This window comes from Neobacillus niacini (genome assembly GCF_000759675.1).
GTDB classification, from domain to species: domain Bacteria; phylum Bacillota; class Bacilli; order Bacillales; family Cytobacillaceae; genus Neobacillus; species Neobacillus niacini_A.
Genome location: NZ_BAWM01000001.1, coordinates 1 through 112,721, shown reverse-complemented (window position 1 = coordinate 112,721; position 112,721 = coordinate 1). Strand labels below are relative to the sequence as shown.

Genomic DNA, 112,721 nt, shown 5'->3' with positions numbered 1-112,721 from the left:
GACGAAGGCATAAGACGAACCCTGCAAGAAGGCGCTTTTTGCCTTCTTCAGGGGGTGGCTTATGACTCGAGTCCCAAGGAGCCGAACTAGACAAGCTTATGACCCCGAGCCCCTAGGCGCTGAAGCTAGACACATTTTTTCTCTAGACTAACCTTGTTCTGCTATTCCCCCCTTCAATGCATCTCTACAGCGGGTTCTTCTAATAAATCATTTTGAACTCGGCCTGTTGAGGTATAAATATTAGCCATTTTCCCTCGTAAATAGCCAATAACCTCTATGTTTAAGTATTTAGCCAGTTGAACAGCTTGCTTGGTAGCTGCTGTTCGTGAACCAATAACAGGAAAGCCAAATTTCGCTGCTTTTGAGAGCATTTCATATGAAATCCTTCCGGTTGTTAGTAAAATCAACCGTTCAGGATGCAACCCTTTTCTTAGTGTGTGGCCAATGATCTTGTCGACTGCATTGTGCCGCCCAATGTCTTCACGGACTATCATATTGCCTGCTTCATCTACTATACAGGCCCCATGCATCCCGCCAGTTTCTAAGTAAAACGGTGAATTTTGAGCAAATTCACTTCGTTTTTTTAATAAATAACTCAATTTAAAACTGTGTTCAGAAGACACTTTTTGAAAATTTTTCACATCTGTCATCGAGAAAAACGTGACTCCGCGGCCACATCCTGCTGTATAGTGCTTCTTCTTTGTAAATAACTCTTCTTCATTAAACCCATTCAGAAGTGAAACATTGATGCTGCCCTTTTCCTCATTTATGCTAATGGATTCAACTTCACTTGCTTCCTGAATAAATCCTTCTGAAAACAAATATCCATAGGCCCAATCCTCTAAATCGTGTTTAGTTAGTTGAAATACTGCAATCTCATAGCCATTTAAAACTAAGGTAATGGGATATTCATCAGGACATCCTTTGCGGTACATGGCTTTCCCCCCTTTCAGGAAATAGCTCTCTTGGCGTTTCAATTGTAATTATGTTACCTAGCGTTCTCAGCGACATTTGTCACAACTAACAGTACATTTAGCTATGTTTTTTAAATAAATTATAAATATCGGTGCCTAAATCACAGGACTTTGTCGAATCTCGGTCGATTTTGTGTCGGATTATCGAATTTTTCCTAAATCAGGTATCTTTCGCACTATCAAGAGATTGTTAAACTACCAATTGTAAGCGGTTCCAATTGAATAACTGTATCTTTAGTACTATCGTACGATGAGTCCTTTTTCTCTGAAGTAAGAAATATCACATATAACCACCTATATAGTGTAAAAGCCGTTAAATGTCATGTTTCTGACAAAAACAAAGCATTTTAAAATCTCTGCTATATTTTCAGGTTTGATTTATAATAGGAATAGTATTTTTTCACCACTAGTTTTTAGGAGGAGTACATATGACAATCAAAAAGGTTATGACAATCGCTGGTTCGGATACGAGCGGGGGTGCAGGGATTCAAGCCGATTTAAAAACATTCCAAGAGCTAGGTGTATACGGGATGACTGCACTGACTACGATCGTTACGATGGATCCAAAGGATTGGCACCACAGTGTGTTTCCCATTTCAGTTGAGACACTAAAACCACAAATCGATACTGTCCTATCTGTAGGAATCGATGCAATGAAAACAGGTATGCTGGGTACGGTTGAGATCATTGAGTTAGTGGCAAAGGTTATCGATGAACATAAACTGGAGCGAGTTGTCATTGACCCTGTAATGGTTTGTAAAGGCGAGGATGAAGTATTAAATCCAGAAACAACCGACGCAATGCGCGAACTATTACTACCACGGGCATTCGTTGTGACACCGAACCTTTTCGAAGCAGGTCAATTAGCCCAAACAGGTCCGGTTAAAACGTTAGATCAGATGAAGGAAGCTGCTGTAAAAATACACGATTTAGGTGCAAAGTATGTTGTCATTAAAGGCGGCAGCAAGCTTTTAACAGAAGAAAAGTCAATCGACCTTCTATATGATGGAAAAGACTTCACTATTTTTGAATCGGAAAAGATTGAGACTAACTTCACGCATGGTGCTGGCTGTACCTTCTCATCTGCTATTACTGCAGAGCTGGCAAAAGGTAGTTCTGTTGTTGAAGCAGTTGAAGTTGCAAAAGACTTCATTTCAGCTGCTATCAGCCAAGGCTTCCGCTTAAATGAATTTGTTGGACCAACATGGCATGGTGCCTACTACGGTGCAAAAACTGAATACTGCACAGATTGTTAATATCTAAACAGAGCTGAACCAGGAGTTTGGCTCTGTTTTTGTTATTAAGCAAGGATATCGCTTTTTTAATGTGATTTTAGTATGATAGTTACATTATTAAATAAACTAGTTTATAGATTACATACCTTGCATAGGGAAAGGAGAAAAGAAATATGGAACCGATTAAAAATCATCTACAGGTTCAAGAAGCGATTAATAAATACGCGAATCAGGATGTTTATATTCACCTGGAAACCACGAATGGTGCCTATGCGTCCCATCATGATCAAACTTTCTTTTCAGCAGGTGCCTATATTCGAAATGCGCTTGTTCGTTACGAACATGGGAAAATAACTGGAACTGACCCCTATCGTGTTGGATTAAAAATAAACCTTGGCTGGATTTACGCGGAAGGTCTGACTCATTTTGAAGTGGATGAGCAAAACCGCTTGCTGCTAGCCGGTCATGATAACAAAGGGAAACTCGCGGTTGCGCTTGAAATCAGCCCTACACCGTTTGAGTAAAGGAAGGAGGAGCCTATTATGGAAAAAGAACGTCATGTATTAGTCGTCTTTCCACATCCGGATGACGAAGCTTTTGGTGTATCAGGAACGATTGCTACTCATGTACAAAATGGTACTCCCGTTACCTATGCATGCTTAACCTTGGGTGAGATGGGGCGCAACATGGGGAATCCCCCTTTTACCAATCGAGAAAATCTCCCGAAAATTAGAAAAGAAGAGCTAAAAGCAGCAGCTGCTGCCTTAGGCATTCAGGATCTGCGAATGCTAGGGTACCGTGATAAAACGGTTGAATTTGAAGACGATGAAAAACTGGCAAATGCTATGTTGTCGTTAATTAATGATGTAAATCCTTCACTTATCATAACTTTTTATCCAGGTTATTCCGTTCACCCTGACCATGACGCCACCGGTGCGGCGGTAGTAAGGGCAGTGGAAAAGATTCCTGCTGCCGCAAGACCTAAACTGCACTGCGTTGCTTTTTCAAATAATTGCGTTCAAGAGCTCGGTGAGGCAGACATTATCCATAATATCAGTGCGGTTGCAGGTATAAAGCTTGCTGCGATTCAGGCACATCGTTCCCAGACGGAGCAAATGTTTGGAGACGTGACTGAGAAATTGAAAAATCAAGACCCGCAAATGATGGTCTGGATCAACAACGAACGATTCTGGACATACAAGTTTAATAAATAATCATTCAGAGAGATAATTATTCGGACAGGCTGTACTGAAATTTGCCTTCAGTGGTCCGAATGTACGCCTAATTCGGACAGAATGAACTGGAATTTTTCTACCGTTTTCCGAATGAATGGCTTATTCTGAAAAGACTCACTAGTAAACCCTTCGCCACTGGCGAAGGGTTTTATTAATATGAAGGGTTTAGCAGGGTGCATAATTTGCACATATCAAGGATGATGATTTTCCTTGATTTCATTTCGATAATGCCCTCTTTTTTCAATTTCGAAAAAACACGGCTTACACTTTCCCTCGTTGTCCCCACCACAGTCGCAAATTCTTGAATCGTCAAGGGGATTTCAATATTCCATCTTGAGGTTGAGGTATTAAACTTATTCCCTAACCGCTCTAACGTCTTTACTGTCTTCGCATAAACATCCAACAAGGCAACGTCTCTTAATGTTGAAGTCATTTCACGGAGAGAGTCGCTCATGTATTGGATCATTTGAACAGCAAGCTCTGGATACTCATGAAGACCCTTCTCTAATTCCATTTTATCTAAAAAGAAAAGCTGCCCATCTTGGAGCATAGTTGCCGTCGCAGGATACAACTGTGAGGTTTTTGAAAAAAGACAAGCCTCCGCAAACACATCACCCTTTTGCTTCATACAAACAATAATCTCATTTCCGCTTTCATCTTGTTTCGTTAGCTTTACCGCTCCGGAATAAATAAAAAATACCCCTTTAGCCACTTCATCCTCACAAATAACTTGTGCTCCTTTTTTCATGGTTAACGTTTGAATCCGATTTGCGATAAGATAAATGGATTTTGCAGATAAATCCTTAAAGATTACAATTTTCCGTAGAAAGTCCTCGATTTTCAACTCTCTTACTCTTCCTAATGGCTTTTCCTCTAATAAATGTACGGGATTCATTCTCCCCCTCCTCTCCTAATTTTATAAACGGCTTAGACCAATCACGTTACTTCCCATTGTAGTAAAAAAAATCACAACTCGTAGTGATTATCTTCACAAAACGTTCATTTTTTGAAACGCTTTCGTTTCAACCTCCTTCACAAAACGTTCAAAGTTGTATAAAAAAAGTGTGCGGATCGTCACACTTTAATCCTTGAATTCTTATTAGGATGGAGTTGTTCATTAGATAGAAGGAGGGGGAAGCATGAATAAGGCAATTATCAGCTTTGTCATTAGTACATTCATTGGTTTTGGTCTTGGGTACTTGGTGTTTGGTGTCATCATGGGGGATTCCGATAAACAACCTCAGGTCGCTCAAACAGAACAAACAGAAGAGACAAGTAAATCCGAAGATCAAAACAAGGAAGCAGAAAAGGAAACAGCTTCTGTTGACGCAAATAACATCCTTAATAGTAAGGGTTGTCTAGGCTGCCACGCAGTTGATTCTCTTGGTTTAGAAGGCGGGGCAACGGGTCCAGATCTTTCTAAAGCCTTTACAGATGTTGAAGGAAAGCACGGCAAGTCAATTGATGATTTCTTAAAAGAACCAACTTCAGCGGTTATGTCCAGCGTTATTGGCGGTAACCCATTAACAGATGAAGAACGCACGCAAGTGTTAGATATGCTGAAGCAAGCTTCTGAAAAATAAAAAGGTGGTGTAATAGATGAAGAAATGGATTCCAATTGCCTCTGGTTTACTAGCAGGTTTTGTAGCAGCAACGATTTCCTTTGCCGATTTTTCAAAAAGTACGAACAATCAAGTTGCTTCAGGTAATAACAAAAGCAATGCAGAAAAAGTTTATGTACCATTCGGTGAAAAAGACGATTACTACCTATTCGCATCAGGTGGTCACTCCGGTCAAATGTTTATCTATGGTGTGCCATCCATGCGTCATATTCGTACCGTGCCGGTATTCTCACCAGACTCTGCAACAGGATATGGTTTTGACGAACACACTAAAAAAATGATGGGCGATTACACATGGGGAGACCTTCATCACCCGGCATTCTCTGAAACAAATGGTGACTATGACGGTAAATATATGTTTGCTACTGATGTCGGAAACAGCCGTGCAGCCGCAATGAATCTAGAGACGTTTACCGTAAAAGACATTATTAATGTTCCAAATACAAGCGGGCCACACTGTGCGGCGTTCGTTACGGAAAACACTGAATATATGTTCCTGCCAACGCGTTTCGCGGTTCCAATCGGCTCTGAATACAAGTCTTTAGACGAATACAGCGAGCAATACCGCGGTGTAATGTCAGCCGTAACGTTTGACCAAGACAAAGAAAAATTAAATATTGCCTACCAGGTTGCCCTTCCGCCATGGTCTTACGATTTATCAGATGCTGGTAAGAAAAGCTCTGCTGATTGGGCAGTTATGACAACTTACAACACAGAAGAAGCTACTACTAATCTCGAAATTAACGCCTCTCAGGCAGACCGTGACTACATTGTTCTTTTTAATTGGAAAGAGCTAGAGAAAATGGTCGCAGAGGGACAATACGATGAAGTAACAGGACAAAAAATGATTTTCCCTGAAAAGCATAAAGGCGGTATTTACCTTGTTCCCGTTGCAAAATCACCACACGGTGTTGACGTAACGCCTGATGGTAAACACTTTATCGCTTCAGGTAAGTTAGCACCTTCTATGACCGTATTCTCTTTTGAAAAAGCATTTGAAGCTGTTAAAAACCAAGATTTTTCTGGTGAACGTAACGGTATTCCAATCTTGAAGTATGAATCTGTAATGGAAAGAGAAGTTAACCCTGAAAACGCACTTGGACCGCTGCACACTCAGTTTGACGATAAAGGTATGGCCTACACAACGATGTTCATTTCTTCGGAAATCGTGAAATGGGATCCAAAAACAGGCGAAACGTTAGACCGCGTGCCTGTACAATATTCTCCAGGGCACTCTGTAGCAGCGGAAGGTGACACCGTTTCACCTGATGGAAAATGGCTGATTGCCTTAAACAAGATTGCAAAAGACAGCTACTTATCGGTTGGTCCTTCACATCCTGAGTCGATGCAATTAATTGATATTAGCGGCAAAAAAATGGAGGTCATTCAATCTTCACCTGTTAACCCTGAGCCACACTATGCTCAAATCATTAAGGCAGATAAGATTAAAACGATCGAAGTTTATCCGAAGGATGAAAACAATGAGCTTGCGACTTATAAGCAAGAGGATGCCAAAATCGTCCGCAATGGAAATGAAGTACATGTCTACGGTATCGCAATGCGTTCGAAATTTATCTTTGATGCAAAAGCAAAACGTCCTGATGTAATTGAAGTTAATCAAGGAGATAAGGTGTTCATCCACTTAACGAATACAGATTTTGATGAGGATATTACCCACGGATTTGCCATCAACAGCTATAACTTAAACATTGAAGTTCAGCCTGGCCAAACGAATACACTTGAATTTACTGCAAACAAAGCAGGTACATTCCCGCTTTATTGTAGTAACTTCTGTTCTGCACTACACCAAGAAATGACCGGCTACTTCCTTGTAAAACCAAAGAATTAACTAGGATGGTAAGGGTATCAATTGATTCGATTGATACCCTTCTCCGTTTAGAAAGGGATTGTTTTACATGAAAGCAAATAAATTGTCACTGGTTTCATCGATACTGATTGCACTTGCAGCTGTCTTAGTTGGTCTTTCCTTATTTTTTCCATGGTGGCAGATGATCTTCTTTGCTCCGCAATATCCAGAAGGGTTAAATATTATCGTTTATCCTAATAAGCTCGAAGGCGAAATCGATATTGTTAACGGCTTAAATCACTATATTGGGATGGAAAATTTCAGTGAAGAGAATTTCCCAGAATTAGCGTATCTTTCTTACTTAGTCATTGGTTTAGCAGCGATTACTCTCTTAACAGCAATCCTGCGCAAAAAAGCAGTCCTTTATGGATTAATTGGTCTGTTTATCATTGGCGGTGCACTCGGTGTTTGGGACCTTACACGTGCACTTCGCATGTTTGGTACCAACTTAAGCCCAACAGCTCCTATAAAAATAGACCCATTTGTTCCGCCCCTGTTAGGACAAAATACAGTTGCAAACTTTGTCACCGAAAGTATTCTTGGATACGGTGCGTATTTCCTAATTGCGGCCTTTATTTTATTACTGATTCCGTTATGGAAGGATCGAAAAAGATGAAAAAGTTACTGCTCTTTCTATTTGTTTTCTCTATCATATTTAGCATCAACCCCGAGAAAAATAGCGCTGCCGAGAACTTGCAAGCCATGATCGACAGCTTGGAAGAAGGAGCAGTATTAAGGCTTGAAGATAAAACATATGAAGGCAGTATTGTCATCAATAAATCTATCACCATGATTGGCACTGATAAAACGGTGATAAAGGGAGACGGAACCGGTAACGTCATCTCCATTAAGGCTCCTAATGTGACCATTAGAAAGCTTAGTGTCACAAATAGCAGCATGGACCGTAACTCCGCAGAGGAGTATGCAGGGATTAAGATTTATACAAATGGGAATGTGGTGGAACACGTCAAGATTACCAATTCCTTTCACGGAATCTATTTAAGTCAGGCACACGAAAATAAAATCACCAATGTTGAAATCAAGGGCATGGGCAAAGGAGAAATTGCCGCACAGGGTAATGGCATTCATGTCTATTATGCAAATGATAACCTCCTGTCCCATAACACGATCGAAGGAACGCGCGATGGGATGTTTTTTGACTACGCGAACAAAAACGAAAGCTATCAAAATAATATTACTGATACACGGTACGGTCTGCATTACATGTATTCGGATGAGAACATTTTTAAGAAAAATACCTTTACGATGAATACGGGCGGCGCTGCGGTCATGAATTCCAATCACCTCCTGCTAGAGGATAATCACTTTATCGTAAACTATGGAAATCAATCATTTGGATTATTGCTGCTGCAAGCCAATGATAATCAAATAAAAAACAATACGTTTTACATGAACCAAAGAGGTATTTACATTGACCAAGCAACAAGAAATACGATTCAAGGCAATAAAATCTCTCAAAACCAAATCGGGATTGAGCTTTGGGACAGCTCCAATGAACAAATTTTTTCAAAAAACCTAATTACTGAAAATACTATTCCCGCCGTTACCATTGGTGGAAGTGGTGAAAACAATTTCTGGAGTCATAATGGCAAAGGAAATGACTGGGGAAGCTCCTTCCCGCTCACCGATTTAAACCAGGATGGCATTGGGGACTTTCCTATAACCTATCGATCTTCTTTATATCAACTAATTGAAGACCAAGAATTATCTTATTTATTTTTAAAAAGTCCAGCACTCACAATCTATGAAAAAATGAATGCGGTATTGATGGACGAAAAAGTTATGTTTAATGACCCGCATCCGCTGGCTGCTGCAAAAAGCAATAACCATTTCATATTTATAGCTGTGGCAGGGCTAGCCGCGGTGTTGATTTTACTAAAAGGGAGACAATTACTATGCATTACATTTGGAAGGAATGGAAGGAAAACATAAGAGGAAAAGGATTATGGCTCGCATTAAGCATCATTGTTCTGATTTCAATTAGTATCTTGTTTCGTTCCACTGCCCTTTCATTTGATAAAGGCTTTTATGTCCTCTTAATTAATTTGTTTGATACGATTATTTATTTCATCCCGATACTCTGCTTATTTATCGGTGCCTTTTCTATCTTTCAGGAAAAGGAGCAAAAAACGTTAATCATGCTGCTGACCAAGAAAGATAGTTATGCCAGCTTTTTACTGCGAAAAAGTCTTGGGCTCTATACGGTTGTCCTTGTTCCAATCCTAGTCTGGTTTTTTCTCTATATATTATTGCTCAAGTTTAATTTCCAACTTGATATGAAGGCGTATTTCATCTTTATTTTGGCAATCGTGACCATGTCACTCGTGTTCCTGCAAATGGGAGCAGCAATCGGAAGCTTTAGCCGCTCAAGAATGCAGATTATCGGTTATACGATTTTTGTTTGGTTTTACTTTTTCTTCTTACACGATTTTATCTTGCTCTCATTACTGCCTGACGTTACCTATGAAAATGTAAAAGTATTTTCTGCAGGCTATTTTTTGAATCCATTGCAGTCGGTAAGAATGTTCCTTGAAACTGGCATGGGTGTTTATTCCTTTGGTCACATGTCAAGGCTACTCCAAGCCTTCATGTGGACAAGGCCAGTATTCTTCTTACTCGGAAATCTGTTATTCTGGTTCATCACTTCGATCGCAACAGCGATTATTTTTCACCGTAAGGAGGGATTTGAATGATTACGGTATCCGATCTCAACCAATCCTTCGGGAAAAAAATGATCCTGGAGTCTATCAATATTGAGATTCATCAACATGAAATTTGTGCCCTTGTTGGTCGTAATGGCGCCGGAAAGTCGACTTTTATTAACAGTCTTCTTGGACTTCTTCCTGTGAAACAAGGATCGATCTCTATTAATGGCGTGCAAGTGACAAAGAAAAATCATGAATGGAAAAAAGCGATTGCCTATTTGCCAGAAAAATTCATGCTCTATCCGATGCTGACTGGCCTTGAGAATATTACTTTCTTTGCTGAGGCTGTTGCAAAGGCAGCTGACCAAGAACGCATCGAGAATGTCCTTAAGTCGGTAAGCTTGTGGGATGACCGCGATGTACAGGTGAAGAAATATTCAAAAGGCATGCTGCAGCGCCTTGGATTAGCTATTACCCTCTATCAGGATTCGAGTATTCTGATTCTTGATGAGCCGACCAGCGGGATTGACCCAATGGGACGAAAGGAAATTTTAGAAGTGTTAAAATCACTTCATGATAAAACCATCCTTCTCTCCTCCCATCATCTCGATGAAATCAAACAGGTATGTACACATGTGGCGTTTTTAAATAATGGGAAAATGGAAAAATACACTGTTGAGGAATTCTTACAAACACATAATCTTGGAGGGATTGAATCATGAAAAATGCGATGAGGCTGACCGCACTGCTGCTCCTAACCTTGCTTGCTGGCTGCAGTGCCGACCCTGAGTATAGTATTGAAGTAACAAAGCCGATTTATCAACAAGCAGATAAAGAAATGCCATTTGAAATTAAAGTAACGGAAAAGGACGAAGCGGCAGGCGGGCTTACCGTTTCAGCTGAATTTTCGATGTCTAATATGGACCACGGAACAACTGAAGTGGAACTAACAGAAGAGGAAGATGGGATTTATTCCGGTAATGTCGAACTCCCAATGACCGGTAAATATGAAATTTTCTTTATAATAGAAAAGGACGGGAAAAAGGCAGAAAAGGTCATCAATTATGAGGTTAAACAGTCGGAAGGTCTTGCCTCCATTAACGGAGAATGGATTACCAATGAAGACATAGATTTTTACAAGTTTATCAATTATCTCCAGCTTGCGATCAATCGTGAAACAGACCAAAAGCGCTACAAAGGGGATCAATTGAAGGAAGCATTATCTTACTGGGAGTCTCAAGAAAAGCTGGTTGAAGACCAAAATCAATTATTAACGCAAATCATCCGTCTCCGCTCCATGGCGATGCTCGCTGAAGAAAAGGGACACACCGCCACTGACGTGGAGATCGAAACAGAAATCAATAAGGTCCGCGACCAATACAACCAGTTCGAATCGACAAAAGCCATGATCAACGAGTATGGAGAAGAAAAATTTTGGGAAACCGAAAAACAGCAATATCAACTCATCGTCCTTTCCCAAAAAGTACAAAAAGACATCATCGAACAAGTAAAAAAGGAAAACCCACAAATGGGCCCACAAGAAATCAACTTCCAAGCCCAAAAACAATACGAAGAACTCTTAGTATCACAGGTTAACTCTTTAAAAATAGAAATCCTTTAATACGATGACTTTCACTTCCAAATATACAAAAAACGCTGCATAAACAGCGTTTTTTGTATATTTGGTGCCTGTCACCGTTAGCCTTCGGGTGTGTTGATGATTTTTAGGGTTTTGAAGCCGAGGTTGATTTTGTAGTTTAGGTTCCAGTTTGCGCCTTGTATTTCTATTTCGTTTTCTTGGAGGGTAAATCTGAGCATGACGTCATTGTCTTCGTCGATGATCACGTAGGAGTTTTTGTTCGTAAAGATTTGATAGGTTGGATGGGCTATCAGTGTCCATCCAAATTGTAATTTGTTGCTTTTTGTCGTCATAATCACACCAGCCTTTACCCTTTTACTTCAGATTGGTTAGCAAAACTCGGTACAATTTGTCATCCTTTTCATCAGGATTTCCTCTGCCGTCTGTATTGTTGCTGACAAAATAGAGGTATTCTCCATCCACATACACATCACGCAGTCTACCTAATCCCGTAGTAACTGGACTTGTCGTATTCTTTTCTAAGTAAAATTCCCGAATCGCATTCCCTCTTAATGTAGCTGCGTATAGCTTACCATTGTGGGCAGCCATCCCTGAAGGTGCCCAAGTTTTATCACCAGACTGAAACAAGGGTGTCTCCATTCCGGCTTTCTTTTCATTTCCTTGGATTACCGGCCAGCCATAATTTGCACCTGGCTTTATTAAATTTACCTCATCATGTGCTGATTGACCATGCTCACTTGCATATAGCGTATCACCAATCCAAACTAGCCCTTGAGGATTCCGATGTCCATAGCTATAAACATAGGAATTATCAAATGGATTATCCTCTGGAATACTGCCGTCTAAATTCATTCTTAAAATCTTCCCGTTCAAGGACCTTAGATCCTGTGAAGTTTGCGGGGTAGTCGCATCTCCAGTAGTAATATACAGTTTCCCATCCGGACCAATCTTCAGACGTCCGCCATGATGAAAAGCCGCACTCGGAATTCGGTCAAGCAGAATCCTTTCCTCGGACCACTTATTCCCTTCAAGGTGCAGAATCACGACTCGGTTAAACTGCCCCTGTCCATTCTCATACGTATAATAAGCAAACGCCTTTTGATTACTAGGAAATTGAGGGTCTAGGACAAAACCAAGCAGTCCGGCTTCCGCTGCTTTAGCGAGCGGTTTTTCTAACTCTACTTGTTGTCGTTCCATTTTTCCATTATCAATTTTCACAATACTTCCTGTTCGTTCACTCACATAAAAAACCTGGTTTACCCGATTAATTGACCATGGCACACGCAGCATTTCAGCAACGACTTCTATCTCTTGCTGCAGGACAATTGCCTCGTCCCCTTGCTGGTCCTTTGGCTGCAGATTTTCTTTTTCAAAAAGAGAACAACCTGAAATCAGTAAAATCATCGATAATAAAATGGAACACACTTTGGCCATTTATCTCTTCCTTTCCTATAAAACTTCAAGGATTGCTTTGGCTACTCCATGTTCATCATTTGTTGCTGTAATCACATCACAACGAGATTTAATTTCATAGGCTGCATTCCCCATCGCAACGGCTCTGCCGACTCTTTCTAGCATCGAGACGTCATTAAAACTATCACCCATCGCCATTGTCTCTGCCAATTCAATTCCTTTTTCTTTCACAAAAGCTTGTAGGGCAATTCCCTTTTGAGCATTTTTATTGGTTATTTCCAGATTTTCATGTCCTGAACTGGATACGGCCAGCTCTGTTAACTCTTGGAGTGAGGCTGCTGCAGCTCCCAGCCTGTCTGAATCAAAATCAAAAGCAAGCAGCTTATAAATTTTGACCTTTTCATCATTAAATAGGAGTTGATAATCTTCAATCTTATGAACTAAACCGTTGCGGATTCGAGCTCCAGCTTTATAAATGACTTCCTCTTGATTCACATCCGGGTTGGCACTAACCACAATATCTACTAGAATCGACACTGCTTTTTCAGAATCCAGAGTGTATGTACCATTGTTTGTGTATACTTCAAAATAGATTTCGTTTTTAGCAAGAATCTCAGCTGCTTTTTTCGCCATTTGCTTATCGATTGGTGTAGCGGAAAATATTTCACCATCTTTTGTGCGGACTTCTGCTCCATTCACACAAATAGCTGGGCAATGCAAATCTGCTTCATCAAGGACAAATCGCACCTCCTGATAAGACCTTCCCGTTGCCACAACCACTTCAATCCCTTGAGCCTGTGCTTTTAAAATCGCCTCTTTATTTTCCTGACTAACTTTTTGAACTGAATTTAATAGCGTTCCGTCCATATCTGATGCAATACACTTAATCATGCTGTTCACCTATTTCTATTTTTTGTTAATGCCATCTTATCAGATATCCACAACCATTTTCACCATTTTGCTCATGAAAGATACTTACTTCCTTCTCTTACACTTAACGGAGCAAGCTGGTTTCCTTCAATAAACTCCTTAACGGACTCAGGATTTGTTTTCGAGTGTTCTCTTAACGCCCAACCAATAGCTTTTTGAATGAAGAATTCTTTGCTGTCAGCATTCTTAACGATGTAGTCATAGAGGAGTGCTTCATTTGTTTGATTCTTATATTTTAATTGAAAGAGAATCGCACTTCTGCGCAGCCAGAAGTTAACATCAACTGACCAACGATTAATCGTCTCTTCGATTACTTCAGGATACTTCCGAGCAAGCTCTCCAACTAAAGGGGCAATGGAATCAACACTATCCCACCAAGATTTGGTCGTAATTAACCCTTCTAGAAATGGAATTACATCCTTTGGCAATTTCTTTATGAATTTCCCTATATATGTAATAGCGGTATAGTGATATTCTCTTTCATCCTTTTCCCAAAGACCTGTCACGAAATCTTTGTCAAATGGATCTTTCAAGATCTCTGTCTCTTTGAAAAATTGCTTTTCAAGCTCTTTTCGGAGCGGTGACTTCATTCCTAAGAAAGGGAAATGGTCTTTCATATACTTTTTCATTGGACCCGCATTTTCCTCATTCCGATGCTCTTCAAACAAAGTGGTTAGCTTTTCTATTTCATTTTTCAAATCCTTCACCCCTAAAAAATTGCTATAGTGCTATTTTAGCTATATAAGTATTTCTATAAACCCTTTCTATCCCCTCTATTAAAATGCATAAACAGTGTCGCAAATGCCAAACTAAAATGTACCGAATAGACGAAAGGAGAAAATCAAATGACGAAAAAGATAAATAAGGGCAGTCAAAATCAAAACTCGCCGCAGGCAGGGCATGCAGAAGCTGAATTCGCGAGTGAGTTTGTCAGCGGAGATAACAGCAAGGGAAATAAGCGAAATAAAGGTCAGCAAAGCAAAACAAATCCTCATTAACAGAAAAGCGGAAGACGCCTGCTTATCGGCGACAGGCATAAGACGAGCCGGCGGAAAGGTTTGCTTTTTAACCTTTCTGACGGATTGGCTTATGACCCCGAGCCGATGGCGCCTGGAGCTAGACAGTTATCTAAGTTCAAGGTCTCATACTTATTTTGTAAAAGAAAGTCGGCTTCCCACTTAGGGGGCCGACTTTCTTTAGACTATTGAGGGGTGGAAATGGCTGCGGGAGAAGTACGTATGTCTTTATTTCCTTCATTATTGAACTGATTCTGTAAATCTATGTTGGCTCTTTCTGCTTCTGATTGTGACTGAATGGGAGCATGAACCTTTCCATCTTCCAATTGTTTGTTGATTTCAATATTCGCTTCTACGGTGGCATTTTCTACATTCGGGTCATTTTTCACGATAAATAGCTCCTTCAATAATGAAATGATCGGACATTACTGTTATCTTCCCCAAGTCTTCACATAAGTATCACGTAAAAAACTGCTCCTCGACGGGACAAGTTTTATCTTTCCTACTGAGTGCTTAGTATCGCAGCTAATTCTAATTCTTTAATTTCGTCTGCTATCCTCGTCTGAATATATTCAACAATGGAAAAGTTCATCGCTGGAACATAAATGGCTTCAAGCTCGTCATGAAGTTCTTTTGCTCTTGCTAAATAAGAGATGGCTTCCTTCATTTTTCGTTTGTAGGTGTCAGCAATTGGTTTTATTTTATCTTCATAGATTTCGTCTGTTCCAGGTGTAATCAAAAGCTCATACATATCAATGATTTCATCACCGGCACGGCTTGGAAAATACTCGTGTGGAGCCGTACTGTCAAAAATAGCAATGCCAAGCTCTCTAAAAATCACCATATCTAAGCTGTTAGGGTCAAATCCACAGTGATAAACCTCTGTATCAATCCCTCTTGCTTCTGCAGCTGCTGCAATTTTCTTTAACATCGTTGATTTTCCGGAACCAGGACGTCCTTTAATAAAATAACGTTTTTCGATATCCTCTGTTAAATTCGGGACAAAATCAACCGCACCTTTTGGTGTTGCCGCCCCTAAGAATCGATGGCGAATATCAGATTGTTTATTTATTTTTAGCTTGCCAAAGAAGGATTGAATTAATTTATTTGTTAGCTGGTCTGCTTTTTCGAAATCCATGTTTTCAATATAAATTTTCTCCCAATCATCATGAACATCTAAAGCATGCTTAAAGGTTGAATACGCTAGATGATAGGCAGCACTCATTTGTTTGGTTAAACGTTGAATGTTCTTTTTCTCATCTGCTAATGCCCTTGCATCCCAAGCTTCCCCCAAATTGATATACTGTTCTACCGCACCTGGGGCTTTGGGCTCTATTACATGTGGAGCTGTTCCATCAACAATACCCACCTTTAAGGCACGTATGATCACTCCATCAATAGAATTGTTATCTGACGAGCAATGTAGAAACTCGATATCATACCCTTTTTCGACCCATTCATTGCCTATATATTTCATCAAAGAGGATTTTCCTGTCCCTGGACCACCTTTAAGAATATAGATACGTTCTAGTCCTTGGAGATTTGAATCATACAGGTTATGGAATCCCTTAGCTGTATTTCCTCCTGCATAATAATTTTTTATCTTTCCTGCCACTTGCGAACACTCTCCTTTACGTGACATAGCAAAGTTTCATTTCACCATATCCTATGCAATGGCGGTTTATAGGTGAGTGCCTATTAAATTATTTTCTAACATCAACCGTTGCAGCCTTTGTCAGATTTACTAACAATTTCGGTTCAATTACAATTTGAACGCCTATTTTCCCAGCGCTGACCACCATATTCTCAAGCTCTAAGCAGCTTTCATCTAAAAAGGTCCTGTACTCTTTTTTCATGCCAATTGGTGAGCAGCCGCCGCGGATGTATCCGGTCCATTTCAGAATATCCTTAACGGGAATCATTTCTACTTTCTTTTCCCCAGCTGCCTTTGCTGCCTTTTTTAAATCTAATTCTGTTTCTACTGGTATCACATATACATAGATACTTTTACTTGCTCCTTGAGCAACCAGCGTCTTATATACTTCACGAACTTCTCTGCCTATCTTCACTGCAACAGAAACTCCATCAATTTTTCCATCTTGATTATCGTATGTAAGCACCTCATAGGCTATCTTTTTGCTATCTAGGATCCGAATTACATTCGTTTTGACCTTCGCCATTTTCCCTCATCCTTTATTTTTTTTACAATGATTATACCAACTTTTTACTTAAACATAGAAAATGAAACTTAATATAAAAAAATAGGGTAGTGAACCATTTGATTCAAACCCTATTTTAAAAAGCTACGAGCATCTAAATGATCGAATTCTCCTTAAATCAGTTCCGTAATATACCCAGCGGAATCTTCTCCAGCGATATCCGGCAACTGAATCTCTTCCTACAAAGGTTGGATAAAACCAGAAGCTATTGCCATTATTCAGCCAAACAAAGGTAAAGCGGTATAGACAGCGTCTAATCGCACCAGGGTCAACAGCGAATAAAGAAGGTGATTCCTGTGGCGTATAGGATGGTGGTGGTGAAGATGGCGCTCCAGCTTGTTGTGATCCTCCTCCAAATGGCGGAAAACCCTGCTGCCCGCCACCACCAAATAGAGGGGGCTGGAATCCAGGCTGCTGCTCTCCCCCAAATCGTTCCGGCGGCAACTGGCTCGTTTCTAATATTGGTGACGTTCCGTAATAATTGGGATAACCATAATAATACACGGACATATTCCTCCTTTAATATGTTTTCCCTTTAATGTATGCGCGGAAATTTAATTGGGTTAAGGGAAAGGGAAGTACTCCCCCTTTCCTTCCAACTTTTGTGTTCATTTATTTCCACGGAATCTCCACATTGTTGTCACCCGTTTGTCACTCTATTAATCCATCATTATTGTAAAATAAAAGTAGTTGAAAATACTTACAGTAGTGGATAAAGAGAGCATTTATCCGATTTATCACTTTGCTACGGTTAAATCAAAGAAAAAATGTGAAATGTTTCACAATTACTAATATAAACGTGATTAAATTGAAAAGGGTGGCTTATATGAAGTATGATTTAGTCCTTTTACACGCACCAAGTGTTTATGACTTCCGAAAAAATTCCCTGCTTGCAGGACCCATAAGCGATGTTGTGCCATCATCACCAGTATTTGAAATGTATCCAATTGGGTTAACAAGTATTGCTGACTATTTAGAACGGTTCGGTCTTCGCGTAAAAATTATCAATATTGCCAACCGTATGCTGATGAGTGAAAAATTCGATGTAGAAAACAAGCTTAAAAAAATCAAAACACGTGCTTTCGGAATTGACCTTCATTGGCTTCCACATGCACATGGCAGTATTGAACTTGCTAAAATTGTTAAAAAACTTCATCCTGACACACCCATGATTTTCGGAGGCTTATCAGCTACCTATTATCATAAAGAATTAATTGAATATCCTTTTATTGATTTAGTTATGCGTGGTGACTCAACAGAAAAGCTTATGCTTCTGTTGATGAATAAATTGGAGCTTGGAAATACTCACTATGCGGATATTCCTAATTTAACTTGGAAAAAAGGCAGTGAGATTGGTTACAACCCTATAACCTATGTACCAAAGGATTTAGATGATCTTGATGTACCAGGCTATCGCTACACCGTTCGCTCTGTGTTTAAATATCGTAACTTCCTAGACCCTCTTCCCTACAATGGCTGGCTGCAATATCCTAATACTGCATTACTGACAGCAAGAGGGTGTTCGCAAAACTGCCTTATCTGCGGTGGTTCAAAGGATGCCTATGATCAAAACTGCGGAAGAAGTTCTCTAGCTTTACGATCACCCGAAAAGCTTGTCGAAGACATTCAATTTATTTCACGCTTCAGCCGGGCACCCATCTTTATCCTGCATGACCTTCGCCAGGGCGGCCGTGAGTATGTAAAAGAATTCTTCAGCCGTCTTAAAAAGCTTAATCTCAAAAATGAAATCGTCTTTGAATTATTCCAATATGCAGGTGAAGAATTCTTTCAAATGATGAATGAAAGCTGTCCAAAATACAGCATTGAGATTACTCTTGAAACCCATGATGAAAAAATTAGACGCTATAATGGGAAGTTTAACTGTACCAATCCAAAAGTAATTGAAACCCTTAATTTCGCCTTGAAGCATGGTGCCAAGAAAATTGATTTGTTCTTTATGACCGGTATTCCTAGTCAGACGTATCAGAGTGCGATAGAAAACATCGATTTCTGTGAAGAAATCCATCTTGCCTGCAATCAAGACCATAGACTATTCTACTTTGTGGCGCCGCTTGCACCGTTCCTTGATCCTGCAAGTCCAGCTTTTGAGAATCCAGAGCTTCATGGCTATAAAAAATTCTGTCATACCCTTGAGGACCACCGCAAGGCGATCACCCAGCCTTCATGGAAGCATATGCTCAGCTATGAAACCACAGAAATGACACGTGATGATATTGTAAACTCAACCTATGATTCTGCTCAAAAATTAAATGAGTTTAAATTAAAATATGGTCTAATTGATCAAGCTGGCTACGATGAAATTAAGGGTAAAATCGAAAAGTCTCAGGCTTATATTGAAAAAATAGATTATGTGCTCTCACTTCCTGAAGTAGAACAGCAAGCAGAATTAGCAAAAATCCAAAAGGAGATTGAAGAATTAAATAAATACAGTATTTGTGGTAAGAACGAGTTAAAGTGGGAGGTTCAAAAGAATTATGCGAACTTCTTCTCCCTTGCATTAGTTGGTTTAGAGCAGCTTTATGAAGAGTATATAATTAAGATTAAACATGCCTTACAGCCTAAGCTTCGCCATCAATTTACAATAGAAACAGAACATCAGAAAGTCAAAATGTAATAAGAAAAGCGGAAGCGCCTTGCCCAAGGAAAAAAGCAGTTCATTTTTTCCCAGGGGCGACAGGCATATGACGAGCAGGCGAGAAGGTTGGTCTCTACCTTCTTGACGGATTGTCTGAAATGTGGAGGCGACTGCCCTGGGACGAAGGCATAAGACGAACTCTGCAAGAAGGCGCTTTTTGCCCTCTTCAGGGGGCGGCTTATGACTCGAGTCCCAAGGAGCCGCAACTAGACAAGCTTATGACCCCGAGCCCCTAGGCTGCTTGCGCTAGACAATTCTCAAAGTCGAAAATTATATACTTATCTATTAAAAAGACGTGTGAGTTCAAACTCACACGTCTTTGGATTAATGGCCACCAAGGTAGGCCATTCTAATTTGGTCACTTTGATTTAATTCATCAGAAGAACCTGAAAGGACAATTTTCCCTGTCTCAATCACATAGGCGCGGTCTGCAATCGATAATGCCATGTTCGCATTTTGCTCCACCAACAGGATGGTAGTACCAGACTGGTTGATTTCATCAATAATTCTAAAAATCGTTTTAACTAAAAGGGGAGCAAGTCCCATAGAAGGCTCGTCTAAAAGTAAAAGCTTAGGACGTGCCATCAACGCGCGTCCCATTGCAAGCATTTGCTGCTCACCGCCTGATAATGTACCGGAAAGTTGCTTACGCCGCTCAAGAAGACGTGGGAAGAGGTTATAGACCTTCTCAAAGTCCTCTTTAATGCCTTGCTTATCCTTCCGTAAATAAGCTCCTAATTCAAGGTTTTCTTCTACAGACATATTGGCAAACACACGACGTCCTTCAGGAACATGTGAAAGTCCTTGTTTCACAATCGCCTGTGCTACCTTACCGGAAATGGATTGTCCTTCAAACAAAATATTTCCGTTCTTTGGCTTAAGTAAACCGGAAATCGTTTTTAACAACGTGCTTTTTCCCGCTCCATTCGCTCCAATCAAGGTAACGATTTCACCTTCATTAATATCAAGAGAAACTCCCTTTAGAGCGTGGATATTACCATAATACACATTGATATCTTTAATTTTCAGCATTTACGAAACCTCCTCTCCCAGATACGCTTCGATGACTTTTGGATTATTTCTAATTTGCTCAGGAGTCCCATCTGCAATAAGTTGACCATGGTCAAGCACATAGATTCGCTCGCACACCCCCATAACAAGGAGCATGTCATGTTCAATCAATAAAATAGTTAAATCAAACTTTTTACGAATTAGGGCAATTAGATTCATTAATTCTTCTGTTTCCTGTGGATTCATACCTGCTGCAGGTTCATCCAGCAGCAATAGTTTGGGATTGGCTGCCAATGCTCTCGCAATCTCTAGACGGCGCTGCTGACCGTACGGGAGGTTCTTCGCCGTTTCATGCATGACATTATCTAAACTAAAGATTTTCAAAAATTCGATTGCCTTTTCCTCCATATACTTTTCTTCTGAAAAGTGCTTAGGGAGACGGAAAATCGAACTCATAATCGAATGTTTAGCCAATGAGTGGTATGCCACCTTTACATTATCAAGCACCGACAATTCATTGAACAAACGAATGTTTTGAAAGGTTCTGCTTATACCTTTTTTGGTAATCTTATAAGGTGGTTGTCCATTTAATTTTTCACCATCTAATTCAATACTGCCTTCAGTTGGTACATATACGCCCGTTAACAAGTTGAAGAATGTTGTTTTCCCAGCACCGTTCGGTCCAATTAAACCAACTAATTCGCCTTGCTTTAACTCGAGGTTCACATCAGAAACAGCCTTTAATCCGCCAAAACGGATGCCTGCATTATTTACTTTAAGCAACGGTGTGTTTGCTGTCATCGTTGACTCCTCCTTTTGCAGACTTTCCAATCTTAAAGAATGAGGTCAATTCTCTTGTTCCCATAATTCCTTGTGGACGATAAAGCATCATAATGATTAGCACTAAGCTATAAATAATCATCCGTAGTTCAGGATAGCTTTGCAGGAAGGTAGAAACAATCGTTAAAAGAATCGCTGCCAATACCGCACCAGACATACTTCCTAACCCGCCTAGAACCACAAAGATTAAGATATCAAAAGATTTTAAGAAACCGAAGTTTGTCGGCTGGATAATGAAAAAGTTGTGTGCATATAAGGCACCTGCGACACCAGCAAAAAAGGCTCCGATGGCAAACGCGATTACCTTATAGTAAGTAGTGTTGATCCCCATGGCGTCAGCTGCTATTTCATTTTCTCTAACTGAGATACAAGCTCGTCCATGTGTTGAATTGGTAAAGTTTCTTATAACGATAAGTGTTAACAGGATACTTCCAAAAAGCCATGGCCAAGTGGTGAGCTGAGTAACGGTCATTCCACTTGCTCCGCCAACATATTCAATATTTAAAAAGACAATCCGGACAATTTCCCCAAACCCAAGTGTGGCAATCGCTAGATAATCTCCTTTTAGCCGAAGTGTAGGAATCCCAATAATTAAGCCTGCAATTGCAGCTGCAACTCCTCCTGCCAATAAACCGAACGCGAAGGGTAGCTCTAATTTCATTGTAATAATAGCTGAGGCATAAGCACCTACAGCGAGGAAGCCTGCATGTCCAATCGAAAACTGTCCGGTAATTCCAATAATCAGATGTAAGCTAGCAGCAAGAATAATGTTAATACCAATAAAATAAAGTGTGTTTACGTAAAAGAAGTTAATTATTTCTCCGGTAATTAAAAATTGCATCACAACACCAAAAACAATGGCTAAAACGATTGATGACCAAAAACCTTTCGCATGTTTGAGTATATTCATCGCTATAGCCCCCCTTACACTTTTTCCCGTACATTTTTACCGAATAAACCGGCTGGACGGAAAATCAAAATTAAGATTAATACGACAAACGCTACACCATCTCTCCATAGTGAGAAGCCAGCAGCACTGACAAGCGATTCAATGACACCCAATAACAAACCGCCCACCATCGCACCTGGAATGATCCCGATACCGCCGAGTACGGCTGCAACGAAGGCTTTAAGGCCTGGTATAATTCCCATTAAAGGCTCAATTTTCGTATAATACATTCCAAAAGCAACCCCAGCTGCACCCGCTAGTGCAGACCCGATTGCAAAAGTTGCAGAAATGGTATTGTTAACGTTAATTCCCATTAGTCTTGCGGCATCCATATCGTGGGATACTGCACGCATTGCTTTTCCAATTTTCGTCTTATGAACAATAAATTGTAATAATATCATTAATACGACAGAAGTCCCTAAAATCAGTAGTGATTGACTGCTTACCTTAACTCCAAGGAAATCTAAGCTTGTTGCCGGAATAAGGTCACCAGGATATGCTTCTGGCTGGGCACCACGAACATAAATCACCCCATATTCAATTAACAGGGATACTCCAATGGCGGTAATAAGAGCCGCAATCCTTGTGGCATTACGTAAAGGTTTGTAGGCAATCCTTTCAATTAAAACCCCTAAGATGGCACAAGTGACCATGGAAATAAGTAAGGAAGGGAAAAATCCTAAATCTAATATAGTAATAGAGTAAAAACCGATAAATGCACCGACCATGAAAATGTCTCCATGGGCAAAGTTAATTAATTTTACAATTCCGTAAACCATTGTATAACCAAGGGCAATCAACGCATAAATACTGCCTAATGACACCCCGTTAACAAGCTGCTGTAAAAATTCCATGTCTAGTCTCCTCCTAAAATTAGGAAAATATTATCTAAAAGGGAATAGGGAGACATAGCTGCTCCCTATTCTTTTCATCGATTATTTTATTCTGGATCTACTTTCGTGTTAAACTCTTGCTTGCCGCCTTTGTATTCTAGGATTACTGCAGATTTAATTGGATCATGGTTTTTATCAAGCTTCATGGTTCCAGATACTAATTGAAGTCCATTTGTTTCCTTAAGTGCTTTTTGAATCTTCACAGGGTCACTGCTCCCAGCGCGCTTAATGGCATCTGCAAGGAAGTAAAGTGAGTCATAGCCTAATGCATTAAATGCGTCAGGAGATTTACCATCATATTTTGCTTCAAACGCTTTTACGAAATCCTGTACCTTTGGATCAGAGTCACCAGAGGAATAGTGGTTTGTGATAAACGTATTGTTTAACGGATCGCTACCAGCAATTTCTACTAGTTTAGGAGAATCCCAGCCATCGCCGCCCATAAATGGAGCTTCAATACCAAGGGCACGAGCTTGTTTAATAATTAAGCCTACTTCCTCGTAATATCCAGGCAGGAAGATAAAATCAGGATTTGCAGATTTAATGTTAGTTAAAATTGCATTAAAGTCTGTATCCTTTGCAACATATGCCTCTTCCTTGACAACTTTCCCGCCATTTCCCTCAAATGCTTCTGTGAATGCAGCAGCAAGCCCTTTTGCATAGTCACTTGAGCTGTCAATAATGATCGCGGCATTTTTTACTTTAAGATCTTTAGAAGCAAAGTTAGCTGCCACTGTTCCTTGGAACGGATCGATGAAGCAAGTACGGAATACGAAGTCACTTAGGACGCCATCTTTATTTGTAATTGTTGGATTTGTTCCAGTTGGTGTTAATAATGGAATCTTGTTTTTCTGGGCGATTTGTACTTGTGCCAATGTGTTTGTACTTGTAGCTGCACCGATAATGGCTGATACCTTATCTTGGCTGATCAGCTTCGTTGTGCCGCTGGTTGCCTCGGCTGCATCTGATTTATTATCGAAGGTTACAAGCTCTAGCTTCTTCCCATCAATACCTTCTTTATTGATTTCTTCCAATGCCAATTTGATACCCTCTTCGATTGATTGACCGTAAGAAGCTACCCCGCCTGAAAGTTCAAGATTGGCACCAATTTTAATGGTTTCGCTATCTTTTTCACCGCTTGTACTGGATGAATTACAGCCAGCCAACACACCTGCCGCCATCATGAACGACATAAAAACACCTGCTAGTTTTTTCTTTCTCACTGTCTATACCCCCTATTTTTGAGTAGTCCCCTTTACCCGTTGTCTATCTTCAAGATGTTTAAAAAAAGATAATATTCTGAAAATATTGTACAAAATAATTCCCGATCCGTCTAGTAGTAAAATGCGTTATTTTAATATAATTCCGAAAAATTAATATTTTTATAATTTTTTACTATAATCGTAGAATTAATAGGAAAACTTCATGCTCTTTCCCTTTAAAGCGATAAAATCACACTGTGTTAAAAAAAAAAAGAGAGACTCCATTATGAAAGTCTCTCTCATCTAAATATTATACTAATACTTTATTTTTCGTTTCTTTTCCTAAAAAAATAACGGCAAATGCAGCGATGAAAACAGAAATACAAAAGATAGTGAATATTGCGGAAATTGAGGTTTCTTGTGCCACTAGATAACCAACCAACAATGGACCTAGCACCCCGCCTAATCGGCCAAATGCAGCCGCTGAACCTGAACCAGTCCCGCGGATTACGGTTGGATACTGCTCTGGGGTATAGGCATATAATCCGCCCCATGCCCCTAGGTTAAAGAAGGATAAAAGAATACCCGATGTCATTAACAGTGCCGTTGACTCTGCATTACCAAAAAGATAAGCACTGATAGCCGTTCCAATTAAATAGACAGCTAAGACAAACTTCCGTCCGAATCTTTCAATTGCCCATGCGGCCGTAAAATAACCCGGCAATTGCGCTAAAGTCATAATCAAAACATACCCAAAGCTTTTAATGAGACTAAAGCCTTTCAACACCATCACACTTGGAAGCCATAGGAACATTCCATAGTAGGAGAAAACGACACAAAACCAGACAATCCATAGCATAGTTGTACGACGGCGATACTCATCCGTCCATAGATTAGCAAGACTTTGAAACGCAGAAATCTTTTCTTTTTCCTTAATCGCTTCAAATCTCGGTGAGTCGGGTAAACCAACTCGCAAATATAAGGCAAACAGTGCAGGCGTTGCACTAATTAACAAGGCTGTTGACCAGCCATATTTCGGAATAATAAAATAGGAAATGACTGCAGCAATCAGCCATCCGGCTGCCCAAAAACTTTCTAGTAAAACGACAATCCGCCCTCGTTTTTCGGCCGGAACACTTTCAGAAACAAGTGTCGAGGCAACAGGAAGCTCGCCGCCAAGACCCATTCCTATAAAAAATCTTAATATAAGAAAGATGGTAATCGAAGTGGCAAATGCGGAAATCCCGCTTCCGATTGAAAATAATAATAACGTAATGATAAAAACATTTTTCCGGCCAATTCTGTCTGCCATTAAGCCAAAAATTAATGCTCCTACAGCCATCCCTATCGACTGAACGCTTCCTATCCAGCCCATCTGTTCTGCTGATAAATCCCATTCCACTTTTAATGCAGCAATAATGAAGGAAAGCATTCCAACATCCATTGCATCAAACATCCAGCCCGTACCGGAAACCCAAAGCAATCTCCGGTTAGAAATCTCTTTTTTCATAACCAGCCCCCTTTAAGAGTACCATTAATGACATTATTCCCTAATGAATTTTCTTTATTTTAATCAACCGCGATTTCAACGTTTTTAAATTGATTGAAGAACATATTATAGTATCTTCCTTGCTGCTCCATGAGCTCTCCGTGATTTCCTTTTTCTACGATCTCCCCATTTTCGATAACCATAATACTGTCTGCATCACGGATCGTGTTTAAACGATGGGCGATAATAAAACTTGTCCTGCCCTCCATTAAGGATAGCAGTGCCTCTTGAATATGAAGCTCCGTACGGGTATCTATACTGCTTGTTGCCTCATCTAATATCAATACCGAGGGCTTTGCAAGAATAACCCTGGCAATGGCAATCAACTGGCGCTGGCCCTGACTTAAGTTTCCGCCGTTTTCAGATAGAATCGTTTCATATTGTTTAGGCAGACGTTTAATAAAAGGATCGGCATTCGCCATTCTAGCCGCATTGATGACCTCTTCATCACTTGCCGAAGGCTTTCCGTACTTAATATTTTCTTTAATGGTTCCCGAAAACAGATAGGTATCCTGCAGCACAAATCCAAAACAGCTTCTTAAGCTATCGCGTGTATATTCTCTAATATCACGACCATCTAACAAAATCCTGCCCTCTGTCACATCGTAAAACCTTGTTAGCAAATTAACAATCGTCGTTTTTCCCGCACCAGTAGGTCCAACTAATGCAGTGCTGCTACCAATATCCGTTTCAAAACTAACATTTTTTAAAATCGGCACATCACCGCGATAGCCGAAGCTGACATTTTCAAAAACAACATGTCCTTTTGGCTTATCTAACACAACCGCATCCTGCAAATCATCAGGCTCCTCTTGTTCATCGAGAATCTCAAAAACGCGCTCCGCACCGGCTACACCTGACTGCAGCATATTAAAAATTTGCGCGAGGTCGTTAAGCGGTCTTACAAACTGCCTTGAGTAGGTAATAAAACTAGCAATGGCACCAACTGTAATCATACCCTTTACAGCAAGGAAACCTCCTGTTACTGCCACAATCGCAAAACCTAAATTATTTATTACGTTCATGATTGGCATGAGAAATCCAGACCAAATTTGCGCCTTAAGGCCGACCTCACGTAATTTCTGATTGACCTCTTCAAACTCAGATATAACCTTTTCCTCATGATTAAATGCTTTCACTACCTCAATGCCAGAAATCGTTTCCTCAATTTGTCCATTCAATTTTCCAAGCTGAATTTGCTGATCTTTAAACAAGACACTTGTTCTTTTGGCAATTGTCTTGGTTACCAAAAAGACAAGGGGAACCGTTACTAAGCTTGCCACAGTCAAAATTGGACTCAGAACTAACATCATAATGAATGAACCACTAATAACAATGACACCCGACATCAACTGTGTTGTTGACTGAGAAATCGTACTGCTGACATTATCAATATCGTTAGAAAGCCTGCTCATTAATTCCCCATGTGTCCGCTTGTCAAAAAAGGAGACTGGGAGCTTTTGCAGCTTTTTAAAAAGCGCATCGCGCAATCGCTTGACGATCCTTTGTGAGACACCTGCCATCAACCAACCCTGCATGAACGTCAGTAGTGCATCTAAAATGAAGGCTGAAATTAGAATAATAATCATCACTTCAAGAAAATTAAAATCCACTTTATTATCCAGGCTTATGGTATCAATCGCTTTTCCAATTAAAAATGGAGATAGCAACGATAGGGCTGCACTGAAAAAGATGAATAAAAACACAATAGTGAGCATTTTTCTTTCGTTGCCAAAATAATGCCATAACCTTCGCATTGTTTCTTTAAAGTTCTTCGGTTTTGCAATCGGTCCTCCTCGGCGATGGCCACCAAATCCGCCAGGTCTTCCCGGGATAGATAAGGGAGGGGGTGTGTTACTTGTTTGATTTGCACCTTTCGACATTTAGAGCGCCACCTCCTTACCGACTTGAGATTGATAGATTTCCTGGTAAACCTTGCAGTCTCTTAATACTTCCTCATGTTTTCCCATTCCGACGATTTCCCCATGATCCATGACGACAATTTTATCTGCATCGATAATCGAGGTAATTCGCTGGGCAATGAGGATACACGTTAGCCCATTTGCATATTTTTTTAAACCTGCTTTAATTCTTGCCTCCGTGGTGACGTCAACCGCACTGGTACTATCATCTAAAATCAAAATTTGTGGGTTTTTTATTAATGCCCTTGCGATCGAAATCCGTTGCTTTTGACCACCTGAGAAGTTTACTCCGCCTTGGCCTATTCTTGTTTGAAAACCTTCTGGAGAAGCCGTAATAAAGTCATGTGCACCGGCAATCTCTGCGGCTTTTTCAATTTCTTCGATTGACGCGTCTTCTTTTCCCCACTTAATGTTTTCCTCCACACTTCCGGTAAAAAGAATCGTTTTTTGTGGAACAAAAGCAATTTTTTCTCTCAGTCTTTTAGGATCAACAAGGTGAATATCCTCACCATCTACTTTGATACTACCTGCACTCACATCATAAAAACGGGGAATTAAGCCAATAAGGGTGCTTTTACCAGACCCTGTCGAGCCAATAATTCCGACTGTTTCTCCTGGTAAAATTGCTAGGTTAATATTTTTCAAAACGGGTTCTCCGCTTGTTCCTTCATAAGAAAAGGAGACATTATTAAACTCTATTCTTCCTTTTTCAACTGCAGGAGTGTTCTGTCCCTCTTCCCAGGTTAAATCATCCTCCTGGGAAAAAACTTCACTAATCCTTACTGCTGAGGTTTTCGCACGGACAAACATATTAAATACCATAGAGATCATCATTAATGAAAAAAGAATTTGAGTCATGTAATTAATAAAGGCAATAATATGACCAACCTGAACATTGCCATCCGTCACGCCATAGCCGCCAATCCAGAGGACAGCGACAATTCCAAGGTTAACCGTTAGCATAATCGCAGGGCTGAATACAGCCATTAACCTTGTAGCGGAAATAGATTGCTTTTTGAACTCTTCATTTGTCTTATCAAATTTGTTAACTTCAACATCAAAACGATTGAAGGCTTTGACTACACGTACACCAGATAAGTACTCACGCATAACACTGTTAACATGATCAAGCGCTTTTTGTACTTTTGAGAAAAGAGGGAAGCCAAGTCTTAGGTTTAGAATAATAAATAAGGCGACAATTGGGACAACTGCAATCAATACTACTGATAGATGAAGGTTTAACCGAGTCGCCATGATTAAGCCGCCGATGGCTAAAAGCGGTGATTTAACAAAAATCCGCATTAGGCCATTCGCAAAAACTTGCACCTGGCTCACATCGTTAGTCAGCCTTGTGATTAACGACGCACGCTCAAAACGGTCAATATTTTTAAACGATAGGGTTTGGATTTTTTTATATAAGTCCGACCTTAGCTCTGAACCAAAGCTTTGCGAGACAATACTGGCAAGTACACTTCTTGTTGAGGCAGCAATCGCGCCAAAAAGCGTAATCAGCAGCATTAAACCACCCATCTTTAATACGTAGTCTAAATCTCTGCCTGCTACACCGACATCTATTATTTTTGCCATGATTGTTGGCATTAACAAATCACTTATCGCTTCAAAGGTTAAAAATAAAACGGCTAAGCTAAAAGACTTCCAATATTTCTTTATGTATTTTGCTAAAAACCCCATGACCCTTCACCCCTGGAAATCTCTTCATAATTATGGATAAAGCTATTATAGCAAAAAAAGTATGAGTCCTATGAAAAGAACTCATACTTTTACTTAATCTTCTAGTGGGCGAAATTCATGAACCCAAACACGCATTTGCGGCAGCCATGGCATACCCGGGTGGTAGGCAAGAATCGATTGCTTATACTCTTCAACCGTAGGGTAGCCCTCGCGGCGTGCATCATCATCAGTCAATTCTCCTAAGCTTTGCGAATAAACGCACTCAACTACAAATTGCTTACCTTCAAGAGTCATGATTTCACCTGGATCGGCATATCTTCCATTTCTGCGGGTAGCAGTCTTTTCTCCTTCAAGCACCTTTTTAACATCAGACTCCATCGTAACTAATCGTTCGATTGAGCAGGTTTTTGGCGGTAGTGTAGTGTTTTCATTTTGTTGCATAGCGTTATCCTCCTTTTTTCCAATTGCGCTTTCACTATTTTAACACTATCACCACGTTATTAAAAACCTATTTACACATTCAAATCTCTTTTTTTATAAAATATAAATGTTACGACTGTAAGTGCTGCAATCAGGACGCCCGATAATAGTACAAAAGTGAACTCAAACCCACCGCCAAACATCACATTTTTTGCCTCAAAATATTTAAACGGGGTAAAGTATTTAAAGCCTTCTATATTTTCATTTAAATCAATCGCAACCGAGATGACATACGTAAGCAAAAGAACACCTGTTGCTAAGGAAGCGGCTGTTTTAGACTTCCTTTTAACCGCTGCAAGTGAACTGCCGATTACCATAAATAAAAGCTGCAAAATAAACATCCCCGCCATTGTAACCACAATATCACCCGTAACCACTTCACCATTGCTATATTTACCGACTAATACAAGTGATGAAACGAATGTGACTATATTCAGGATTAAGATATTTACGAATGCAGCAGCCAATTTTGCTGTAATAATCCCATTCCTTGATACAGGTTTAACAAATAAAAACTCAGAGGTTTTGTCCCGCTCCTCTTTTGCAATAATCGTTGCCCCCAGCATCGCAGCATGAATGGTCGCCATTAATAGCAAATAGATAAACAGTAACCCGTAATAACCGGTTGCTGTTGAAATATCAAATTCACCTATTCCTAATACGGCAAGCATTGATTTTGGCATCCCCTCCAGCATTTCATTCATTGGCTGACCAGAAGAAGATAGACTCTCATACTTAAACATTCCCGAGACAACCATAAGAAAAACGCCAATACTCCAAAAAACAAGCGATTTCCTATGTGACTTCAATTCTTTTAAAAATATATTCATCCTATCATCACTCCTCCTTGGACCGCGTTAAACCGAGTGAATATCCTTTTTAGCATAGATAAAGTAGCTTGCTCCAACTGCTAAGATCATTACTATTCCTCCAATTATCAAAAAGGAAGCCTCGTAACTAGACTTTTCTATGATATATGCCGTGTCAAAATACTTAAATGGAGAAAGGTACCGTTTCGCTTCTTCACCAGAAGTTGAGCTGAACATCCCTAAGAAATAGAAAGCAAAAACAGTTGCAAGCGATACAGTCAACACTGATTTTATTTTTTGGACAATGACTGAAATAATGATTCCTAATGCTAGAAAAATCAGTTGTACAAATAATACTGTCAATGAAAGCAGGATGAAAATACTAACATTAAAATCTTCCGTTGCTACTTGGTATGCTAATAGCGTTGCTGCTGCTAAATAAACAATATTCGTTAATATGATTGAAATCAGTGCCGCCAATAATTTGTTTGTCAAAACAGTGGTACGTGTTACAGGTTTTGTTAACAGGAAGTCAGCTGTTTTCTCCCTGACTTCTTTGCTTACAATACTCGTACCAAGATTCATTGCCTGGATTGCTCCGCAAAGTGTAACAAATGATAGCCCATAGCAATAGAAGCCAAGAATCGAAAAGAAGTTATCTAAATTAATCCCGAATGCTTCTCTTAGCGCCGCTGGATACCCTTCAAGCAGCTTTCTAAACTCTTCTGTATCCTTTGTAAAAGAAGGGTAAAATGACATAAATAGCGCTACAACCATAATTAAGGAAATCGTCCAAATAATCGTAGATTTTCGATATGCCTTTAATTCATGTAACAATATATTCATCTTTTATTAGGCCTCCTTTTCGTAGTAATGCATAAAAATCTCCTCAAGGTCTGGCTCTTCAATCCATAGATTTGTAATTTCAATGTCGGCTATTTTTCTCATGACTTCGTTAATATTCCCTTTAAATAAAAAGCTTGTAAGGTTATCCTTCACCTCTAATTTATTCACACCTGCTAGGTTAAAGTAATTTGGATCGAGGGTTGATTTGGTTTCTACCTTGAACTTTTTGTAGGTATTCTCTTTTAAGGTACTAATCTTTTCCACGGTAACAATCTTGCCCTCTTTAATAATCGCGACACGATTACATAGGCGTTGAACCTCCGTTAAAATATGAGAGGAGAATAGAATCGTAGCGCCTTTTCTATTCTCTTCCTCAAGCAATTCAAAGAATTTTTGCTGCATGAGCGGATCTAAGCCGCTCGTTGGTTCATCCAGAATAATCAGTTTCGGCTCATGAAGCAGCCCCTGAACAATTCCGACCTTCTTTTTATTTCCCAGTGAAAGATCATCAATTTTTTTATTTAGATCTAAGTCCATGATCTCAGCTAATTCTCTTATTCTCTTACTGCAATCCTTTTTATAAAAACTCGCTGAATAGTTTAATAGATCCTTTACCTTCATATTGTCATAGTAGAATACCTCAGATGGTAAATAGCCAATTTCCTTTTTGATTTCTGGAGCAAATTGGACGGTGTCTTTGCCAAAAATAGTCGCACTGCCGCTGGTTGGATAAATGAGTGAAAGGAGTGTCCGGATCGTTGTCGATTTCCCGGCACCGTTGGGGCCGATAAATCCAAAAATCTCACCCTCCTCGACAGAAAAGCTAATATCGCTGATTCCTCTTGCTTTGCCGTAAGTCTTTGTTAGATTCTTAATTTCAATCACATTCATCGTCACTGCCCCCTATTTATAAAAGCATTTAATGAAAATCTCAAAATATTCTTCAGCTTTGTTATAAACTTTTTCATAATCAATTTGATGGGTAGGTGATAACTTTGCCATGTGAAGCTCTTCATCACTCATTTTTTCAAAGGTCCAGGTAATAATCTTAAGGATTTTTTGTAAATCCAAGTCATCTCTAAATTTTGATACATCAATACCCTCGTAAACTTTTTCAATATTGATTGCAGTTAATTCTGTTTTCTTTTTTTCTAACTCCACTTTTAATTCAGCTGAATCTTGCATAAAGGCCTCTTTAATAAAGTTAAAGATGTCAGGATATTGGGTCAGCAAATCCATCTTGATCATCACTGATTGCCGCATTCGGTTGAAAAAATCCACTTCTGTCAGGTCCACTTTTTTGTAAAATTCATCAGCAATAATGTTGTAGCAGTAGTCAAATAAAAAGAAAAACAGCTGCTTTTTGTTCTGAAAATAATGAAATAATAGTCCCTTTGAAATACCAGCCTCTTTTACGATTTCATTGGTTGACGCACTATCATATCCCTTCTGGGCAAATTCCTTTATTGCTGCATTAATGATTCGGTCCTGTTTTTCAGACTCTAGGTTTAAAAACTTGGAAAACAAATTAGCAGCCTCCTTTCTATTTGCTGACTTCATGTCGTTGACCACATCAGTCAATCACAGTTTACTCCCGTTGACTCCTCTGGTCAATACTAGACAAGCTGTATTTTTTACAAAATTATGAAGTCCATATATTTAGGGTTAGGGATGTGCTAGGATACGGATGGAGGTGAAAAATGAAAGAGCGTTCTGACTCACTTACATTAAAGGTTTGATTTTCGCGCAAAGTAGGATATCCATGAATCATCCAATTATTTCAGTACTAGCCTCAAAACAATCTATCATTGAAGCGGGGATTAGCGGAGAGCAACGAGTGGCTGAAGTTCTTCAAAAGTATCGATTCCCATTCAAAAACAACATTTTCCACGACTTACCACTTTCTTCAAACAGTAATTTTCAAATTGACCACCTGATCAAAACACCCTATTATGGCGTTATTTTAGAAACAAAGAATTTGGCTGGCAGTTTAGAGTTCAGGGATAATCCACCCCAACTTATTCAAAGGCGGGAAGACGGACAACTAAAGTAGGCTCATCTTAAACAAAAGAAAAGAAGCTGAAAATAGTTTCTATTCTTAAAGTTGACCAAAAATAAAACAATTAAACTGTACGAGCGGGAAACTTGACAGTTTCGTTCATAATCAGGGGCCTAGTCCCTATGTCTCTTTTTTATCATTTACAACGTGTATATACACTTAAGAACAATATGTGAATATACCTGTTATCTATAAGAAAAAATAAAAAATAGAGGACACATGTCCTTTGGGTAAAATAATTATGTCAATATAATTTGTTTGAAGGAGGGGATAAAATATGGAGGATATAATCGCAGCAATCGGTATGGCTCCACAGCCTCAACAGGAATATTTGCAGCAATTATTTAAACACATCCCCATATCTAGTCGTTCCTGTCGTATGGTTAAAATGAAAGCGGATACTAAGTTTATATCTGCAAACGACCACTGTAATGCAATTTGGATTTTAATTGAGGGGCATGTAAGAGCAACTGAAGAGCAAATTTCAGGTGATGTCTATGTTTTTACCGAGTTTCAGGCACCAGAGTTGTTTGGCGAAATGGAGGGATTAGCAGGTATCTCTTCATACAAAGCAACTTTAGTAACTTCTACAGATTGTAAGTTTATCGTCTTGCCAATGGATAGCTACTTAAACTGGATACGGAATGATTCGCAGGCGTTGTTTTTACGAACACGTACTATTATGAGCCTTGTCCTGGAGCAGTCGAAAAACGATCGTGTCTATTTGTTTCTTGACGGTATCGATCGCCTCATGCTTTATATGACAAAATATTATCGAAAGCATGCAAAAGACAAAACATGCATTATTCAAATGAAACGACAACAGATTGCAGATGAAACGGGCTTCAGTACGAAAACAGTTAATCGATCAATTAGAAAGCTCTCAGGCAACAGGCTGATTACAATTGTAGGGGGGAAAATTGTCATATCCGAGAGACAATACGAACAACTTGTAGAATTAATTGATAAAAAGATCAGTAAATAAAAGAGGGAGTGTAAAGTATGAATCAAGTTTTAGACATTGTCACATCCAAAAAGCTTACCTACGAGCAAAAGGTAATGTCACTTGCACATGCGGCAGAAGATACTCTGTCTATTTTAAGTATTCCAGAGAAAACCAGATATTATTTTGAGATAAATGCAATAGATGATCTGTATGAAGGACATGCGCCTTATCGCCCACGTTATATTATGCCAGATTATGAAAAGTTTATTAAAAATGGAAGCGGGTTTTTACAGATTGATCCACCGAAGGATTTGGATGAATTATTGAACTCCTTGATGATTCTCTATAAACATGTTCCGTCTATCACTGGATTCCCGGTTTTTCTCGGTAACATTGACAAGCTTATTGAGCCATTTTTGGATGGCGTTAGTGATGAGATGGCAAAGAAAAAGCTTCGCCTATTTTTAAACTATCTTGATCGCACGATTACAGATTCTTTCTGTCATGCGAATATTGGTCCGGAGGCAACTCGCGCAGGGAAGTTGATTTTGGAGTTGGAAAAGGAGCTACAGAATGCAGTTCCTAACTTTACGCTGAAATATGACCCGGATATTACTCCTGATGAGTATGCTGAACTAGGAATTTACACCAGCTTATTCTGTGCCAATCCTGCTTTTTGCAATCATAAGGTGCATAAGAAGACCTATTCCACTGATTATGGGATTTCAAGCTGCTACAATATTTTACCCATTTGCGGTGGTGCCTATACGCTTTCTAGGATCACTCTGCCTGGGCTTGCAAAAGTTGCGACATCTGCCGAACAGTTTTTAAATGAACTGCTTCCTGATTGTCTAGAGGCATTGGGAAATTACATGAACGAACGCATAAGTTTTTTAGTTGAACAATCTGGCTTTTTTGAGTCGTCTTTCCTTGTTAAGGAAGGTTTCATTCATCCGGACAACTTTATTGGCATGTTAGGAATTACCGGTTTAGCCGAGTGTGCAAACATCCTAATGGGCCAAAATGGAAAACGCTATGGACACGATGTCGATGCAGACAATCTTGCTGATCAAATTATGACGATTATTTCAAATTTTGCAGTACAGTTCCCTGCCAAGTATTCTAAAATTGCAAATGGCCATTTTATGCTCCATGCGCAGGTTGGTATGGATTACGATCTAGGAATCACATCAGGCGTGCGGATCCCTGTGGGTGATGAATTGGAGAATATTTACGATCACCTAAGACATAGTGCACGATTCCATAGGGAAATTACGACAGGCTGTGGAGATATTTTTCCATTTGAAACCACTGGTCGAAATAATCCTAGTGCTATTCTTGATATTGTAAAAGGTTCATTTTCATTAGGTTCAAAATACATTAGTTTTTATGAGGAGAATAGCGACTTAGTGCGTATTACCGGTTATTTAGTAAAACGCAGCGAGATGGAAAAATACAGAAATAATCAGGTGGTTCTTCACGATACTACACACCTTGGTGCGCCGAACTACGAGCATAACCATCTTAAAGATAGAAAGGTGAGGGGGGTATGACTAGGGCTCCCATAAACAAGATTATACCCTTAAGCCTTGTCGATGGGCCGGGGAATCGAACTTCCATATTTTTGCAAGGATGTAACCTAGCCTGTGCCTATTGTCATAATCCTGAAACACAAAGACTATGCAATCACTGCGGTATTTGTGTGAGTGGTTGTCCATCGGGTGCATTGACCATCGCCGGCGGCCGTGTAAACTGGGATCCTGAAGTATGTATCTCATGCGACCAATGTATTACCGTTTGTCCGTCTTTTGCCTCACCACGTGTAAGAAATATGACTCCAGACGAGGTCTTCCGGGAGGTTCAAAAGAATATTCCATTTATCCGGGGGATTACGGTATCGGGTGGTGAATGCACCCTGTACCCTAATTTTATCAAGGAACTGTTTGCAAAAGCTCGCGAACAGGGACTTACATGCTTAATCGACAGCAATGGGACGACCGATTTCAGCCGCTTTCCCGAAATGATGGAACTTTGCCAAGGTGTCATGCTGGATGTGAAGGCTTGGGATGAACAAACTTACCAAAAACTCACAGGTGGGCCTACTAATTCTGTCGTTAAGAAGAATCTTAAATATCTTGCGGATTGCAACAAATTAGAGGAATTACGAATTGTGTGCTTGCAGGAAGAGGTTGACGCAGAAGCCGTAATCAGTGGAATTGCAGAGACAATTGGCGAAAAGGTAACCAGCGTAAAGTTAAAACTGATTAAGTTTAGGCATTATGGGGTAAAGGGGCGTTTGCAAAATACTCCATCTCCAGATGAGGTTTATATTCAGAAACTATTGCAGCTAGCCTGCGGATTTGGTTTCAAAAAGGCTGTCATTGTTTAATTTAACATGATCTGGCTTAATTTGTTAATAAGGACTACTGCTAGTATCCTTATCAACGTTTTTAATTATTGGATAAAATAATTTTCTGAATATTATGTTTATATTTTTAACATCCATAAAAAGGAGCTTCAGACATGAGCTCAGTGGGAGGAAGCAATGGCTGTATTATCGCGACTTAAAATTATGATGTTTCTTCAGTTTTTCATTTGGGGATGTTGGCTTGTTACATTTGGCTCGTATATGATTGATACTTTGCAATTTACTGGCACACAAGTGGGAGTCGTTTATGGTTCAACAGGGATTGCTTCACTTATTATGCCAAGTCTTGTCGGTATTATTGCCGATCGTTGGGTAAAGGCAAATCGTTTATATGGAATCCTTCATTTCCTTGGAGCGGTTGCCTTATTTACAGCCGCAAAGATTTCAGACCCTAGCACCATGTTTTGGGTGATGCTTTTTAACGCAATGGTTTATATGCCAACGATTGCTTTATCTAATACCATTTCATATTCCTGCTTAGAAAAAGAAGGGCTCGATACAACGAAAAACTTCCCATCAATTCGTGTTTTTGGAACCATTAGTTTTATTCTTGCCATGTGGGCAATTAGTCTTGGTGGATTCGAGTTAAGCAACATGCAGCTATACATTGCTGCCGGGGCTTCTATTTTACTTGCGCTGTATTCATTGACCCTGCCTGACTGTCCAACGTCAAATGTCAAAAAGGACAAGTCGTTGGTCAGTCTTATGGGACTTGAAGCTTTCGTGTTATTTAAACAAAAGAAAATGGCTGTCTTTTTCATTTTTGCTATGCTATTAGGTGCTGCACTACAGATTTCCGTTACATTCGGCAACCCGTTTTTACATGACTTTGCATTAAACCCTGACTATAAAGATAGCCTTGTTGTTAAATATCCAGCTATTTTATCATCAATGGGACAAATTTCAGAAGTATTCTTTATTCTTGCCATTCCATTTTTCTTGCGTAAATTTGGGATTAAGAAGGTAATGTTGATGAGTATGGCGGCATGGACATTACGCTTTGGTTTCTTCGCTTATGGCAACCCATCTAGCGGCGGCTTCATCTTATTGCTATTATCAATGTTTGTGTATGGTGCTGCATTTGACTTCTTTAATATTTCCGGATCTATTTTTGTAGAAAAAGAAGTGGACCGCCGAATGCGTGGGAGCGCACAAGGATTATTCATGACAATGGTCAACGGAGTCGGAACCTATTTAGGCGCTGTTATTAGTGGAGTAATAGTGGACTATTTCACTATTGACGGCGTAAAAGACTGGCAAACGATCTGGTTAGTGTTTGCAGCGTATACAGTCATACTCGCAATCGTTTTTGCGGTAAGTTTTAAATACAAAAATGAGCAGCGTGATGGAATGAAGAATGTAAAATTAAGTGCATAAGTTAAGCCTCAACGTCGAAGTAGAGCTCGTCTACTTCGATGTTTTCACAAAATGAGGTTCAAGTATCGCCATTAATTTATGGTGTAATTGATAAGTAAGATGCTGAGATTTTAATAAAACTAGAATAGGGTCCAATGGTTGGACCCTTTTTTTCAAAAAGAGGGGTCGGACGTAGTAATGTCACTCACTACACCATCGCATTTCCGCCAACACCCATGAACGTGCTATTATTAGATTATTAAAATGGAAAAGGGAGTGCTGTAAAAGTGAAGAATGAGATCATTGAAAGATTTACTTCCTATGTTAAGGTGGATACGCAGTCGAATGAGAGCAATGAAAGCTGTCCTTCTACACCTGGACAGCTCACATTAGCTAACATGCTCGTTGAGGAGTTAAAGTCGATTGGCATGGATGAGGTAACGATCGATGAAAATGGTTATGTGATGGCTACCTTGCCTTCTAACACAGATAAAGAGGTGCCAACGATCGGATTCCTCGCACACGTTGACACAGCAACGGATTTCACGGGCAAGAATGTGAACCCACAAATCGTTGAAGACTATGACGGGAATGATATCCCTCTTAACCCAAACGTCACCATGTCAACGAAGGATTTCCCAAGTCTTCCAAGCTACAAAGGGCACACACTCATCACAACTGACGGTACGACACTACTTGGTGCTGATAACAAAGCCGGGATTGCTGAAATCATGACCGCAATGTCTTACCTGATTCAACATCCAGAAATCAAGCACGGTAAGGTCCGCGTTGCGTTCACGCCGGATGAGGAAATTGGCAGAGGTCCACATAAGTTTGACGTTGCCGCCTTCAATGCCAAGTACGCTTATACCGTGGATGGAGGACCGCTTGGGGAGTTAGAATACGAAAGCTTTAATGCAGCGGCAGCTAAAATCACTATCAATGGAACTAATATCCATCCTGGTTCAGCCAAAGATAAAATGGTAAATTCAATGAAGATTTCCATGGAATTACATAGCCAGCTGCCAGCGCTGGAAGCACCTGAACATACTGAAGGATATGAAGGGTTCTATCATCTTATTTCTTTCAATGGTGAGGTTGAGCAAACAAAGCTCCACTACATTATCCGAGATCATGACAAAGAAATCTTCGAAGCTCGAAAAAACAGAATGAAATCCATTGTCGATCTACTCAATGAAAGATACGGCAATGATACCATTCTTTTAGAATTAAAAGACCAATATTACAATATGGGTGAAAAAATTAAACCGGTTATGGAAATCGTCGACATTGCCCAGCAGGCGATGGAGAACCTCGACATTAAACCGCTTATCAAACCAATCCGCGGCGGTACGGATGGCTCTCAGCTTTCTTATATGGGATTGCCAACTCCAAATATTTTTACAGGCGGGGTAAACTTCCACGGAAAGTTTGAGTTTATTTCCGTTGATAATATGATCAAAGCAACAAACACGGTCATCGAAATTACAAAACTTTTTGAACAAAAAGCATAAATGAAGCCCAACCGATTGGTTGGGCTTTTACCTTTGGTATTGGTCTAGAATGGAAAAGAAATCTTTTAAAAATTCATAGAAAAGCCTAACCGTAGGGAGCAGCTTGCGTTCTATTGGGATAATGACTCCGACCGTGCGGCTAACTTCAGGCTCCATAACCGGTATCTTAACAGTAGAACGAGGGAGCCCATCTACCAATGTAATTTCTGGAATTAATGTAATTCCCAGCCCAGCTGATACCAATCCTTTTATCGAATCTATATCTTCACCCTCGAAGGACACTTTCGGCTGGAAGCCAAGCTGTCCGCAAGCATTTACGATGATATCCCTTAAAATAAATCCTTTGGGAAACAGGACGAAGGAATCCTCCCGTAATTGACTTAATTTTATTGACGGTGAGTCAGCAAGAGGATGGCTTAAGGGCAGTAGGGCAACAATATTATCTGTAAAAAGAGTCGTACCCGCCACCTTTTTCTCCTGTTTTGGTACAGGACCAATCAATGCCATATCGAAATCACCATTGATCACACCCTCAATCAACTCATTGTAGGACCCCTGTTTCAGTTGAAATTTCACCTGATGATACCGATCTCGGAAGGCTGAAATCGTTGTTGGCAGTGTATAAGAGGCTAGACTGCTCGGAAAACCAATTCGAATCGTCCCTTTCATTGGGTCTAAGTATTCTTCAATTTCTCGTTGTGCCTCATCAATTACCTTCATCGCCTGTTCCATATGCTCTAGAAACATCTGTCCGATCATGGTCAGTTTGACATTTCGTCCCTCTCGGATAAAAAGATTAACACCGAGCTCTTTTTCCAGGTTAAAAATTTGCCGGCTTACAGCTGATTGTGCCACATGCAGTGCCATTGCTGCCTCGGTAACATGTTCACGCTTGGCCACTTCCATAAAGTATTGGATTTGTCGTAATTCCAAAGAGCCCACCTCCATTCATCTCATTTTGAGATGAATGTTATCTATTATTAATATTGTTTAGATTATTATTTAATTATAAAATATTTCATATCAATAATCGAATAATTTAAAAAAAACAAATTCCTATTAAAGAGGTGGATAGCTTGAAAACAATTGAACAGCTAAAACAAGATAAACAAGGTAATGCACTTCATTATGTGGATGAAGTGTTTAATACGGTAATGTGTCGAAACCCTTTTGAATCTGAGTTTCACCAGGCAGTTAGGGAAATCTTTGACTCACTGATTCCTGTTTTTACAAAACATCCCAAATACATGGAGCACAGTATCCTTGAAAGAATCGTAGAGCCTGAAAGAGTCATTTCCTTTCGCGTTCCCTGGGTTGATGATAAAGGAAAAGTTCAAGTAAACCGCGGCTTCCGTGTCCAATTTAACAGTGCTATCGGTCCCTATAAAGGCGGATTACGCTTCCACCCATCGGTGAATGCGAGCATTATTAAATTCTTAGGTTTTGAGCAAATCTTTAAGAATTCACTAACTGGTCAGCCTATTGGCGGGGGAAAAGGTGGATCTGACTTTGACCCGAAAGGTAAATCAGATGGAGAAATCATGCGCTTTACTCAAAGCTTCATGACGGAGCTTTACCGACATATTGGACCTGATGTCGATGTACCAGCAGGAGATATCGGCGTAGGCGCTAGAGAAATAGGCTATATGTTTGGACAATATAAGAAAATCCGCGGCGCTTATGAAGCAGGGGTGTTAACGGGTAAAGGTCTTGGATATGGCGGCAGTTTGGCACGCACAGAAGCCACTGGTTACGGTACCGTTTACTTTGTAAAAGAAATGCTTGCAGACAAGAATCTCAGCTTTGAAGGAAGTACAGTTGTCGTTTCTGGTTCAGGAAACGTTTCTATTTATGCGATTGAAAAAGCAACCCAATTAGGGGCAAAGGTTGTTGCTTGCAGCGATTCAAATGGCTTTGTCTATGACCCAACTGGCATTAAGCTTGAAACTGTCAAACGAATTAAAGAAGTAGAACGTAAAAGAATCAGTGAATATGTCCTCGAGCATCCAGAAGCTCAGTACTACGAAGGCTGTACAGGCATTTGGTCGATTCCTTGTGATATTGCTTTACCATGTGCAACTCAAAATGAAATCGACGTGACAGCAGCAAAAACCCTCGTTTCCAATGGTGTAAAAGCTGTTGGAGAAGGCGCTAATATGCCATCCACCCTTGAGGCCATTGAGGTATTTTTAGAAAGTGATATTTTATTTGCCCCTGGGAAAGCAGCAAATGCAGGAGGCGTAGCGGTGTCCGCACTAGAAATGGCGCAAAATAGTCAAAGACTTTCATGGACATTTGAAGAAGTCGATGCGAAGTTGCACCAAATTATGATTAACATCTATCGTAACAGTATGAATGCTGCAGAAGAATATGGTTATCCTGGCAACCTTGTTGTCGGTGCCAATATCGCCGGCTTCTTAAAAGTGGCTGACGCCATGATTGCACAGGGCGTTATCTAAAATAAAAGGGGTGCTCTGGTTTTGGAGCACCCCTTTTATTTATGCACTTTTCCAAAGCCAATTCTTGCCTTCAGCCATTCTTGAAACCATCATACCCGCAACATTATCTCCGCTTGCATAGCATGGTTGCAGGTGGGTCGATTAACGTAGAAATCGCCGCGATGATTGGCAGTGCCTCAGGCGGGAATCCAAATAAACTTAGGATTAACAATTCCCCAATCATACCTCCGCTTTGAATGGCTCCCATAACGGCTCCAACTAAAAGGGAGACACAAATAATTAAGAAAAAGATTCCAAACATCCAGCAAAAAGGAAAACGATAGTTTTTATATTTTTCCATTTTGTGATTACTCCTCTCCTCTTCCTACTCTTATCCTTATCTATAGAATAAAAATTATTATGTCTGCTTAGTTTTTCTTCTGCATTTTTTATATTTGAAGTATATTTAAAAGAGTTTCATAGAAACATTCATCAGATTTTAAGAATAAATGCCTTCCTGCTTTGTAAAATGTTACAAACCGATCTTCAATTTTTTTCGTTTATTTATTTAAAGAGATCTGGAACTAAAAAAAGGGAGACCTAATCATGCAAAACAAGACCGATACTGAATTAATGCTACTCATCAAAGAAAAACACCGTCCAGCTCTTGAAGAGATCTATGATCGTTACATAAAGCTTGTCTATTCCTTTATCCTAAAATCGACAAGAGATCAGGAGAAAACACGAGTGATTGTCCAATTAGTCTTTACACGACTATGGACAACCGAGTATGGGTATAACCCGGAAAAGGGACAATTTGTTAATTGGCTTCTCACGATTACCCGTAATATCACTATTGATTACCATCGGAAGGAAAAGAGAGATAACGCTCTTATCTCATTTCAACAAGAGCAATTAGAATGCATTCCTGATAGCTCCAACAATAGTCCAGAGGATATCGTCACACGAAAACATATCCGCGATCAAGTCCAAAGAGCGCATCAGTATTTATCAAAAAGCCAAATCCAGCTTATCCAAAGTTTATATTGGGAAGGGTACACACTTAGTGAAATTGCAGAAATGAATAAGGAACCCATAGGAACGATAAAGAGCAGGCTTCATCAAACACTAAAAATATTAAGAAATCATTTAGTTTTGGATATGGGGGAATGAAAAATGAGCACACTTAATAGCTGTTCATTTTCCGATGAATTAGTCAGTTATTTAATCGGTGAAGGATCAATTGAAGAAAGAAATGTTATGAAGAAGCATCTATTAACCTGTTCTTCTTGTCGTAAAGATTTAGAAGAACTTCAGGAGGCATGGAATTTGATTCCATACAAATTAGATGATGTCGATGTTCCCTCCAATTTAAAAGAAGAAGTCATGAATAGTATTTTTCCAGTTAAAAAAAGCCCTGCACCTGCTGTTAAATCGAAAAATCCCAGGAAATGGTTAAACGAATTTAATCTCTATGGATGGGCAGCTGCCGTATTCTTCCTAGCCTTTGTAGGTGTAACTTGGAGCCATATTATTACCAGTAATCAGTTGAAAGAGGTACCAAAACAGGTTCAAACCCCAACAAAGGTACTTCAAGTATTTTCCTTAAAATCAGGTACACCATCTAACCAAGATACACAAGGAAAGGCATGGCTTTATCAGCAAGGCAACAAAAAACAGTTAGTTTTTCAGCTGCAAGGTCTTGCTGATACAAAGGGTACTGAGGCCTATCAGGTCTGGCTAATCCATGAGGGAAAAAGAAGAAGTGCAGGGGTATTCCATGTAGATGAACAAGGGAATGGTGTCTTGACCTATGAGTTAAGGGAAAAAGATGAATCTTTTGAAGCCATTGGAATCTCACTTGAACCAGACGCCAATGGCACTCAGCCTCGCGGACAAAAAGTTTTAGGGACCTAATGCTAAAGGCCGATGACTCATAGGAATCATCGGCCTTTAATTATATTACTATTTAGGTGAGGTGATGAACCAGCCGACTGGCGCTCCTCCAACCGGATGGGTTAGAGTTCTCCCTTCGATGACGGATCCTCCATTATTATTTGCAATCGTTCCATCTGTTCTATAATTATAATAAATGCTCCCTTTATTTACATCCTTATCTTTGTAACTAAATGTAACAGGTTTATTAAAGGCACCTAATATTTCGTTTGTTTCCAAATCGATGACACGAAAGGCAAAATTCATAATGACCTTTTCTCCTTCAGGAGCAACAGCTTGAAAATGTTTATTGTTACCCTCGAGGACTTGAAAGAGAACGTCATGATCAAAGGCCCCTTCTGGTATTTGAATTTTAATTCCGCTATGACTAATTTTTTCAGCTTCCCCTGCATTTATGACCTTTTCTGCTACAACATCTTTAAAGCCAAACTGTGTAAAATCTGTTGCTGCTGCAACCATACCACCAAACAAAAACATTGAAATGATTGATAAACCGATGACGACCTTTAAACGTAACTTCATTCCCATTCAGCTCCTTCGAATTCCTTTTTTGGACTTACACCTAAGGAAACGATGAAGTCGATAAAATGGTTTGATAAAACTTAAATTTTTTTATCTTTTCTAAATTGTCTTTGATAAGTCCGAATAAGTTAAGAAAAGAAACGTTTTTTGTCCTATATTAAGCAAAAGTTTCCTAATAGAAAACATTTTTATGTGCTATAATGGTGCAAAAGTTTTTTAATAGACAACAAAAGGGGAGAGATAAATGGAGATAACCTTACTTTCCATTCTAGGATTAGGGTTTGTACTCGGAATCAAACACGCCATTGAGCCGGACCATGTCATTGCTGTATCCACTATCGCCAGTCAAAGTAAAAAGCTATTGCGTTCGTCTTTAGGAGGGGTGTTTTGGGGGATCGGTCATACAGCAACATTATTTATCATTGGCATTGTGCTTATTCTTATGAAAGGTGAAATTCTTGAAAAATGGGCCATGTCTTTAGAGTTTTTAGTAGGAATTATGCTAGTTTATCTTGGTATTACTACTATTCTTTCCTTTAAAAATATTCATGTACATAAGCATGAGCAAAATGGTGCGTTACATAATCATGTCCATTCTCATGATCATAGCGGCACACATGAACATCATCATCAGCATAAAAAAGTTTCTTACCTAAAATCTATGTTGATTGGCTTAGTTCACGGTCTTGCCGGAAGCGGTGCAATGGTCGTTTTAACGATGAGTACAGTAAATAGTGCCTGGGAGGGAGCTATTTATATTCTGATTTTTGGAGCCGGGACCGTTATCGGAATGCTTTTCTTTACTACTTTAATTGGAATTCCGTTTGTGTTTAGTGCGAAAAAGTTTAGTTTAAATAAAGCCCTTACCCAAGTTACAGGTGTGATTAGTACTGGGTTTGGTATCTATTACATGTACAACTTAGGAGTAACAGAAGGCTTATTTAAACTCTGGATTCAATAATGAAATGAAAATGGACCCAAACATTCGGGTCCATTTATCTATTTATTCATACTGGCTAGAAATCCACCCAGCAGGTCATCTAAATCAAGCTCTTCCTCAATCTCTTTTTCCTCAACCAAAGGTTTCGCATTATCCCAATCAAATTCATCTAAATCATCATCCATATCGGATAAATCGATAGAAGCAGCACTTTCCTCTACAGCACTACCCTCATCTGGATAAGATCTTATTTCAGGTTTCTCGGGAAATACTTCTTCTTGAAGGTATAAAGCTTCATCAATATCGATTGAACTGCTATTTAAACTTGCTAGCAGGGAAGTAGAACGAACAGGATCGGATATTAATTGATAGATAATACTTCCTAATAACGCCTCAGAATGCTCGTGCTTTAACCAGTCACGTTGTGCTTTTGTTAGCTTTTTCGGCAGCGGGACGGTAATCATCTCACGCTCTCTTGCATTTACGTTACCGACACCTTCCATCACAAATTCAGCAATTTTGCTTGAAAAATTTCTTCTTTCGGTTTCCTTTAATTTTTGCAGCTGCTTAATTAGATGGTCAGGTGTGTCAGAAGGGACACGAAAGGAAATCGCCTGTCCCCGCTGAATTTCATTTGAACCTGCCTTTTTCATATCATCACCCTATTAATTGGTAACAGGTTTTTTAGTTTGTTCAGGCTTTTGTTTCTCTGATTTTCTAACGAAATCCATGATGAGCTTATAATAAGCATTTGCCATCATCCAAATACTTTCTTTTTCATCTTCAAAGAAATCAATATTAAAACCATCGAGATTATTATTTAATGTTTTAAGATAATCCTTTAATACGGTAGCCCCGCCACCAACAAAGTAGCAGATTTCTGTTTGGGAATTCTTTGACCAAACATTTCGTAATAAACGATATTGTTTCTTTGCTAAATCTAGTAGAATGCGGTCTGTTATATCGTGAACACTGGTCCTGCTTCCTTTAACCATGATATGATTTCGGTCATTTTTCTTCGTGATGATTTCAACAACATCGCGACGGCTGTCTAGTTCGACACCATGCTTTGTTCTAATCTCTTCACGGATTGCTTCCAATGATTCTGAAACCCCAAGATTAAAGCCTTGTGCTTTATCATCATCCACATTTCGATTTTTAATTACGGCGATATCCGTTGATAATCCGCCAATATCTTGAATCAAGATACGTTTATCGATTAAGTCTTTATTAATGATTTTTGAGTTATTGTCCATAACAAGGTTAATATAAGCCGCAAATCCTTCAGGATATACCTTTATCTCATCAAACTTGATATTTACCTTTAAACCTTGATACTTAGGTGTGACAAGAAACTCAACTTGATGGACAGATCCAATTAATTTTGAACGATAACCTGCGTCCTTTCCTTCCTTAACTTCACGAAGGGGGAGTCCTGTTCCCAGCGTATAGTTCGCATCTATGACATTTTTCGTTTGGCGGAAATTATTTTTATTTCCTTCCTTTACGGCATCCAATGCCAATGTAGTAAAGAGAAGAACTAACGTTTGGTCTTCTTCAGACTTGCTGCTTCCAGGATCTAATTCAGTTCCATTTGGACTTTTGGTTGCGAGATTCCCAACACGATAAATAGCATTATTATCCTTCAAAGCAGGGGAGTGGACTCTTATATGAATACCATCAAGAGGATTTTTGTCATCTAATTCTTCAATTCCAATTACAGGGCGGTCTTCCGTATCCCTGGCAATAATATTAGGAATATTTAGCTCATATTCCATTTCTCCAAATATCGCCTTAATCGAATCATTCCCAACATCAATAGCTGCAATTCTAGTATTATTCAAAATTATCATCCTTTCATTCTCTTAATTTAAGATGTTAATGAAGTTATGTATCTAACTACTCTAAGAGTATAGGAGTTTAATAGATTCTTCAATAATGAAGACTAAAAGAAATGAAAGTGTAAAATTGTAAACAATACGTAATCGTTGTACACACTCCTGTTTACAACGTATACAAAACCGTACACATAGCGGTATATCAACAGGTTTACATGTTTGTATACATGTAAACATTTTTGTAAACGCAATGTATACAAGGTTGTAAACAAGTGCACAATTATCGTAAACACGTATACATATTTCGTATACAAAAAATAGACCCTCAATCGAGAGAGTCTATTCCTGCTCCGTACGTTTTTTTACCTATTAGTGTAGGTTCAAATAAATAATAGGTAAATGTAAAAATGTATTAATTGATGGCTCCGTGATTGTAATGAAGTCATATTTAAGACTCTTTAAAAAATAGGCTGGGTTAAAGCAAAATGTTGATATTGGCACTCTGTTGATTTGCGCGCACCGCACAAAGAAAATGCTATCGCATTTTCTTCGTGCGGTGCTTATTCTTTGAAGCTTATTCAATGTCCTGCGGGAGGACGGGGCAGGGAGCGCAAATCAACAGACAAAATTTAACACTGCCAAAAAATAAAAAACCCGCATAATAACCTTTGTTAGCGGTCATCATGCGGGTTTTCCTGTGTGCTACTATTACTTTTTGATTTTCTTTTTTTGAGATTCCTTTTTCAGTTTAACTTCGTAAGTAAAGTCAACTGGATTTCGGCTATCTACAGGGGCTGCATAGGATGTAATCATATAGTTCTTTCCGTCTTGGAATAACTGTCTTAAAGTTAATGCATTCTGTTCAGTAACATTAAACGGATCAACAGTGATTACTTTGTAATTCGTTTTAGCACCCTTTTTATTACCAACTTCTTTTTCGTTAATAAACGTCACAGTGTAATTAACGTATTCACCAAGAACCTCTTTCATTGATTTAAATGCGTCTGTAGAGCTGCCATCATTACTATAACCTATTTCAGGAATTTCAATATTATCAATAAACCAGCCAGTATCAGTGTGACCCCAGTCTGTTAGGTAACGGAAGGAAACCAATACCTTTTGACCAGCATACTCACTTAAATTAAACGATTCATCTTGCCAAATTTTTATATTACCAGTAAATCCTGGTAAGTTTTCTTTGATTTTCGGATAACCTCCTTCGACAATGTCACTGCGGGTATTTTCATTTGCTAAGCTCTTCCAAGTCTTACCGCCATCAGTTGATACTTGAACCACTCCAAAATCCCATTGCTCTTCGATATCAAGATAATTGTCAAATTTTAATGTTGCTTTATCGACCCCAGAAAGATCCGCTTCAAAAATTAAAGTATTATCCGCTTCGTCTCCCTGATTTCCCCATAACACTTGATTACCTGAACCGAGAGGATCAGCCACTGATTTCCAAGAAATTGGTAAGAAATCTACTCCATTAAAGGCAATACTCTTAATTTTATCCTGGAAGTCTAATACCTTAAAATCACCGCCCCATGCTGGAACGCCTTCTTTTTCAAATGCTATTGCTTTCTCATAATTTACTGTCATGCCACGTTTCGTACCAGCTGCATCAACCGGTAACCCTCGAAGGTCAATACTGTCTATATTATATAATCCTTTACCTTCTTCACTAGAGTCTAACGCTACTGCAGTAATAAAGTTTTGATAGAGCTTTGTGAAATCAAGCTTAGAGCCAAATTCCTTTAAGGCTGCATTAACACCGTTAATTCCATTTTCTTTATTTACCGCTAAGGCACGAATGAAATCTTTACCGAGCTTGTCATTCATGTATAAGTTAAATAATTGTACCTGACCATAGTCAGCAATTGTTTCTGGTCCTGTCGCTGCACCTACATGTTCATCCCAAGCAACTAATGAATTTTCTGGATGATCTAAGTAGAAATTAATCGAACCAGCATCATGACCATAGCCGCCAAGGACTTCAGAGAATGTAGATAAACCCTCGTTAACCCATGATTCTTCATCACCATCATTGTCTGCTTGAATTAAGTGCTGCAACTCATGGATAGTAGTTCCGAAGAATGTTGACTCTAACCGAGTCTCCCAGCTGTTTGTATCAATTGTAATGATATTTCTATCAATATAGTTCTCTAGTGTTTGCCAGAAGAAACCTGCTACAAAGAATGGATACGTAGGGTCTTCATAATTTTCATCTTGTATGTTATCTACTAACATGATTACTTTATCGCTGCCTCCATAATACCCCTCTGGAAGTCCAACCATTTCAGGTAAAGGAGAATGCGAACCATCAAGAGCATCTGGTGTTCCGAAGAACTCTGTAGCCTTAGGATAGATATTACTATCAAATTCATCACGTAGTTTATCGACTTGTTCTTGTGTTACAACATGTGCAGGGCGTGGATCACCTTGTGGAAAGGATAAGTTATCTGCTACCCAAATTTCAACATTTTCTCCTACACTGCGAAGTGTAAACTGTTTAAAAGCTAAGTTCCTATTTAAAAACAATTTTTTCTCTCCAACTGATGCAAAAGTACTACTATTTCCTGAATCTCCTCCTGAATCACTATCTTCATTAATATTAATTTGTGCAGCTTGTTCCTTAATTTTCTTTTCAGCCTTTTGTAAGTATGTAGTGTCTTTTGATAATTGGTTTAACTGTCCATCAATATCAATTCGATCACCGTAGCGCTCTACATCCCAGTTTGGAGCTGTTTTGGCCTCTACCTTGGTCCCATTACTAGCAATAGGAGCTAAAAGTGATAGAGCCAAAGCACTGGCAGATAAAACAGATAATAATCTTTTCTTCTTCAAATGTTTTTCCTCCTTTATATATATAGTGTTGCTAAATAATCGTAACATACCAAATATTCACAATAAATAGTTTTATAGTTACAAATTCATACAAAAAATGTCATTTTATTTACCTTTTTTAGGTAAAAAGATACAAATTTAGGCATTTAGACAAAATACCACCATGCATACTTGAGGAATACTACTAGTCAACTGATAATTTTGAGAGAGATTATTTCCCGAATTTAAGACATAGTTTACTTTTATCAGTACATCCTAAGGAAAAGTATGTCAACAGGAGGAAGAATTGTGAATGTAGATGATATTATCATTGCACGGGAGAAGATGAAGGGGATTGTCCATACAACACCTTTGGACTATTCTAAAACTTTTAGTCAGCTTTCTCATAATGAAGTACATTTAAAACTTGAGAACCTCCAAAAAACTGGCTCATTTAAAGTGAGAGGTTCTTATAACAAGTTAATATCCCTATCAAAGGAAGAGCTAGAGAAAGGCGTTGTGGCTGCCTCAGCAGGCAACCATGCTCAAGGTGTAGCTTATTCAAGTCAAATGCTTGGCGTAAATTGTACGATTGTGATGCCAAAGGGTGCACCCCTTAGTAAGGTGCTCGCTACAAAGCAATATGGGGCAGAGGTCCTCTTAGAAGGGGCTACATTTGATGATGCGCTTGCCTATGCTTTAGAGCTGAGAGAACAAAGAGATGCTACCTTTATTCATGCCTTTGATGACGATTCTGTCATTGCAGGACAGGGGACGGTAGGTTTGGAGATACTGGATCAACTTCCAGACGTAGAGGCTATTATATGCCCTGTAGGAGGCGGTGGGCTGATTGCAGGTGTTGCACTCGCCGTGAAAGAAAGGAACCCCCATATATCCGTCTATGGCGTTCAGGCGCTAGCCTGCCCCAGCATGAAAACATCTTTAAAAGAAAAGAAGCCCATAATGGTAGATTCCACACCAACCATGGCAGATGGAATTGCTGTTAAAAAACCTGGGCAGAGAACCTTTGAAATCATTCAAAAATATGTCGATGATATTTTTTGTGTGGATGAAATGGAAATCGCAAGAACGATGCTAATGGTTTTAGAACGAAACAAACTGTTAGTAGAAGGTTCTGGTGCCTGTTCCCTGTCGGCACTACTATATGAAAAAGTAAAAATGAAAGAAAAGAAAGTTGTGGCTGTTTTAAGCGGTGGAAATGTTGATATGAATTTTATTTCGAGGATTATTGAACGCGGTTTAGTCGAATCAGGACGGTATGCTACTTTTACGATAACCTTAAAGGATAAACCAGGTGAGCTTCAAAAGGTTTTAAGCTCATTAACAGATTTAGACGCAAACATTCAAACTGTTAACCTCAATCGAATGGGCAAAAATATTTATCCGGGATATGCTGGTTTGGATATTTCTGTAGAAACAAAAAATAACGAGCATATTGATATGCTGTTTAAAGTCCTAAAAGAAAAAAATGATATTGTCGAAATGACACATTTCTAGACGTAAAAAAGAGTGTTGATTCGTCAACACTCTTTTTTACAACTGCTTATTTTACTTTTTGCTCATTTTGATATCTTTCAAATTCCTTTGCCGTACAACGTACAAAATGACCTGGCGTAACTTCTCTAAGCTCAAACTCACCATCTGTGTCATGTACAGTAGGATCATAATTAATACGTTTACGTGTGCGCTCATATCTTGGATCTGGAAGAGGAATAGCTGATAACAATGATTTTGTATAAGGATGAATAGGATTATTGTATAATTCATCACTTTCTGCTAGTTCTACCAAGTTACCCATATACATAACGCCAATTCGATCAGAAATATATTTAACCATTGAAAGGTCATGAGCAATAAACAAGTACGTTAACCCACGTTCTTTTTGTAGTTTTTTTAGCAGATTGACTACCTGCGCCTGAATCGACACATCCAATGCAGAGATAGGCTCATCGGCAATAATAAACTCAGGATCAACTGCAAGCGCTCTTGCGATACCAATCCGCTGTCTTTGCCCACCACTAAATTCATGTGGAAAACGAGTAGCATGCTCTTTATTTAGACCAACGGCTTCTAGTAATTCTTCAACTTTTTGCTTTCGCTCAGCTTCGTTTTTTACTAGCTTATGAACGTCTAGACCCTCAGCAATAATATCCAATACCGTCATTCTAGGATTTAAGGATGAAGACGGATCCTGGAAGATCATTTGCATTTTTCGATTAAATTTAAGCAATTCAGATTTATTTTTCTTCCCGTGAACATCTTCACCGTTAAATTTAACTTCTCCGCCAGTTGCATCATAAAGTCGGATGATGGTTCTGCCTGTTGTCGACTTTCCACAACCAGACTCACCAACTAGCCCAAAGGTTTCCCCTTTATACACATCAAAGCTAACACCATCAACAGCTTTAATTGTATTCTTTTTGCCAACAGCAAAATGTTTTTGTAAATTTTTCACTTCAAGTAACTTTTCTCTTGTCACCGTTTTCCACCGCCCTTAGTGCCTGTTTGAGCAAAACCTTGCATCCTGTGTTTAACGGCAGCCGGTGGCTCAATTTTAGGTGCATCTTCATGTAAAAGCCATGTTGCCGCATAATGTGTGTCAGAAACTTTAAACATTGGCGGTTCCATCACTGTATCAATTTCTAAAGCAAATTGATTTCTTGGAGCAAACGCATCCCCTACAGGAGGGGTAAGCATGTTAGGCGGGCTTCCAGGTATAGCAAAAAGCTCTTCGTCAGTGCTATCCAATGTAGGCATGGAGCCTATCAATCCCCAAGTATATGGGTGCTTAGGGTTGTAGAAAATATCATCTACTGTCCCAATTTCTACGATTTTTCCAGCGTACATAACTGCTACACGGTCCGCAACGTTTGCTACAACACCGAGGTCATGCGTAATAAAAATAATCGCACTATCCGTTTTTTGTTGAATACTCTTCATCAATTCTAAGATTTGAGCTTGAATGGTTACGTCAAGAGCAGTAGTTGGTTCATCTGCGATTAAGATTTTAGGATTACATGCTAATGCAATCGCTACTACCACACGCTGACGCATACCGCCAGAAAATTGGTGTGGATATTGATTAATACGTACATCCGGTCTTGGAATACCAACAAGAGTTAGAAGCTCAAGCGCTGTTTTTCTTGCTTCTTGTTTGTTCATATTTTGGTGCTTTATTAGACCTTCCATAATCTGGTTTCCAATTTTCATTGTCGGGTTTAGAGACGACATTGGATCTTGGAAAACCATAGAAATGTCTTTTCCGCGAATTTTTTGCATTTCCTTGCTTGTTTTTTTCGCAAGGTCTACTCCCTCAAGGAGAATTTGACCTTCTTTTATAAAGCCATGTGGTTCTGGAAGGAGTCTCATAATCGCATTAGAGGTTACTGACTTCCCGGATCCAGATTCACCTACAATCGCCAAGGTTTCACCTTTATTTAAATCAAAGGTAACACCTCGAACAGCATGCACTTCACCATTGTAGGTGTTAAATGATACTTTTAAATCTTTGACTTCCAATAATTTACTCATTTATTAAACACCTACCTTCTTATTTATGCATTTTCGGATCAAATGCATCTCTCAAACCATCACCAACAATATTAAATGCAATCATAAGTACAGAAATTACAATTGCCGGGAACACAAGCATGTATGGATAAAGTCTGAGGTTATCAAACCCAAGGTCAATTAAAGATCCAAGTGAAGCATCTGGAGGTACAATACCTAGTCCAATAAAGCTTAAGAATGCTTCAAAAAAGATTGCTCCAGGAACTGAGAACATTGTGTTAATAATGATAATACCACTGATATTTGGAACCAGGTGTTTTCTAATGATGGTACCATTGGATGTTCCTAAAGTTCTTGAAGCTAAAACAAACTCTTGGTTTTTTAGCTTTAATACTTCACCACGGACAATCCGGGACATACCAATCCAGCCAGTTATCGATAAAGCAATGACAATCGAAATTATACCTGGCTGAAGAACGAGCATCATTAATAGGATAATAACTAGGTTCGGAATACCAACTAAAATCTCAGCAATACGCTGCATGACATTATCGACTCTTCCGCCGTAAAAAGCAGAAATCCCGCCATAAGAGACCCCAATAACAAGGTCAAGTACTGCCGCAACAAAAGCGATGATTAAAGAAACCCTTGTACCTTCCCAAAGCCTTGTCCATTGGTCACGCCCTAAGGCATCACTACCAAACCAGAAATATGTGTCTTTCATATCTTTTGCTTCATAAATACGATAGGTCGCTTTAACTTCAGCAGAATTTCTAGTGCCGTCACCTTTATTAATGACTTCAATATCAATAAACTCTTCTTTATTATCAAATCTTGCATTCGCTTTGGCAGTAGCCTGCTGAACATCTTTCCCTTGGAAAGTTCCAGATAATGTACCATTCAAACCAAGCCAAGAGACATTCTCTAGAACTGGTACACGCGGAGGCATTTTTGCTCTTTTTAAATCCTGATCATCGGAACCAAAATCGTTCATCCACGGACCAGCAATACTCATAATGATAATCAAAAGAATAAGAATCATGCTGAAAACAGCAGGTTTATTTTTGAAAAGTGTTCTTTTTGCATCCTGAAAAAACGTTCTGCTCGGAGTTGAAATTTTTTCACTCGTATCCTCTTTACGTACAAGAGGGACAAATAAATCTTTTGGTATATTATTTAGGTTATTTTTATCCATTTTACTTATTTCCCTCCTGCTAGTCTTATCCTAGGATCAATCAATCCGTATAGGAGGTCAATGATTAAGATAATCACAATAAAGCCAAACGCAAATAACAATGTTGTACCCATAATCGTTGGGTAATCATTTACCATAACAGAGGTAACAAATTGCTCACCTATACCAGGAATCGCAAAAATTTGTTCAATAACCATTGAACCTGTCATCAAACCAACCGCCATTGGACCCAATACTGTAATTAACGGAATAAGTGCATTACGCAATCCATGCTTTAAAATAATTCCGGATTCAGAAACACCTTTAGCGCGCGCAGTAATGATGTAATTGGAATGTAACACTTCTACCATTTCCGTTCTAGTGAAACGTGCAGCCGTTGCCATTGGGTGAATGGCCAAAGCGATCGTAGGCAAAATGGTGTGTTCAAATTCACCCCAAAGAGCCACTGGGAACCAGCCTAATTTTACAGCAAAAACATATTGCAATAATCCTGCAAATACAAACGAAGGAATCGAAGTTCCTATAACCGCAATGATAGTAGATGAAAAATCAATGGGACTATTCCGGAAGATAGAGGCCATTAACCCAAGGAATATTCCCAAGATAGAGCCTACCACTAATGCTTGAAAGCCTAATAGTGCAGATGGCCCGATTCTGTCAAACAAGATCGCTGTAACCGGTGTATTATCAAATTTAAAAGACACACCCAAGTCACCTTTTACAAGTCCTCCAAGATATTTTGCATATTGAACTGGAATTGGATCATTTAGTCCATACTTTTCTAAAATAATTTCTTTTTGTTCTTCACTCAATTTATCTTCTGCGTTTAACGGACTACCCGGCAAAATTTTCATCAGAAAGAACGAGAATGTCGCAATAATAAATAATGTTATTAACATATACCATACGCGACGAAGTAAATATCGAGTCATGTTTGCACCTCCTAAATTTCTCTTTATTATATGTTTTATCGAGTCGATTAAATTTTTGTTATAATCGGAATATTCATGCTCATAAGCCGAAAGAGAGTATATGCTTCAAAAGCATACACTCCCTTCAATTTTTATAATAGCCTATTTTTTACTGATTATTATTCTGCAGCACCAACGCTAGCCCATTTGTATTCGTAAGTTGCTCCGAATGCGTTTGTGAACACGCCTTGTACTTTTGGAGAAACTAATAGAGCACTTGCTCTTTGATATACTGGAGCGATTGCTGCATCTTCAAATAAGATCTTTTCTGCTTTTAAGAAGTTTTTATTACGTGCTTCTGGATCTTGAGCTAAAGTTGTTGCAGTTTCGTTTACTAACTTATCATATTCTGGGTTAGAATAGCCCATTTGGTTGTTCCCGCCATCAGTTAACCAAAGATTCATATAAGTATATGGATCAAGGAAGTCAGGTCCCCATCCAGCAAACTGCATGTCATAATCCATAGCAGTGTCTAATTCTAGACGTTGTTCAAATGGTACTTCTTTTAAAGTTACTTTTAAACCTGGAAGATTAGTTGATAATTGGTTTGCTAAGTATTGGTTCATCATTTTAGAAACTTCAGCGTCTCCGCCAAGTAATTCGATCGTTACTTCTTTAGTTCCTAATTCAGCTAAACCTTTTTCCCAGAATTCTTTTGCCTTTTTAACATCATAAGTTACTTGATCGCCGCTAACTTCGCGGAAGTCTTTACCATCTGGAGTTGGAACAAAATCTTTTGGTACTAAACCATTAGCAACGATAGAACCGTTGTTTAAGATTTCATCTACCAATGCTTGCTTATCAAATGCTCTAGAGATTGCTGCACGTACGTTTACGTTAGCAAGAGCTTTATTTTTAGTTTGGTTTAATTTCAAATAGAATACTGAAGTATCAGGTTCTACTGTGTAATCATCATGTGTTGCGTATTGGTCAACTAGGTCAGAAGATAAACCTGCACGGTCAACTTCACCTTTTTCATATAAGTCAACTGCAGTTTGTGGATCTTTTACTACTACATAATGCATTTTTTCTAATTTCACAGTTTTTGCATCCCAATAAGTTTCGTTTTTAACTAAATCCCACTCTTGAGCAGTACTAGTCCAAGTAGAAAACTTGAATGGTCCGTTTGATAATAAAGTATCAGCGCTAGTTGCGAATGTATCGCCTTTTTCTTCAACAAACTTTTTATTTAATGGTAAGAAAGTACCAAATGTAGTTAGAGATTCAAAATATGGAGTTGCATTTTCAAGTTCAACAACTAAAGTGAAATCGCCATCAGCTTTTACACCTAACTGATCAACAGGAACTTCACCTTTGTTAACAGCAGTTGCGTTTTTAATAACGCCGCCCATCATGTATGGACCATATTCAGATCCAGTTGCTGGGTCAACTGCACGTTGCCAAGCATAAACGAAGTCATTTGCAGTTACAGGGTCACCATTTGACCATTTTGCATCTTCACGTAATGTGAAAGTCCAAGTTTTACCATCATCACTTACTTTATGTTCAGTTGCAATACCATCAGATACCTGTCCTTTTTCGTCAAGTCGGTATAAACCTTCCATTGTAGCACCTAAGAATTGAAAAGCATATTCATCAGTACCTAAAGATGGATCCATAGATGGGATTGTGTCACCATTAATAAAGTTTAATGTCTGTTCTACTTTTGGCTCATCAGCTGGTTTCTTATTATCATCAGCTGTTTCTTTGTCGCCGCCTGAACATGCTGCTAAAAACATGCTTAGCACTAAGCTAAGGGCTAAAAGCCATGCATACTGTTTCTTCATAAAAAAATGACCTCCTATTGTTTTATTTTTCTGTAAATTCCTCTTAAAAAAGAATCTAAGGAAATCATACTATTTTTATACTACTCTTGTAAAGACTAAATATATTAAAGAGTCAAAATATTATTATATCATTATAGATTACAACAACATTACAGTTGATATATCAATACTTTTCATTGTACAAATAAAAAAAAAATAATTCTAAAATAAGAATGCGCTTTCTTTTTTAATAACAAAAAAATGGTTAAAGTATACTTTCTAAGCGTATTAGGTTAAAATACCTTTATTCTTTATTGCATGGTGTAAAATAATATTATGAATGATAAGGTGAAAGAAAATGTTCAAGAACAAATGGAAGTTTTTTATACTCAATCTTTTAATAACCCTTTTGATCTTTTTTATCTTTTCATCAAACTATAATCTCCTGAACTTTATAAATTCATTATTCTATCTTAGCTTTATTTATCTAATCACCGTTTTACTAATGTACACGATTAAAGGTGGTTTTTTTGACGGTGTTACCTTTGGATTTAGAAGATTCAATAGTATCATGTTTAAACGGAATGATTATCTAGAAGAGTGGCGTGATAAACCACTGCCATCCGAAAAATTTAATGCTTCTCTTTATCAACGTCTTAAATTCCAAGCCATTTCACTGCTTGTCCTTTTAATCATTTTACTTATTTTTTACTATATATTGTAAAATAGTTTCTAAAAGTCCTTCGTACGGTTATGCTATACCTATCTGAAAATTATGATTTATCTTACATAAGGGAGAAGTTATCGATGGGGGAAAATCTGATTCAAAAAGTTGGTCAAATTGCAGTTCCAGTAAAAAACTTAGATCAAGCAGTAAATTTTTATAAAGAAAAACTTGGACTGCCTCTTTTATTTACGTCCAATGGGTTAGCTTTTTTTGAATCTAATGGACTTCGTCTTTTGCTAAGTGTTCCTGAATCAGAAGAATTTGCTCATTCGAGCATTATTTACTTTCAAGTGGAAAACATTAAAGAGGCTTATGAGGATTTACTAAGCAAGGAAGTTATCTTTATCGACGAACCACATCTCATTGCAAAAATGGGACAAACCGAAACATGGATGGCATTTTTTAAAGATAGTGAAGATAATACTCATGCGTTGATGAGTGAATTTGAAGTTTAGTTTACCAGCAAAAGAGACCGTAACTAGGGAACGGTCTCTTTGTTATTTCCCTTTAAAACTTAATACCTGCCCATGATTTGAATATTTCGATCCATGCTCTCCTGCATACGTTTTTCAACTACTTCTCTATGAATTGCCTCGTCAAGGGAGAGATCCCGTTTTTTTATGCTGATGGTGAAAAAGAAAATATTTAAGGTCATTGTTTTTTCCTCCTTCTCCTTTATCTAAAATTTTTCATTTTGTTGTTCTCATCTAGATAACGATTGAAACAGGAATACTGTTGGGGAATTATACATTTATTAAAAAACAACTTCCTTGAATTTTCTTGCAGCTTTTCTTAACGACTGTGGCACCTTCAACAAGTTCCTCAACGTTACTAAATGGCTGATATTGATTGGTAACAATCGCAATAGACAACGATACAAGTGCTATTTTTTCCTTAACACCTTGACGATTTTCAGTTATTACATATTTTTGTGAAAGGTGATTAGAATTGTAGAACTGTTCAACGCTCCGGTCGAAATCATTTATAATTGCCTCGCAAATGGATATAAAATCATAATGATTTAATACCGCAATAAAGTCGTCTCCGCCAATATGTCCTAAAAATATCCCTCTTTTGTCAAAGGTTTTCTTTAGCAAGTCTGCTGTAGCTTGCAGCAGTTCGTCACCTTTTTTAAAACCATATGTGTCGTTATAGGCTTTGAAATGATCTAAATCAAAATATAGGATACTGAACTTGTCCTGTTGGATGATTTCTTTTAGTTTATCCTCTATGATGTGGTTTCCCGGCAATCTAGTCAGGGGATTTAAAAAGCTTGCAAATTCTGCTTGAACCTCAACCAACTTCATTAGTAATCTTTGTATACTTACAATCCCAATATACTTATCTTCCTTTGTCACAATGACATAATCGTACCGATCCTCTTCCTTCCGTTCCATTGCTAATTTACTTACTTCTGTAATGGATTGAAAGTAATCGACAATTAGAGGTTCATTATTTGCTATTAATTCTATAGACCTGCCCATATATAGATTGTAACCATATAAAGTTCCCATTTTTTGATAAAAATGGGTTCTTGTTATAAGGGATATTGGAGTCTCTTCATTTACAACAACAATCCCATGTATCTTCTTATTCTCACTAAATATCGTATCTACCTCTTTACTAATACCATATAGAGAAATACAGGGAACTGGTTCTGCAATATCACCAATATATACTGCCATATTTTCACCTTCTGTCTATGACATTCTTAAAAAATCAAATGATTATCCATGGGGGTGAATATTAATAAAAAGCAATGAAGTTCTCTGGTGCATAGTATCTCTTAATCTATCAATATAGCGTTTAAGAGAAATATTTCTACAAAAGCATTCAAAAAAGAACACCTGATTCGATTGGCCAACAAATTCAAAAACATTTCAGTATTCGGAAATTGATTTGTAACTGCAGGGCGATTCAATGCTTCATAGCCTATTGTTTCTCCTGAATCTAATTTTAAAATTGACTGAAAGAATGTATCCAAGCTTTATTTTTTATGATTTTTTGCAGTTCCTTCAACCTTCTATAATATAGAATGTCTTTCTTCCTTCTGGTATTTAAGTACTTTAAATAGGAGTAAAAGTTGTTCTTACCTAGTACTTGGAATAACTGGCTATGTATCTGACTTTCCATTGGCTGCACCTGCTTTGGTAAAATAATTACAATATCTACCTGTATTTTAATTATTTTATGTTGAGGTATTGTAAATTTTACAATGTTTTTTTGTTAACTTTTCCAATCTATCAAGCATAATCTGGTTCCTGTTCTGCAAACTATACATAAAAATCTTGAAGGGGTTATAAAAATGTGGAAGAAATCCGTACTTGTAATTGGAGTCATTTTCAGTATGTTATTCCTAACAATATCTCCTGCCCATGCTACTGAGATTAAACCAAGTAATATTTATGTTGTAAAAGCGGGGGACAGCCTGCCTGATATTGCGAACAAATACAGTATTTCTATAGATGAATTAAAAGTTACAAATGGCTTGCAATCGGATGTATTGATTGCCGGGCAGAAGTTATGGGTTCCGATTCTGTATGAAGTGGGTGCTGGGGATACACTAGGGGATATTTCCTTCACCTTTCATGCCTCAGTCGAGACAATCAAAACTGTAAATGGACTTTCCTCTGAACAGCTTTATACAGGGCAAGTATTAAAGATTACGCCTAAAAGAATGACCATGCAGGGACAGCATATCCTGATGACAAAAGAGGAATTTAAGGATTGGTTATTTAACACGCAAGTGAATCGAGAAATTCGATTAATCCAACAGCATCATACTTGGCTGCCTTCCTACAAACACTTTAATGGTTCCAATCATTTTCGGATGTTAATGGGTATGGAGAATCATCATAAGCAAACAATGGGTTGGACAAACATTGCTCAAAATATTACGACATTTCCAGATGGAAAAGTAGCAGTCTCTAGACCACTAAACATCATTCCCGAAGGTACAATCGGTCCAACAGCTAACTCCGTCGGGATTGCCATCGAACATATTGGAAACTTTGATCTTGGGCATGATGTTATGACAAAGGAACAACAGGAAACTATCGTTTATATCAATGCACTGCTTTGCATTAAGTTCGGGTTAACACCTTCCATCGACAGTATAACATACCACCATTGGTGGCATATGAAAACGAAAGAAAGAGTCTTAGATGCAACAGCAAGTTACAATGTTAAATCCTGCCCAGGTACTGGATTTTTCGGAGGTAATTCCACAACTAGCGCTAAAACATATTTTTATCCACTAATCTCGGATAAGATGGAAGAGATATTAGAATCCAAGTAATAACAAAGAGGAGAGTGCAACTTTCTCCTCTCATTTAATGGACAATAATAGACGGGTTTGTGGTAACACCAGTGATTGGATAGTACTCATTTAAATGACGGATTTGTTCAACATTTGCAGAATCAATAAATAATCTCATTTATTACTCCTTCTTCACTATCATATTAATTTTAATATAAGCTTATTTAGCAAGGATACCATAGTCTTGTTTTATTGGGAAAATTAGCTAATATATCTATTACTATTGTATTATTTCTGAATATTTCATATAATTAATTTTACCACTGTCTCTGCCTTATTTTTCTTTTTGTATTTCTAAATAAAAAGCGCCCCAATTGATTAAATTGGGACACTTTCTATTGTGAAAAGATAGATTACTAATTGGAACGCTCTTCCAGCCAATCGCCAATGGTTGGATAAGTTATTTTTGTAGCTTGGCTGCCAAAGGTAATCGATGTATGCCCAACTGGTAAATTTTTAAATTGCTTATCTTTACTAGAGATGGCGTCCATCAATGCTTCTACTTGATGCGGCTGCGCAATGAGGTCGTTTTTCCCAGCTAAATTAAGCACGTTAGCCGTGATATTTTCAAGGTTGACCTTCTGACCACGAATAACCAGTTCTCCTTTTATCAGTTTGTTTTGTTGATAAAAGTCTCTAATCCACTGACGGTAAGCTTCACCTGGGAATAGAATACCGTCGTTTAACCATTTTTGCAATAGTTTAAAGCTCTTGATGAACTTTTCATTATCTGCCCGTTCATAAAGACTAATATATGGCCCATAGTTCGTTCCCATTGGATTGATCATTTTGTTTCCAAAGTCAATCATTTCAGGTGGAATAACACCTAGGGTATCTACAACTTTATCAATATTAAAATAGCGTTCATCTAACATCGCACCATAAGAGCCTGTCTTTTCAAAATCAAAAGGACTTGTCATAAAGATAAGATTGCGGATTGGTAATTCAGGGTGCAGCGCTGCAAATGCAGCCGTGATCGTGCCCCCCATGCAATAACCAAGGATCGAAACTTCATCTACATTAGATTTTCTCATTACCTTACGAACTGCTCGTGGTATATAGTCCATAATGTAATCATCTAGTTTCATATTTCTATCTTCGTAACCTGGTTGACCCCACTCAAGGAGATAGACATCAAACCCACGATTAACCAAAAATTCTACTAAACTTCCACCCTTTGTTAAATCCAATATATATGGTTTATTAATGAGGGCATAAACCAAAAGAAGTGGGATTTTATGTTTTTTTGGATTTTCAGATATATAGCGATAGAGCTTCGTTTTATTTCTAGTCCAAATAAGTTCTTTCGGTGTAGGTGCTACTTCCGGCTCGGCTTCTGTTGTTAACACTTGATTTGCCCTTATTGCACGTTGATACATCTCTTTATATTGTGGAGGTGTGAATTCAAGCAAATCATTCCAATCGGTTGGCATAAGTACGCTAATGACTGTTCACTCCTTACATGATTTATTTACTCTGTCAATATATTAAAAAATTCGTACCTTCATGACACTTACATGTAAAGTCCACCGTTAATATTTAACTGCTGACCTGTAATATAGTCACCATCTTTACATAGGAAAACCACACCACGAGCTATTTCTTCCGGTTTACCTAAACGTTTTTGCGGTACTTTTTCAACGATCCCTGCAAGAACTTTTTCAGGAATGGCTTGGACCATCTCGGTTCCAATAAATCCTGGGCAAATCGCATTAACGGTTACATTACTTTTAGCAAGTTCAAGAGCAAGAGATTTCGTGTATCCAATTAGCCCGGCTTTTGCTGCAGCATAGTTAGTTTGTCCAAACCCTCCAGCTTGTCCAATAATAGACGAAATATTAATGATACGGCCAGCATCTGATTCAAGAAGATAAGGTAAAGCTGCAGATGTATTGTTGTAAACACTGTTTAAATTAACATCAATTACTTTTCTCCAATCTTCTTCGTTCAATTTTTTAAAGGTACTATCTCTTGTAATTCCTGCGTTATTAATCAAGATGTCTAATTTGCCATAATGATTGATCGTTTCTTGTACAAGGTATGTAGCTTCATTACTTTCTGAAACATCTGCTTGAACTGCGTATGCATCTCCGCCAAATTCATTTATTTCAGCAACAACTTTATCTGCTAGTTCTTTGCGGATATTATAGTTAATGACAACCTTCGCGCCATTTTTAGCCAATTCCAATGCAATCGCTGCACCGATTCCTCTGCTGCCACCTGTTACAATTGCTACTTTATCTCTTAATTGTGTCATTATTTTCCACCCCATAGATAGTAGTTGTTATAAAATAAGCCTGCTAGTTTACTAATTTACTTGGTTATAAAGACTAATAAGTAATGCGTTTTCTATTTTATTTTTTCTGGTGATTTTAACAAAGTAAGGATTTGATTCAATTTATTATCTAAACTCTTCATATCCTTTTTTAAATTCGACAATTCTGTATTAAATGATTCCTGAAATCGATTATTTTCCAAATTCTCTTCCAGTCTTTCCTCTAAATCATCAACTTTTGCATCCACATTAACAATGAGCGAAGAAATGCTCGCAATGTCATTTCGAGATGGTACATTCATAAATTCTAAGTACTTTAACGTTGATTCATCAATCATTTTTTTAAATTGAAGATTCATCTCCAAAATTTGCCCCATGCCTTCAGCAGGGAAATCCTTGCTCATTTTTTCATCAAATAATTTACTGGACTGGGAATAATAATCCTTCCACATATCATAAAAGTTAAAGCCTTGGTTCATGTTATTTTCCTCCTTATTATTTGTTGACGTATTCATCATACTAACTATATGGGAATAATTAAAGATTAAATATTGAAAATTATCAAAATAGTTTTCTTCTTTTATTGACAAAATCCTCTCTTTTTTGCAAATTACAATATGAATTTAATCGGAGTGATAAAATGGGAAACTTAATCATAATAATGGCAAAGGTGGAAATACTTTTGTTCAGTTTGTGATTTCTTTACTTATTTGCCATGGGATGCTCAAGTGTAGTTGTTCTAATCAGAAAAGCAAAAAGTGAGGCGATTCTATTGAGTTTTAGTGAAAAAATTGTGTTAATTACAGGCGGAGCACAGGGGATTGGAAAAAAAACTGCTGAAAAATTTCTTCAAGAAGGGGCAAGTGTCGTAATATGTGATTATGATGAATCGGCGGGTAAAGCAACAATAGAAGAATTGAAGAATGAAAAAGTTGAGTTTTTTAAAGTGGATGTAACGGACAGCACCCAGATCGAGCATATGGTAGGTTCAATTGAAGATAAACATGGGAGAATTGATATACTAATTAACAATGCCGGAATTACGCTTGATGGATTTCTAACAAAAATGGAGGATTCGGATTGGGAAAAGGTCATTTCTGTAAACCTATCAGGTGTTTTTAAATGTACGAAGGCTGTAGTCCCCATCATGTTAAAACAGGGGGCTGGCGTCATTCTTAACGCGTCCTCCGTCATTGGATTATACGGGAATATTGGTCAAACTAATTATGCTGCAACAAAAGCGGGGGTCATTGGACTGACAAAAAGTTGGGCAAAAGAATTTGGACCTAAGGGAATTAGGGTCAATGCAGTAGCCCCAGGTTTCATTGAAACAGGCATGACTGCAGCCGTACCTGAAAAGGTACTTCAATTGATGAAGGAAAAAACCCCTCTCAAGAAACTTGGGAAACCAGAAGATATTGCCTCAGCCTACCTATTTTTGGCTTCAGATCATGCCAATTTTATAAACGGAGCCATTTTAAGTGTTGATGGCGGCTTAGTTATTTAGCAGCAAGTGAGGGAGAAAATCATGATTTTCTCCCACTTTTTAGTAATGTTTGTTTATATTACAGTTTTCTCTCCGATATTGAATTGACTTGTAGCAGATTTACTCATCCATATTCAACCTCCAACCCACTCTGTGAAGTATATATATTGCAATAGCTTTACTATTTGTCAGCAATTAGCTTTAACACAGCCAAAGTTTAAAAAACATTTCCTGTTTTTATGATGTTTACCTTTACATTCGGTTCAAATTGGACATTTTGATATTCCTCATTCCAATTGATTTTCTTCCATAATTCAGGGTGAAAACTAGAAATTCGTCTTCCAATTCCCAACGCATCACAATTTGCCTGTAATAAAATGTCGGTTATTTCCTTTGCTTGTTTGGTTAATTCATCAGAAAGATCTTTATTTAGTTTTTTGATATTAAGTCTTTTACTTAAATCTTGAGTATAGCTACCTACTTCCACATTCATTTTGACATCAATTTTACAAGTTATTTTATTATCCTTATCCACTAAGACCTCTAAGTTTCTTCTCAAATCTCTAGTTGCAAAAGAAATAGCTCGACCCTTGCCTTCTGAACCCATTGTTAAAGCCATTCTGTTCTTCTTGCTTAATTGATCCATTAATAACATTAGTATACTGCTTTTTTCTCTTGATAAGGTTATCCCTGTATATTGATCATCGTTAACTAGTGCCACTCCAGCTACTTCAACTTTATTAGACTCTACTCTTTCCACATATGGTAAAATCATATCTTCACCAGGATCTAACATTTTTTTCCAAACTGTAAATGTTGTTTCTTTCGGTATGACCATATCCGCTTCCGTACCATTTAGTAATTGTAAGATGACAAATGCGATTGGGCTTTTTTCCTTTTCCACCGAAAGAATTTCTGTCGCTTTTCCTTTACTTATGATAATTTTGGAAGACATATAGGAATTCATATTTCGATAAAAAATCTCAATGAAAGGGTGAATCCCTTTTTTCGCTAGTTCTTCACCTATTATTACCACGAACGCTTTGCTAGTATCTATTTCACCCGCAATTCTACTATCGATATCTAATGCTAAACCAACAGGAGTCGGTCTTTCAGCAGATACTAGTTCATCGTATATATCAAATTGCCCTCCTCCTTTACTTTGTATGCTCAATGCTCTAACTGATCCATTAATTTTCCCCTCTTCCGTAACATCAAAACTGATTCCGTTCACCAGCGTTCGATTCACAAGAAGATGCTGGTCCCAACAGCCAGTCAACAGGATGGGGAGGATACATAAGATTATAATGAATATTATTCTCAAGCGGATTCACTACTTTCATGCTTTTTAAATAGGAACGAAAGGATTAAAAGCAAAGTTGGGATGATAAAAACAACCGCATAACTTAAATACGTAACATATTTGTTAAATAGAGTTATAATAGCGTCATTATGTGGAATCAATGTAATGGAAAAAATAATGAATCCATTCAATAAGACTACCTTTGGGTAATTCTTCTTATCTACATTCATGCTCTTACTCGCAAGAAATAAATAGGCAATAATAGAAGTGGACATTGGGACAATCCATATGGAGAGAAAAATTAGATCCACCCGATCGACCATTATATAAGTTATTCCTCTAAGTAAATTTAAAATCGGTTCTCTCATTTGTGCCAACTGATCTGAACTGAAACTGATGAGAGTAAGGAAGACAAAGAAGGTGTAAAAAGTGGCGATAAAAATGTTGGCCATTGATATCGTCTTTAATACTCCTTTTTTATTGTCAATAATGAAGGGGAATAAAAATAGGAGCCCTTCAAATCCCAACATCGCAAGAAGTGAATTGTTAGTACCCAATAAAATATTTTTGAATCCAGAACTTCCAATTGGAAGAATGTATTGAATCTCTTTAGGAGTAAACCAGCTTAAGAAAGAAGTAAACAATAATAATAGGATTAAGGAAGTTGCTAGGACAAAGAATCTTGCAATCATTCTTAAATCGCTAATCGTTAAGTAAATACAAGCGGTCAGGATGAGGATGGATATGATCCAACCTGGTGTTATAGGCAATAACCATAAATTAATGATTTTAATAAATAATATGGTGGCTAAGCCTCCGACAAAGATAAAATTCAAATAGATGAACAGATTAAGGAATTTCCCTAAAAAGCGTCCGAGGATCTTTTGAGTGATTTCCGTATAAATAAGATTGGGAAATCGTTTTAGTAATTGCCAATAGATGACGAGCATAATTTGAACAGCCACCCCTGCAATGAGCGTAGAAATCCATCCGTCTCCTTTAGCCGTCTTCTGCACGACATTCGGTAATGATAAAAGTCCTAGGCCAGTTTGACTTTGAATCATGAAAAAAAACAGCTGATATTTTGTAATCGAGATATTTTTTTCCATCATTTCTTCTTCCACGCCCTTATTCGCCCTTGTTGATTTGCGTATTCTGGCTTTGCATCAGTTGGTCGAGTATTTAATTTCCATAATGGAAGTCTTATCAACGAATCCTTTACATCTTCTTTTTTAAAAGGAGCCAAAGGCGAAAAATAAGGTGTACCAAAAGAATCTAATTTGCTTAAATGCATAAAAATCAACATTAAAACGAATACAATCCCAAAAAATCCAAACAGGGAGGCAGCTAGCATCGTTGGAAAACCTAATAACCTTGCACTAGTCCCCATTTCATTTATAGGAGCCACAAATGAGGCAATGGCCGTAAATCCAATCACAACAATCATCATATTCGATACGATATGAGCATCAACTACCGCTGTCCCAATAACCAATCCACCTACAATGCCGATTGTTTGCGCGATAGGTGAAGGCAATCGAATCGAAGCTTCCTTTAATAACTCCAAAATGATTTGCATGGCTATCGCCTCCGCCAAGGGAGGAAAAGGAACATATTCTAATGAAACCCTGATAGAGTAAAGAATTCCAATTGGAAGGACCTCTGAATGAAACGAAACGATGGCTATGTAGATGGCAGGCAAGCTAATCGCGATAATAAAACTAAAGACACGAATTAACCGAAAGAAAGAACCAACAAGCCAACGGCTATTATAGTCATCAGGTGCTTGATAAAACGCAAAAAAAGTAATCGGCACCACTAATACACGGGGATTTCCATCCACAATAATCGTGATCTTACCTTCTGTTATATAGGAAACCGCTCTATCTGGCCTTTCTGTAGCCAAAATTTGTGGAAATGGAGAAAACGGATGATCTTCAATAACCTCCTCTAATTCACCCGTTGAATAAAGCTGATCGATTTCGATGGAAGATAATCTTCGCTCCACTTCCTCAACAAGCTCTTTATTGGCAAGATTCTCTAGGTAAAGCATCCCCACTTTTGTATTTGAAAAATTTCCAATCGTAAAGTATTTCACTTTTAACTGCGGACTTTTAAGTCTCTTTCTTAAAAGCTGCAAATTCGAGCTAAAACTTTCAATAAAACCATCATGAGAACTTTTAATGCTCCGTTCGTTATTCGGTTCTTGAATAGCCCTTTCTTCTATTCCTCCTACCGAGGCCACATATGCTTGGGGATCTTTTTCTAGCAAAATCACACAGGATCTATCCAATAAATTTTTTCCTGCTTCTGAAATTATGGAAGTCTTTTTGATTTCTGCTGCATGGACGGTTTTTTCAATTTCACTCATTTTCCCTTCTAAAATAGGCTCGATAATCGAAGCTTGGAGAAGCTCCTTCTTTACCAGCGAATCAAGATAAATAATGACACACTTGCGGTTATGAAATTGTAGCTCTTTTTTCATTAAATCTTCTGTATGGCAAAAATGTTCTTCTAACATTCTTATATTTTTCTCAATATCCTCACAAAGCTGCCCACCATCATTTGAAGTGCTAGATAAAGATGATTTCTTTTTAAAGAAACTCATTTCTGAAAACTCCTTAGAAGACTATATATTCACTATTATTTCCTTAATATTTCCTCCTATTCCAAGAGAGGATGTGGTAACCCCCCCTGATTAAATCAAATCTAGGAACAACACCTTTACAAAAAACCCTCCAAAAATTACCCAATTTCTTTACAAGTAAACAAGTTAATGAGTATAATCAATATTAGAGTCTCAATTTTCAGTAGATATATAATATTCAGACTTAAATACTATTTAGGGGGAAAAACGAATGAAGGTCAAACATTGGTTATTGCTTTTAACATTTGGATTGTTGCTAAGTGTACTAGCCGCGTGTTCTGGTGATGAGTCAAAGGAACCTGCAGGTACCAATGCGAAAGAGGAGGAAAAGGAAGAAAAAGTACTTAACTTTTTAAACCCAGAAGCCATTCCTTCAATGGACCCATCTTTAGCTACAGATGAGTCTTCCTTTATCTATTTAGCTGCAACAATGGAAGGTTTATACCGATTAGATGAAAAATCACAACCATCTCCTGGGATTGCGACCAAGCATAAAGTAAGTGACGACGGCCTAACTTGGACCTTTACGTTACGAGAGGATGCAAAATGGTCAAATGGCGACCCGGTAACCGCTCATGATTTTGTCTATTCATGGCAGCGTGCTGTTGATCCAGCTACAGCATCTGAATATGGCCCGTATATGATGGGCGGAGTAATCAAAAATGCTGCTGCTGTAAACAAAGGTGAAGTAGCTGTTGACCAACTAGGTGTTAAAGCTGATGGCGATTATACTCTAGTTGTTGAATTGGAAAATCCAACACCATACTTTGAAACATTAACGACATTTGGAACCTTCTTCCCATTAAACAAAAAGTTTGTGGAAGAAAAAGGTGATAGTTTTGCAACTAGCTCAGAAAATTTAGTAGCGAACGGTCCTTACACCATTTCCAATTGGACTAGTACCAGTGATTCCTGGGAACTTGTAAAGAATAAAGATTATTGGGATGCAAAAACAGTAAAAATGGAGAGACTGACATTCAAAGTCGTAAAAGATCCACAAACTGCTTTAGATTTATATGAAGAAGGTACAGCTGATCGTATGGACTTAACATCCGATTTAGTTGACCAATACTCTACTAATGACGATTATGTGGTTTCAGCAGATACATTTGTTTATTTCTTAAAGTTTAATCAAACAAAATCAGAAGCATTAGCAAATAAGAATATTCGTGCTGCACTCAGCAGAGCTTTTGACAAGGAAGCGTTAGTAGGAGAGATTTTAAACAACGGGTCCATCGCTGCAAACGGCTTGGTTCCGAAAGACTTTACACCTATGCCTGAAACAGGTGATGATTTCCGTAAAGTAAGTGGAGATCTTGTCACGTATGACCTTGAGAAAGCAAAAGAGTTCTGGGCAAAGGGACTGGAAGAGTTAGGTACTGACTCCGTTGAACTTGAGTTCCTTGCCGATGATGACAAGACAACGAAAAACTTAGTTGAATACGTTGCAAACCAACTTTCAACGAATTTAAAAGGATTAAAGATCAACATTAAACAAATTCCAAAAAAGCAACGTCTTGAATTAGATAAAAATATGGATTATCAACTTCAACTTACCAGATGGGGCCCTGACTTCCTTGATCCATTTACTTACATGAACTTATGGATTACAGATGGCGGCAACAATATGACTGGATATTCTAGCGCGGAATATGACAAGTTGGTTAGTGAAACAGCTACAAAATTTGCTACAGATAATAAAGCACGCTATAAAAACTTCTTAGCGGCCGAAAAAGTGCTATTTGAAGATGCAGTAATTGCCCCTGTTTACCAGGCTTCAAGAGCACAACTAGTTTCTCCAAGAGTTCAAGGTGTGTTCGTGAACCCATTTGGTGCAACATACGAATATAAATGGGCAGATGTAGGTAACGAATAAGATTAATATATTAAGAGAGGGAGAAATGCCAATTGGTATTTCTCCCTCTCTTTTACTTTTACTTATGGTACGATTCATAGACCACTCTAGAATTCACTGCCTCCATTTTCACAGGCCATTCTTCGAGTTTATAGGCCATATCCCAAAACATATATTCAAGCTGACAACTGATTAAGAAATGTTCCTTCATCTTTTCCTTTTCTCTCTTTGGTGCTTCCTTTGCCCACTCATCTAGACGGGCACAAAATTTAGTGGTAATCGAATCGGTAATATTGCCATAAAAACTAATCCAATCATAAAAGGGGTGAGAGCGATCTGGATTAACCTCCGTTAATAATTTTTTCCCGATTTCCCAATAGGTCCACGGACATGGTAATAACACTGCTAAGATTTCTCCTAATGTTCCTTCATGCGCAACAGTAAGCATATGACGGATATATTGATGTGCTGATGGAGATAAGGGATATCCATGTAATTCCTCATATGGAACACCTGCCACTTGACAAAAGTTATTATGTGGATGGATTTCACTGTTTAATATAAATGAAATCTGCTTATTAAACATCTCCATTTCTTCACGACTCTCACACTTAGAAACCGCGATTCCATAGATTCGTATAAAAGAATTCAAGTATTCAAAGTCCTGTTTAACATAATGAATCAATTGTTCGCTTTTTAATTCCCCATTGGCAATTCCTTGGACAAAAGGATGTTCAAAAATCGCATTAAAGATAGGATTTGCTTCTTTTCTTAATTCTGCTGAAAAACTCATTTTACTTTCTCCCCCTTATTGGTTATTGGAAGACACTAGAGGAGAGCGACTAAATTTTCGAACACGAAAAAGCCGCTCCAAAAATGGAGCGGCAGAATAATAACTTTATATCCATACACAGACTCCACTTTCCTCCGCTAGTATGAACTAGATCAGGTTCAAAGGGTCCAAGATAACTCTTGTCTCAGCCATAAAATGGCTCCCCTAGTGGTCTTCCTATTAACTTAATGTTCAGTCTACACTCGCTTTCTACTTAAGTCAATCAATTTACATCTTACGTTTGGTACGGTTCTTAATGGTCTATTTTTTTGAAATAATTAAAAATCTTTTCTAACATGATTAGGTAGAGAACTGTGGTGAATTATGATAAAATAAAATAAATAAAAAAGACCATGTGTAACTGGCGAAACGCGGATAACCGCGAGGGAGCACATGGTGTCGTAGCCGTTCGCCTGGGCAGAGGTAAGGGAATTATATCCCTTACCTCTTTCTGTTTATTAAAGCAAAAAATTAGGAGGAAAATTATGAACACTATCACTTTAGAAAAAGTGAAAACTATCAAAACACTTAATAATATTGCAGAAAGTGGACTTAAGGTTTTCAAAAAGGACAATTTTTTGATTGATAACGGCAGTGAAAATCCGGATGCCATCCTTGTTCGTAGCTTTAATATGCACTCAGTAGAAATCGGCAATAATTTAAAAGCAATCGCAAGAGCTGGAGCAGGTGTGAATAATATTCCGGTAGAAAGATGTACAGAGCAAGGTATCGTTGTATTTAATACTCCTGGTGCAAATGCCAATGCCGTAAAAGAGATGGTACTAACCTCATTAATATCTTCATCCCGCAACCTTTTTGCCGGTGTTGCTTGGGCAAAGGCGTTGGATGGTGAAGGTAACCAAATTCCAAAGCTAGTGGAAGCTGGAAAAAAACAGTTTGTCGGAAAAGAAATTAAAGGAAAAACGTTAGGAGTCATTGGTTTAGGAGCAATTGGTGCGCTTGTAGCGAATGATGCGCTTGATTTAGATATGGATGTGATCGGGTTTGACCCGTTTATCTCTGTCGATACAGCTTGGAATTTGTCCCGTAATGTACAGCGGGCAATAACAATTGAACAGTTGTTCTCAGAATCTGATTATATTACTGTACACGTACCGTTAACCGAGGATACAAGAGAAATGTTTAACGAAGCAACATTTAGCATAATGAAGCCGGATGTTCATATTTTAAACTTCTCACGTGATGGCCTTGTGAATGAAAAAGACATGGCAGCAGCTCTCGAAAGCGGAAAAGTTGGGATGTATATTACAGATTTCCCGAATGAAAATGTGCTGAAAATGAAAAATACTGTTCCGATTCCGCACCTAGGTGCCTCTTCACATGAATCAGAGGAGAATTGTGCAATAATGGCGGCCCGTCAGGTGAAGGAATTTTTAGAAACAGGAAACATCAAAAACTCAGTAAATTTCCCAAATACTTACCTTCCTTATACAGGAAAGCAGCGAGTATTGGCATTTCACCACAATGTTCCAAACATGGTCGGACAGATTACATCTGCTATATCTAGTTATCATTTAAACATTGCGGATATGGTCAACAGAAGCAGAGGGGAATATGCATATACGTTGATTGACATTGATAATAAGGTAAATGGTGATGTTATTCCGGCATTAGAGGAAAAAATCAAACAAATTTCTGGCATGGTAACAGCTCGTATTATTTAAACATGAAAGAGGAATTAAGTTTCCATAAGAAATGGAGCCAAGTTTCAATACTGGCTCCATTTCTTATGCCTTAATCAATGTGATTGTTTTAAAGTACGTTTTAGGAATTCCCTAGTACGTTCTTGTGTTGGATTATTGAAAATTTGCTCTGGACTTCCTTCTTCTGCAATAACTCCCTTGTCCATAAATACCGCTCGATCAGATACTTCTTTTGCAAATTCCATTTCGTGCGTTACGATTAACATCGTAAGACCGGATTCTGCGAGTTCCTTCATGACTTTTAGAACCTCTCCTACCATTTCTGGATCAAGAGCTGAAGTTGGTTCATCAAATAACATCACATCTGGTTCCATAGAAAGTGCTCTTGCAATCGCCACACGCTGCTTTTGACCACCTGATAATTGCTTAGGTTTGGCATTAACGTATTTGTCCATCCCTACAACTTTCAAATACTTCAACGCTACTTTTTCAGCTTCTTCTTTGGAACGTTTTAATACTTTTACTTGTCCTACCACACAATTGTTTAAAACATTGTGATTGTTAAATAAGTTAAATTGTTGGAATACCATCCCTAAATGCTTCCGGTAGTCAGCTACATCATGCTTGTCATCCAAAATATTTTCACCATGATAGATTATTTGTCCGCCGCTTGGTTTTTCTAAAAGATTAATACAACGAAGAAGAGTTGATTTACCAGATCCTGAGGAACCGATGATGGAGACTACTTCTCCTTTATTCACCGAAAAATTAATGTCTTTTAATACTTCATGCGTTCCAAAGGATTTGTTTAAATGTTGAATATCAATAATCTTTTCCATATTCTCTCCTCCTTCTCCCATTATTTTTGACTTACTTCTAATTGTGTATCGTTTCCAATCATCGTATAGTTGTCAGAGCCATCTAATTTCTTTTCAAGGTATAGCAATATTCTTGTTACAATAAAGGTCATCACAAAATAAATCATACATGCTACGAAAAATGATTCAAAATATCTAAAGTTATTTCCTGAAATCGACTTTGTTACGAAATATAATTCTGTAACTGAGATAACATTCAGAACGGACGTATCTTTAATATTAATAACAAATTGATTTCCTGTTGCAGGTAGAATATTTCGAATAACCTGTGGTAATACAACATTCCACATCGTTTGTATATGATTCATTCCTATAGCATGAGCCGCTTCGAACTGCCCTTTATCAATCGAAACAATCCCACCACGAACAATTTCCGCCATATATGCTCCTGTATTGATCGATACAACAATAATCGCTGCAACAAAAACATTCATATCTAAACCAAATGCTAAAGCAGAACCATAATAAATTACCATAGCTTGTACAATCATCGGTGTTCCACGGAAGAATTCAATATAAATAGAAAGGATTACGTTAATCAATTTTAAAAATACTTTTTTCGCCCCACGTTCAGGTACTGGAATTGTTCGTATTACCCCTGCTAATAAACCAATAATTGCCCCAAAAACCGTCCCAATAAGAGCAATCAAAAGTGTTAAACCCGCACCACGAAGGAACATAGGCCAGTTTTCCGAGATTATTTTTATAACCCACTCAAGACTCATCTTTTTTCCTCCTTTACTGTATAAAACCGACTGTATGATTAAATACAGCCGGCTTCCTTATAATTATTTTGCTGCTGGTTGATTCTTAATAGCATTATCCATAATACTTGTACGTTCTTCCTCAGAGATACCTGCTAAAATTTTATTGATTTTATCTGTAAGGTCACTGCCTTTTTTAAGACCGACAGCGATTGCTGTATCATCTTCTGATGTTTCAAATCCCTCTTCAAATTCAACCATTACGTAGTTTTCATTAGCAGCTGATGCACTAACTCCTTCTGGACGCTCTGAAACGTATCCATCAATCATCCCTGATTCAAGAGCTACCCTCATTGCTGGGAAGTTGTCCATCGCCGTTTTCTTGTCTACACCTTCAATTTGGTCGATCACTGAATAGTGGAACGTATTTAATTGAGCTGTAACTTTTGCTCCTTTGAAATCTTGGATAGAAGTAGCCCCTTCATACTTGCTGCCTTTTTTCACAACCATAACTAAATTTGATGTATAGTAATTATCCGAAAAGTCGATGGCTTCTTTCCGTTCTGCTGTCGGTGACATACCAGCGATGATTGCATCAATTTTACCTGATGTTAAAGCTGGTACAAGGCCATCCCACTCTGTTTTGACAATAACTAATTCTTTTCCTAAACCTTCAGCCACTTTTTTAGCGATTTCTACATCATATCCGCCTGCATATTCTGCAGAGCCATCTATTTTAACCGCACCGTTGGAATCATCGTTTTGAGTCCAGTTGAATGGTGCATATCCTGCTTCAAGACCAACCTTAAAAGTATTATCTTCTGATGATCCAGAATCAGAACCATTACTTGTCCCACATCCTGCTAATAGAAGAATGGTTGAAACCAACAAAACTATGAATATTGTTAACTTGTTTCTCATGATGTTTCTCCTCCTGTTTTTCTATAGTTTACAAAAACAAAAAACGACCTGAGATAAACTCAGGTCGCACTATGCTAGTTCCCTAAAGTCCTCTCTTTTATCCCAAATGAGATAGCACAACTCAATAAACCAGAAAGTTTATTGAGACAGTCCTGCAGCTCTTAACTACAGACCCAGCATGTAATGACTCGAGAATATTACAAACTTCGGCGACATTTCCTTCTCCTTAGAATCACTGCTTCTCAAGCTCCACTAAAGACTGTTAAATATCGCGCCTCTACCTCACTGTAAAAAGTGAGGTCTTATTAAATTATCTTTATATACTACAGCATAATGTTGAAATCCGTCAACTGGTCCTTTTTAGAAAATTTAAACCACTGTTTCAACATGGTACAGCATGAGACGTTGTATTTATGTTCGGATTTGTTGAGATGAGTCGAGAGGCCTCTTTGCTATTGGATTATGCAAAAAAAGTAAAGTATCCTAGCACCCTATATATCTTTTTATATTATTTAAATGTTTAGCAAATACTAAATTCATCTTGTTTTCTTATGGAGTGATTTGTGTGTCACATAAAAAAGGTAGTTCGATACATTTTTTCTTGTTATTTGTTGTTATGCTTGTTCTTATTTGGTCCCTGATTAAACCTGAGGAAGGTTATAGGGTTTTGTTGATGGAGACGTTACCTTCAGTAGTAGTTTTAATATTCTTGATATCAACATACAATCGGTTTCGCCTTACCACTGTTTCCTATGTCATTATTACCCTTCTTGTCATTTTAACGTTTATAGGAGGGCATTATTCTTATTCCAAAGTTCCTCTCTTTACATGGATCAAAGATTACTTTGATTTACAAAGAAACTATTATGATCGGTTTGGTCATTTTCTTAAGGGGCTTATGGTCATAGTTGTAATAGAGATATTATTAAGGAAAACTGTTTTATTGAAAAGTAAAACGACAAATTTTATTGCTGTATGTATAACACTAGCAATCGGGGCTCTCTACGAAATCATTGAGTGGGTAAGTACAAAAATAGGGAAAGAAGGGAAAGCCACAAAAGATTTTTTAGGCATGCAAGGAGACATATGGGACTCCCAGAAGGATATGGCACTTTTACTAGTGGGTTCCATTCTTTCGCTTTTTTTCATAAAGATCCTTTATAAAGGATTGGGAAAAATAGATAATGAGTAGGTATCTAAATTAAAATAACGTAGATATCTCACCTGATTTAAATAGAAAACAACACTCTCCCGGCTCAAATAGCTGTAATATACGGTGCAGGTGAAGCCAATATTTATAATTACTTATCAATAATAAGTAATTACTGGAAGACCGCTGAGAATATTCTCAGTGGTTTTTCCTTTATGCTTTTAGTTTAGTATCAATGGAATAAAATTATTTTAGAATAACTTTGTAATAAAATCGTAATTTTGCTGTGATGTCACTGTTACGGCCTTCTAGTATATTGGAACTATCAAATCACACTAGGAGGTAACAATCATGCTTAAGAAATTAATCGTAGCATTAATCATTTTAGTTTCTTGTGGCACTTTGTTTGCTAACAAGGGTGATAAAGCAGAAGCAGCATATTATCATACAAAAGCAGTTTCAGTTGCAAAGGCTAACCTTGGAGTACCTTATCGATGGGGTGGGATGTCACCAAGCGGTTTTGATTGTTCAGGTCTTGTTAAGTATTCATATGCTAGAGCTGGAAAAACGCTAAACCGAACAGCCGCTCAAATGTTCTATGGAAACGGATATCGGATCTATAATTATATACAACCAGGTGATTTAATGTTCTATGCTCCAAACAAAGCAAGTAATCCAACACATGTTGCAATGTATATCGGAAACGGTAAAATGATTATGGCTTCTTCATCAAAGGGTGTCATGATTACAAGTACAAACAACCCATATTGGCATCCAAGATACATTGGAACAAAGCGCATTTAAAGACCATCCTTCCTAGATGGTCTTTTTCTTATCCATATACGATTTCTTCCATAAAAAAACTCTAAAAGTAACTGAAACCTAATAACTTGAAGCAACGTTAAAGTGTTGCTCCATTACTTATTGTTTTGTTTTATGGTAAAAAGTAGTCAATGTGGCTCTGTCAAAATTATTAATTGATATTAACAGAGCCTTTATTCTAAAAAATACCGCCTCTATTTATGGTACGGTTCACCGTAATGTATCTAAATGAGAACAATTTACGATTAAATTCCTCCACCCTGGCACACAGGAAATTTTTACTATACAATTTAATTAAGGAAAAGTAAAAAGTGTGGTGATTGCCTTGTTTAAGTTATTGCTAATAGAAGATGATAAAACATTGTTTAATGAAATCAAAGAAAGATTGACTGGGTGGTCTTACGATGTTTATGGTATTGATGATTTTAGTAAAGTGATTCAAGAATTTACAATCATAAAACCTGATTTAGTCATTATTGATATTCAATTGCCAAAATTTGATGGGTTTCATTGGTGTCGAATGATTCGATCCATTTCGAACGTTCCTATTCTATTTTTATCTTCACGTGATCATCCTACCGATATGGTGATGTCTATGCAGCTTGGAGCGGATGACTTTATTCAAAAGCCATTTCATTTTGATGTTCTCATTGCTAAGATACAGGCGATTCTTCGCCGAGTATATAATTACAATAATGAACCAATTTCACTTAAAACATGGTGCGGTGCAACAGTAGATTTTGAAAAAAATACTGTTGCAAATGACTCAGGTTCAATTGAGCTAACAAAGAATGAAATTTATATCTTAAAACTTCTTATTGAACAAAAGAATAAAATAGTGAGTCGAGAAGAATTAATCAAAAGCTTATGGGATGATGAGCGCTTTGTGAGTGATAATACCTTAACTGTCAATGTAAACCGGTTACGAAAAAAACTGGAGGAGCTTGGCTTAGGACAGTATATTGAAACAAAGGTTGGTCAAGGTTATATCGCTAAAGAAGAGGCAAATTTTAGATGATTAAAAAATATTTAATTGAAAGGCTCAGCTGGATTATTCTATTTTTATTTCTACAATTATTTATCATCCTTGTCTCATATTTTGATTCAACAATCCCGTTAGATCCTATCGTCTATATTGTCTTTTTATCATTGATTATTTTCACCATATTTTTAATTATCCGCTACAATAAGGAAACTAAATTTTATAAAAGTATAGAAGCGTGGGAAAACAATCTTGATTTAACGAGTATTTCTACTCCAGAGAGCCCTTTTGAAAAAATTATTGAGAATAGTGTTACGAGCCAGACTGAATTGTTGAAACAGATTGCTTCACAAAATCTGATGTCCTTAGAGCTGGAGAAAGATGAATTATTATCTTGGATTCATGAAGTTAAAACACCGTTAACAACTATGAGATTAATGATTGATCGACTAGACAATGGAACAATGAAATCGAATTTAATTTATGAATGGTTAAGAATTCATCTACTACTTGATCAGCAGCTTCATCAAAAACGTATACCATTTATAGAAAATGATTTATATATAGAGGTTACAGATATAAAAGTCTTAATCACTAAGGAAATTAAAGATTTACAATCTTGGTGTATTCAAAAAGGAATTGGCTTTGATTTACATATCGAGGTTAAAGATGTCCTTAGCGATGCCAAATGGCTAGCGTTTATCATCAGACAGCTTTTAACAAACGCCATAAAATATAGCGAAGCATCGGATATCATCGTTAAAAGTTATCAACATGATGATCAAACCATTTTAGAGGTGAAAGACTTTGGGCGAGGTATTGACCCAAAGGATATTACACGCATGTTTGATAAAGGCTTTACATCAACCGTAAAACACCATGATAATGCTGCAACAGGCATGGGATTATATTTAGCAAAAAAAGTAGCAAAGCCATTATTAATAAATATAGATGTACATTCAAAACTAGGAATTGGTACAACTTTCACTTTAATCTTTCCAAAAAGAAATCAATTCCTAAATATCACAGGCATGTGACAAAATTGTCACATGCTTTTATTATTTGTATGGTCAATCGAAGGAATCGGACAGCAAAGCCTTCTATAATAAAAATATCAAATCAAGAGGTGTGTGGATATGAATATTTTAGAAGCAACAAAAATTCATAAAAGCTATGGTAATAAATTTAACAAACAAGACGTACTGAAGGGTCTAGATGTTAGCATTAAAAATGGGGAATTTGTGAGTATCATGGGTGCATCGGGTTCAGGGAAAACAACCTTACTTAATATTCTTTCCTCAATTGATAAAGTTAGTAACGGGTCAATTTATATCGAAGGAAAAGAAATGACAGCCATGAAAGAAAAGCAATTAGCAGAATTCCGAAAAAATCATTTAGGTTTTATTTTTCAAGAATATAACTTATTAGATACCCTAACAGTTAAAGAAAATATTCTATTACCATTATCGATTACAAAAACAGCCAAGAGAGAAGCAGATGAGAAATTTAATACATTGGCTAAAGAGCTCGGCATTTATGATATAAAAGATAAATATCCAAATGAAATTTCCGGTGGTCAGAAACAGCGTACATCTGCAGCTCGAGCCTTTATTCATGAACCAAGCATTATTTTTGCTGACGAACCAACAGGGGCACTTGATTCAAAATCAGCTTCCGATTTGTTAAACAAACTAAGCGATTTAAATCAAAAACGAAATGCCACTATACTAATGGTCACTCATGATGCAGTCGCAGCCAGCTATTGCAGCCGGGTCATATTTATTAAGGATGGTCAAATCTATACTCAATTAACGAAGGGTGAGGAATCGAGACAGGATTTCTTCCATGACATCATGAAAACACAAGGTGTATTGGGCGGGGTGCAAAATGAGCATTAATCATCTCATCCTTCAAAACTTGAAAAAAAATTTGAAAAATTATTATCTCTATGTTTTTGCCCTAGTTTTTACAGTGGCACTGTATTTTGCCTTTGTCACACTGCAATTTGATCCTGCAATGGATGAAACAAAAGGTTCGATTAAAGGGGCAGCTGCAATCAAGACAGCATCCGTTTTACTCGTTGCGATTGTCTCCATTTTTCTTTTATACGCCAATAACATTTTTATTAAACGACGCAGTAAAGAAATTGGTTTATTTCAGTTAATAGGGATGACAAAAAGCAGAATTTTTCGCATTCTTACACTTGAAAATTTTATTCTATATTTTGGTTCCTTACTCATTGGAATCTTTATCGGGTTTTCTATTTCAAAATTAATCATGATGATCCTATTTAAAATTACCGGTGTTGAGGACGTCGCCACATTAAGATTTTCAACAGAAGCATTGATTCAAACTGTTGTTGTTTTTACTATGATCTATTTCTTTATCATGTTGATAAATTTTTTATTTATTAAAAGACAAAGTATCTTATCTCTATTTAGAGTTCTTTCATCGACAGAAGAAAAAGTTAAAAAAGTGTCTTTTTTTGAAATGATCTACGGAATTTTAGGGATTTTAATGATCCTTATAGGCTATTATATTTCATCCAAATTATTTAGTGGCGACTTTACAACAATGAATGAACTATTCTTAGCCATGCTCTTTATATTAGCGTCTGTTATTATCGGGACTTATCTTTTTTACAAAGGATCTGTTCGATTTATCTTTTATGTTATTCGAAAAAAGAAAGATGGTTATTTAACGATTAATGAAGTATTGTCTCTTTCATCCATCATGTTTCGGATGAAATCAAATGCTTTATTATTAACCATTATTACGACAGTATCTGCACTTGCTATCGGCTTGTTATCCTTAAGCTATATTTCGCACTACTCAGTAGAAAGATTAGCTCAAAATAATGTAGTAGCTGATTTTTCAATTACAAATAAACAAGATGCTGAAAATTTCAAAGAAGCATTAAAAATAAATGAAATTAAGTATAACGAAAAAATGATTGATGTCATTCAGGTATATGCAAACATAGAAAAAATAGCAGAATCAAAAATAGAGGGTATGAATTCTGATCCAAGGAATATGACAATTCCTGTCATCAGTGACAAGGCGGCCACTAGTGTTGAGTTATCTGCAGAGGAAACCCTTTTTACAGGTTATAATGATTCCATACAAAAATTTATGCCACTAAAAAGTTCAGGTCAAATCGAATTAAAAGGGAAAAATGTAGTGATACCGCAAAAATATTTAGGCCTAAGGAAGGAATACATCGTATCATACTATTTTACAAGCGGTGGATTCCCTGTCGCAATTGTGGATGAAACTATTTTTGAGCGATTAAAAAAAGATATTATCCCAGAAATTCAAAAAGAATCGACTCTTTATATCGGAATTGATTTGCAAGATGAAGCTAATTTGGAAGAAGCTAATGATCTTTTTCAAAATATGACCTTTAATGGTAAAAATGACTCACGTTTAGAAATGAGCAATAATCAGAAACGAAACATGGGGCTTATCATGTTTATCGTTGGCTTTTTAGGATTAACCTTTTTAGTTACATCTGGTTGTATTTTATACTTTAAACAAATGGATGAGAGCGAAGAAGAAAAACCTAATTATACGATATTAAGAAAGCTTGGATTTACACAAGGAGATTTGTTAAGAGGCATTCAAGCAAAGCAAATCTTTAATTTCGGTATCCCTTTAGTCATTGGCTTAACCCATAGTTATTTTGCAGTAAAATCCGGTTGGTTCATGTTTGGTACTGAATTGTGGACACCGATGATTATTGTCATGTTATTATATACCGCATTATACTCGATTTTCGGTATACTATCCGTACTCTATTATAAAAAAGTAATAAAAGAAGCACTATAATAATAGAAAATGATAAAGCTCCAGTCTAATATGGCTGGAGCCCAATTTTTAATTATCTTATACTTTTTAAGCTTTTACATTCAGCTGTTAAAAACCTCATTTACTTATGATACGGTTCCCCGTAACGTATCTAAATGAGGTTTAACCTTTGTTTACCAAAATGAATTTACTAGAAATTAAATAAAGAATAGTACTGATAAAATTCTATTACCCTCTTATAGTATTTCCAAGATTCAAAAACCTCTATCTCTTGTGGATGTGCAAATAGAGGGGAACTGGCAACTGGGCAAACTCAAAATTTAGAGGTTTTAACTGGCACTGCTTATGGGCAGAATAGGAATAATCTCTCTTGTAAACCTTCTAAGACTTCTTCTGGCACTTCCCTGACCTTGATATCCCCACCTAGGAAAAGCAGCCAATTTGTTATTTCGGTCAATTCTTCTGAATTATTAACATTGATAAAAGTCTTTAGAATGGCTGTGGTTTGGTAAGGATTCGTATAGGAAATTGAAACTTTTAAAGGATGATATTTTTTAAACTGGGCAATCGCCTTTGGACCAAGTTCAAGGACAAGGTTGATTACTTCTTCCTGCTTCATTATTTTTTCTAAAATCTTTTTCATACTTAATCTTTTTTTCATAGGGGATGGTTTGACATCGGTGAGATTGTCGACAGGGAAAATCCTCCTCTGTTCATCCTTTAAATCAAAGCCATCAATCAGCCAAGTTCCTTTTTCTTGATAAAGGTGCAAGAGAATAATTGGATATGAATTGATCACCTTATTTTCTTGGATGGTAATCAATAAATTGCGATCCGAAAGAAGGATTTGGATGAGTTTTTCTAACATAGGATGGGGTAGGTCTGACAGTTCAAGCAGGTCGGGATTATTAGGGTTGGTCCCTCCAAAAAGCAAGATTTGATTTAATAGAACAAGGTCATCTTGCTGGTTTTCTGAGATGAGGCCTAGTAATTTTTCAGCTAACGACTGACGACTCTTTAGATAAGGGAGTTGTTGATTTCTTGTGGCCATAAAGGCAATAAAAAGAGCTTTAATCTCATTATCGGTAAAGCGAACTGTGGGCAGGACAGAGTTGTTCATGACAAAATAACCCCCATCCCTTCCAACTTCAGCGACAAGCGGCATCCCCATGGATTCAATTTCTCTTATATCTCTAATAGCCGTCGAACGAGAGATGTTAAATTCTTGCATGATCTCAGAAATGGTAAAGTGGGATCGGTTGTTGATATACCGCATAATGATATTAATCCGTTCAACTTTTTTCATCGGGACCTCCTAAACAGTATCATTTTTTGACATGATTAAAGACTATTATAAACTCATCAAGTGAAAAGACAAATCATTTGAAAATCTAAAAAAGAGGATGGTTTGAATATGACAAATTATACCCTAGAAGAAAAAGAAAGCTTTACCGTTTTAGGTATTGGAACTGAGCTTAAGAGCCACTACACAGACTATGCTGGCATAAATAAAGAAAAGGCAGACTTCTGGTCGGCCGTTAAACAAGATGGAAGGCTTGAAAAGTTAAAAGCCGTAGCCACAAATGATTACATTTTTGTCGTGAATGAAGCGGTGAATAACAAGATGATGCATTATGCTGGCGTCATGACAGAGGCATCATTACCAGAAGCATCTAGGGTAATTCAATTTCCTAGAGGGGAATACCTGGTTGTAAAAGGGGAAGCAGAGACGTCTGAAGTGTTGAGTAATACGCTTACTGGTATTGCCTTTGGTCAAGTTTTGCCGGAAGCAAAGGATTTTGCCTATGTTGGCGGGCCAAATGCATCGGTTGAGATGGGACAGCGAGACGGCTTAGTATTTGGAGAAATGTGGATTCCTGTTGTTAGGAAATAAAAGGAGAGATGGAATTGTCCTATATCGTTGATTTTAAAAATGTGTCTACCGCTGGTGTAGAATCTTCACCCATAGCAGAAGCACTTGCAGGTTTACGTGCGAATGAAGCTCGTTACTTTATGAACAAATATAAGCATGAATTTACGGTTGTACCAGCTAGTGAAAGTCAGGAGACCCTTGAATATGTGAACCGAATTTTGAAAGAAGAACGTGATATTGAGTTTGCTGCCAAACCATTAGAAACATCGCGTTTTCAAGTAGAAAATATCAATTGGGCCTACGTCTTTTATGAGGATGGTCTTGAGGTCAACGTTTTGTATACGGTTGATGGCCCTAAGCCGAAGCGAGCTGTTGGTTTTAAGCTTTCTGAGGGGATGGAGATACCAAAGGAGTTAGAAGGAAAGTTTAAGTTTGCTAGACAGAAGTCTAAACTAGCTGGAACCATTCGGGGCTCTTTTTTTGTCATTAAAGGAGAATATTAAAGTAAGCATAAGCGCAAGTGGAGAAATTCAGCCATTCTTTGAATTTGGCCATTCTTTTTCTTCATTTGGATAAGAAAATCCTGATTGAAAATTACATTCATCGCAAGCGTAAAAACAACCATTCATCCAACAAATGTTTATCTAGGCATCCAAATAGCATAACAGCACCACTTTATCAAACTAAAGGGTGCTGTTTCTTTTTTCGCAAAAACCTCATTTACTTATGATACGGTTCACCGCACCTGTTTAAGCAGCAGTTTTTTTACTAATTTCCACAAACTATTAGCTTCATATCGAAAAGAATATTCTTTGAACAATATTGATTTTGCTAAAGAGTCATGTTTAAACAGTAACCTCTGTTGAGTCCGCTGTACTTCAAATGCACAAAAGAGCAATCCTTAAACTAATATGGTACCTATTAATAGGCTCCAAAGACCCTTAAACATTTGCAACTACTTTCGGCAGAGCGACCCAATGCCCCTTACTTATTTCAACGAGCTCGGATTGCTTCAATTGATATTTATCTTCATCTGTCTGCTCTTCCATTAACGTTCTTTTCTTCTTCGCTTCGATCTTCGGATCGGGAATTGGAATGGCAGAGAGCAGGGATTTTGTATAGTCATGCTGCGGGTTTGAATAGAGCTCCTCGCTTTCTGCAAGTTCTACAATTTTCCCGGCATACATGACCGCGACACGGTCACTTATATGCTTGACCATCGACAGGTCATGTGCAATAAATAAATAGGTCAGCCCAAGGCGATGCTGAAGGTCTTCTAACAATGTAACGACCTGAGATTGGATGGATACATCAAGTGCGGACAGCGGTTCATCACAGACGATGAATTTTGGTTCCACCGCAAGTGCACGTGCAATTCCGATCCGCTGCCGCTGCCCACCGGAAAATTCATGCGGATAGCGCAAAGCATGTGATGGCTCAAGCCCCACCATATCCAGCAGCTCTTCGACTCTCTTTTTTCTCGCATCCTTACTATCTGCGAGTTTATGAATATCCAATGCTTGCCCGATAATATCAAGCACTTTAAAGCGCGGATTAAGCGAGGCATACGGATCCTGGAAAATCATCTGCATATGCCGGCGCATCACTTTCATTTCTCCTTGCGAAAGCCGGTTCACTGGAATCCCTTGGTATAAAACCTCACCCCCAGTAGGTTCATTAAGACGTAAAACAGCTCTTCCTGTTGTCGACTTGCCGGATCCGGATTCACCGACGAGCCCTAGCGTTTCACCCGGCTTAATATGAAAGCTAATATTATCTACCGCTTTTAATACATTTCCTTTACCTAAATCAAAATATTGCTTGAGCGAACGGACATCAAGTAATGGGTTGCTTGAATCTGTGCCAGGCAAAATAAGCGGAGCACGCTTCGGTTTCTTTTTCTCATTAAGCCGGGGCAGTGCATGTAATAGCTTTAATGTATAGGGATGCTTCGGATTTTCAAAGATTTCCTCAGTCGTACCTGACTCGACAATTTCTCCATCCTTCATGACAGCCACACGGTCACACATACCAGCAACAACACCCAGATCATGTGTAATTAAAATGATCGATGTACCAAATCGCTCTTGCATATGTTTCATCAAATTTAAGATTTGCGCCTGTATGGTTACATCGAGGGCTGTAGTTGGTTCGTCGGCAATTAATAGTGTTGGACGGCAGGCAAGGGCTATGGCAATCATAACTCGTTGGCGCATCCCTCCAGAAAATTCATGCGGATATTGATTATAGCGTGTCTCGCTGTTACGAATCCCTACAAGCTTCAGTAATTCAATGGCTTCAGTCTTCGCATCTTTCTTAGATAATTTTTGATGCTTTCGTAAACTTTCGGCTATTTGCTTCCCAATCCGAATCGTCGGATTCAAGGAAGTCATTGGGTCTTGAAAAATCATCCCGATATCACGTCCGCGAATGCTTTCCATTTCTTTTTCCGTTTTATCGGCAAGATTTTCCCCTAAGAATAAGATTTCTCCCTCTTTCATGAAAGAAGGCGGAGATGGCAGCAGCCGCATAATCGACCGGGCAGTAACACTTTTACCACTTCCTGATTCTCCAACAATCCCTAATGTTTCCCCTTTTCGCACCTCGAAGCTCACACCTCGTACTGCTTCAAACTCCTCATCTCGGGACATAAATGACACTCGTAAATTATCAACCTTCAAAATTGGTTCCAATGCTTTTCCACCTGCCAAATAGTATATCTTCAAAATCCTATAATGTACTTTTAGGTTGTTTTTGTTGCTCTATGAAATACCAAAAAATATAAAAATAACTTAATATTGACATTATCTAAGTTTAAAGTATACTATTTCTATCGGAATAATGCAATTGGTATTAATGAGAGAGGAGGTGATTTCAATGGAGGCTGCCAATGCAGCGGAGGTAAGAGGTGCACATAAAGAGGCAAATTTTTCCGACATGATTAGCCGTACATATGCCAAGATGCAGCTGCATCCATCTTATAAATGGGTTCTTTTCATACTTGGTCTTCCCGTTCAGCTTATTGTATTCCTTATTTATTTAAATAAGAAAAAAAGAGATGCATATTCTTCTTTAGTAGAAAAAAGCAGAAAAGAATTATTGGAATCTGGGTTTAAGGAAGAATTAACACTGGAGTATAGGAACCAGCTGCAATGTAAGCAGGCATTTTTCGATCAAAAGGTTGATGAAGCTGAAACCATTCAGCTGGCAGAGAAATGGGCGGAGGAACAATTACAAAAAACAGTAATCGAAAAAACAGAAACTATTTTAGAAAATTATGGGCAAAAAAGGATAACCTTTGAATCTACTTTTCAAGCGCTGCTGTTGAATCCGCTTTTTTTATTGTTAACATTTATTCCTGGTTTGCCTATGTATATCTTCATTTTGCTATATAGCAATCCGTATTTAAAATACATTTTTGAACGGCTTATTATGAGTATATTCGTTATTATCGGCGTTGCTTTTTTCGTATTTACTATTTTGTACATATCGCCATTTAATCCGGCAGCAAATATCCTGGGCGAAACGGCCACGAAGGAACAAATTGCTGCATTTAACCACTTGTATGGACTTGATCAGCCTTACCTGACTCAATTATGGAATGCACTAAAAGGAATTTTCACGTTTGACTTAGGCTCTTCCTTCTCAGGGAATGAAGAGGTTGCGGCAAGCATTGCCAGGAAATTTCCGATTACATTAATTCTGACATTAATCGCACTGATCATGGCGATTGTCATTGCGATACCGATTGGAATTATTTCAGCAACAAAACCAAATTCTTTTCTTGACTATACTTTTATGTTTATCGCTCTAATTGGCTTATCTATTCCTAACTTTTGGCAAGGGCTAATCTTTATTTTGAACTTCTCGATTAAATTACAATGGCTGCCAGCAACCTTCAATCCAGAAAACTGGCTTTCGATTATTATGCCGGCCGTCGTTCTTGGGACAGGTCTGACTGCTTCCATTGCGAGAATGACAAGATCAGCGACACTTGAAGTGATTAATGAGGATTATATTATTACAGCCAAAGCGAAGGGCCTGAATCAGCGCCAAGTGCTCTGGAAGCATGCTGTCGGGAATGCAATGATTCCTGTCATCACTGTAATTGGATTGATGTTTGGCGGAATGCTTGGAGGGGCGGCTGTTACGGAAAAAGTTTTTAATATCAGCGGGATCGGAAGTTACATTGTAGACAAACAGTTCATTCCTGATATTCCTAGTATTATGGGCGGAGTAGTCTATGTCGCAATCACGATTTCATTAGTGAATTTATTCATTGACATCTTGTATGCGTTTTTCGACCCTCGCATCCGTTCAAAAATGAAACAATCGTAAAGCAGGTGAAGTGATGTCTACAATCTTGAAAGAAAATGAAAGCTTTTATAAGAGGCATGCGCTGAAGCTATCTCCAGAATATACGCAAGGAAGCTTTACTTGGATCACGACGCTTGCACTGACTGTTGTATTTCTACTAAGCAGTATCGATTTTTCAGAGAAAGCAGTCAAGCCTTCTGTATTTGGAGTCTTTACTGCCTATGCGCTGTTTACACTCATCCAAATGATCATTACCTTGAAGATAAAGCAGGATCTGAAAAAGCTTGGGTTTATTAGGCAGTCAACAAGAATGTTAGGCTATATCCAGCTTCTCAGTATTTTTACAGGAAATATTTTTGTCACAGCCTTTGCTTTTCAATTAATAAAAAAGAAAAAAACTCCTGAATATGTATTTGCTGTTTACATGCTGCTGATTCAGTTTTTTGTGATAGCAGTATCAGCACTCAATTTGTTTAAGCCTTATGTTTCAGACACGTTTCTACCGGCGATGTTTGTCTTCCTCATCATCGCTCTGTTTCAGCTGGCAGTCCTTTTCCTGATTGCGAAGGAGAAAAAAGGAGCAAAAGTGGCGGGATGGAAGCCATTTATAGGCATTCCTCTTCTCCTGACTGCGTTAACAGGTAACCTGTTTGCACTCGTACTTGGCTGGAACATGTTGATGGAAAAACGTAACCGCAATAACCCCAGTACCGGAAAGTGGTACAAGGTTTGGGAGAAAATCGCCAGTAATACGACATCGATGCTTGGCTTATTTTTCATCATATTTGTATTTGCCATTTCTGTCTGCAGCTACCTGACATTTGACTATGGGATGGCGATTGAAAATAATTACAGCGCCATCCTCCAAGCTCCAAGTCTTGTGTATCCGCTTGGAACGGACAACTTTGGCAGGGATTTATTTTCACGAATCGTATTCGGTGCCAGAATCTCTCTGATTGTCGGTCTTTTATCAACGGCGATCCCTTTCATAATCGGAGGCATACTGGGAGCCATTTCCGGCTATTACGGCCAGCGCACCGACAATATCATCATGCGCGTGCTTGATATTTTGTACGCTATTCCTGGTATATTGCTGGCGATTGTGATTATCGCTGCGTTTGGTTCTAACACAATGACACTTGTCATCGCCCTAAGCGTTGGATCTATTCCTACATATGCAAGAACCATGCGCGCGAATGTGCTGATGGTTTCAAATTATGAATATGTTGACTCTGCCCGGGCGCTCGGTGCGAGTAATCTATCAATCATTTTTAAACAGGTGGTGCCCAACTCGCTTGCCCCGATGATTGTAAAAGCTACGCTAACGATTGGCGGAGCGGTCATTGCAACAAGCAGCTTAAGTTATTTAGGACTTGGGGTAGAGCCTCATATTCCGGAATGGGGAAATATTTTAAAAATTGGAAGCACCTATCTGGAGTCCCATTCTTATCTTGCCATCTATCCGGGACTTGCGATTATTGCTCTTGTCTTATCCTTTAACTTTTTGGGTGACGGACTCCGGGATGCCCTGGATCCAAAGCTAGATTAATAGGTTGTAAATATTAAGGAGGAAATCATAATGAAGAAAACCCTTTTACCTTTACTCCTCGCTTTCGTTTTAATGTTGGCGGGATGTGTAAAGACGAAATCAGATGTGGCAGAGAAACCAGCTGCTGATTCAAAATCAGGCGGTAATGCAAGTGAGCAAGTGGAAATTGAAGTTCTTGGGATGAGCAGCGGTGAAGAAGACCTGAATATTGTCCGCGACCAGCTAGTAAAGAACGGCTTCAAAGTGAAGCTTAATATTCAGCCGGACTATGGCAGTTTTAAAGCACAGCAAGATGCAGGAAATTTTGATGTCGCTGTATCAGGCTGGACAACCGTTACTGGAAACCCGGACTATGCCGTCCGTTCCCTTTTTAAAAGCGGAGGGGATTACAGCATTATGGCTGATCCTGAAATTGATAAGCTCATTGACAAAGCAAGCACGCAAACTGCCAAAGACTATGTAAAAACATATAAAGAATTGGAACAGCGTCTTGTCTTTGATAAAGCCTATATCGCGCCGCTTTATATTTCTTTAAAAACACAAGCGGTCAATAAAGACGTATTAAATCCTAAATCAGTCAGACTATCAAAATCTCGTTCCCTTGCTTGGGAAACAATTGACTTCAACGATGAAGCCAAGCGTGAAACGGAGCCGTTTATTTTATCACAAGCTAATCCAACCTTAACATCACTTGACCCCATTAAGGGCAATGATGGTTCTATTAACATGATTAATACGAATATGTATGTTCGTTTAATTAACTTAACCGATGATGATAAAATTACAGCAGATGGATCTCTATCCCGCAACTATAGCATTGCAGATGGAAACTCGGAGTATTACTTCTTATTAAGAGGCGATATTAATTTTGCCAAAATAACGGATAAGAAAGCTGTCGATACAGGCGAGCGTGTTGGAGCTGATGATGTCATCTTCTCCTTGGATCGTGCAAAGGATAAAAACTCTGTACCAGATCACCGCACATACAGCCTGCATGAGCATATTAAAACGGCAGAAGTTGTCACTGATGTAAGTGCGCTTGAAAAGGTAAAGCAATCCGGCAGCGATAAATCAGTAAGAGAAGCACTTGAAAAAGGCTTGGATACTCCTATTTCCACGCTTGTAGACGATAAAACTCAAGTGAATAATAAAGAAGGTAAATATCAGGTTGTCAAAGTAACAACAACAGAACCATTCCCGCAAGTGCTTAACTATTTAGCACACCAATCTGCCGGAATTGTTTCTAAAAAGCAAGTTGAAAGCATCAACACGTACGATGTTGCATCATTCGATGTAACCAAGGACATTCCTTACGGTGACCAAAACACAGTTACAGAAGGGGATAAATATAACAATACCTTATACACAAGCGGTCCATACATTCTTTCTTATAAAAACGATTACGAAGCGATTTTTCACAAAAACCCTGGCTACATGAAGGGAACCGAGCACGAGCCAAAAATTTCAAACATCAAGCTTCGATTCATCAAAGATATCGATAGCTCCCTTTCAGCATTACGCAACGGCGAGATCTATGTATTATACGGCGTTCCTGAAAACAAACAAGATGTTGTAGAGAGTGATAGCAAGCTGAAACTGCAAAGCATGGAAAGCAACGGTGTAACGTACCTGCTCTTCAACACAAAAAATCGTGACGTGGCTAAGAGCGAAGACCTAAGAAAAGCGGTCCTTTACTCGATTAATCAAGACGAAATCATAAGCTACTACCAAGGCAAGAAAATCAAAGCCGTATCAACTGTAAGCCCAATCGTGAAAACTGGAAACGAGCTTAAAGCAGATCCAGCCAAGGCAAAAGAATTCTTAAATAAATATCTATCAAGTAAGTAAAATTTAAACGGATGGTGACTAACACCATCCGTTTTTATGAGAATGTAGCAAATATTGTGTGACTCCTTTTCTATTCTGCCAGTATGAATCTAGTGGTCGGATTAATTTTCGGCTGGTTGTACTGGCAAAATGGACTTGCAGCAGCTATCATGTGTCACATGCTATTTCATCTGGTATGGTATGTGTTTGAAAAATTCGAAATTAGATTTTTTGGTAAAAAGGAGATATAAGTATGACCTTTTTAAAAGCCTTATTATATAGCTTTTTCAATTTAGGGCCGGTGTACCCTGTATTACTCCTTTTTCTAATCATTAGTGCGATTTATCGTTTCAGAAGGAAAAAGAAGGTGTAAACTAAAAGGATTGGGCTGCCAAAAAATATTTACTTAGTTCATTGTACTAAACCTATTTGGAATGACGCCTGGAATTTAACCAGGCGCTTATTTTTTTGCATCCACTAATTAAACGCCGACATACCAAGATCATATAGGAGGATTTCCCATTTACAGTTCCCATGTTTTTTTCCTCTGTGACAGGCCCTTTTAGCTAAAAAGCTGCCTCTATTTATGGTAAGGTTCAGCACACCTGTTTAAGCGGCGGTTTTCCCTAGGGGTGACAGTGCATCCCTATGCTTTTTTTGAGATAATTTTATTCTTTACGGTGACTGGTTGTTCATTTTTCACTGACATGATTTTCAGTTCGTTTGTTTTATCATCACTGTGCGACCCACGATTCTTGTTTACTTCATAGAAGACCTGTTCTCAGTTTTGCCTTTAAGTCCTCCACACGAAATCTCATGATACTCGCACTACCTGTCAGCTATACATTTCCGCCACAACGGCATGTTAGGGACTTTCTCCCATTAGAACGAAGCGCTGCCAAGCGCACGAAAGAGGGTGCCCCTAACCTTTTGGGGCACCCTCTTATTACAGCATTATAGAGCAACCAATTCTTTTCTCAAAGCATCATCGACTCTTACATAGTCGTGACCAAGATCCCTAGCAACTGCTGCAAAAGTAATTTCACCGTTTGCTACGTTTACTCCAAGTTTTAGAGCTTCGTTTTCAGAGATTGCTTTATATACACCTTTGTTTGCCATCTGTAAGGCATATGGAAGGGTAACGTTCGTTAACGCAATGGTAGAGGTTCTTGGTACCGCACCAGGCATGTTGGCTACGGCGTAATGAACGACACCATGCTTTTCATAGGTTGGATTGTCATGGGTTGTAATATGATCAATCGTTTCCACGATTCCACCTTGGTCGATGGCCACATCAACGACAACAGAACCAGGCTTCATTACCTTGATCATTTCTTCTGTTACCAGTTTAGGTGCCTTTGCACCAGGAATCAATACAGCACCAACTAGAAGGTCAGCCTCTGCTACTGCCTGTGCAATATTGAATGGGTTGGACATGAGTGTTTTAATGGAATTGCCAAAAATATCATCCAATTGACGTAACCGGTCAGCACTTACATCGATAATCGTTACATCCGCACCTAATCCAATTGCCATTTTTGCTGCGTTCGTACCAACAATACCGCCGCCAATAATGGTCACTTTTCCACGGTTTACACCAGGAACACCTGCAAGAAGAATCCCTTTACCACCGTTTGACTTTTGTAAAAATTGCGCACCGATTTGTGCAGCCATCCGGCCAGCAACCTCACTCATTGGTGTCAGCAGCGGCAACGTGCGATTCATTGAAACGGTTTCATAAGCAATCGCAAGAACGCCTTTTTCTTTAAGCGCCTGAGCTAACGCAGGTTCAGCGGCCAAATGTAAATAGGTGAATAAAATTAAGCCTTCACGGAAATAGCCATACTCACTTGAAAGCGGCTCTTTCACTTTCATGATCATATCTGACCCGGTCCATACCTCTGCCACATTTTCAATAATTTCTGCACCGGTATTTAGGTAATCTTCATTGGTAAAACCACTGCCCACACCAGCGTTTTTCTCAACTAACACTTTATGCCCTGCATTTACGAATGAAACAACACCAGCTGGAGTTAAAGCCACACGGTTTTCGTTGTTTTTAATTTCTTTAGGTACGCCAATAATCATGATACAATCTCTCCTTTTTTTTAAAAAATCCAACTAAACAGCCTCTTTATCCTTCAAATCATCGGATTTCTGAGGGTTCTTTTTTTTCATAATAAAATAAGCAATTGATAAGAACAGCATCCAAGGGATACCAAATTGAAGCATAATTTTGAAATCAGTAAACCATGCTGTGATCATTAAACTTAGTAGGAGCAGTCCCCCCACTATCGTTAAATACGGAAAGCCAATCATTCTTACCGGTAATTTGCGTCCGCCCATTTTCTCCCACTTCCTGCGGAAAGATAGGTGAGAAACGAAGATAATTAACCAGGTAAAAAGTGAACCAAACATGGAAATCCCCATCATGAAGGCATAGGATGATCCAGGCAGTAGCGCATTCACAGCTGCAGCAAGAACAATTCCAGTCGTTGAAGCCGCAAGAGCAGTGGTTGGAACACCTTTTTTATTCAATTTACTGAGAATGGCTGGAGCAAACTTTTCAGTTGATAAGGAATACATCGTTCGTGATGCAGCATATAGCTGTCCGTTCATGGATGATAAAGCAGCTGTTAAAACGATAAAATTCATCACTCCAGAGGCACCAGGTATATTTAAAATTTCCATTACTTGTACAAACGGACTTTCTTCGATTCCTGCCGATTGCCATGGCACAATCATCAACATGATTGCCATCGTCAATACATAGAAACCACTCAAGCGAAATACCGTTGCTTTCAATGCTTTCGGAACAGCAATATCTGGCTCTTTTGCTTCACCTGCTGTAACGGCTACTAATTCTGTACCTAAAAAGCTAAAAAGTGAAATGAAGACGGCAATCCACATACCTTTGAAACCAAACGGCATGAAACCACCATGATCGACTAGGTTCTTAGCCCCCACACTTTCATGACCAGAAGTTCCAAATAGCACATATGCTCCAAGCAGTATAAACGCAACAATGGCACTAACCTTTATCATCGAGAACCAATACTCAAATGCAGCAAACGCATTCACACTGGTAGCGTTTACATAGATGAGGACTGCTGCAAATACAATAATCCAAACGACCCCAGGGATCCCAGGAAACCAGTACTTCATATAAATGGCAATCGCACTTATTTCAACCCCAATAGCAAGAACCTGAGCAATCCAATAGGAGTACCGGACGAGGAAGCCCACCATGGGATGAAGAAATTTATCGGCTATCGTTCCAAAAGATCCCGAAGTGGGATATGCAACCGTCATTTCTGCCAAACAGCCCATTAATAATAAAACGATAAATGCACCAATGGTATAGCTGAGTATCACACTAGGTCCAGCCGTACCAATAGCTAATCCACTTCCAAGGAATAAACCCGTCCCAATCGCCATCCCCATCGCGATCATCGAAAGCTGACCGGTTGATAATTCCCGTTTTAACCCCTCACCACTACTTGTATTCTTCATCTAATTCATCCCCTTCTTTAACCATAAGGCTTTGTCCGTATTTCATTTAGCAACTGTCCGCCTCAGGTGGACAGTGTCCACGAGCGGTGACAGGCACCGCTAGCGGTACCCGTTAAGCGACTACTTCCCGTTCATTTTTGAATTGCTCATACTGCTTTTCCGTCATGATGGTTTTAAGGATTTGAACGACTTTCCAAACTTCTTCATAAGAAGTGTATAGGGCTACTGGTGCAAGGCGAATGATGTTCGGTGCGCGGAAATCTGGAATGATTCCGTTTTCCTTTAATGACTTACAGATTCGTGCTGCTTCGTTATGTTCGAGGCTTACATGGCCACCACGGCGTGCATCTTCTCTTGGAGTCCCAATGAAAAATCCCATATCTGCCAACTCAAGGTCGATTAATTCCATTAAATATTGATTGATTTTCAGAGATTTTTGGCGAATATTTTCAATGCCTGCTTCTGTGAAAATTTCTAAAGACCCGATCAAAGGGGCAACGCTTAACACATGAGGTGTTCCAATTTGGAAGGCTCCTGCAGAATAAGCGGGTGTTAATGTATGCTCCATATCGAATTGTTTTTCTTTTTTCGAACTAAACCATCCAGCGAGTCCAGGCATCTTTCCAAAATGCTTCCGATTTACAAATAAGCCTCCAACACCGCCAGGTCCTCCGTTTAAATGTTTATAATTGCACCAAAACGCAAAATCAACATCCCAGTCACTGAAAGAATGTGGAATCGATCCAGCCGAGTGGCATGCGTCGAACCCGATTAAAATCCCTTTATTATGTGCGGCTTTGGTCAAACGTTTGATATCTAATATCTGACCGCTGCGATAAAGAACCGTTGGTAAGACGATTAATGCAACTTCATCGGTCATTGCTTCGATAATATCATCCTCTTCTAAAAAGCGGCCATCACGGCTTTTCACACGAATTAGATGTTCATCTGGATCATATCCATGTATCCTTAGCTGACTTTGAAGAGCATAAATATCTGATGGAAAAGTTAGTTCATCTGCTAAAATTTTTGTACGAATTCCATCTGCTTTATAAAACGTCGAAACAAGCTGATGCAGATTAGTAGTGGTAGAACCGGTCACAATCACTTCTTCAGCAGAACCGCCTACCAACGGTGCAAGCTTCTTTCCAAGCTCCTCTGCCATAAAGAACCATGGATGGTTCCCCTGAGTCCAGCCATCAATCCCATGCTCTTTCCAATCCTCTAAAGATTCCAAAAGCGTTTTTTCCGCTCTTTTCGAAAGAAGGCCCAATGAGTTCCCATCCATATAAATCGATCCTGGCTTTAAATAAAACTCTTTTCGAAAATGCTTAAGAGAATCTTCCTTATCCAATTCTTTCGCGTATTCTAAAGTTGCTTGAAAGTTATATAAAAGCATCATGATTCTCCCCTTTACAATTTTAAAAGCGCTTCCATTAATAAATATGACGTTGTGTCAATATTATTATCTATAGAATATGACACTGTGTCAATATTTTTTTCAGAGAATTATTACTATTCCACCCCTTCCCTTTTTAAAAAAACCCCTATATTCTAGAGATAATGAGTAGTGGAGGAATTAAAATGACTGTAGAGGATAAACGACATTTACGCTCGATTTTGACACGGCAAAAATTATTAGAAGCCGCAAAGGAAGTTTTTCTTCAAGAAGGCTTTCAAAAAGCAACAATCTCACAAATGATAAAAAAAGCGAAAGTCGGATACGGAACGGCCTATGTTCATTTTGAGGGCAAAGAAGATCTTTTAATTGTATTGATGGAGGATGTCATGGAGCGGTTTTACGAAATTGCCGAAATCTCCTTCTTACCAAAATCAAAACATGAAGCAGAGGAAATTATTTATAAACAAGCAAATGGTTTTTTAACAATGGCAGAAGCCGAACGCGATATGATGCAAGTCTTTGAACAAGCAATTGGCGTTTCTTCCTTAATATCAGATAAATGGAAAATGATTCGGGAAAAATTTATTCAACGAATTTCACAGGACGTTGCCTTTACACAGCAAAATGGGTTAGCTCGAGCGGAATTAAATCATGAAATTGTGGCACGGGGTTGGTTTTTTACCAATGAAATGTACCTATGGGAAATTGTCCGGAACGAACACCAGGCTAGTGTTGAAGAGGTCGCAAAAACAATCACTTCTATCTACGTCACAGGACTATATATTTAAGGTAGGAAGAAAAGGGAGGGTTCTTATGCCCCCGATGAACATAGGTGTTGATAACGGGCTCCCATTAGCTACTGTCGAATTAAACTTTCATGACAATAAGATAATTCTAAAAAGTGTTTTAATTATTTCAACCTGCAACTTGGAATGGTTTAAGATATGTATGGTTTTGATGGGTTGATAGGAATAGACTATATGTTAAAAACGGGCTTGTTTTGGATTTCCATAGTTTAAAGACAAATTATTACAATGAGTAATTTTGTGAAGAATGGTACCTATCACTACCCGAGAAGTTTTTGACAATTCGCAGGTGGTGACAGGCACTTATTTCAATACCAAATAGCGTGGAGGCAATATATTATGAATAACTAATTTCCTAAGACTACCAAATATCATGGAATACCTTGCTCTTTGGCAGTTTTTAACTTTTGATGCATTTTAGGTGATTAATCCGATAAAACCGCCTCTATTTATGGTAAGGTTCCCCCCGGTTAATTCGGAAGGCTCTATAAATTTGTTCTACCAGAATTAATTTCATCAGTTGATGGGGAAAGGTCATTTTTGAAAAAGAGAGATGTTCGTTCGCGCGTTTTAATACTTCCTCACTTAAACCTAACGATCCACCGATAATAAAGGCAATCTTACTTTTTCCGTACGTAGCCAGTTTATCCAGCGTATCCGCCAGCTCCTCAGATGACTGCATTTTTCCGTTAATTGCTAGTGCAATCACATATGTATCCTGGCTAATCTTAGCCAATATTCTTTCTCCCTCTTTTTGCTTTACCTGAAGCATTTCAGACTCACTTAGTTCTTCTGGTGCCTTTTCATCCGCCACCTCAATGACTTCTACTTTCGCATATGAATTCAGTCGCTTTAGATATTCGTCAATTCCCATTTTTAAATACTTTTCTTTTAATTTGCCAACCGTGACAATGGAGATATTCACAACCCACAACCCTCTTTTTTATATTACAAACAAGATATCCACAGAAGTTATCCACATGTCCACAATATTTATCCACATCTTGTATGGAATCATTTGTTCGCCACAATATATACGGCTGTGTTTTGACAATATTCACAGCGTGTGGATAAGTTATCCCCAGTAATCTTTGATAATAATGGAAACGTTTCAAACTCATCCACAACCATATCTAATGCCAAATCGACATGTTCCTCACAGCAATAAATCAATTTTCACGCCTCCTTTTCTCATAACTATTTATCGTTTATTATTTACTATCCAAACTGCTTCATTCAATTTATTATCATACCATAAAAAAAACAGAAAGGTGTTATCACCTTTCTGCCTTCCTTTTACGACTTGTCTTCAGTTAATGTAATCTTCGTCGTTTGCAGTTTTCCTTCTCGATAGAATTTTATCTCCATTTGGTCACCAATCTTTTTCTCTTGATATAGATGCTTTCTAAGATCAATAACATCATGTATGGTCCCACCATCTAGCTCAACAATAACATCTAACTCTCGTAATCCAGCCTTTGAAGCAGGTGAATTAGGTACAACCTGACGAAGAGCCACTCCATAGGTAATATCTCGAGGCAATTTTAATGCCTCTTCTTGATAATAACCTGGGATTTCAGCAACTGATTTTAAGTCAACTCCCATATATGGTCGTTTTACAACCCCAAATTGCTCCAATTCATTAATAATTGGTTTCGCATAGTTAATGGGAATCGATAATCCAATCCCTTCAACAGCATTTTGGGCAATTTTCATCGAGTTAATGCCTATAAGTTGTCCGGCAATATTAATTAACGCACCACCACTGTTACCTGGATTAATGGCTGCATCTGTTTGCAGTACCTCAGCCTGCCAATCCATAACCCCATCTTGATTGATATCAACTGGAATCGTCCGGTTAATCCCAGAAATAATCCCTTGCGTAACAGAACCAGAGAAAGTCGCTCCAAGCGGATTACCAATCGCCATAACAGGTTCACCCATCTTTAAGGCATCTGAATTGCCAAATTCAGCAATTTTTTTAACCTTATCCGCATCAATTTCCAGGACAGCTAAATCAGTCCAGATATCTCCGCCTAACAGCTTAGCAGGTATTTTCGTGCCATCATTTAAAGTAACTTCTAATTGTGTAGCGCCCTCAACCACATGCTGATTGGTTACAACATAAGCCTTGTTTCCAGCCTTTTTATAAATGACACCCGATCCCGTTCCAGCTGGACCTTGATTATCACCTGTTTCATCATACCAGAAGTTCGATGTTTGGATATTATTAATCCCAACTACTGCGTCAGCAGCCTTATCAATCGCTTTTGTTGTATCCGTATTTACATCGTATGACACCTGTTGCTGAATAAAATTCTCTTGATTATTATCATTTGTTCCAGCAGGCTGATTCTGATTGGGCTGTACAGTGTAGGGAAGAAATCCTTGGTTGGATAATGCCGGAATCGAGATAACAACTAGCATGGCTCCAAGTACCGCACCTACGATACTTGCAACAAAATATCCCCCTCTATTTCCACTCTTTTTTTGGTAACGCCCTTGTGAATGATCATCGTAATAACCCATTTTCACCACGTCTCCCTTTCATAAGCAACTAATTTATATTTTGGCTTATACTTACAATTATACTCTGTCCAAAACAATTTTATAAAAAAAAGAACAAAGATACCAATGAAGTATCTTTGTTCAATAGATAAAAAAGTATATATTTTTTGCTTTGAGAATTGTCCAGCTTCACCGCCTAGAGGCTCTCAGGTCTAAGTCAATCCGTCAAGAAGGTAAAGACCAACCTTCTCGCCAGCTCGTCTTATGCCTGTCGCCTCTAGGAAAAAATGAACTGCTTTTTTCCCTGATCAAGGCGCTAACGCTTTTCTTTTTAAACTGCTGTTATTTTCGTTGGCACTTTTGGGTCTGTATCGTAGAGATCGAACTGTTCACCGACAATTAATCCTTGGCTTTGCAGTGTTTGTGCTACTGACATTCTGGCTAAGTCCTTCATATTATTGTCGAGACTTAAATGGGCAAGGTAAACTCTCTTTGTATTATCTCCAATGACTTCACTCATGGCAATTGCTGCATCTTCATTCGAAACATGTCCGAGATCGCTTAGGATCCTGCGTTTAATATTCCAAGGATATCTTCCCATTCTCAGCATTTGTACATCATGATTGGACTCAAAAATATAGGCGTCTGCATTGGATATGATTCCTTTCATCCTGTCACTCACATAACCTGTATCTGTTATCAAGACCAATTTCTTACCGGAATGATGGAATACATAAAACATCGGTTCTGCTGCATCATGCGATACACCAAAAGATTCAATATCCGTTGCACCAAAGCTTTTTACACTTTCTGTGCTGAAAATCATCTTTTGTTCTGTGGGAATATCTCCGACTAACCGCTCCATTGCCCGCCAGGTATTTTCATTCGCATAGACTGGCAGTTTATATTTACGGGCTAATACACCAATTCCTTTAATATGGTCACTGTGTTCGTGGGTTACAAATATTCCTGATAATTTACTTATATCACGATCTATATGTTGAAAAAATGCCTCCATTTGTTTCCCGCTAAATCCGGCATCTACTAGAAAGGAATGCTCGTCTGATTCAACATAAAGCGAATTCCCTGTACTTCCGCTCGCTAAAATGCTATAACGTAATGACATATGATTTCACTCCACATCTAATTCTCCATCGCTGTTAAATTGAATAATCTGTCCTTCTAGCGCATTAACAAAAAGACTTTCATTATCATCCACCACAAAACGCCAGGTTGGTGCTAAAGCTTGAGAAGCAGCAAGCTGAATTAATGATGAATAGCCGAGTTCAACTTTTGTAATTTTGCTTTTTGGCTTTAGGACACCTTTTTGATGCAAGGTTTCCAATGCCTTCAAAGGTTTGAGGATTTCCTCTTTATCTGTTATTTTTTCAATGTCCTCTAAGTAGGTTTGTTCATAGGATACAATTTGATTTTTGTCATCAATATGAAACGTAATCATCCCGCTTAGATTTTCATATAAAGTCATATTCTCATAATGTTGAAAGTAGATGATTGTGTTCTTCTTATCATCTTTCTTCCAAAATTGATATTGGTCACCGTATAACACATTATCTCTTATAAAAGGAGTCAGCTCTGATGACTCAAATTTTGTATTTATTGGAATCGGCTTATCAAGATCCACATGAAGTGTCAGGCTCGGCTCTTTTAGAATCGTGGTTTGTCCCTTAAGCTTGGCTGTATCTTCCTTCGTAAATAACTTAGGCTTTGCACTTAAATACTGATCCTCAATAGGTACTTTTGGCAGCTCTTTATAGCGGATTTCATCTGCCTCCAGCTTTTCCTCAATAGAGGCCTCTGTAATAATTTCGTATTTATTCGCATCTCTAATTTTCATAAACTGAAATAAGAGATAGACATCTAATATCAGAAACGTTAAGATAAAAATCGTTTTGATTTTACTCCAATCCATGTAACAATCCCCCCAGGTCTTTCTCCGTGATTTGTCCCCATGTTTGGTTATAACGATAAAACCAAGCAGGCTCTAGGAGGATCAGTTTATTTACACCAGTATCCCTTGTCATCTCGTATCCTAAGACAAGTTGCTCTAGTAATTCTGGTTTAAAGTTCTTTCTGCTTTTAAGAAATCCCAGTACTTCAGAGCCGGATGGTAGTGTTACTTTTACCATTTCTGTCGTTAATGGAAGCTCTAAGGCAATATTAGGTCTAACATATTTCGTTATCTCATCTCTGCCCCATACTTCTTGAATCTCTGACATTCCACTTTCATTAAAAACGGGGTATCCTTCGATACTATATAAACGGAACTTAACAGATTTATTCTTTTCATCCTTTGCCACATATCGATAAGGGTCTGTCCATCCCCCATGACCATTAATAAAATCAATACTCCTCATTAGTAGATCATAAGAGTTATCAACATACTTGGTCTCTCCGGTTGGATTAACATAGAGCAGCATATTCGTATCGTAATTTACCGTCATCTTACTTGAAACGTCACTATATTCTTCCCCCTGTGAGATAAATCCTTTTTGAACGAAACTTGGATCACTAAACAATGCTTCTTTAAATGCCTCAGAGTTTAGGACGACCGGCAAATACGTATATTCCATCATTTCCAAATTTCCATCAGGGATAAAAACAGTTCGCTCGTCTGTTGCTTCAAAAGCAAAATACGGCTGATATTGCTCAGCATTTTTAAAAAAGTTACGTTTGAATTCGTTCAATAATGCTGGCGATATATGACTCATGTATACCTGTTGATAATCCGCAGAAATGAAGTAAACTGTACCATTTTCCTTTTCGGAATTCTCTACATTAATAATAATGCGATTAAAATTAAAAGCAGGAATTCTTTTTTCCTCAAACTTCAATACACTACGATATAATTCAATCGGAACATCGGCTGGAAAGACCAGTTCGGCATTGCCATTTCCATGCACTAACTCTTTGATGTCCTCTACATTATCAACATAATTTTTAACGTCATAGAAGGACCAATTCCTAATTTCACTCATCATCTTATCAAGGTCTACTGCATTCGTTGTTCCAAAATGCTGCCCGTTACTATGAAATAGCGCTAGGTCTGGACTAATAATTTTCTGAAGTTCCCTTTTTTCTTTTAAAGTTACCTCTGCAACATAATTACCTTTTTCCATCATGTCAAAATTAGGCTGGTACGTCCAAAGATTCCAGGTTAAAACAATACTAACCAGAATGAGAAATGTTAAAATCGCTGATTTACTATTTTCATATTTCATGACCATTCATCCTCTTCAGTTTGCTCGTATGGCAGTGAAAAGGAAATTTCAGTTCCCTTGCCCTCTTCACTTACAGCCCAAATCATGCCGCCATGAACATTAACCATTTCTTTTGCAATGGCCAAACCTAATCCCGTACCACCTAACTTTCTAGTCCTCGCTTTATCAACACGATAAAAACGGTCAAAGATTTTTACGATATTCTCCTTTGGAATTCCTACACCTTGATCCGAAACACTGACGATAATATTTTCTTCTTTCTCTTTTATCGAAAAAGTAATTTGGCCGCCTTCAGGAGAATACTTCATTGCATTCGAAATAATATTGTAAAGAACCTGTGTCATTTTATCTTCATCTATTTCAACGAAAATAGCATGGCTTGGCAGCTGCCTTTTAAAGCTTACATTTTGGTTCTTCGTCATTTCGAAACGGTCAATAATTCGATGATAAAAATCGACAAAGTTGACCCATTCTTTGTTAAGTCGATAATCCGTGCTGTCTAATTTGGATAGTTGAAGAAGGTCATTGACCAACCGAATCATTCTTTCTGTTTCAGTCCTCGTTACATCTAAGAAATTAGGGGCAATTTCTTCATCCTTCCATGCACCATCTGCCAATGCCTCTAAGTAGCTTCTCATCGTGGTAAGCGGTGTTCTTAATTCGTGTGATACATTGGCAACAAACTCTCTTCGTTCTTCCTCTATTTTTTCCTGATCGGTGATATCATGGAGGACTGCAATCAGCCCATTGACAAATCCAGTTTCTTTTTGAATAACAGAAAAGTTAGCACGAAGGATATAATGTTCCTTCTTCGTACTATAATCAAGAATTAACGATTCTTTTTCCTCTAATAAATCTTCAAATGTATTGGTATCTGTTAATCCTAACAAGGAAACAATCGGCTGTGAAAGAACTGTTTCACGTGAAACATTCAGCATCTCTGCAGCAGGTTCATTGATTAGCATGACTCTGCCTTTCCGGTCTGTCGCAATGACACCATCTGTCATATAAGATAAGACGGATGAGAGCTTTCTTCTTTCTCCTTCCGTCATCGCCTGTGCTTCCTGCAGCTTTTTCGTTAAATTGTTAAAGGTTACAGCTAAAGTTCCAATTTCATCCTGACCGTATACTCTTACCTTGCGTGAAAAGTTCCCTTTAGCCATTGCCATTGCTTGCTTTTTCATATCTGTAATCGGCCTGGTAATGGTCTGAGCCAAAAGTATTCCTAAAATAGCTGTAATCGCTAAGGCAATACCCGTGCCCGTCGCAAAAATACGATTGATGGTTTTCATTTGGGTAAATACATTTTCTATTTTAGACTCAAGATAGATAGCCCCAATGACTTTACCGCCTGATTTTATCGGAGTCGATAGAACCCAAATCCGATGACCGCCTTTTCGATCGATTAAGATACTGTCTTGGTCTTCCCCTAAATTGATTGACTGGGTAACTCGCAAATCTATTGACCTCTGGCCAACCACACCCTGATTTGGATCAGAGGTTCCAAGAATTTTACGAGTCTTTCCCTCAATGACCCTCACTTCAAAAATATCAGCGGATTCAAAATCTCGAAGTATTTTCCTGATTTCTTCTTCAAGGGTGGGATCCTCAGGAGTTCTTTTCTTTTCCATCTCTTCGACTACATTGTAGGCAAGCAAATTAACACGCTCTTTTAGAGAGGTTTGAAAATTTGTCCTTAAGGTTTCTTCAAGCTGCCTGACAAAATAAACGCCAATTATCTGCATGGCAACTAAAATAAGCAGCACATAGATAATGACGAATTTTACGTGTATAGAACTAAAAAAACTAACTTTTTTCATGTAGGGCATTACTCCTGATCTGGGTTACGCAAATAGTAACCCACCCCTCTACGTGTTACGATCCACGTAGGGTGACTTGGGTTATCTTCAATTTTTTCGCGTAAACGGCGAACGGTTACATCCACTGTTCGGACATCTCCATAATAATCATATCCCCAAACGGTTTGCAGCAGATGTTCCCTTGTCATGACCTGGCCAATATGTTTCGCCAAATAGTAAAGCAGTTCAAATTCACGATGCGTTAATTCGATCGTTTCTCCACGTTTTGAAACCACATATGCATTTGGATGTATGGTTAGGGAACCAATTTCAATTTCGTTTGTTTCTACTTCTTCATCTGTTTGAGAGATGACAACTTGATGGCGGCGTAAATTGGCTTTTACTCTCGCGATTAATTCTCGAGTACTAAATGGCTTCGTTACATAATCATCCGCACCAAGCTCAAGGCCTAATACTTTATCTATTTCTGAATCTTTAGCCGTTAGCATAATAATCGGCATATCGTATTTTTTGCGAACTTCACGACAGACTTCCATTCCATCTTTTAAAGGCAGCATGATATCTAAGAGAATTAAGTCTGGCTGTACTTCTTCTACCATCACGAGAGCTTCGTTTCCATCATAAGCACTGTAAACATCATAACCCTCTTTTTTTAAGTTAAACTGCAAAATATCCGCAATCGGTTTTTCATCATCCACTACGAGAATTTTCTTTTCCATACCCATTGCTCCTTTGTTTTTAAAATAATCTATTGATAAAAAATAAATGGCATTTCTACTCTAGTTTACTTTACCATTGTTTCGGCAGTAATTCATCTATTAGTAGTATTTAACACATAAAGAGCCTCTAGTACAACTAGAGACTCTTTTATTACAAATGGCATTAATTTAAATAGCTTATAGGATTTTGAAGTGCTCCATTTTTATACACTTCAAAATGCAAATGTACTCCTGTTGAGTTTCCAGTTGAACCCATTACACCAATGGCTGAGCCTTGTGAAACAGTTTGTCCTACACTTACACTAATGGATTCTAGGTGAGCATAGACAGTACGAAGACCATTTTGGTGATCAATAACGATTTTGTTACCATAGCCGCCATCATAGCCTGCAGATACCACCTTACCATTATCAGCAGCCTTTATCGTTCTATTACTAGGTCTAGCGATATCAATTCCTTTGTGTGCTCTACCCCATCTCTGACCTTGTTGGCTGGAAATATAGCCTCCATTTGTTGGCCATGCAAGAGTACCAGTACCACGTGAAGGTATCACCTTTGTTCCTTTTACAACAATGTGATTAACCGGCTCTGCAAGTACTGTCTCACTTGTGACAACATTGCTGATAGTTGCTCCATTTTGTGTCGAAATTCGATAGTTTACTGAACGTTCTCCGTTTTTACCTTCTTGCTGCACTTTTGTTTCGCCTTTTGGCATATTAGCGTCATCAACTATTTCATTTGCAAATGGAATAGCTTCTTTTCGATTTTCTTCTTTATCAACGATAATTTCAAGAAATGGCATTAATGCCGTAACATTGACTTCTTGACCAATTTTTACAACAGAGTCTTCTGTAAGACCAGGATTTAATGCAAGAAAATCAATTAATTTTAATCCATGATTATTGGCAACCGTTCCTAGAACATCGCCTTCTTGGACAATATATTTCTTTTCTTCTAGCGTACCTTTTTGTAAAAAGGTAACTGCTTCTTCAGCTGACATAATTTTGTCAGGCGTAACTTTTTCTGAATCAAATGAAACATTTTTAGATACTCTTACGTCTAATATACGAGTTTCATTTTCTTGCAGTGGTGGTAACTCAGTTGCTGGAGCAGATTTTCTTGCTTCTATTTCATCTAGTTGAGCTTGTGTTACATAGCTAAGTTTAAGTCTATTCATAACATCCTCAGCCGTTTCTTTGTTTTCTAAGAAAACAACAGGGTTTCCATCAATGATGATTGAAGAAGCTTCCGCTTGAAGCTGAATCGTATTCTCGAGATTTTGGATCGTCTCTTTATCATTTGCTGTTGAATGAAAAACCTGCTCTGTTATGTACTCAATATCTGAGCCAAATTCTAAGTTTAAATCCTGAGTGGATTCTTTAAACTGAACTGCTTTTTCTTCGACAATTTTTTCAACAATCTCTTTATTAGAAACAGTGCCTAAATATTGTTCATCATGATATACATGGTATACAGTAGTTAATTTAACGGAGCCAGCAGCACTAGCAGACGCACTGCTAAATATCAATGCGGAAGCCGCAAACGCTGTCATAACAGCCGTTTTCAAGGATTGTTTTTTCGCTAATTTACTTGATTTTTTTCCTTTATTAAAAAATAACATTGGAATCCTCCTAAATTACGGAAACAACTCTCTTAATCTAGTACTTTATAACCACAAAAGAAATTTCCCTCTTTTTCTACTCTATAACTTTATCATAATTCAATTGTAAATAACGATTAGTCTTTATAATGTAACAAAATTGTATAATACCTGACATTTTACTACAATCGTAGGAGTTGCTAGTAGATAGATTATCCCAGTTTTTGGTATTCTTTTTTTCCTATATTTGTGGGTAAAAGTTATTATACCAACGTTTTTGGTAGCTATTGGAATATGACCACATTTTACAAAATAAGACATGCTTCGATAAAAATATGTAAATATCTGGATTTTTCGTTGCGATAGTATTACATTTGTAACAAATAAAAAAGAAGCTTACATGTGCAAGCTTCTTTTCATTATGGCTCAGGACGGAATCGAACCGCCGACACAAGGATTTTCAGTCCTTTGCTCTACCGACTGAGCTACTGAGCCACTTTTTTATGGCGGTCTGGACGGGACTCGAACCCGCGACCTCCTGCGTGACAGGCAGGCATTCTAACCAACTGAACTACCAGACCATATTTTTTGATATCGATCGTCAGCAAGGAGACCGGACTTGCCAATCACTTGCCAACAATCAAATGCCAATGACCCCTACGGGATTCGAACCCGTGTTACCTCCGTGAAAGGGAGGTGTCTTAACCACTTGACCAAGGGGCCATATATACTGAAAGTTAATTTGCTAATGCAAAAAACTATGGTTATTTTCTGTCGAAAATAACTTGGTGAGCCATGAAGGACTCGAACCTTCGACCCTCTGATTAAAAGTCAGATGCTCTACCAACTGAGCTAATGGCTCTTACTTAAAATTGTTACCTATACTTATTTTGCTATATGTGTCCCCGCCTCAGTAAGTAACGCAAGTAGCAGCTCGGCGTGTACAACTCGTAGCATATTCATGGTGCTATGATCGTCTCTACCAACTGAGCTAATGGCTCTTACTAAGATGTTTCGTTTGTCTTGTTTGTGACGACGCTTTTTATAATAGCATAGCTTGTACATATAGTGCAATACTTTTTTAAAAAAAAGTTTTTTTAAAAGTAAAAGCCCTCTGAAAATGAGGGCTTTTATGTGATTAAATTTGTCTCCAAGGACTGCGAACAACATTCGTTTGATTGCGATCTGGTCCTACAGAGAAAGTTGTTAACGGTATACCCGTAAGCTGAGTTACCCGTTCAACATAATGGCGTGCATTTACAGGTAATTCATCTAATGATTTAACTCCTGTAATATCCTCAGTCCAGCCTGGAAGCTCTTCGTAAACAGGCTCACATTCACCTAATACCTTTAGGCTCGCAGGGTATTCCGTAATTAACTCACCTTTATAGCTGTATGCTGTACAAATCTTTAAGGTTTCAATACCTGATAATACATCAATAGAATTCAAAGACAGATCAGTCAGACCGCTGACCCGGCGTGCATGGCGAACAACCACACTATCAAACCAGCCAATACGACGTGGACGTCCTGTAGTCGTACCGTATTCACGACCGACTTCACGGATTTGATTACCGATTTCATCATGTAATTCAGTTGGGAACGGTCCGTCACCTACGCGAGAGGTATATGCCTTACAAACTCCCACCACATGGGTAATTTTTGATGGACCCACACCTGAACCAATCGTAACGCCTCCAGCTACTGGATTCGAAGATGTTACAAATGGGTAAGTTCCTTGGTCGATATCCAACATAACTCCCTGAGCACCTTCAAATAAAACTCGTTTTCCCTCATCTAAAGCGTCATTTAATACGACAGATGTATCGCAAACATATTGTTTAATTTGCTGACCATATTCATAATACTCATCTAAGATTTCCTCTTTTGTGAATCCTGTGGTTTCATAAATACGTTCAAATAAACGATTTTTTTCAGCCAGGTTTCGTTCAAGCTTTTCTTCAAAAACATCACGCTCAAGGAGGTCAGCTATTCTGATTCCGACGCGAGCTGCCTTGTCCATATAAGCAGGTCCAATTCCTTTTTTAGTGGTTCCAATTTTATTGGCACCCTTACTTTCTTCCTCAACAACGTCAAGCTTTAAATGGTAAGGAAGGATTACATGTGCGCGATTACTAATACGAAGGTTATCGGTTGTAATTCCCTTTTCATGTAGATAAGCTAGTTCCGCAACAAGTGCCTTCGGATCCACAACCATTCCATTTCCAATCACACAGATTTTTTCCTTATAAAAAATCCCGGATGGAATTAGGTGTAATTTATATGTTTCTCCATTGAACTTGATGGTATGACCGGCGTTATTTCCACCTTGATAACGAGCAATTGCTTCTGCATTCTCAGAAAGGAAATCAGTTATTTTACCCTTTCCTTCGTCTCCCCATTGTGTACCAACTACCACTACTGATGTCATAAAGGCACCTCCAAATTATATACGCTTTTCTTTTTCCACACACAAGTTTAACAATATCCATGGGTAAAAGTCAACAAAACACGAACGATTTATATAAATTTATTAAAATATGTTCGTAAAATATTAATTTATGAATCTACCTTGTATTGAATGTTGGTTTTCCATAAAATAGGTATTAAGAGTTTTATTAAAATAATAATAAGGAAGTGTTATATGATTTTTAGACAGAGGCCAGAAAAATTTGAATTGGTTCTTTTACACTATTTACATGCCCGAATGGAGTTTTCTTACGAGGAGGGAGTAACCTACACAAACCTTGTAAAGGGATATGAAGGCGAGCTAAAAAGCGATGGATGGCTCAGAGGTTTAACGGATGAGTGGCTGGTCCTCAATGATTTGTTACTTGAATATAACGGATCAAAATTCCAAATTGACACTTTGATTATTGCCTATGAGAGGATTTACCTTTTAGATGTTAAGAATTTTGAAGGGGATCACTCTATCAAGGAGGATAAATGGTACACGCCTGCAGGTAAACCTGAAAAGAATCCTTTACACCAGCTAGAACGTTGTGAAACCTTACTTCGAAGACTCCTACATGATTTAGGATTTCATTTTCCAATCGAATCCTATCTAATTTTCATCAATCCCGAATTCCACTTATATACAACCTCAATCCATCCTGCAATTATTTTTCCAACACAGCTTAACCGCTTTTTGAAAAAACTAAATACCAGACCGGTAAAACTTAATAAAAAACACTATCAGTTAGCGCAACAATTAGTGGACCATCACCAAGAAGAATCCCCCTATACACGATTACCCGAATATTCCTACGAAAAGTTGAAAAAGGGTATAACCTGCCCCAAGCACTGTAAGACCTTTTTCTTAGACGAGTCGTTGATATGTAAGGAATGTAGGGACGTAGAGGCGGTAGAAGCAGCTGTTTTGAGGAGCGTGAAGGAGTTTACATTACTTTTTCCTGATAAAAAGATTACAACTACTGATATTTACGATTGGTGCGGTGGAATCAAATCAAAGAAAGCGATACGAAGGATTCTATCTAAGCACTTTAAACTAGTCGGGCATAGAACATCTGCTCATTATGTATGATTCTTTAATCCTTTTTCATTCTGAAGTAACCAAGACTTTTTTGATTCCCTTTAGTCAGCTTTTTTCCCTTTGATGGGAACCCAAGACCCCTTTTGATTCCCTCAACTCAGCTTTTTTCCCTTTGATGGGAACCCAAGACCCCTTTTGATTCCCTCAACTCAGCTTTTTTCCCTTTGAAGGGAACCCAAGACCCCTTTTGATTCCCTTTAGTCAGCTTTTTTCCTTTTGAAGGGAACCCAAGACTTCTTTTGATTCCCTCAGCTTAGCTTTTTTCCCTTTGAAGGGAACCAAAGACTCCTTTTGATTCCCTCAACTCAGCTTTTTTCCCTTTGAAGGGGACCCAAGACTCCTTTTGATTCCCTCATCTCAGCTTTTTTCCCTTTGAAGGGAACCCAAGACCCCTTTTGATTCCCTCAACTCAGCTTTTTTCCCTTTGAAGGGAACCCAAGACTCCTTTTGATTCCCTCATCTCAGCTTTTTTCCCTTTGAAGGGAACCAAAGACTCCTTTTGATTCCCTCATCTCAGCTTTTTCCCTTTGAAGGGAACCAAAGACTCCTTTTGATTCCCTCAACTCAGCTTTTTTCTTTTTGAAGGGAACCAAAGACTCCTTTTGATTCCCTCATCTCAGCTTTTTCAGTCAAGTCCTGATTATTGTGTAAAATCAAAAGCAATTGTTTTCAACTTTTTCTTTGATGATTCTCTATCCATACCCTTTCATT

Annotated in this window: 103 protein-coding genes, 4 tRNA genes, 1 pseudogene and 3 riboswitches; of the genes and pseudogenes, 42 read left to right on the top strand and 66 right to left on the bottom strand. The window is 38.3% G+C overall.

The features are described 5' to 3' along the window. Positions 1-173 precede the first annotated feature (173 nt). Complete coding sequence (gene fdhD, locus TR08_RS00520; protein ID WP_045514810.1) at positions 174-935, bottom strand: formate dehydrogenase accessory sulfurtransferase FdhD; 762 nt, start codon at positions 933-935, stop codon at positions 174-176. 467 nt (positions 936-1,402) lie between these two features. Between fdhD and pdxK the strand changes: the two genes are divergently transcribed. The 3 genes from pdxK to bshB2 all read left to right on the top strand — a co-directional run bounded on the left by pdxK (position 1,403) and on the right by bshB2 (position 3,423). Continuing rightward, a complete protein-coding gene (pdxK, locus tag TR08_RS00515; protein ID WP_045514807.1) occupies positions 1,403-2,230 on the top strand; it encodes a pyridoxine/pyridoxal/pyridoxamine kinase in 828 nt (275 codons plus the stop codon). 152 nt (positions 2,231-2,382) lie between these two features. Next, positions 2,383-2,733 (top strand): YojF family protein, encoded by a 351-nt coding sequence (locus TR08_RS00510; RefSeq protein ID WP_045514804.1) that lies wholly within the window; start codon positions 2,383-2,385, stop codon positions 2,731-2,733. Between the two features lie 18 nt (positions 2,734-2,751). Next, positions 2,752-3,423, top strand: coding sequence for a bacillithiol biosynthesis deacetylase BshB2 (gene bshB2, locus TR08_RS00505; protein ID WP_045514802.1), 672 nt, complete (start codon positions 2,752-2,754; stop codon positions 3,421-3,423). Positions 3,424-3,595: 172 nt separating this feature from the next. Here the strand turns inward: bshB2 and TR08_RS00500 are convergent, their stop codons facing one another. Continuing rightward, a complete protein-coding gene (locus TR08_RS00500) occupies positions 3,596-4,339 on the bottom strand; it encodes a Crp/Fnr family transcriptional regulator (protein ID WP_045514800.1) in 744 nt (247 codons plus the stop codon). Between the two features lie 244 nt (positions 4,340-4,583). Between TR08_RS00500 and TR08_RS00495 the strand changes: the two genes are divergently transcribed. The 7 genes from TR08_RS00495 (at position 4,584) to TR08_RS00465 (ending at position 11,220) form a co-directional block, all read left to right on the top strand. Next, a complete protein-coding gene (locus TR08_RS00495; protein WP_045514796.1) occupies positions 4,584-5,027 on the top strand; it encodes a cytochrome c in 444 nt (147 codons plus the stop codon). A 16-nt stretch (positions 5,028-5,043) separates the two neighbouring features. Next, positions 5,044-6,915: a Sec-dependent nitrous-oxide reductase gene (gene nosZ, locus TR08_RS00490; protein WP_045514794.1), complete on the top strand. Its 1,872-nt coding sequence runs from the start codon at positions 5,044-5,046 to the stop codon at positions 6,913-6,915. 67 nt (positions 6,916-6,982) lie between these two features. Beyond that, positions 6,983-7,549, top strand: a complete 567-nt coding sequence (locus TR08_RS00485) for a hypothetical protein (RefSeq protein WP_045514792.1) — start codon at positions 6,983-6,985, stop codon at positions 7,547-7,549. After that, positions 7,546-8,886, top strand: coding sequence for a nitrous oxide reductase family maturation protein NosD (gene nosD / locus TR08_RS00480; RefSeq protein ID WP_045514789.1), 1,341 nt, complete (start codon positions 7,546-7,548; stop codon positions 8,884-8,886). The genes TR08_RS00485 and nosD overlap by 4 nt, the downstream gene beginning before the upstream one ends. Then, the gene (locus TR08_RS00475) at positions 8,850-9,647 is read left to right on the top strand and encodes an ABC transporter permease (RefSeq protein ID WP_045514787.1); all 798 of its coding nucleotides are present in this window, start codon (positions 8,850-8,852) and stop codon (positions 9,645-9,647) included. Before nosD ends, TR08_RS00475 begins: the two co-directional genes overlap by 37 nt. After that, on the top strand, positions 9,644-10,321 hold the full coding sequence (locus TR08_RS00470) for an ABC transporter ATP-binding protein (protein ID WP_045514783.1): 678 nt from the start codon (positions 9,644-9,646) through the stop codon (positions 10,319-10,321). Before TR08_RS00475 ends, TR08_RS00470 begins: the two co-directional genes overlap by 4 nt. Further along, positions 10,318-11,220 (top strand): FixH family protein, encoded by a 903-nt coding sequence (locus TR08_RS00465; RefSeq protein ID WP_045514781.1) that lies wholly within the window; start codon positions 10,318-10,320, stop codon positions 11,218-11,220. Before TR08_RS00470 ends, TR08_RS00465 begins: the two co-directional genes overlap by 4 nt. Positions 11,221-11,297: 77 nt before the next feature. Here the strand turns inward: TR08_RS00465 and TR08_RS00460 are convergent, their stop codons facing one another. From TR08_RS00460 to TR08_RS00445, 4 genes are all read right to left on the bottom strand, one after another. After that, positions 11,298-11,531 carry a hypothetical protein gene (locus tag TR08_RS00460; protein ID WP_045514775.1) on the bottom strand — a complete coding sequence of 78 codons (234 nt, stop codon included), beginning with the start codon at positions 11,529-11,531 and terminating at the stop codon, positions 11,298-11,300. 22 nt (positions 11,532-11,553) lie between these two features. After that, entirely contained in the window at positions 11,554-12,633 is a 1,080-nt protein-coding gene (locus TR08_RS00455) for a PQQ-dependent sugar dehydrogenase (protein ID WP_045514773.1), read from the bottom strand. 15 nt (positions 12,634-12,648) lie between these two features. Further along, complete coding sequence (locus TR08_RS00450; protein WP_045514772.1) at positions 12,649-13,503, bottom strand: Cof-type HAD-IIB family hydrolase; 855 nt, start codon at positions 13,501-13,503, stop codon at positions 12,649-12,651. A gap of 71 nt (positions 13,504-13,574) precedes the next feature. Beyond that, positions 13,575-14,240 (bottom strand): DNA alkylation repair protein, encoded by a 666-nt coding sequence (locus TR08_RS00445; RefSeq protein WP_045514770.1) that lies wholly within the window; start codon positions 14,238-14,240, stop codon positions 13,575-13,577. Positions 14,241-14,387: 147 nt separating this feature from the next. Here TR08_RS00445 and TR08_RS32310 point away from each other — a divergent pair, with 147 nt between their 5' ends. After that, on the top strand, positions 14,388-14,540 hold the full coding sequence (locus TR08_RS32310; protein ID WP_193747654.1) for a hypothetical protein: 153 nt from the start codon (positions 14,388-14,390) through the stop codon (positions 14,538-14,540). A 203-nt stretch (positions 14,541-14,743) separates the two neighbouring features. On the opposite strand, the gene TR08_RS00440 is transcribed toward TR08_RS32310, so the two are convergent. The 4 genes from TR08_RS00440 to TR08_RS00425 form a co-directional block, all read right to left on the bottom strand. After that, positions 14,744-14,947 (bottom strand): hypothetical protein, encoded by a 204-nt coding sequence (locus TR08_RS00440; RefSeq protein WP_045514767.1) that lies wholly within the window; start codon positions 14,945-14,947, stop codon positions 14,744-14,746. A gap of 113 nt (positions 14,948-15,060) precedes the next feature. Next, the gene (locus TR08_RS00435; protein ID WP_045514765.1) at positions 15,061-16,173 is read right to left on the bottom strand and encodes a PRK06851 family protein; all 1,113 of its coding nucleotides are present in this window, start codon (positions 16,171-16,173) and stop codon (positions 15,061-15,063) included. Between the two features lie 88 nt (positions 16,174-16,261). Further along, positions 16,262-16,738 (bottom strand): Cys-tRNA(Pro) deacylase, encoded by a 477-nt coding sequence (gene ybaK / locus TR08_RS00430; protein WP_045514763.1) that lies wholly within the window; start codon positions 16,736-16,738, stop codon positions 16,262-16,264. A 123-nt stretch (positions 16,739-16,861) separates the two neighbouring features. Then, on the bottom strand, positions 16,862-17,287 hold the full coding sequence (locus TR08_RS00425; protein WP_370576243.1) for a hypothetical protein: 426 nt from the start codon (positions 17,285-17,287) through the stop codon (positions 16,862-16,864). A gap of 316 nt (positions 17,288-17,603) precedes the next feature. On the opposite strand from TR08_RS00425, the gene TR08_RS00420 reads away from it, so the two are divergent. Further along, positions 17,604-19,412 carry a TIGR04190 family B12-binding domain/radical SAM domain protein gene (locus tag TR08_RS00420; protein WP_045514760.1) on the top strand — a complete coding sequence of 603 codons (1,809 nt, stop codon included), beginning with the start codon at positions 17,604-17,606 and terminating at the stop codon, positions 19,410-19,412. Between the two features lie 345 nt (positions 19,413-19,757). Here TR08_RS00420 and TR08_RS00415 read toward each other — a convergent pair whose 3' ends face one another. The 13 genes from TR08_RS00415 to TR08_RS00355 all read right to left on the bottom strand — a co-directional run bounded on the left by TR08_RS00415 (position 19,758) and on the right by TR08_RS00355 (position 33,153). Further along, positions 19,758-20,465: an ABC transporter ATP-binding protein gene (locus TR08_RS00415; protein ID WP_045514757.1), complete on the bottom strand. Its 708-nt coding sequence runs from the start codon at positions 20,463-20,465 to the stop codon at positions 19,758-19,760. Next, positions 20,466-21,245: an ABC transporter ATP-binding protein gene (locus TR08_RS00410; RefSeq protein WP_045514754.1), complete on the bottom strand. Its 780-nt coding sequence runs from the start codon at positions 21,243-21,245 to the stop codon at positions 20,466-20,468. Continuing rightward, a complete protein-coding gene (locus TR08_RS00405; RefSeq protein ID WP_045514750.1) occupies positions 21,220-22,194 on the bottom strand; it encodes a branched-chain amino acid ABC transporter permease in 975 nt (324 codons plus the stop codon). Before TR08_RS00405 ends, TR08_RS00410 begins: the two co-directional genes overlap by 26 nt. 14 nt (positions 22,195-22,208) lie before the next feature. Then, on the bottom strand, positions 22,209-23,087 hold the full coding sequence (locus tag TR08_RS00400) for a branched-chain amino acid ABC transporter permease (protein ID WP_045514748.1): 879 nt from the start codon (positions 23,085-23,087) through the stop codon (positions 22,209-22,211). An 86-nt stretch (positions 23,088-23,173) separates the two neighbouring features. Continuing rightward, a complete protein-coding gene (locus tag TR08_RS00395; protein WP_045514747.1) occupies positions 23,174-24,349 on the bottom strand; it encodes an ABC transporter substrate-binding protein in 1,176 nt (391 codons plus the stop codon). 289 nt (positions 24,350-24,638) lie between these two features. Further along, positions 24,639-25,838, bottom strand: a complete 1,200-nt coding sequence (locus tag TR08_RS00390) for an MFS transporter (protein WP_045514744.1) — start codon at positions 25,836-25,838, stop codon at positions 24,639-24,641. Positions 25,839-25,897: 59 nt separating this feature from the next. After that, positions 25,898-27,760 (bottom strand): ABC transporter ATP-binding protein, encoded by a 1,863-nt coding sequence (locus TR08_RS00385; RefSeq protein WP_045514741.1) that lies wholly within the window; start codon positions 27,758-27,760, stop codon positions 25,898-25,900. Beyond that, on the bottom strand, positions 27,761-29,491 hold the full coding sequence (locus TR08_RS00380) for an ABC transporter ATP-binding protein (protein WP_045514740.1): 1,731 nt from the start codon (positions 29,489-29,491) through the stop codon (positions 27,761-27,763). A gap of 93 nt (positions 29,492-29,584) precedes the next feature. Then, a complete protein-coding gene (locus TR08_RS00375; RefSeq protein ID WP_045514739.1) occupies positions 29,585-29,932 on the bottom strand; it encodes an ASCH domain-containing protein in 348 nt (115 codons plus the stop codon). 71 nt (positions 29,933-30,003) lie between these two features. After that, positions 30,004-30,801 (bottom strand): ABC transporter permease subunit, encoded by a 798-nt coding sequence (locus tag TR08_RS00370; protein WP_045514738.1) that lies wholly within the window; start codon positions 30,799-30,801, stop codon positions 30,004-30,006. A gap of 27 nt (positions 30,802-30,828) precedes the next feature. Beyond that, the gene (locus TR08_RS00365; RefSeq protein WP_045514737.1) at positions 30,829-31,626 is read right to left on the bottom strand and encodes an ABC transporter permease subunit; all 798 of its coding nucleotides are present in this window, start codon (positions 31,624-31,626) and stop codon (positions 30,829-30,831) included. A gap of 6 nt (positions 31,627-31,632) precedes the next feature. Beyond that, a complete protein-coding gene (locus tag TR08_RS00360; RefSeq protein ID WP_045514736.1) occupies positions 31,633-32,517 on the bottom strand; it encodes an ABC transporter ATP-binding protein in 885 nt (294 codons plus the stop codon). 12 nt (positions 32,518-32,529) lie between these two features. Next, on the bottom strand, positions 32,530-33,153 hold the full coding sequence (locus TR08_RS00355; protein WP_045514734.1) for a TetR/AcrR family transcriptional regulator: 624 nt from the start codon (positions 33,151-33,153) through the stop codon (positions 32,530-32,532). Between the two features lie 235 nt (positions 33,154-33,388). Between TR08_RS00355 and TR08_RS00350 the strand changes: the two genes are divergently transcribed. The 6 genes from TR08_RS00350 to pepT all read left to right on the top strand — a co-directional run bounded on the left by TR08_RS00350 (position 33,389) and on the right by pepT (position 39,929). Continuing rightward, on the top strand, positions 33,389-33,679 hold the full coding sequence (locus tag TR08_RS00350) for a nuclease-related domain-containing protein (protein ID WP_045514732.1): 291 nt from the start codon (positions 33,389-33,391) through the stop codon (positions 33,677-33,679). A 283-nt stretch (positions 33,680-33,962) separates the two neighbouring features. Further along, on the top strand, positions 33,963-34,670 hold the full coding sequence (locus TR08_RS00345; protein ID WP_045514728.1) for a Crp/Fnr family transcriptional regulator: 708 nt from the start codon (positions 33,963-33,965) through the stop codon (positions 34,668-34,670). Between the two features lie 17 nt (positions 34,671-34,687). After that, positions 34,688-36,184, top strand: a complete 1,497-nt coding sequence (locus TR08_RS00340; RefSeq protein WP_045514725.1) for a YjjI family glycine radical enzyme — start codon at positions 34,688-34,690, stop codon at positions 36,182-36,184. Continuing rightward, a complete protein-coding gene (locus TR08_RS00335; RefSeq protein ID WP_045514722.1) occupies positions 36,181-37,020 on the top strand; it encodes a YjjW family glycine radical enzyme activase in 840 nt (279 codons plus the stop codon). The genes TR08_RS00340 and TR08_RS00335 overlap by 4 nt, the downstream gene beginning before the upstream one ends. 156 nt (positions 37,021-37,176) lie before the next feature. Then, the gene (locus tag TR08_RS00330; protein WP_045514716.1) at positions 37,177-38,436 is read left to right on the top strand and encodes a nucleoside permease; all 1,260 of its coding nucleotides are present in this window, start codon (positions 37,177-37,179) and stop codon (positions 38,434-38,436) included. Between the two features lie 266 nt (positions 38,437-38,702). Then, entirely contained in the window at positions 38,703-39,929 is a 1,227-nt protein-coding gene (gene pepT / locus TR08_RS00325; RefSeq protein ID WP_045514714.1) for a peptidase T, read from the top strand. A gap of 27 nt (positions 39,930-39,956) precedes the next feature. Here pepT and TR08_RS00320 read toward each other — a convergent pair whose 3' ends face one another. Then, positions 39,957-40,862, bottom strand: a complete 906-nt coding sequence (locus TR08_RS00320) for a LysR family transcriptional regulator (RefSeq protein WP_045514709.1) — start codon at positions 40,860-40,862, stop codon at positions 39,957-39,959. A 143-nt stretch (positions 40,863-41,005) separates the two neighbouring features. On the opposite strand from TR08_RS00320, the gene gdhA reads away from it, so the two are divergent. Further along, positions 41,006-42,388, top strand: a complete 1,383-nt coding sequence (gene gdhA / locus TR08_RS00315) for an NADP-specific glutamate dehydrogenase (protein WP_081954299.1) — start codon at positions 41,006-41,008, stop codon at positions 42,386-42,388. A 39-nt stretch (positions 42,389-42,427) separates the two neighbouring features. Here the strand turns inward: gdhA and TR08_RS00310 are convergent. Beyond that, positions 42,428-42,692 (bottom strand): annotated as a pseudogene (locus tag TR08_RS00310) (cation:dicarboxylate symporter family transporter); the annotation flags it as partial. Positions 42,693-42,973: 281 nt separating this feature from the next. Between TR08_RS00310 and TR08_RS00305 the strand changes: the two are divergent. Both TR08_RS00305 and TR08_RS30125 read left to right on the top strand, forming a co-directional pair. Then, positions 42,974-43,540 carry an RNA polymerase sigma factor gene (locus TR08_RS00305; protein WP_045514696.1) on the top strand — a complete coding sequence of 189 codons (567 nt, stop codon included), beginning with the start codon at positions 42,974-42,976 and terminating at the stop codon, positions 43,538-43,540. A gap of 3 nt (positions 43,541-43,543) precedes the next feature. Then, complete coding sequence (locus TR08_RS30125) at positions 43,544-44,284, top strand: anti-sigma factor (RefSeq protein ID WP_052427311.1); 741 nt, start codon at positions 43,544-43,546, stop codon at positions 44,282-44,284. Between the two features lie 48 nt (positions 44,285-44,332). Here TR08_RS30125 and TR08_RS00295 read toward each other — a convergent pair whose 3' ends face one another. Then, positions 44,333-44,845 (bottom strand): hypothetical protein, encoded by a 513-nt coding sequence (locus tag TR08_RS00295; protein WP_045514693.1) that lies wholly within the window; start codon positions 44,843-44,845, stop codon positions 44,333-44,335. A gap of 244 nt (positions 44,846-45,089) precedes the next feature. On the opposite strand from TR08_RS00295, the gene TR08_RS00290 reads away from it, so the two are divergent. Further along, the gene (locus tag TR08_RS00290; protein ID WP_045514683.1) at positions 45,090-45,806 is read left to right on the top strand and encodes a HoxN/HupN/NixA family nickel/cobalt transporter; all 717 of its coding nucleotides are present in this window, start codon (positions 45,090-45,092) and stop codon (positions 45,804-45,806) included. Positions 45,807-45,844: 38 nt separating this feature from the next. Here the strand turns inward: TR08_RS00290 and TR08_RS00285 are convergent, their stop codons facing one another. The 3 genes from TR08_RS00285 to TR08_RS00275 all read right to left on the bottom strand — a co-directional run bounded on the left by TR08_RS00285 (position 45,845) and on the right by TR08_RS00275 (position 50,470). Further along, positions 45,845-46,438, bottom strand: coding sequence for a hypothetical protein (locus tag TR08_RS00285; protein WP_045514681.1), 594 nt, complete (start codon positions 46,436-46,438; stop codon positions 45,845-45,847). Positions 46,439-46,450: 12 nt separating this feature from the next. Further along, positions 46,451-47,629, bottom strand: coding sequence for a ParM/StbA family protein (locus tag TR08_RS00280; protein WP_152597306.1), 1,179 nt, complete (start codon positions 47,627-47,629; stop codon positions 46,451-46,453). A gap of 702 nt (positions 47,630-48,331) precedes the next feature. Next, on the bottom strand, positions 48,332-50,470 hold the full coding sequence (locus tag TR08_RS00275) for an immune inhibitor A domain-containing protein (RefSeq protein ID WP_045514677.1): 2,139 nt from the start codon (positions 50,468-50,470) through the stop codon (positions 48,332-48,334). A 285-nt stretch (positions 50,471-50,755) separates the two neighbouring features. Here TR08_RS00275 and ilvA point away from each other — a divergent pair, with 285 nt between their 5' ends. Beyond that, positions 50,756-51,967: a threonine ammonia-lyase gene (ilvA, locus tag TR08_RS00270; RefSeq protein ID WP_045514824.1), complete on the top strand. Its 1,212-nt coding sequence runs from the start codon at positions 50,756-50,758 to the stop codon at positions 51,965-51,967. A 46-nt stretch (positions 51,968-52,013) separates the two neighbouring features. On the opposite strand, the gene TR08_RS00265 is transcribed toward ilvA, so the two are convergent. The 5 genes from TR08_RS00265 to TR08_RS00245 form a co-directional block, all read right to left on the bottom strand. Then, positions 52,014-52,949, bottom strand: coding sequence for an ABC transporter ATP-binding protein (locus TR08_RS00265; protein ID WP_045514662.1), 936 nt, complete (start codon positions 52,947-52,949; stop codon positions 52,014-52,016). Then, entirely contained in the window at positions 52,946-54,001 is a 1,056-nt protein-coding gene (locus TR08_RS00260; RefSeq protein WP_045514660.1) for an ABC transporter ATP-binding protein, read from the bottom strand. The genes TR08_RS00265 and TR08_RS00260 overlap by 4 nt, the downstream gene beginning before the upstream one ends. A gap of 19 nt (positions 54,002-54,020) precedes the next feature. Further along, on the bottom strand, positions 54,021-55,175 hold the full coding sequence (gene opp3C / locus TR08_RS00255; RefSeq protein WP_045514658.1) for an oligopeptide ABC transporter permease: 1,155 nt from the start codon (positions 55,173-55,175) through the stop codon (positions 54,021-54,023). A 5-nt stretch (positions 55,176-55,180) separates the two neighbouring features. Further along, the gene (opp3b, locus tag TR08_RS00250; RefSeq protein WP_045514655.1) at positions 55,181-56,107 is read right to left on the bottom strand and encodes an oligopeptide ABC transporter permease; all 927 of its coding nucleotides are present in this window, start codon (positions 56,105-56,107) and stop codon (positions 55,181-55,183) included. Between the two features lie 158 nt (positions 56,108-56,265). Further along, positions 56,266-57,933: a peptide ABC transporter substrate-binding protein gene (locus TR08_RS00245; protein ID WP_045514652.1), complete on the bottom strand. Its 1,668-nt coding sequence runs from the start codon at positions 57,931-57,933 to the stop codon at positions 56,266-56,268. 337 nt (positions 57,934-58,270) lie between these two features. On the opposite strand from TR08_RS00245, the gene TR08_RS00240 reads away from it, so the two are divergent. Beyond that, complete coding sequence (locus TR08_RS00240) at positions 58,271-58,636, top strand: DUF3899 domain-containing protein (RefSeq protein WP_045514650.1); 366 nt, start codon at positions 58,271-58,273, stop codon at positions 58,634-58,636. A gap of 83 nt (positions 58,637-58,719) precedes the next feature. Next, a complete protein-coding gene (locus TR08_RS00235) occupies positions 58,720-59,094 on the top strand; it encodes a VOC family protein (protein WP_045514647.1) in 375 nt (124 codons plus the stop codon). Positions 59,095-59,153: 59 nt separating this feature from the next. On the opposite strand, the gene TR08_RS30635 is transcribed toward TR08_RS00235, so the two are convergent. Continuing rightward, positions 59,154-59,294, bottom strand: a complete 141-nt coding sequence (locus TR08_RS30635; protein ID WP_081954298.1) for a YrzI family small protein — start codon at positions 59,292-59,294, stop codon at positions 59,154-59,156. 88 nt (positions 59,295-59,382) lie between these two features. Next, entirely contained in the window at positions 59,383-60,324 is a 942-nt protein-coding gene (locus TR08_RS00230; RefSeq protein WP_045514645.1) for a GGDEF domain-containing protein, read from the bottom strand. A 620-nt stretch (positions 60,325-60,944) separates the two neighbouring features. Between TR08_RS00230 and TR08_RS00225 the strand changes: the two genes are divergently transcribed. Then, complete coding sequence (locus TR08_RS00225; RefSeq protein WP_081954297.1) at positions 60,945-61,937, top strand: peptidoglycan recognition protein family protein; 993 nt, start codon at positions 60,945-60,947, stop codon at positions 61,935-61,937. 34 nt (positions 61,938-61,971) lie between these two features. Here TR08_RS00225 and TR08_RS31715 read toward each other — a convergent pair whose 3' ends face one another. From TR08_RS31715 to TR08_RS00210, 4 genes are all read right to left on the bottom strand, one after another. Further along, the gene (locus TR08_RS31715; RefSeq protein ID WP_152597305.1) at positions 61,972-62,076 is read right to left on the bottom strand and encodes a transaldolase family protein; all 105 of its coding nucleotides are present in this window, start codon (positions 62,074-62,076) and stop codon (positions 61,972-61,974) included. A gap of 238 nt (positions 62,077-62,314) precedes the next feature. Further along, positions 62,315-63,391, bottom strand: coding sequence for a class III poly(R)-hydroxyalkanoic acid synthase subunit PhaC (phaC, locus tag TR08_RS00220; RefSeq protein WP_045514643.1), 1,077 nt, complete (start codon positions 63,389-63,391; stop codon positions 62,315-62,317). Between the two features lie 80 nt (positions 63,392-63,471). Next, positions 63,472-64,215 (bottom strand): 3-oxoacyl-ACP reductase, encoded by a 744-nt coding sequence (locus TR08_RS00215; RefSeq protein WP_045514641.1) that lies wholly within the window; start codon positions 64,213-64,215, stop codon positions 63,472-63,474. Positions 64,216-64,307: 92 nt separating this feature from the next. Beyond that, on the bottom strand, positions 64,308-64,712 hold the full coding sequence (locus TR08_RS00210) for a hypothetical protein (protein WP_045514633.1): 405 nt from the start codon (positions 64,710-64,712) through the stop codon (positions 64,308-64,310). A 293-nt stretch (positions 64,713-65,005) separates the two neighbouring features. Between TR08_RS00210 and fabG the strand changes: the two genes are divergently transcribed. Further along, positions 65,006-65,740, top strand: coding sequence for a 3-oxoacyl-[acyl-carrier-protein] reductase (gene fabG / locus TR08_RS00205; protein ID WP_045514631.1), 735 nt, complete (start codon positions 65,006-65,008; stop codon positions 65,738-65,740). 196 nt (positions 65,741-65,936) lie between these two features. Here fabG and TR08_RS00200 read toward each other — a convergent pair whose 3' ends face one another. From TR08_RS00200 to TR08_RS00190, 3 genes are read right to left on the bottom strand one after another with little or no spacing between them, the layout of a single operon-like run. Further along, on the bottom strand, positions 65,937-67,043 hold the full coding sequence (locus tag TR08_RS00200) for a Ger(x)C family spore germination protein (protein ID WP_045514628.1): 1,107 nt from the start codon (positions 67,041-67,043) through the stop codon (positions 65,937-65,939). Next, positions 67,040-68,131, bottom strand: a complete 1,092-nt coding sequence (locus TR08_RS00195; RefSeq protein ID WP_193747653.1) for a GerAB/ArcD/ProY family transporter — start codon at positions 68,129-68,131, stop codon at positions 67,040-67,042. Before TR08_RS00195 ends, TR08_RS00200 begins: the two co-directional genes overlap by 4 nt. Beyond that, on the bottom strand, positions 68,131-69,630 hold the full coding sequence (locus TR08_RS00190; RefSeq protein WP_045514624.1) for a spore germination protein: 1,500 nt from the start codon (positions 69,628-69,630) through the stop codon (positions 68,131-68,133). The genes TR08_RS00195 and TR08_RS00190 overlap by 1 nt, the downstream gene beginning before the upstream one ends. Before the next feature lie 250 nt (positions 69,631-69,880). On the opposite strand from TR08_RS00190, the gene TR08_RS00185 reads away from it, so the two are divergent. Then, a complete protein-coding gene (locus TR08_RS00185; protein WP_045514622.1) occupies positions 69,881-71,545 on the top strand; it encodes a peptide ABC transporter substrate-binding protein in 1,665 nt (554 codons plus the stop codon). A 58-nt stretch (positions 71,546-71,603) separates the two neighbouring features. Here the strand turns inward: TR08_RS00185 and tenA are convergent, their stop codons facing one another. Continuing rightward, a complete protein-coding gene (gene tenA / locus TR08_RS00180; protein WP_045514620.1) occupies positions 71,604-72,317 on the bottom strand; it encodes a thiaminase II in 714 nt (237 codons plus the stop codon). A 112-nt stretch (positions 72,318-72,429) separates the two neighbouring features. Further along, positions 72,430-72,533: riboswitch (TPP riboswitch) on the bottom strand. A gap of 170 nt (positions 72,534-72,703) precedes the next feature. After that, positions 72,704-72,782, top strand: a riboswitch (ZMP/ZTP riboswitch). A gap of 59 nt (positions 72,783-72,841) precedes the next feature. On the opposite strand from tenA, the gene TR08_RS00175 reads away from it, so the two are divergent. Then, positions 72,842-74,041, top strand: a complete 1,200-nt coding sequence (locus TR08_RS00175) for a phosphoglycerate dehydrogenase (protein WP_045514617.1) — start codon at positions 72,842-72,844, stop codon at positions 74,039-74,041. A gap of 74 nt (positions 74,042-74,115) precedes the next feature. Here TR08_RS00175 and TR08_RS00170 read toward each other — a convergent pair whose 3' ends face one another. The 3 genes from TR08_RS00170 to TR08_RS00160 all read right to left on the bottom strand — a co-directional run bounded on the left by TR08_RS00170 (position 74,116) and on the right by TR08_RS00160 (position 76,523). Beyond that, positions 74,116-74,859, bottom strand: a complete 744-nt coding sequence (locus TR08_RS00170; protein WP_045514614.1) for an amino acid ABC transporter ATP-binding protein — start codon at positions 74,857-74,859, stop codon at positions 74,116-74,118. A gap of 20 nt (positions 74,860-74,879) precedes the next feature. Then, positions 74,880-75,623 (bottom strand): amino acid ABC transporter permease, encoded by a 744-nt coding sequence (locus TR08_RS00165; RefSeq protein ID WP_045514611.1) that lies wholly within the window; start codon positions 75,621-75,623, stop codon positions 74,880-74,882. Positions 75,624-75,686: 63 nt separating this feature from the next. Further along, positions 75,687-76,523, bottom strand: a complete 837-nt coding sequence (locus TR08_RS00160; RefSeq protein WP_045514609.1) for a transporter substrate-binding domain-containing protein — start codon at positions 76,521-76,523, stop codon at positions 75,687-75,689. Between the two features lie 104 nt (positions 76,524-76,627). Continuing rightward, a riboswitch (Lysine riboswitch) is annotated at positions 76,628-76,811 on the bottom strand. 277 nt (positions 76,812-77,088) lie between these two features. Between TR08_RS00160 and TR08_RS00155 the strand changes: the two genes are divergently transcribed. From TR08_RS00155 to TR08_RS00130, 6 genes are all read left to right on the top strand, one after another. After that, positions 77,089-77,715 (top strand): DUF2238 domain-containing protein, encoded by a 627-nt coding sequence (locus TR08_RS00155; protein WP_238579039.1) that lies wholly within the window; start codon positions 77,089-77,091, stop codon positions 77,713-77,715. Positions 77,716-78,024: 309 nt separating this feature from the next. Then, positions 78,025-78,477: a C40 family peptidase gene (locus tag TR08_RS00150; protein WP_045514606.1), complete on the top strand. Its 453-nt coding sequence runs from the start codon at positions 78,025-78,027 to the stop codon at positions 78,475-78,477. 343 nt (positions 78,478-78,820) lie between these two features. Then, complete coding sequence (locus tag TR08_RS00145) at positions 78,821-79,513, top strand: response regulator transcription factor (protein ID WP_045514815.1); 693 nt, start codon at positions 78,821-78,823, stop codon at positions 79,511-79,513. After that, positions 79,510-80,514 (top strand): sensor histidine kinase, encoded by a 1,005-nt coding sequence (locus TR08_RS00140; RefSeq protein ID WP_045514603.1) that lies wholly within the window; start codon positions 79,510-79,512, stop codon positions 80,512-80,514. Before TR08_RS00145 ends, TR08_RS00140 begins: the two co-directional genes overlap by 4 nt. 99 nt (positions 80,515-80,613) lie before the next feature. Continuing rightward, a complete protein-coding gene (locus tag TR08_RS00135) occupies positions 80,614-81,375 on the top strand; it encodes an ABC transporter ATP-binding protein (RefSeq protein ID WP_045514601.1) in 762 nt (253 codons plus the stop codon). After that, positions 81,365-83,305, top strand: a complete 1,941-nt coding sequence (locus TR08_RS00130) for an ABC transporter permease (protein WP_045514599.1) — start codon at positions 81,365-81,367, stop codon at positions 83,303-83,305. Before TR08_RS00135 ends, TR08_RS00130 begins: the two co-directional genes overlap by 11 nt. Positions 83,306-83,627: 322 nt before the next feature. Here the strand turns inward: TR08_RS00130 and TR08_RS00125 are convergent, their stop codons facing one another. Next, positions 83,628-84,590 carry a helix-turn-helix transcriptional regulator gene (locus TR08_RS00125; protein ID WP_045514598.1) on the bottom strand — a complete coding sequence of 321 codons (963 nt, stop codon included), beginning with the start codon at positions 84,588-84,590 and terminating at the stop codon, positions 83,628-83,630. A gap of 108 nt (positions 84,591-84,698) precedes the next feature. Here TR08_RS00125 and TR08_RS00120 point away from each other — a divergent pair, with 108 nt between their 5' ends. Both TR08_RS00120 and TR08_RS00115 read left to right on the top strand, forming a co-directional pair. Beyond that, positions 84,699-85,178, top strand: a complete 480-nt coding sequence (locus tag TR08_RS00120) for a GyrI-like domain-containing protein (protein ID WP_045514596.1) — start codon at positions 84,699-84,701, stop codon at positions 85,176-85,178. 14 nt (positions 85,179-85,192) lie between these two features. Then, the gene (locus TR08_RS00115; RefSeq protein WP_045514591.1) at positions 85,193-85,660 is read left to right on the top strand and encodes a hypothetical protein; all 468 of its coding nucleotides are present in this window, start codon (positions 85,193-85,195) and stop codon (positions 85,658-85,660) included. Positions 85,661-86,098: 438 nt separating this feature from the next. Here the strand turns inward: TR08_RS00115 and TR08_RS33510 are convergent, their stop codons facing one another. After that, a complete protein-coding gene (locus TR08_RS33510; protein ID WP_045514589.1) occupies positions 86,099-87,850 on the bottom strand; it encodes an ABC transporter ATP-binding protein in 1,752 nt (583 codons plus the stop codon). A 244-nt stretch (positions 87,851-88,094) separates the two neighbouring features. On the opposite strand from TR08_RS33510, the gene TR08_RS00105 reads away from it, so the two are divergent. From TR08_RS00105 to TR08_RS00095, 3 genes are read left to right on the top strand one after another with little or no spacing between them, the layout of a single operon-like run. Further along, complete coding sequence (locus TR08_RS00105) at positions 88,095-89,495, top strand: ABC transporter permease (RefSeq protein WP_045514812.1); 1,401 nt, start codon at positions 88,095-88,097, stop codon at positions 89,493-89,495. Positions 89,496-89,508: 13 nt separating this feature from the next. Beyond that, positions 89,509-91,023, top strand: a complete 1,515-nt coding sequence (locus tag TR08_RS00100; protein ID WP_045514587.1) for an ABC transporter permease — start codon at positions 89,509-89,511, stop codon at positions 91,021-91,023. Positions 91,024-91,053: 30 nt separating this feature from the next. Next, positions 91,054-92,871: an ABC transporter substrate-binding protein gene (locus TR08_RS00095; protein WP_193747652.1), complete on the top strand. Its 1,818-nt coding sequence runs from the start codon at positions 91,054-91,056 to the stop codon at positions 92,869-92,871. A gap of 933 nt (positions 92,872-93,804) precedes the next feature. On the opposite strand, the gene ald is transcribed toward TR08_RS00095, so the two are convergent. The 3 genes from ald to kynU all read right to left on the bottom strand — a co-directional run bounded on the left by ald (position 93,805) and on the right by kynU (position 97,762). Continuing rightward, on the bottom strand, positions 93,805-94,938 hold the full coding sequence (gene ald / locus TR08_RS00090; protein ID WP_045514583.1) for an alanine dehydrogenase: 1,134 nt from the start codon (positions 94,936-94,938) through the stop codon (positions 93,805-93,807). Between the two features lie 33 nt (positions 94,939-94,971). Further along, entirely contained in the window at positions 94,972-96,363 is a 1,392-nt protein-coding gene (locus TR08_RS00085) for an amino acid permease (protein WP_045514576.1), read from the bottom strand. Between the two features lie 112 nt (positions 96,364-96,475). Beyond that, positions 96,476-97,762: a kynureninase gene (gene kynU / locus TR08_RS00080; protein WP_045514574.1), complete on the bottom strand. Its 1,287-nt coding sequence runs from the start codon at positions 97,760-97,762 to the stop codon at positions 96,476-96,478. Positions 97,763-97,947: 185 nt separating this feature from the next. On the opposite strand from kynU, the gene TR08_RS00075 reads away from it, so the two are divergent. Next, positions 97,948-98,553 (top strand): TetR/AcrR family transcriptional regulator, encoded by a 606-nt coding sequence (locus TR08_RS00075; RefSeq protein WP_152597303.1) that lies wholly within the window; start codon positions 97,948-97,950, stop codon positions 98,551-98,553. 463 nt (positions 98,554-99,016) lie between these two features. On the opposite strand, the gene rlmH is transcribed toward TR08_RS00075, so the two are convergent. The 14 genes from rlmH to TR08_RS00010 form a co-directional block, all read right to left on the bottom strand. Then, positions 99,017-99,496, bottom strand: a complete 480-nt coding sequence (rlmH, locus tag TR08_RS00070; protein WP_045514569.1) for a 23S rRNA (pseudouridine(1915)-N(3))-methyltransferase RlmH — start codon at positions 99,494-99,496, stop codon at positions 99,017-99,019. Between the two features lie 89 nt (positions 99,497-99,585). Continuing rightward, complete coding sequence (locus tag TR08_RS30630; protein ID WP_081954293.1) at positions 99,586-99,744, bottom strand: CxxH/CxxC protein; 159 nt, start codon at positions 99,742-99,744, stop codon at positions 99,586-99,588. A gap of 123 nt (positions 99,745-99,867) precedes the next feature. Beyond that, entirely contained in the window at positions 99,868-101,100 is a 1,233-nt protein-coding gene (locus tag TR08_RS00065) for a S1C family serine protease (protein ID WP_045514566.1), read from the bottom strand. Positions 101,101-101,410: 310 nt separating this feature from the next. Then, positions 101,411-102,205: an MBL fold metallo-hydrolase gene (locus TR08_RS00060; RefSeq protein ID WP_045514562.1), complete on the bottom strand. Its 795-nt coding sequence runs from the start codon at positions 102,203-102,205 to the stop codon at positions 101,411-101,413. Positions 102,206-102,211: 6 nt separating this feature from the next. After that, positions 102,212-103,009, bottom strand: a complete 798-nt coding sequence (locus TR08_RS00055) for a two-component system regulatory protein YycI (protein WP_045514559.1) — start codon at positions 103,007-103,009, stop codon at positions 102,212-102,214. Then, positions 102,996-104,318 (bottom strand): YycH family regulatory protein, encoded by a 1,323-nt coding sequence (locus TR08_RS00050; RefSeq protein WP_045514555.1) that lies wholly within the window; start codon positions 104,316-104,318, stop codon positions 102,996-102,998. The genes TR08_RS00055 and TR08_RS00050 overlap by 14 nt, the downstream gene beginning before the upstream one ends. Then, positions 104,315-106,138 carry a cell wall metabolism sensor histidine kinase WalK gene (gene walK, locus TR08_RS00045; protein WP_045514552.1) on the bottom strand — a complete coding sequence of 608 codons (1,824 nt, stop codon included), beginning with the start codon at positions 106,136-106,138 and terminating at the stop codon, positions 104,315-104,317. The genes TR08_RS00050 and walK overlap by 4 nt, the downstream gene beginning before the upstream one ends. An 8-nt stretch (positions 106,139-106,146) precedes the next feature. Next, positions 106,147-106,857: a response regulator YycF gene (gene yycF / locus TR08_RS00040; protein ID WP_045514543.1), complete on the bottom strand. Its 711-nt coding sequence runs from the start codon at positions 106,855-106,857 to the stop codon at positions 106,147-106,149. A 163-nt stretch (positions 106,858-107,020) separates the two neighbouring features. Beyond that, entirely contained in the window at positions 107,021-108,478 is a 1,458-nt protein-coding gene (locus TR08_RS00035; RefSeq protein ID WP_045514541.1) for a peptidoglycan DD-metalloendopeptidase family protein, read from the bottom strand. Positions 108,479-108,879: 401 nt separating this feature from the next. Next, positions 108,880-108,952, bottom strand: a tRNA-Phe gene (locus TR08_RS00030). 9 nt (positions 108,953-108,961) lie between these two features. Beyond that, positions 108,962-109,038, bottom strand: a tRNA-Asp gene (locus TR08_RS00025). A 70-nt stretch (positions 109,039-109,108) separates the two neighbouring features. Next, positions 109,109-109,180: transfer RNA gene (locus tag TR08_RS00020), tRNA-Glu, on the bottom strand. Between the two features lie 63 nt (positions 109,181-109,243). Beyond that, positions 109,244-109,319: transfer RNA gene (locus TR08_RS00015), tRNA-Lys, on the bottom strand. A 276-nt stretch (positions 109,320-109,595) separates the two neighbouring features. Next, positions 109,596-110,888, bottom strand: coding sequence for an adenylosuccinate synthase (locus tag TR08_RS00010; protein WP_045514539.1), 1,293 nt, complete (start codon positions 110,886-110,888; stop codon positions 109,596-109,598). Between the two features lie 213 nt (positions 110,889-111,101). Between TR08_RS00010 and TR08_RS00005 the strand changes: the two genes are divergently transcribed. Then, on the top strand, positions 111,102-112,001 hold the full coding sequence (locus TR08_RS00005; RefSeq protein WP_045514537.1) for a nuclease-related domain-containing protein: 900 nt from the start codon (positions 111,102-111,104) through the stop codon (positions 111,999-112,001). Positions 112,002-112,721 lie beyond the last annotated feature (720 nt).

Coding starts and splice junctions, on each gene's coding strand:
- nosZ (WP_045514794.1), top strand. CDS start 5,044: ATGAAGAAATGGATTCCAATTGCCTCTGGTTTACTAGCAGGTTTTGTA.
- TR08_RS00170 (WP_045514614.1), bottom strand. CDS start 74,859: ATGGAAAAGATTATTGATATTCAACATTTAAACAAATCCTTTGGAACG.
- TR08_RS00340 (WP_045514725.1), top strand. CDS start 34,688: ATGAATCAAGTTTTAGACATTGTCACATCCAAAAAGCTTACCTACGAG.
- TR08_RS00510 (WP_045514804.1), top strand. CDS start 2,383: ATGGAACCGATTAAAAATCATCTACAGGTTCAAGAAGCGATTAATAAA.
- TR08_RS00410 (WP_045514754.1), bottom strand. CDS start 21,245: ATGACAGCAAACACACCGTTGCTTAAAGTAAATAATGCAGGCATCCGT.
- TR08_RS00245 (WP_045514652.1), bottom strand. CDS start 57,933: ATGAAGAAACAGTATGCATGGCTTTTAGCCCTTAGCTTAGTGCTAAGC.
- TR08_RS00495 (WP_045514796.1), top strand. CDS start 4,584: ATGAATAAGGCAATTATCAGCTTTGTCATTAGTACATTCATTGGTTTT.
- phaC (WP_045514643.1), bottom strand. CDS start 63,391: ATGCCAACCGATTGGAATGATTTGCTTGAATTCACACCTCCACAATAT.
- TR08_RS00305 (WP_045514696.1), top strand. CDS start 42,974: ATGCAAAACAAGACCGATACTGAATTAATGCTACTCATCAAAGAAAAA.
- yycF (WP_045514543.1), bottom strand. CDS start 106,857: ATGGAAAAGAAAATTCTCGTAGTGGATGATGAAAAACCGATTGCGGAT.
- tenA (WP_045514620.1), bottom strand. CDS start 72,317: ATGAGTTTTTCAGCAGAATTAAGAAAAGAAGCAAATCCTATCTTTAAT.
- TR08_RS00475 (WP_045514787.1), top strand. CDS start 8,850: ATGCATTACATTTGGAAGGAATGGAAGGAAAACATAAGAGGAAAAGGA.
- TR08_RS00385 (WP_045514741.1), bottom strand. CDS start 27,760: ATGTCGAAAGGTGCAAATCAAACAAGTAACACACCCCCTCCCTTATCT.
- TR08_RS00370 (WP_045514738.1), bottom strand. CDS start 30,801: ATGAATATATTTTTAAAAGAATTGAAGTCACATAGGAAATCGCTTGTT.
- TR08_RS31715 (WP_152597305.1), bottom strand. CDS start 62,076: ATGAGATTATTTATTGATTCTGCAAATGTTGAACAAATCCGTCATTTA.
- TR08_RS30635 (WP_081954298.1), bottom strand. CDS start 59,294: ATGACCTTAAATATTTTCTTTTTCACCATCAGCATAAAAAAACGGGAT.
- kynU (WP_045514574.1), bottom strand. CDS start 97,762: ATGCTTTTATATAACTTTCAAGCAACTTTAGAATACGCGAAAGAATTG.
- TR08_RS00350 (WP_045514732.1), top strand. CDS start 33,389: ATGAATCATCCAATTATTTCAGTACTAGCCTCAAAACAATCTATCATT.
- TR08_RS00075 (WP_152597303.1), top strand. CDS start 97,948: ATGACTGTAGAGGATAAACGACATTTACGCTCGATTTTGACACGGCAA.
- TR08_RS00095 (WP_193747652.1), top strand. CDS start 91,054: ATGAAGAAAACCCTTTTACCTTTACTCCTCGCTTTCGTTTTAATGTTG.
- TR08_RS00335 (WP_045514722.1), top strand. CDS start 36,181: ATGACTAGGGCTCCCATAAACAAGATTATACCCTTAAGCCTTGTCGAT.
- TR08_RS00120 (WP_045514596.1), top strand. CDS start 84,699: ATGACAAATTATACCCTAGAAGAAAAAGAAAGCTTTACCGTTTTAGGT.
- TR08_RS00085 (WP_045514576.1), bottom strand. CDS start 96,363: ATGAAGAATACAAGTAGTGGTGAGGGGTTAAAACGGGAATTATCAACC.
- TR08_RS00165 (WP_045514611.1), bottom strand. CDS start 75,623: ATGAGTCTTGAGTGGGTTATAAAAATAATCTCGGAAAACTGGCCTATG.
- TR08_RS00060 (WP_045514562.1), bottom strand. CDS start 102,205: ATGTCATTACGTTATAGCATTTTAGCGAGCGGAAGTACAGGGAATTCG.
- TR08_RS00375 (WP_045514739.1), bottom strand. CDS start 29,932: ATGCAACAAAATGAAAACACTACACTACCGCCAAAAACCTGCTCAATC.
- ybaK (WP_045514763.1), bottom strand. CDS start 16,738: ATGGCGAAGGTCAAAACGAATGTAATTCGGATCCTAGATAGCAAAAAG.
- TR08_RS00415 (WP_045514757.1), bottom strand. CDS start 20,465: ATGCTGAAAATTAAAGATATCAATGTGTATTATGGTAATATCCACGCT.
- TR08_RS00185 (WP_045514622.1), top strand. CDS start 69,881: ATGAAGGTCAAACATTGGTTATTGCTTTTAACATTTGGATTGTTGCTA.
- TR08_RS00125 (WP_045514598.1), bottom strand. CDS start 84,590: ATGAAAAAAGTTGAACGGATTAATATCATTATGCGGTATATCAACAAC.
- TR08_RS00345 (WP_045514728.1), top strand. CDS start 33,963: ATGGAGGATATAATCGCAGCAATCGGTATGGCTCCACAGCCTCAACAG.
- TR08_RS00240 (WP_045514650.1), top strand. CDS start 58,271: ATGTTCAAGAACAAATGGAAGTTTTTTATACTCAATCTTTTAATAACC.
- TR08_RS00005 (WP_045514537.1), top strand. CDS start 111,102: ATGATTTTTAGACAGAGGCCAGAAAAATTTGAATTGGTTCTTTTACAC.
- opp3C (WP_045514658.1), bottom strand. CDS start 55,175: ATGGATAAAAATAACCTAAATAATATACCAAAAGATTTATTTGTCCCT.
- TR08_RS00215 (WP_045514641.1), bottom strand. CDS start 64,215: ATGACACAATTAAGAGATAAAGTAGCAATTGTAACAGGTGGCAGCAGA.
- TR08_RS00405 (WP_045514750.1), bottom strand. CDS start 22,194: ATGAATATACTCAAACATGCGAAAGGTTTTTGGTCATCAATCGTTTTA.
- TR08_RS00160 (WP_045514609.1), bottom strand. CDS start 76,523: ATGAGAAACAAGTTAACAATATTCATAGTTTTGTTGGTTTCAACCATT.
- TR08_RS00365 (WP_045514737.1), bottom strand. CDS start 31,626: ATGAATATATTGTTACATGAATTAAAGGCATATCGAAAATCTACGATT.
- TR08_RS00175 (WP_045514617.1), top strand. CDS start 72,842: ATGAACACTATCACTTTAGAAAAAGTGAAAACTATCAAAACACTTAAT.
- TR08_RS00390 (WP_045514744.1), bottom strand. CDS start 25,838: ATGAAAAAAGAGATTTCTAACCGGAGATTGCTTTGGGTTTCCGGTACG.
- TR08_RS00230 (WP_045514645.1), bottom strand. CDS start 60,324: ATGGCAGTATATATTGGTGATATTGCAGAACCAGTTCCCTGTATTTCT.
- TR08_RS00050 (WP_045514555.1), bottom strand. CDS start 104,318: ATGAAATATGAAAATAGTAAATCAGCGATTTTAACATTTCTCATTCTG.
- TR08_RS30125 (WP_052427311.1), top strand. CDS start 43,544: ATGAGCACACTTAATAGCTGTTCATTTTCCGATGAATTAGTCAGTTAT.
- TR08_RS00465 (WP_045514781.1), top strand. CDS start 10,318: ATGAAAAATGCGATGAGGCTGACCGCACTGCTGCTCCTAACCTTGCTT.
- TR08_RS00425 (WP_370576243.1), bottom strand. CDS start 17,287: ATGTCCGTGTATTATTATGGTTATCCCAATTATTACGGAACGTCACCA.
- TR08_RS00330 (WP_045514716.1), top strand. CDS start 37,177: ATGGCTGTATTATCGCGACTTAAAATTATGATGTTTCTTCAGTTTTTC.
- TR08_RS00140 (WP_045514603.1), top strand. CDS start 79,510: ATGATTAAAAAATATTTAATTGAAAGGCTCAGCTGGATTATTCTATTT.
- TR08_RS00460 (WP_045514775.1), bottom strand. CDS start 11,531: ATGACGACAAAAAGCAACAAATTACAATTTGGATGGACACTGATAGCC.
- TR08_RS00130 (WP_045514599.1), top strand. CDS start 81,365: ATGAGCATTAATCATCTCATCCTTCAAAACTTGAAAAAAAATTTGAAA.
- TR08_RS00065 (WP_045514566.1), bottom strand. CDS start 101,100: ATGGGTTATTACGATGATCATTCACAAGGGCGTTACCAAAAAAAGAGT.
- TR08_RS00455 (WP_045514773.1), bottom strand. CDS start 12,633: ATGGCCAAAGTGTGTTCCATTTTATTATCGATGATTTTACTGATTTCA.
- TR08_RS00450 (WP_045514772.1), bottom strand. CDS start 13,503: ATGATTAAGTGTATTGCATCAGATATGGACGGAACGCTATTAAATTCA.
- TR08_RS00470 (WP_045514783.1), top strand. CDS start 9,644: ATGATTACGGTATCCGATCTCAACCAATCCTTCGGGAAAAAAATGATC.
- TR08_RS00105 (WP_045514812.1), top strand. CDS start 88,095: ATGATTAGCCGTACATATGCCAAGATGCAGCTGCATCCATCTTATAAA.
- pdxK (WP_045514807.1), top strand. CDS start 1,403: ATGACAATCAAAAAGGTTATGACAATCGCTGGTTCGGATACGAGCGGG.
- TR08_RS00420 (WP_045514760.1), top strand. CDS start 17,604: ATGAAGTATGATTTAGTCCTTTTACACGCACCAAGTGTTTATGACTTC.
- ald (WP_045514583.1), bottom strand. CDS start 94,938: ATGATTATTGGCGTACCTAAAGAAATTAAAAACAACGAAAACCGTGTG.
- walK (WP_045514552.1), bottom strand. CDS start 106,138: ATGAAAAAAGTTAGTTTTTTTAGTTCTATACACGTAAAATTCGTCATT.
- TR08_RS00195 (WP_193747653.1), bottom strand. CDS start 68,131: ATGGAAAAAAATATCTCGATTACAAAATATCAGCTGTTTTTTTTCATG.
- TR08_RS00485 (WP_045514792.1), top strand. CDS start 6,983: ATGAAAGCAAATAAATTGTCACTGGTTTCATCGATACTGATTGCACTT.
- TR08_RS00235 (WP_045514647.1), top strand. CDS start 58,720: ATGGGGGAAAATCTGATTCAAAAAGTTGGTCAAATTGCAGTTCCAGTA.
- nosD (WP_045514789.1), top strand. CDS start 7,546: ATGAAAAAGTTACTGCTCTTTCTATTTGTTTTCTCTATCATATTTAGC.
- TR08_RS00135 (WP_045514601.1), top strand. CDS start 80,614: ATGAATATTTTAGAAGCAACAAAAATTCATAAAAGCTATGGTAATAAA.
- TR08_RS00210 (WP_045514633.1), bottom strand. CDS start 64,712: ATGAACCAAGGCTTTAACTTTTATGATATGTGGAAGGATTATTATTCC.
- TR08_RS00055 (WP_045514559.1), bottom strand. CDS start 103,009: ATGGATTGGAGTAAAATCAAAACGATTTTTATCTTAACGTTTCTGATA.
- bshB2 (WP_045514802.1), top strand. CDS start 2,752: ATGGAAAAAGAACGTCATGTATTAGTCGTCTTTCCACATCCGGATGAC.
- TR08_RS00190 (WP_045514624.1), bottom strand. CDS start 69,630: ATGAGTTTCTTTAAAAAGAAATCATCTTTATCTAGCACTTCAAATGAT.
- TR08_RS00150 (WP_045514606.1), top strand. CDS start 78,025: ATGCTTAAGAAATTAATCGTAGCATTAATCATTTTAGTTTCTTGTGGC.
- TR08_RS00380 (WP_045514740.1), bottom strand. CDS start 29,491: ATGGGGTTTTTAGCAAAATACATAAAGAAATATTGGAAGTCTTTTAGC.
- TR08_RS00285 (WP_045514681.1), bottom strand. CDS start 46,438: ATGAAAAAGGCAGGTTCAAATGAAATTCAGCGGGGACAGGCGATTTCC.
- TR08_RS32310 (WP_193747654.1), top strand. CDS start 14,388: ATGACGAAAAAGATAAATAAGGGCAGTCAAAATCAAAACTCGCCGCAG.
- TR08_RS00260 (WP_045514660.1), bottom strand. CDS start 54,001: ATGAGTAAATTATTGGAAGTCAAAGATTTAAAAGTATCATTTAACACC.
- TR08_RS00035 (WP_045514541.1), bottom strand. CDS start 108,478: ATGTTATTTTTTAATAAAGGAAAAAAATCAAGTAAATTAGCGAAAAAA.
- TR08_RS00010 (WP_045514539.1), bottom strand. CDS start 110,888: ATGACATCAGTAGTGGTAGTTGGTACACAATGGGGAGACGAAGGAAAG.
- TR08_RS00500 (WP_045514800.1), bottom strand. CDS start 4,339: ATGAATCCCGTACATTTATTAGAGGAAAAGCCATTAGGAAGAGTAAGA.
- TR08_RS00360 (WP_045514736.1), bottom strand. CDS start 32,517: ATGAATGTGATTGAAATTAAGAATCTAACAAAGACTTACGGCAAAGCA.
- TR08_RS00400 (WP_045514748.1), bottom strand. CDS start 23,087: ATGGAATTTTTACAGCAGCTTGTTAACGGGGTGTCATTAGGCAGTATT.
- fdhD (WP_045514810.1), bottom strand. CDS start 935: ATGTACCGCAAAGGATGTCCTGATGAATATCCCATTACCTTAGTTTTA.
- TR08_RS00225 (WP_081954297.1), top strand. CDS start 60,945: ATGTGGAAGAAATCCGTACTTGTAATTGGAGTCATTTTCAGTATGTTA.
- TR08_RS00295 (WP_045514693.1), bottom strand. CDS start 44,845: ATGAAGTTACGTTTAAAGGTCGTCATCGGTTTATCAATCATTTCAATG.
- TR08_RS00100 (WP_045514587.1), top strand. CDS start 89,509: ATGTCTACAATCTTGAAAGAAAATGAAAGCTTTTATAAGAGGCATGCG.
- TR08_RS00290 (WP_045514683.1), top strand. CDS start 45,090: ATGGAGATAACCTTACTTTCCATTCTAGGATTAGGGTTTGTACTCGGA.
- opp3b (WP_045514655.1), bottom strand. CDS start 56,107: ATGACTCGATATTTACTTCGTCGCGTATGGTATATGTTAATAACATTA.